General features: G+C 69.1%; 98 protein-coding genes and 2 pseudogenes (2 of these 100 cut by a window edge). 57 read left to right on the top strand and 43 right to left on the bottom strand.

Annotation, left to right across the window (positions count from 1 at the left end; translation table 11 throughout):
* Together AC3WXD_RS06605 and AC3WXD_RS06600 are read left to right on the top strand one after the other, a co-directional pair.
* Positions 1 to 51: the final stretch of an ATP-binding cassette domain-containing protein gene (locus tag AC3WXD_RS06605; protein WP_059412525.1), read on the top strand. Its footprint begins 750 nt before the window's first position; the window shows 51 of its 801 coding nt (coding positions 751–801); its start codon lies beyond the left edge, outside the window; it ends in the stop codon at positions 49 to 51.
* 1 nt (position 52) lies between these two features.
* Entirely contained in the window at positions 53 to 865 is an 813-nt protein-coding gene (locus AC3WXD_RS06600) for an ABC transporter permease (protein WP_454734041.1), read from the top strand.
* A 71-nt stretch (positions 866 to 936) separates the two neighbouring features.
* Here the strand turns inward: AC3WXD_RS06600 and AC3WXD_RS06595 are convergent, their stop codons facing one another.
* Positions 937 to 1,998 (bottom strand): NAD(P)-dependent alcohol dehydrogenase, encoded by a 1,062-nt coding sequence (locus tag AC3WXD_RS06595; protein WP_020203417.1) that lies wholly within the window; start codon positions 1,996 to 1,998, stop codon positions 937 to 939.
* Positions 1,999 to 2,170: 172 nt separating this feature from the next.
* Between AC3WXD_RS06595 and AC3WXD_RS06590 the strand changes: the two genes are divergently transcribed.
* Together AC3WXD_RS06590 and AC3WXD_RS06585 are read left to right on the top strand one after the other, a co-directional pair.
* Positions 2,171 to 2,539 (top strand): c-type cytochrome, encoded by a 369-nt coding sequence (locus AC3WXD_RS06590; protein WP_492323314.1) that lies wholly within the window; start codon positions 2,171 to 2,173, stop codon positions 2,537 to 2,539.
* A gap of 134 nt (positions 2,540 to 2,673) precedes the next feature.
* The gene (locus tag AC3WXD_RS06585; protein WP_454733604.1) at positions 2,674 to 2,991 is read left to right on the top strand and encodes a hypothetical protein; all 318 of its coding nucleotides are present in this window, start codon (positions 2,674 to 2,676) and stop codon (positions 2,989 to 2,991) included.
* Positions 2,992 to 3,121: 130 nt separating this feature from the next.
* Here AC3WXD_RS06585 and AC3WXD_RS06580 read toward each other — a convergent pair whose 3' ends face one another.
* Complete coding sequence (locus tag AC3WXD_RS06580) at positions 3,122 to 4,102, bottom strand: O-fucosyltransferase family protein (RefSeq protein WP_492323313.1); 981 nt, start codon at positions 4,100 to 4,102, stop codon at positions 3,122 to 3,124.
* Positions 4,103 to 4,352: 250 nt separating this feature from the next.
* Here AC3WXD_RS06580 and AC3WXD_RS06575 point away from each other — a divergent pair.
* A pseudogene (locus AC3WXD_RS06575) lies at positions 4,353 to 5,320 on the top strand (LysR family transcriptional regulator).
* An 11-nt stretch (positions 5,321 to 5,331) separates the two neighbouring features.
* Here the strand turns inward: AC3WXD_RS06575 and AC3WXD_RS06570 are convergent.
* Positions 5,332 to 6,201, bottom strand: a complete 870-nt coding sequence (locus tag AC3WXD_RS06570; protein WP_020203412.1) for a LysR family transcriptional regulator — start codon at positions 6,199 to 6,201, stop codon at positions 5,332 to 5,334.
* Between the two features lie 152 nt (positions 6,202 to 6,353).
* Between AC3WXD_RS06570 and AC3WXD_RS06565 the strand changes: the two genes are divergently transcribed.
* The 4 genes from AC3WXD_RS06565 (at position 6,354) to AC3WXD_RS06550 (ending at position 10,197) form a co-directional block, all read left to right on the top strand.
* Entirely contained in the window at positions 6,354 to 6,671 is a 318-nt protein-coding gene (locus AC3WXD_RS06565; RefSeq protein ID WP_020203411.1) for an EthD family reductase, read from the top strand.
* Between the two features lie 12 nt (positions 6,672 to 6,683).
* A complete protein-coding gene (locus AC3WXD_RS06560; protein WP_492323312.1) occupies positions 6,684 to 8,093 on the top strand; it encodes an MFS transporter in 1,410 nt (469 codons plus the stop codon).
* Between the two features lie 222 nt (positions 8,094 to 8,315).
* Complete coding sequence (locus AC3WXD_RS06555; protein ID WP_492323311.1) at positions 8,316 to 9,209, top strand: oxidoreductase; 894 nt, start codon at positions 8,316 to 8,318, stop codon at positions 9,207 to 9,209.
* 199 nt (positions 9,210 to 9,408) lie between these two features.
* A complete protein-coding gene (locus AC3WXD_RS06550; protein ID WP_492323310.1) occupies positions 9,409 to 10,197 on the top strand; it encodes a helix-turn-helix transcriptional regulator in 789 nt (262 codons plus the stop codon).
* Here the strand turns inward: AC3WXD_RS06550 and AC3WXD_RS06545 are convergent.
* The 3 genes from AC3WXD_RS06545 to AC3WXD_RS06535 are packed head-to-tail and all read right to left on the bottom strand — an operon-like array spanning position 10,158 to position 12,593.
* The gene (locus AC3WXD_RS06545; protein ID WP_492323309.1) at positions 10,158 to 10,664 is read right to left on the bottom strand and encodes a RidA family protein; all 507 of its coding nucleotides are present in this window, start codon (positions 10,662 to 10,664) and stop codon (positions 10,158 to 10,160) included. The two genes, AC3WXD_RS06550 and AC3WXD_RS06545, sit on opposite strands and share 40 nt — an antisense overlap.
* A 56-nt stretch (positions 10,665 to 10,720) precedes the next feature.
* Positions 10,721 to 11,620, bottom strand: coding sequence for a PhzF family phenazine biosynthesis protein (locus AC3WXD_RS06540; RefSeq protein WP_492323364.1), 900 nt, complete (start codon positions 11,618 to 11,620; stop codon positions 10,721 to 10,723).
* A 10-nt stretch (positions 11,621 to 11,630) separates the two neighbouring features.
* Entirely contained in the window at positions 11,631 to 12,593 is a 963-nt protein-coding gene (locus AC3WXD_RS06535; RefSeq protein WP_454733598.1) for a Bug family tripartite tricarboxylate transporter substrate binding protein, read from the bottom strand.
* Between the two features lie 282 nt (positions 12,594 to 12,875).
* On the opposite strand from AC3WXD_RS06535, the gene AC3WXD_RS06530 reads away from it, so the two are divergent.
* From AC3WXD_RS06530 to AC3WXD_RS06520, 3 genes are all read left to right on the top strand, one after another.
* On the top strand, positions 12,876 to 14,327 hold the full coding sequence (locus AC3WXD_RS06530; RefSeq protein WP_492323308.1) for an aldehyde dehydrogenase family protein: 1,452 nt from the start codon (positions 12,876 to 12,878) through the stop codon (positions 14,325 to 14,327).
* Entirely contained in the window at positions 14,324 to 15,235 is a 912-nt protein-coding gene (locus tag AC3WXD_RS06525) for an NAD(P)-dependent oxidoreductase (protein WP_492323307.1), read from the top strand. Before AC3WXD_RS06530 ends, AC3WXD_RS06525 begins: the two co-directional genes overlap by 4 nt.
* A 74-nt stretch (positions 15,236 to 15,309) precedes the next feature.
* Positions 15,310 to 16,281, top strand: a complete 972-nt coding sequence (locus tag AC3WXD_RS06520; RefSeq protein WP_454733595.1) for a Bug family tripartite tricarboxylate transporter substrate binding protein — start codon at positions 15,310 to 15,312, stop codon at positions 16,279 to 16,281.
* Here AC3WXD_RS06520 and gcvA read toward each other — a convergent pair.
* Both gcvA and AC3WXD_RS06510 read right to left on the bottom strand, forming a co-directional pair.
* Positions 16,214 to 17,203, bottom strand: coding sequence for a transcriptional regulator GcvA (gene gcvA, locus AC3WXD_RS06515; protein WP_020203401.1), 990 nt, complete (start codon positions 17,201 to 17,203; stop codon positions 16,214 to 16,216). The genes AC3WXD_RS06520 and gcvA overlap by 68 nt on opposite strands.
* Positions 17,204 to 17,329: 126 nt before the next feature.
* Positions 17,330 to 18,283: a LysR family transcriptional regulator gene (locus AC3WXD_RS06510; protein WP_059412541.1), complete on the bottom strand. Its 954-nt coding sequence runs from the start codon at positions 18,281 to 18,283 to the stop codon at positions 17,330 to 17,332.
* A gap of 354 nt (positions 18,284 to 18,637) precedes the next feature.
* Between AC3WXD_RS06510 and AC3WXD_RS06505 the strand changes: the two genes are divergently transcribed.
* The gene (locus tag AC3WXD_RS06505) at positions 18,638 to 20,836 is read left to right on the top strand and encodes a xanthine dehydrogenase family protein molybdopterin-binding subunit (RefSeq protein WP_454733592.1); all 2,199 of its coding nucleotides are present in this window, start codon (positions 18,638 to 18,640) and stop codon (positions 20,834 to 20,836) included.
* A 47-nt stretch (positions 20,837 to 20,883) separates the two neighbouring features.
* Here AC3WXD_RS06505 and AC3WXD_RS06500 read toward each other — a convergent pair whose 3' ends face one another.
* The 3 genes from AC3WXD_RS06500 to AC3WXD_RS06490 form a co-directional block, all read right to left on the bottom strand.
* Positions 20,884 to 21,363 carry a (2Fe-2S)-binding protein gene (locus AC3WXD_RS06500; protein ID WP_492323306.1) on the bottom strand — a complete coding sequence of 160 codons (480 nt, stop codon included), beginning with the start codon at positions 21,361 to 21,363 and terminating at the stop codon, positions 20,884 to 20,886.
* Between the two features lie 157 nt (positions 21,364 to 21,520).
* A complete protein-coding gene (locus tag AC3WXD_RS06495; protein WP_492323305.1) occupies positions 21,521 to 22,339 on the bottom strand; it encodes a hypothetical protein in 819 nt (272 codons plus the stop codon).
* A gap of 117 nt (positions 22,340 to 22,456) precedes the next feature.
* A complete protein-coding gene (locus tag AC3WXD_RS06490; RefSeq protein ID WP_020203396.1) occupies positions 22,457 to 23,875 on the bottom strand; it encodes a TAXI family TRAP transporter solute-binding subunit in 1,419 nt (472 codons plus the stop codon).
* Positions 23,876 to 24,207: 332 nt separating this feature from the next.
* On the opposite strand from AC3WXD_RS06490, the gene AC3WXD_RS06485 reads away from it, so the two are divergent.
* From AC3WXD_RS06485 to AC3WXD_RS06470, 4 genes are read left to right on the top strand one after another with little or no spacing between them, the layout of a single operon-like run.
* On the top strand, positions 24,208 to 24,687 hold the full coding sequence (locus tag AC3WXD_RS06485; RefSeq protein WP_020423803.1) for a hypothetical protein: 480 nt from the start codon (positions 24,208 to 24,210) through the stop codon (positions 24,685 to 24,687).
* 17 nt (positions 24,688 to 24,704) lie between these two features.
* Entirely contained in the window at positions 24,705 to 26,348 is a 1,644-nt protein-coding gene (locus tag AC3WXD_RS06480; protein WP_020423802.1) for a hypothetical protein, read from the top strand.
* A gap of 1 nt (position 26,349) precedes the next feature.
* On the top strand, positions 26,350 to 28,359 hold the full coding sequence (locus AC3WXD_RS06475) for a hypothetical protein (RefSeq protein WP_492323304.1): 2,010 nt from the start codon (positions 26,350 to 26,352) through the stop codon (positions 28,357 to 28,359).
* Positions 28,360 to 28,371: 12 nt separating this feature from the next.
* A complete protein-coding gene (locus AC3WXD_RS06470) occupies positions 28,372 to 29,061 on the top strand; it encodes a hypothetical protein (RefSeq protein WP_020203393.1) in 690 nt (229 codons plus the stop codon).
* Positions 29,062 to 29,126: 65 nt separating this feature from the next.
* On the opposite strand, the gene AC3WXD_RS06465 is transcribed toward AC3WXD_RS06470, so the two are convergent.
* Entirely contained in the window at positions 29,127 to 30,008 is an 882-nt protein-coding gene (locus AC3WXD_RS06465; protein WP_492323303.1) for an NAD(P)-dependent oxidoreductase, read from the bottom strand.
* A gap of 254 nt (positions 30,009 to 30,262) precedes the next feature.
* Here AC3WXD_RS06465 and AC3WXD_RS06460 point away from each other — a divergent pair, with 254 nt between their 5' ends.
* Together AC3WXD_RS06460 and AC3WXD_RS06455 are read left to right on the top strand one after the other, a co-directional pair.
* Positions 30,263 to 30,745: a hypothetical protein gene (locus AC3WXD_RS06460; protein ID WP_020203391.1), complete on the top strand. Its 483-nt coding sequence runs from the start codon at positions 30,263 to 30,265 to the stop codon at positions 30,743 to 30,745.
* 146 nt (positions 30,746 to 30,891) lie between these two features.
* Positions 30,892 to 31,161, top strand: coding sequence for a hypothetical protein (locus AC3WXD_RS06455; protein ID WP_020203390.1), 270 nt, complete (start codon positions 30,892 to 30,894; stop codon positions 31,159 to 31,161).
* Between the two features lie 19 nt (positions 31,162 to 31,180).
* Here the strand turns inward: AC3WXD_RS06455 and AC3WXD_RS06450 are convergent, their stop codons facing one another.
* Positions 31,181 to 31,381, bottom strand: coding sequence for a hypothetical protein (locus tag AC3WXD_RS06450; protein ID WP_020203389.1), 201 nt, complete (start codon positions 31,379 to 31,381; stop codon positions 31,181 to 31,183).
* An 836-nt stretch (positions 31,382 to 32,217) separates the two neighbouring features.
* Here AC3WXD_RS06450 and AC3WXD_RS06445 point away from each other — a divergent pair.
* A complete protein-coding gene (locus AC3WXD_RS06445) occupies positions 32,218 to 33,690 on the top strand; it encodes an MFS transporter (RefSeq protein ID WP_492323302.1) in 1,473 nt (490 codons plus the stop codon).
* Between the two features lie 10 nt (positions 33,691 to 33,700).
* Here the strand turns inward: AC3WXD_RS06445 and AC3WXD_RS06440 are convergent, their stop codons facing one another.
* The 4 genes from AC3WXD_RS06440 to AC3WXD_RS06425 form a co-directional block, all read right to left on the bottom strand.
* Positions 33,701 to 34,147 (bottom strand): PaaI family thioesterase, encoded by a 447-nt coding sequence (locus tag AC3WXD_RS06440; protein ID WP_020203387.1) that lies wholly within the window; start codon positions 34,145 to 34,147, stop codon positions 33,701 to 33,703.
* Positions 34,148 to 34,300: 153 nt separating this feature from the next.
* Positions 34,301 to 34,657, bottom strand: a complete 357-nt coding sequence (locus tag AC3WXD_RS06435; protein WP_020203386.1) for a DUF3325 domain-containing protein — start codon at positions 34,655 to 34,657, stop codon at positions 34,301 to 34,303.
* Complete coding sequence (locus AC3WXD_RS06430) at positions 34,654 to 36,288, bottom strand: PepSY-associated TM helix domain-containing protein (RefSeq protein ID WP_492323301.1); 1,635 nt, start codon at positions 36,286 to 36,288, stop codon at positions 34,654 to 34,656. Before AC3WXD_RS06430 ends, AC3WXD_RS06435 begins: the two co-directional genes overlap by 4 nt.
* The gene (locus tag AC3WXD_RS06425) at positions 36,285 to 36,587 is read right to left on the bottom strand and encodes a DUF3649 domain-containing protein (protein WP_492323300.1); all 303 of its coding nucleotides are present in this window, start codon (positions 36,585 to 36,587) and stop codon (positions 36,285 to 36,287) included. Before AC3WXD_RS06425 ends, AC3WXD_RS06430 begins: the two co-directional genes overlap by 4 nt.
* 841 nt (positions 36,588 to 37,428) lie before the next feature.
* On the opposite strand from AC3WXD_RS06425, the gene AC3WXD_RS06420 reads away from it, so the two are divergent.
* A complete protein-coding gene (locus AC3WXD_RS06420) occupies positions 37,429 to 37,656 on the top strand; it encodes an H-NS family nucleoid-associated regulatory protein (RefSeq protein ID WP_492323363.1) in 228 nt (75 codons plus the stop codon).
* A 49-nt stretch (positions 37,657 to 37,705) separates the two neighbouring features.
* On the opposite strand, the gene serA is transcribed toward AC3WXD_RS06420, so the two are convergent.
* The 3 genes from serA to AC3WXD_RS06405 form a co-directional block, all read right to left on the bottom strand.
* Positions 37,706 to 38,917 carry a phosphoglycerate dehydrogenase gene (serA, locus tag AC3WXD_RS06415; RefSeq protein ID WP_020203382.1) on the bottom strand — a complete coding sequence of 404 codons (1,212 nt, stop codon included), beginning with the start codon at positions 38,915 to 38,917 and terminating at the stop codon, positions 37,706 to 37,708.
* A 179-nt stretch (positions 38,918 to 39,096) separates the two neighbouring features.
* Entirely contained in the window at positions 39,097 to 39,861 is a 765-nt protein-coding gene (locus AC3WXD_RS06410) for a hypothetical protein (protein ID WP_492323299.1), read from the bottom strand.
* A 58-nt stretch (positions 39,862 to 39,919) separates the two neighbouring features.
* Positions 39,920 to 40,942 carry a S1C family serine protease gene (locus AC3WXD_RS06405; protein WP_492323298.1) on the bottom strand — a complete coding sequence of 341 codons (1,023 nt, stop codon included), beginning with the start codon at positions 40,940 to 40,942 and terminating at the stop codon, positions 39,920 to 39,922.
* A 365-nt stretch (positions 40,943 to 41,307) separates the two neighbouring features.
* Between AC3WXD_RS06405 and AC3WXD_RS06400 the strand changes: the two genes are divergently transcribed.
* The gene (locus AC3WXD_RS06400) at positions 41,308 to 41,493 is read left to right on the top strand and encodes a YjfB family protein (protein WP_020205827.1); all 186 of its coding nucleotides are present in this window, start codon (positions 41,308 to 41,310) and stop codon (positions 41,491 to 41,493) included.
* Between the two features lie 68 nt (positions 41,494 to 41,561).
* Here the strand turns inward: AC3WXD_RS06400 and AC3WXD_RS06395 are convergent, their stop codons facing one another.
* From AC3WXD_RS06395 to AC3WXD_RS06385, 3 genes are read right to left on the bottom strand one after another with little or no spacing between them, the layout of a single operon-like run.
* Entirely contained in the window at positions 41,562 to 42,884 is a 1,323-nt protein-coding gene (locus AC3WXD_RS06395) for a TolC family protein (protein ID WP_492323297.1), read from the bottom strand.
* 11 nt (positions 42,885 to 42,895) lie between these two features.
* Entirely contained in the window at positions 42,896 to 45,970 is a 3,075-nt protein-coding gene (locus AC3WXD_RS06390) for an efflux RND transporter permease subunit (protein ID WP_492323296.1), read from the bottom strand.
* Positions 45,963 to 47,108, bottom strand: a complete 1,146-nt coding sequence (locus tag AC3WXD_RS06385; protein WP_492323295.1) for an efflux RND transporter periplasmic adaptor subunit — start codon at positions 47,106 to 47,108, stop codon at positions 45,963 to 45,965. Before AC3WXD_RS06385 ends, AC3WXD_RS06390 begins: the two co-directional genes overlap by 8 nt.
* A 750-nt stretch (positions 47,109 to 47,858) precedes the next feature.
* Between AC3WXD_RS06385 and AC3WXD_RS06380 the strand changes: the two genes are divergently transcribed.
* Positions 47,859 to 48,521, top strand: coding sequence for an NAD(P)H-binding protein (locus AC3WXD_RS06380; RefSeq protein ID WP_454733578.1), 663 nt, complete (start codon positions 47,859 to 47,861; stop codon positions 48,519 to 48,521).
* 90 nt (positions 48,522 to 48,611) lie between these two features.
* Here AC3WXD_RS06380 and hisC read toward each other — a convergent pair whose 3' ends face one another.
* Complete coding sequence (hisC, locus tag AC3WXD_RS06375) at positions 48,612 to 49,727, bottom strand: histidinol-phosphate transaminase (protein ID WP_492323294.1); 1,116 nt, start codon at positions 49,725 to 49,727, stop codon at positions 48,612 to 48,614.
* 489 nt (positions 49,728 to 50,216) lie between these two features.
* On the opposite strand from hisC, the gene AC3WXD_RS06370 reads away from it, so the two are divergent.
* The 5 genes from AC3WXD_RS06370 (at position 50,217) to AC3WXD_RS06350 (ending at position 55,966) form a co-directional block, all read left to right on the top strand.
* On the top strand, positions 50,217 to 51,137 hold the full coding sequence (locus tag AC3WXD_RS06370; RefSeq protein ID WP_492323293.1) for a transporter substrate-binding domain-containing protein: 921 nt from the start codon (positions 50,217 to 50,219) through the stop codon (positions 51,135 to 51,137).
* Positions 51,138 to 51,165: 28 nt separating this feature from the next.
* On the top strand, positions 51,166 to 51,891 hold the full coding sequence (locus AC3WXD_RS06365) for an amino acid ABC transporter permease (protein ID WP_492323292.1): 726 nt from the start codon (positions 51,166 to 51,168) through the stop codon (positions 51,889 to 51,891).
* A gap of 3 nt (positions 51,892 to 51,894) precedes the next feature.
* Entirely contained in the window at positions 51,895 to 52,587 is a 693-nt protein-coding gene (locus tag AC3WXD_RS06360) for an amino acid ABC transporter permease (RefSeq protein ID WP_492323291.1), read from the top strand.
* A gap of 338 nt (positions 52,588 to 52,925) precedes the next feature.
* The gene (locus tag AC3WXD_RS06355; RefSeq protein ID WP_454740830.1) at positions 52,926 to 54,290 is read left to right on the top strand and encodes an aminotransferase-like domain-containing protein; all 1,365 of its coding nucleotides are present in this window, start codon (positions 52,926 to 52,928) and stop codon (positions 54,288 to 54,290) included.
* A 341-nt stretch (positions 54,291 to 54,631) separates the two neighbouring features.
* Positions 54,632 to 55,966 (top strand): ferredoxin reductase family protein, encoded by a 1,335-nt coding sequence (locus tag AC3WXD_RS06350; RefSeq protein ID WP_492323290.1) that lies wholly within the window; start codon positions 54,632 to 54,634, stop codon positions 55,964 to 55,966.
* A 51-nt stretch (positions 55,967 to 56,017) separates the two neighbouring features.
* Here the strand turns inward: AC3WXD_RS06350 and AC3WXD_RS06345 are convergent, their stop codons facing one another.
* A complete protein-coding gene (locus AC3WXD_RS06345; RefSeq protein WP_492323289.1) occupies positions 56,018 to 57,256 on the bottom strand; it encodes an MFS transporter in 1,239 nt (412 codons plus the stop codon).
* Between the two features lie 598 nt (positions 57,257 to 57,854).
* Here AC3WXD_RS06345 and gnd point away from each other — a divergent pair.
* The 5 genes from gnd (at position 57,855) to AC3WXD_RS06320 (ending at position 63,310) form a co-directional block, all read left to right on the top strand.
* Entirely contained in the window at positions 57,855 to 58,850 is a 996-nt protein-coding gene (gene gnd / locus AC3WXD_RS06340) for a phosphogluconate dehydrogenase (NAD(+)-dependent, decarboxylating) (RefSeq protein WP_492323288.1), read from the top strand.
* Positions 58,850 to 60,517: a glucose-6-phosphate dehydrogenase gene (gene zwf / locus AC3WXD_RS06335; RefSeq protein ID WP_492323287.1), complete on the top strand. Its 1,668-nt coding sequence runs from the start codon at positions 58,850 to 58,852 to the stop codon at positions 60,515 to 60,517. Before gnd ends, zwf begins: the two co-directional genes overlap by 1 nt.
* A gap of 17 nt (positions 60,518 to 60,534) precedes the next feature.
* A complete protein-coding gene (locus AC3WXD_RS06330) occupies positions 60,535 to 61,398 on the top strand; it encodes a Cof-type HAD-IIB family hydrolase (protein WP_492323286.1) in 864 nt (287 codons plus the stop codon).
* Positions 61,399 to 61,608: 210 nt separating this feature from the next.
* Positions 61,609 to 62,571, top strand: a complete 963-nt coding sequence (locus AC3WXD_RS06325) for a chemotaxis protein (RefSeq protein WP_020205812.1) — start codon at positions 61,609 to 61,611, stop codon at positions 62,569 to 62,571.
* Between the two features lie 439 nt (positions 62,572 to 63,010).
* Positions 63,011 to 63,310 (top strand): hypothetical protein, encoded by a 300-nt coding sequence (locus AC3WXD_RS06320; RefSeq protein ID WP_492323285.1) that lies wholly within the window; start codon positions 63,011 to 63,013, stop codon positions 63,308 to 63,310.
* A gap of 1,422 nt (positions 63,311 to 64,732) precedes the next feature.
* On the opposite strand, the gene AC3WXD_RS06315 is transcribed toward AC3WXD_RS06320, so the two are convergent.
* Positions 64,733 to 64,957 carry a hypothetical protein gene (locus AC3WXD_RS06315; protein ID WP_231401704.1) on the bottom strand — a complete coding sequence of 75 codons (225 nt, stop codon included), beginning with the start codon at positions 64,955 to 64,957 and terminating at the stop codon, positions 64,733 to 64,735.
* Positions 64,958 to 65,363: 406 nt separating this feature from the next.
* Between AC3WXD_RS06315 and AC3WXD_RS06310 the strand changes: the two genes are divergently transcribed.
* A complete protein-coding gene (locus AC3WXD_RS06310) occupies positions 65,364 to 65,675 on the top strand; it encodes a helix-turn-helix domain-containing protein (RefSeq protein WP_029044204.1) in 312 nt (103 codons plus the stop codon).
* Between the two features lie 47 nt (positions 65,676 to 65,722).
* Positions 65,723 to 66,952, top strand: a complete 1,230-nt coding sequence (locus AC3WXD_RS06305; protein WP_492323284.1) for a type II toxin-antitoxin system HipA family toxin — start codon at positions 65,723 to 65,725, stop codon at positions 66,950 to 66,952.
* Positions 66,953 to 66,979: 27 nt separating this feature from the next.
* Here AC3WXD_RS06305 and AC3WXD_RS06300 read toward each other — a convergent pair.
* The 8 genes and pseudogenes from AC3WXD_RS06300 to AC3WXD_RS06265 form a co-directional block, all read right to left on the bottom strand.
* Positions 66,980 to 67,381, bottom strand: a pseudogene (locus tag AC3WXD_RS06300) (transposase); the annotation flags it as partial.
* Between the two features lie 177 nt (positions 67,382 to 67,558).
* A complete protein-coding gene (gene gabT, locus AC3WXD_RS06295; protein WP_059412567.1) occupies positions 67,559 to 68,848 on the bottom strand; it encodes a 4-aminobutyrate--2-oxoglutarate transaminase in 1,290 nt (429 codons plus the stop codon).
* Positions 68,845 to 71,847 carry an FAD-binding and (Fe-S)-binding domain-containing protein gene (locus AC3WXD_RS06290; RefSeq protein WP_492323283.1) on the bottom strand — a complete coding sequence of 1,001 codons (3,003 nt, stop codon included), beginning with the start codon at positions 71,845 to 71,847 and terminating at the stop codon, positions 68,845 to 68,847. The genes gabT and AC3WXD_RS06290 overlap by 4 nt, the downstream gene beginning before the upstream one ends.
* Positions 71,848 to 72,192: 345 nt before the next feature.
* On the bottom strand, positions 72,193 to 73,674 hold the full coding sequence (locus AC3WXD_RS06285; protein WP_492323282.1) for an NAD-dependent succinate-semialdehyde dehydrogenase: 1,482 nt from the start codon (positions 73,672 to 73,674) through the stop codon (positions 72,193 to 72,195).
* 24 nt (positions 73,675 to 73,698) lie between these two features.
* Positions 73,699 to 75,363, bottom strand: coding sequence for an ABC transporter ATP-binding protein (locus AC3WXD_RS06280; RefSeq protein WP_492323281.1), 1,665 nt, complete (start codon positions 75,361 to 75,363; stop codon positions 73,699 to 73,701).
* Positions 75,363 to 76,238, bottom strand: coding sequence for an ABC transporter permease (locus tag AC3WXD_RS06275; RefSeq protein WP_020203717.1), 876 nt, complete (start codon positions 76,236 to 76,238; stop codon positions 75,363 to 75,365). The genes AC3WXD_RS06280 and AC3WXD_RS06275 overlap by 1 nt, the downstream gene beginning before the upstream one ends.
* A 21-nt stretch (positions 76,239 to 76,259) precedes the next feature.
* Positions 76,260 to 77,216 carry an ABC transporter permease gene (locus tag AC3WXD_RS06270; RefSeq protein WP_020203718.1) on the bottom strand — a complete coding sequence of 319 codons (957 nt, stop codon included), beginning with the start codon at positions 77,214 to 77,216 and terminating at the stop codon, positions 76,260 to 76,262.
* Positions 77,217 to 77,446: 230 nt separating this feature from the next.
* Positions 77,447 to 78,739: an NAD(P)/FAD-dependent oxidoreductase gene (locus tag AC3WXD_RS06265; protein WP_020203719.1), complete on the bottom strand. Its 1,293-nt coding sequence runs from the start codon at positions 78,737 to 78,739 to the stop codon at positions 77,447 to 77,449.
* A gap of 447 nt (positions 78,740 to 79,186) precedes the next feature.
* On the opposite strand from AC3WXD_RS06265, the gene AC3WXD_RS06260 reads away from it, so the two are divergent.
* The 3 genes from AC3WXD_RS06260 (at position 79,187) to AC3WXD_RS06250 (ending at position 81,712) form a co-directional block, all read left to right on the top strand.
* A complete protein-coding gene (locus tag AC3WXD_RS06260; protein ID WP_231586502.1) occupies positions 79,187 to 80,065 on the top strand; it encodes a GNAT family N-acetyltransferase in 879 nt (292 codons plus the stop codon).
* Between the two features lie 46 nt (positions 80,066 to 80,111).
* On the top strand, positions 80,112 to 81,050 hold the full coding sequence (locus tag AC3WXD_RS06255) for a 2-hydroxyacid dehydrogenase (protein WP_492323280.1): 939 nt from the start codon (positions 80,112 to 80,114) through the stop codon (positions 81,048 to 81,050).
* Positions 81,051 to 81,217: 167 nt separating this feature from the next.
* A complete protein-coding gene (locus tag AC3WXD_RS06250; RefSeq protein WP_020203722.1) occupies positions 81,218 to 81,712 on the top strand; it encodes an Lrp/AsnC family transcriptional regulator in 495 nt (164 codons plus the stop codon).
* Positions 81,713 to 81,829: 117 nt separating this feature from the next.
* On the opposite strand, the gene AC3WXD_RS06245 is transcribed toward AC3WXD_RS06250, so the two are convergent.
* The 4 genes from AC3WXD_RS06245 to AC3WXD_RS06230 all read right to left on the bottom strand — a co-directional run bounded on the left by AC3WXD_RS06245 (position 81,830) and on the right by AC3WXD_RS06230 (position 85,383).
* Positions 81,830 to 82,333 carry an AraC family transcriptional regulator gene (locus tag AC3WXD_RS06245; protein ID WP_492323279.1) on the bottom strand — a complete coding sequence of 168 codons (504 nt, stop codon included), beginning with the start codon at positions 82,331 to 82,333 and terminating at the stop codon, positions 81,830 to 81,832.
* Between the two features lie 81 nt (positions 82,334 to 82,414).
* Positions 82,415 to 82,765, bottom strand: a complete 351-nt coding sequence (locus tag AC3WXD_RS06240; protein WP_020203723.1) for a cupin domain-containing protein — start codon at positions 82,763 to 82,765, stop codon at positions 82,415 to 82,417.
* A 174-nt stretch (positions 82,766 to 82,939) separates the two neighbouring features.
* Entirely contained in the window at positions 82,940 to 83,641 is a 702-nt protein-coding gene (locus tag AC3WXD_RS06235) for an HAD-IA family hydrolase (RefSeq protein ID WP_020203724.1), read from the bottom strand.
* Between the two features lie 122 nt (positions 83,642 to 83,763).
* Positions 83,764 to 85,383, bottom strand: coding sequence for an ABC transporter substrate-binding protein (locus tag AC3WXD_RS06230; RefSeq protein ID WP_059412575.1), 1,620 nt, complete (start codon positions 85,381 to 85,383; stop codon positions 83,764 to 83,766).
* A 207-nt stretch (positions 85,384 to 85,590) separates the two neighbouring features.
* Here AC3WXD_RS06230 and AC3WXD_RS06225 point away from each other — a divergent pair, with 207 nt between their 5' ends.
* Complete coding sequence (locus AC3WXD_RS06225) at positions 85,591 to 86,595, top strand: LysR family transcriptional regulator (protein ID WP_492323278.1); 1,005 nt, start codon at positions 85,591 to 85,593, stop codon at positions 86,593 to 86,595.
* Positions 86,596 to 87,045: 450 nt separating this feature from the next.
* On the opposite strand, the gene AC3WXD_RS06220 is transcribed toward AC3WXD_RS06225, so the two are convergent.
* Complete coding sequence (locus tag AC3WXD_RS06220; protein ID WP_492323277.1) at positions 87,046 to 87,957, bottom strand: LysR substrate-binding domain-containing protein; 912 nt, start codon at positions 87,955 to 87,957, stop codon at positions 87,046 to 87,048.
* Between the two features lie 107 nt (positions 87,958 to 88,064).
* Between AC3WXD_RS06220 and AC3WXD_RS06215 the strand changes: the two genes are divergently transcribed.
* Positions 88,065 to 88,937 carry a pirin family protein gene (locus AC3WXD_RS06215; protein WP_020203728.1) on the top strand — a complete coding sequence of 291 codons (873 nt, stop codon included), beginning with the start codon at positions 88,065 to 88,067 and terminating at the stop codon, positions 88,935 to 88,937.
* Between the two features lie 140 nt (positions 88,938 to 89,077).
* Positions 89,078 to 89,719 (top strand): hydrolase, encoded by a 642-nt coding sequence (locus AC3WXD_RS06210; protein WP_020203729.1) that lies wholly within the window; start codon positions 89,078 to 89,080, stop codon positions 89,717 to 89,719.
* Between the two features lie 204 nt (positions 89,720 to 89,923).
* Here the strand turns inward: AC3WXD_RS06210 and AC3WXD_RS06205 are convergent, their stop codons facing one another.
* Entirely contained in the window at positions 89,924 to 91,006 is a 1,083-nt protein-coding gene (locus AC3WXD_RS06205) for an alkene reductase (RefSeq protein ID WP_492323276.1), read from the bottom strand.
* A 163-nt stretch (positions 91,007 to 91,169) separates the two neighbouring features.
* Between AC3WXD_RS06205 and AC3WXD_RS06200 the strand changes: the two genes are divergently transcribed.
* A complete protein-coding gene (locus AC3WXD_RS06200) occupies positions 91,170 to 92,087 on the top strand; it encodes a LysR family transcriptional regulator (protein WP_492323275.1) in 918 nt (305 codons plus the stop codon).
* Positions 92,088 to 92,451: 364 nt separating this feature from the next.
* On the opposite strand, the gene AC3WXD_RS06195 is transcribed toward AC3WXD_RS06200, so the two are convergent.
* Positions 92,452 to 92,964 (bottom strand): acyl-CoA thioesterase, encoded by a 513-nt coding sequence (locus tag AC3WXD_RS06195; protein WP_492323274.1) that lies wholly within the window; start codon positions 92,962 to 92,964, stop codon positions 92,452 to 92,454.
* A gap of 300 nt (positions 92,965 to 93,264) precedes the next feature.
* Between AC3WXD_RS06195 and AC3WXD_RS06190 the strand changes: the two genes are divergently transcribed.
* The 13 genes from AC3WXD_RS06190 (at position 93,265) to AC3WXD_RS06130 (ending at position 107,239) form a co-directional block, all read left to right on the top strand.
* Complete coding sequence (locus tag AC3WXD_RS06190; RefSeq protein WP_197090367.1) at positions 93,265 to 94,497, top strand: ABC transporter substrate-binding protein; 1,233 nt, start codon at positions 93,265 to 93,267, stop codon at positions 94,495 to 94,497.
* Between the two features lie 51 nt (positions 94,498 to 94,548).
* Positions 94,549 to 95,496, top strand: a complete 948-nt coding sequence (locus tag AC3WXD_RS06185) for an NAD(P)-dependent oxidoreductase (RefSeq protein WP_020203734.1) — start codon at positions 94,549 to 94,551, stop codon at positions 95,494 to 95,496.
* A complete protein-coding gene (locus AC3WXD_RS06180; RefSeq protein WP_082079592.1) occupies positions 95,493 to 96,326 on the top strand; it encodes an ABC transporter ATP-binding protein in 834 nt (277 codons plus the stop codon). The genes AC3WXD_RS06185 and AC3WXD_RS06180 overlap by 4 nt, the downstream gene beginning before the upstream one ends.
* Complete coding sequence (locus AC3WXD_RS06175) at positions 96,313 to 97,023, top strand: ABC transporter ATP-binding protein (RefSeq protein WP_020203736.1); 711 nt, start codon at positions 96,313 to 96,315, stop codon at positions 97,021 to 97,023. The genes AC3WXD_RS06180 and AC3WXD_RS06175 overlap by 14 nt, the downstream gene beginning before the upstream one ends.
* 33 nt (positions 97,024 to 97,056) lie before the next feature.
* A complete protein-coding gene (locus AC3WXD_RS06170) occupies positions 97,057 to 97,938 on the top strand; it encodes a branched-chain amino acid ABC transporter permease (protein WP_020203737.1) in 882 nt (293 codons plus the stop codon).
* Positions 97,935 to 98,984 carry a branched-chain amino acid ABC transporter permease gene (locus tag AC3WXD_RS06165; RefSeq protein ID WP_020203738.1) on the top strand — a complete coding sequence of 350 codons (1,050 nt, stop codon included), beginning with the start codon at positions 97,935 to 97,937 and terminating at the stop codon, positions 98,982 to 98,984. Before AC3WXD_RS06170 ends, AC3WXD_RS06165 begins: the two co-directional genes overlap by 4 nt.
* Before the next feature lie 2 nt (positions 98,985 to 98,986).
* On the top strand, positions 98,987 to 100,489 hold the full coding sequence (locus tag AC3WXD_RS06160) for an aldehyde dehydrogenase family protein (protein WP_231586506.1): 1,503 nt from the start codon (positions 98,987 to 98,989) through the stop codon (positions 100,487 to 100,489).
* 210 nt (positions 100,490 to 100,699) lie between these two features.
* A complete protein-coding gene (locus tag AC3WXD_RS06155; RefSeq protein ID WP_020203740.1) occupies positions 100,700 to 101,353 on the top strand; it encodes a GntR family transcriptional regulator in 654 nt (217 codons plus the stop codon).
* Between the two features lie 113 nt (positions 101,354 to 101,466).
* Positions 101,467 to 102,663: a CaiB/BaiF CoA transferase family protein gene (locus AC3WXD_RS06150; protein WP_029043762.1), complete on the top strand. Its 1,197-nt coding sequence runs from the start codon at positions 101,467 to 101,469 to the stop codon at positions 102,661 to 102,663.
* A 13-nt stretch (positions 102,664 to 102,676) separates the two neighbouring features.
* On the top strand, positions 102,677 to 103,459 hold the full coding sequence (locus AC3WXD_RS06145; protein WP_020203742.1) for an enoyl-CoA hydratase: 783 nt from the start codon (positions 102,677 to 102,679) through the stop codon (positions 103,457 to 103,459).
* A gap of 146 nt (positions 103,460 to 103,605) precedes the next feature.
* Entirely contained in the window at positions 103,606 to 104,406 is an 801-nt protein-coding gene (locus AC3WXD_RS06140; RefSeq protein ID WP_492323273.1) for a shikimate dehydrogenase family protein, read from the top strand.
* The gene (locus tag AC3WXD_RS06135) at positions 104,403 to 106,037 is read left to right on the top strand and encodes a GMC family oxidoreductase (RefSeq protein ID WP_492323272.1); all 1,635 of its coding nucleotides are present in this window, start codon (positions 104,403 to 104,405) and stop codon (positions 106,035 to 106,037) included. Before AC3WXD_RS06140 ends, AC3WXD_RS06135 begins: the two co-directional genes overlap by 4 nt.
* Positions 106,034 to 107,239 carry an iron-containing alcohol dehydrogenase gene (locus tag AC3WXD_RS06130; RefSeq protein ID WP_492323271.1) on the top strand — a complete coding sequence of 402 codons (1,206 nt, stop codon included), beginning with the start codon at positions 106,034 to 106,036 and terminating at the stop codon, positions 107,237 to 107,239. The genes AC3WXD_RS06135 and AC3WXD_RS06130 overlap by 4 nt, the downstream gene beginning before the upstream one ends.
* Positions 107,240 to 107,445: 206 nt before the next feature.
* On the opposite strand, the gene AC3WXD_RS06125 is transcribed toward AC3WXD_RS06130, so the two are convergent.
* Both AC3WXD_RS06125 and AC3WXD_RS06120 read right to left on the bottom strand, forming a co-directional pair.
* Complete coding sequence (locus tag AC3WXD_RS06125; protein ID WP_454733549.1) at positions 107,446 to 108,777, bottom strand: GGDEF domain-containing protein; 1,332 nt, start codon at positions 108,775 to 108,777, stop codon at positions 107,446 to 107,448.
* A gap of 84 nt (positions 108,778 to 108,861) precedes the next feature.
* On the bottom strand, positions 108,862 to 109,548 hold the full coding sequence (locus AC3WXD_RS06120; RefSeq protein WP_492323270.1) for a substrate-binding periplasmic protein: 687 nt from the start codon (positions 109,546 to 109,548) through the stop codon (positions 108,862 to 108,864).
* Between the two features lie 655 nt (positions 109,549 to 110,203).
* Between AC3WXD_RS06120 and AC3WXD_RS06115 the strand changes: the two genes are divergently transcribed.
* Together AC3WXD_RS06115 and AC3WXD_RS06110 are read left to right on the top strand one after the other, a co-directional pair.
* Positions 110,204 to 112,120 carry a type IV pili methyl-accepting chemotaxis transducer N-terminal domain-containing protein gene (locus AC3WXD_RS06115; protein ID WP_492323269.1) on the top strand — a complete coding sequence of 639 codons (1,917 nt, stop codon included), beginning with the start codon at positions 110,204 to 110,206 and terminating at the stop codon, positions 112,118 to 112,120.
* Between the two features lie 14 nt (positions 112,121 to 112,134).
* Positions 112,135 to 112,751, top strand: partial view of a response regulator gene (locus AC3WXD_RS06110; RefSeq protein WP_492323268.1) — the 5' portion only. 85 nt of this gene lie beyond the right edge of the window; only the first 617 of its 702 coding nucleotides appear in the window; its start codon is at positions 112,135 to 112,137; its stop codon lies off the right edge, out of view.

The following is a 112,751-nucleotide window of genomic DNA, read 5'->3' as shown; positions in this document are numbered from 1 at the left end:
GCCTACGATGAAACCTCTCAGACCCGCCGCTCCGCCAACCGCCTTGCCTGACGTGCTGCCGCAACGCGACGCGGGCAGGCCCTGGCCGGTGGTGGCCTTCGTTGCCAAGACCTTCGCCATTGCCGACATGGAGGTGCGCAAGCTCTGGCACGACCCCACGGAACTGGTGACGCGCGCGGTGCAGCCCGCGCTGTGGCTGCTGATATTCGGGCAGGTCATGAGCCACGGCCGCGTGATCGATACCGGCGGCGTGCCTTACCTGGATTTCCTGGTGCCGGGCATCCTGGCGCAGAGCGTGCTGTTCATCGCCATCTTCAACGGCATTTCCATCATCTGGGAACGCGACCTGGGCATCGTGCACAAGTTTCTCGCCAGCCCGACGCCGCGCGCCGCGCTGGTGCTGGGCAAGGCGCTGGGCGGCGGCGTGCGCGCGCTGGTGCAGGCCGTGGTGGTCATGGCGCTGGCCGCGCTGCTCGGCGTCAAGATGCAGTGGGACCCGTTGTCGCTGGCGGGGCTGGTGGTGTTCGTGCTGCTCGGCGCGGCGGTGTTTTCCACGTTCTCGCTGATCATTGCCTGCCTGGTGAAGACGCGCGAGCGTTTCATGGGCGTGGGGCAATTGCTGACCATGCCGCTGTTCTTCGCCAGCAACGCGATCTATCCCACTTCCCTGATGCCGCGCGCGCTGCAGGTCATTTCGCACCTGAATCCGCTGACCTACCAGGTGGATGCGTTGCGCACGCTGCTGCTGTCCGGGCGCGCTGCCGGCGGCGGCATCGGCCTCGCGGTGGACGGGGCCGTGCTCGGGGTCACGCTGCTGGGCATGGTGGCGGTCAGCACCCGGATCTATCCGCAGATCGTGCGCTAGGCCGCGCGGCGGGGAGGGCGGCATGCGGGGCAACGCTTGCGTTGTCCGCATGCCGCCGCCCGCGCCGCGGGTCAGGCGGCGGCTTCTTCCTTCAGCGACGCCATGTCGATCACGAAGCGGTATTTCACGTCGTTCTTTTCGAGCCGCTCGTAAGCTTCGTTGACGGCCTGGATCGGCACCATCTCGATGTCGCTGACGATGTTGTGCTCGGCGCAGAAATCCAGCATCTCCTGCGTCTCGGCCATGCCGCCGATGGCGGAGCCGGCGATGGACTTGCGCCCGCCGATCAGGCTGATGCCGGCCAGCGGCTCGATGTCGGTCAGCACGCCCACCAGCACCATCGTGCCGTCGAGCTTGAGCAGCGCGGCGTAGGGGTTGAGGTCGTGGCCGGTCGGAATGGTGTTGAGCAGGAAGTCGAAGCTGCGGGCGTGGCGGGCCATGTCGTCGGCGTCGCGCGAGAGCAGCACCGCGTCGGCGCCGAGGCGGGTGGCGTCCTTGCCTTTCCCGGGGGACGTGGTGATCATCGTCACGTGCGCGCCGAGCGCCTTGGCGAACTTGATGCCCATGTGGCCGAGGCCGCCGAGGCCGATCACGCCGACCTTCTGGCCGGGGCCGACCTTCCAGTGGCGCAGCGGGGAGTAGGTGGTGATGCCGGCGCACAGCAGCGGCGCCACGGCCTTGAGGTCGAGCTTGGGGGAGACCTTCACCACGAAGCGCTGCTCGACCACGATCTGCTCGGCGTAGCCGCCGAAGGTCAGCTGGTCGCTGCCGCGTTCCTTGTCGTTGTAGGTCAGCGTGGCGCCTTGCTCGCAGTATTGCTCGAGGTCGGCACGGCAGGCCGCGCAGGCGCGGCAGGAATCGACCATGCAGCCCACGCCGGCGTAGTCGCCGACCCGCAGGCCGGTCACGGCGCTGCCGACCTCGGCCACGCGGCCCACGATCTCGTGGCCGGGGACCATCGGGTAGAGCGAGTTGCTCCAGTGGTTGCGGGCCTGGTGCAGGTCGGAGTGGCAGATGCCGCTGTAGAGGATCTCGATCCGCACGTCGTGGCTGCCCACGTCGCGGCGATGGAAGCGGAACGGGACGAGGGGAGACTCGGCGTTATGGACGGCGTAGCCGCGGACTTCGAACATGGCGATATGGGCGGGTAGTTCAGGGAACCCACACAATAGTGCGCGGCTCGCGCGGGTTCAATCTGGAAGATTGGCATAGGCTGTCCAATAATCCTGCACAATCCGTGCTGTTCGACAATTTCTCTCCCCGCCCGGCTGCCTCCGCGCTGTCCGGCGCGGCTGCCCGGCCACAATGAAAAAATCCACAGTATTGATCCTGGCCTTCGCGTTTCACGCCGCGGCGCATGCCGCCGGGGACGCGCGGGCCGGCAGCAATGTCTTCGCCTCGAAATGCGCGTCGTGCCACAGCGTCGGGCCGTCGGCGCGCGGCGGCTTCGGGCCGCAGCTCAACGGCATCTTCGGCCGCGTTGCCGGCAGCACGAGCGATTATCAATACTCTGCCGCCATGAAGCAGTCGGGCATTGTCTGGTCCGAGAAGACATTGGCGGCGTTCGTTTCGTCGCCGGGCAAGGTCGTGCCCGGCACCAGGATGCGTTTCTGGGGGCTCGGCAGCGAGCGGCAGATCGCGGACCTGCTGGCCTACCTGCATGCCAATCCGTAGCGCGGGCGCGGCGCCCGGGCCGAAAGCAAAAACCGTACTGGAACTTTGCCGTGCCGGCAGCTACGCTGTCAGACGGAGGCCACTGCGCCGGGTTAGCGCGAGGGGCCGCGGACCTCGATTGGAAGGAGTGACCTATGAAAATCGCTATCGCGCTGGCAATTGCCGTTCTCGTTCCAGGTATCGTCCATGCCGCCGGCCCGGCGAATCCGGCCGACCGCTATGACTACAACATGCGCAGCACCAACAAGGACGGCTACGTGCCGGACCCGCAGCGTGTGACGAACAAGGATGGCTACGTGCCGGACACGGCGCGGGCCAACGACAAGTTCGACCCCTATACCCAGGGGGCCAGGCAGAGCACCGCTTCCGCGCTGACCGACTCGAAGACGACGAAAGCGCACGGGAAGACACGCAGCCACAAGAAGGCGCCGGCGGTCGGCACCGACAAGTAAGCGCGCGGCGCCTGCCCCGGCGGCGCCGGCCGGAAACGTCCCGATGGCCCCGAATGCCATTCGGGGCGTTTTGCTTTGCGCCGCGCGCGGCACGATGCCGCCATGACGAAGGCGGGCGCCGCCGCGCCGCTCACGCCGCCGGCGCCATGCCGTTCTCGGCCCACAACTGGCTGTCCGGAAACCAGAACGCATCGGGGCGCGGCGGCGATGCCAGCCTGACCGGCAGCGCCGGGTTGAATATCTTGGACCACGCCGACAGGTAGGACGGCGTCTTCACGAGAAACCCGCAGCGCGACAGCAGCAGGCTGGAGACCAGCGCCTCGCGGCCGATTTCCAGGCCGGCGTAACCCCGGAAATGGATCGGCATGCTGCCGTCGGCGAGCAGTTTCGATGGCGCCACGCGCACGGGCTTGCCGAACGGCCACGCGGCGAAGAAATCGAGAAACGCCGCCTCGTCGCTGGACACGAAAAGACTGGTCAGGCGCGGGTTCTCCGCCAGCGTCGACGCCACCACCTGGCAGAACGCCTCCCAGCTCATGGATTCCGCTTCGTGGCGCTTGTCGGTGCCGCGGAAATGCACGCCGAGCGTGGTCTCGCCGATGCCGAGCGTGGCGCACAGCGCGTCGACTTCATCGCGGATGAAGGCCGCGGGCCGGTAGTGCGCCTGGAACAGGGCGCTGGCGCTCTTGAGTTCGAGCCGGGCTTCGTAGCGCCCGCGCAGGCCCAGTTGCACGAGGTCGTGGACGCGCGACGTCCTGACCTTGCGCGCCGGCGCGGCGTCCGGCGGCGGCCGCACGGTTTCGAAGAAGGTCGAGAACCAGTTGATCCTGCCGTCCGGGTCGCCGTAGATCGGGCCGTGCGCGGAGATGCGCGGGACCAGGCCTTTTTCCTCGCAGTACATCAGGATGAACAGGACCATCTGCAGCACGGAGAAGAAACCGGAGTTCTCGTGGATGTCGATGGCGAACACGCCCGGGTTCAGGCGCTGCCGGGCGTGCAGCGCCAGCCGGCTGAAGGTGGCCAGCGCATACTTGAACCGTTCGCTGCGCCGGATCTGCCTGGCCCGCTCCATCGCTTCTCGCAACGCCTTCCGCAACGCTTCCTGCAGCATGTCCCGCTCCCGTCCGGTTTTGTGTTTTCCGGGGATTGGCCGCGCGCGCGGCCTCCCTGCCGCGCCGGCGCGCTGGCGGCGAGAAGTGAGCCTACAAGCAGGCCGGACCCGTGTTTGTGGGGTGCCGCACAAAGCGCCCGCGGCGCGCGCGCGCCGCCCGCACGCGGGCTGTGTCGGCCGCGCAACCGGCGCACCGCACGTGCGCGGGACGTACTATCCTTGCCGTTTTCCCAACCCGACGTTGCCGATCATGGACAAAGCGCGCGTACTGACCCTGTTTCTCGGCGTGGTAAGAGCCAGGAGCTTTCACCAGGCCGCCGTCGACGCGGGCGTGACGCCGCAGGCGGTGAGCAAGGCGGTGCGCACGCTCGAGCAGGAGCTGGGCGTGCGGCTCCTGCACCGCACCACGCGCAAGCTGAGCCTGACCACGGAGGGCGCGCGCCTGTTCGCGCTGGCCGACCCGGGCATGCGGCAACTGGACGAAGCGCTCGAGCAGGTGCGCGCCAGCAAGCGCGAGAGCGACGGGCTGATCCGCCTGGCCGCGCCGCCCTCGGTGGGCAGCCGCGTGCTGGTGCCGCTGGTGAAGGCCTTCCGCGAGGAATATCCCGAAGTGACCTTCGACGTGGTGCTCAGCGACCTGTTCACTGATCTGGTCGAGGCGCGCATCGACGTGGGTTTCCGCGCCGGCACCAGCCCCGGGCCCAACCTGGTGGCGCGCCGCCTGTGTGACCTGCCGCTGCTGATCTGCGCCGCGCCGGACTACCTGGCGCGGCACGGCGAGCCGAAGAGCCTGGAGGAACTGCGGCGCCACCAGTGCACCGGATTCCGCCGCCCGGTCACGGGCCGCCTGGTGCCGTGGGAGATCGCGCTCAAGGGCGACCTGGTCTACGAGGAGCTGCCGCGGTGGTGACGTTCAACGACGTGGAGGCCGAGGTCGAGGCGGTGCGCGCGGGCATCGGCATCGGCCAGCTGGCGGCCTACACGGTGCACGCCGACATCAAGTCCGGCCGCCTCGTGCCGATCCTGCCGGCGCTCACGAGCAACAGCGTGGGGCTCTACATGTACTACCCGCATCGCAGCCACATGCCGGTGCGGGTGCGGCGCTTCATCGATTTCGTGGCGGCGGCGAGCCGGGGCGCCGAGCAGGCGCTGCTGCATCTGGCGGGCGTGGCGGCGGTGGCGGAACTGTCGCGCGAGAAGGCGCGGACATCGCCTTGAAGGGATGCGACTCAGTGCGCTGCGGTCGCGGAATCCGACAGCATCCTGCCGGCGATATCCAGCATCGCCCGCAAGCGTTCCATGTGCCGCAGGTCGTGGTGATAGCCCACCCATATATCCCGCGCCGGTGGCGGCTCCGGCGTCTCGATGCGCCGCAATCCGGAGACGGCATCGCCAACCGGCCTTGGCAGCACCGCAATGCCCATGCCTCTCAGGCACATCTGTGCCTGGACCGTCCGGCTCGTGCTTGTGAAGACGCGCCGGCAAAGCGGGAACCGGTCCAGTACCCAGGCCACGTCGGGAAAGTGCGATTGTGCGGTATTCATGAGAATGACCCCGACGGATGCCGGGTCGTTCTGCAATGCCCGCGCGGTTTCGGCCGAGGCATAGAGACCGTATGACATTCGCATCAGACGGCGCTGGACAATATCCGGTTCGCTGAACGGCACGATTCGGAAGGCCACGTCGGTCTCGCGGCGTGAAAGGTCGAGCAATCGATAGCTCGCGATGACCTCCGGCACGACAGCGGGATGACGGCGCGTCAACTCGACCAGGACGGGAGCCAGGACATGGCCGGCAAACCAGTCCGCCGACGAAATCCGCAGGATGCCTTCGAGGCGCTCGTGGTTGCCGGCCAGGCGCCTTTCCATGGACAGCGCGGAATCCTCCATGGATTCCGCCAGCGCCAGCACGGTGTCACCGGCATCCGTCAGCACCAGCCCGTCCTTGGTCCGGCGAAAGAGCGGTTGCTGGGCTTCATCCTCGAGCACCTTGATGCGGCGGCCCACCGTCGGATGGCTTACGTCCAGCCTCCGGGCGGCCTCGCCAAAGGATCCCCCGCGCGCTACCGCCAGGAAGATGCGGACGTCGTTCCATTCCATGTGATGCAAACCCGTTCAGAAATGTACGTGAAATATACAGAAATGGCAGTCCACGGACAATACTGTGGGTGCCATCATGGCCCCGTCATCAATGCCCCCACGGACCGACTGCGCGCCTATTCCGGGGGCGGTCGTATCTGGAACCTCAAGCCATGAACACCGAAGCTTCCCATGTTGTTGTCTATGTGACCTATCAGGGCACACCGCAAGATCGTTTTGATCGTGACCACTACGTTGCGGTTCACCTGCCGCTGGTCATGACGGCGTGGAAACAGTACGGCTTGCTCAGCCTGAACGCATTCTTTCCCGCGGCCGCGCAGGCAGGAACGCTTGCCCTCTGTGAATGCGTTTTCCGGGATGAAGCGGCGCTTGAAGCCGCATTTGCGTCACCCGAAGTCTCCGCCGTGATGGCCGATGTGCCGCGCTTCACCGCCATCGCCCCGCTGCGTGTTCGAGCGGTTGCACTTTAAGGCGCGCACGTCATGACTACGTTGACCCGGGCCTCCGAGGCAGCGGCCCCTGACACCCGCCGCTGGCTCGCCCTGGTTGTCCTGCTGACCGGCACGCTCTTGCCGCCCCTGGACTTCTTCATCGTCAACGTGGCGCTCCCCGCCATGCGGACGGGCCTGCAAGCATCGTCGGATGTCTCGCAACTGGTGATCTCGGTGTATGCCGCGGCCTATGCCGTCACGCTGATCCTGGGCGGTCGCTTAGGTGATCTGTATGGCCGAAAGCGCGTATTCGCAGGCGGCATGGTCGGCTTTGGCATCGCTTCGGCATGGTGTGGCCTGGCGCCGTCACCGGGCATGCTCGTCGTCGGCCGGCTGCTGCAAGGAATCTCCGCGGCGATCATGGCACCACAATCGTTGGCATCAATACACGCTATCTTTCCGGCAAGCGAGAAGAATCGCGCGCTCAGCCTATATGGCGCGACATTCGGCCTGGCTTCCGTGGGCGGTCAACTGCTGGGCGGCGTGCTGGTTTCGGCCAGTCCATGGGGCCTGGGGTGGCGCAGCGTCTTTCTGATCAACCTTCCCATCATCGTGTTTGCCGTTCCGGCGGCATTGGTGCTTCTGCGTGAAAGCAGAGCCGGGCGCTCGGCCCGCCTGGACGTGCCGGGGGCATTGCTGCTGGCGGCTGGCCTGCTGGCCCTTGTGGTACCGCTCATCGAAGGGCGGGAGCACCACTGGCCGTGGTGGTGCCTGGCGCTGCTGATCCTGAGCACGCCGTTGTTGTGGGCCTTCTGGCGGTACGAAAAGGCACAGGAGCTCGCCGGCGGGACGCCTCTTGTGCTGCCCTCGCTCTTGGCCGTGAGCGGGTTGCGGCGCAGCCTGGCATCGACATTCTTCTTCTATTCGCTCGCCGCGTTCTTCCTGGTGTTCGCCGTGTACGAACAGGCCGGTCTGGGCCACGATGCACTGGCAGCCGGCCTGGCCATCCTGCCGCTCGGCATCGGCTTCTTCCTCGGGCCACTGTGCGGCCCGCGCATCGCCCGGCGGATGGGGTCCCGCACCGCCGCGGCCGGCATGATCCTGGAGGTGCTCGGTCTGGCCATGGTCGCGGCGCTGGCTTGCGCCGGCGCGCCATCCTGGCTCGCGTTGCCCTTGTTTCTGATCGGCGCCGGACAAGGCATCGCCCTGCCCGCGCTGGTGCGATTGAACGTGGACCATGTCGAAACCCGCTGGGCGGGGCTGGCTTCGGGCCTGGTGACCGCCACCTTGCAGATCAGCGCCGCGGTAAGCGTCGCCATGATCGGCGGACTATTCATCTCGATCGCGCCCGATGGGGCAAGCGCCCGGGACGTGCGGCTCGGCTTTGCCGTGGCCTCATTGGCCGTGGGCGCGGCGCTGGCACTGGCCGCCGGACTGAGCTGGAAGCGCCAGGAAACGTGAAAGATCAAGAATCCTTTGCATGAAGCGGGCCGGCTCCGCACGCCGCCTTTCCTGTTTTTCCGGCTGTCGGGCCGCGCGCGCAATTCACAACAGGAAGTTGTTAAAAAGACAAACAAGCGCTATCTAGTTTGCCAATGGACTGGCTCCTACCATGAAGACTCCAAAGCCGCGGTACGTCACGAAGACAGCCGCAACCGGAACCCAACCCGAAGGAGATCGATCATGTCGCAGTCCCGCACGCACACGCATACGCACACCCAGTCCACCCGCCAGCCCGCCAAGGTCTGGTTCATCACCGGCGCCTCGCGCGGCTTCGGCGCGCTGATCGCGCGGGACGCGCTGGACCGTGGCGACCGCGTGGTCGCCACCGCGCGCAATCCCGAAGCCGTCATCGCGGTGCTCGGCGAGCATCCCGACCTGCTGGCGGCACGGCTCGACGTCACCAGCGAGGCCGACGCGATTGCCGTCGCGCAGGAGGCCGTGGCGCGCTTCGGCCGCATCGACGTGCTGGTCAACAACGCCGGTTATGGCCTGCTCGGCGCGGTCGAGGAAGCCAGCGACGTGGAAACGCGCCGCCAGTTCGACACCAACGTGTTCGGCCTGCTGAGCGTCACGCGCGCGGTGCTGCCCGCCATGCGCGCGCAGGGCAGCGGCCACGTCATCAATATCTCGTCGATCGGCGGTTATGCCTCGTATGCCGGCTGGGGCGTGTACGGCGCCACCAAGTTCGCGCTGGAAGGCATCACCGAGGCGCTGCGCCAGGAGCTGGCCCCGCTGGGCATCCACGCGACCGTGGTCGAGCCGGGCTTCTTCCGCACCGACTTCCTGGAGTCGACCTCGATGGTGTCGACGGCGCGCCAGATCGACGCCTATGCCGACACGGTGGGCGCCATGCGCACGATGATGGCCGCCGCCAACCACAAGCAGCCGGGCGACCCGCGCAAGCTGTCGGCAGCGATCCTGCGACTGGCCGACAGCGCCGAGCCGCCGCTGCGGCTGCCGCTGGGCTCCGACACCGTGAGCAAGATCCGCGAGACCAACCGCTTCGTCGAGGACGAGCTGGCGCGCTGGGAAGACGTGGCCATGTCCACCGACCACGACGACGCGCGCGGCTGATTACCGCATGGCCGCCATGCGCCGTTGCCCGTGGGCAGCGGCGCTTTTTCTTGCTCACGCGCGTGGCCGCCGGCATCGGTGGCGGGAAGCGGATTCCCCGGCATGCCGGGTTTGCGCCGGCACCGGCGCGGCAAGTCCGCCGGGCCGGCCTCGGGGTATGATCCATCCAGGCCGTTTTCCCGTCCGAGCCCCGCACGCCATGCCCGCTCCCGCGCATCTTTCCCCCAAGCTTCACCTGACCGCCACGCACGGCTTCGCGCTGCACGACAGCCGCCAGGCGGATTTCCGGCGCGAGTGGCACACGCACGACTGCGGCATGCTGCTGTGGCCGCGCATGGGGCGCCTCAAGAGCGTGTGGGAACCGCATGCGGGCCGTACCGGCGTGCACGGCGGCGGCGACACGCTTGCCGTCACCGCCCGGCTGGTGCGCGGCGACGCGGTGCTGCTGCCCGCGCACACCACGCACCTGACGGTGGCCGAGGCCGGCCGGCAGCAGCATGGCGAGCTCTACCTCGCGCCCGAGCACCTGCGCGCGTTCAGCGTGTTCGGCGCGGTCCACCTCGATGGGGCGACCGTCGCCATGCTGGAGGCGCTGCTGTCTCCCGTGCTCGCGCCGGCCAGTTCGGCCTGGCTGGTGCGCGCCATCGTGGCGCAACTGATGTCGAGCCGGCCGCTGGCGGCGCCGGTGGCGCCGGCCTCGCTGGCGCTGCGCATGGCGAGGTGCTTCACCGCGGCGCTGGAGCGCGACGGCGCGCTGCCGTCGATCGACGCGGCCGCGGCGGCGCTGGGCGTGTCGGTGCGGCAGCTCCAGCGCGCGTGCCAGGCCGAGTTCGGCGCCAGCCCGGTCGCCATCCGGCGGCGCGTGCTGGCCGCGCATGCGCGCGCGCTGCTGGCGGAGGGCCGCCCGCTGGCGCGCGTGAGCGAGCAGCTCGGCTTTGCCAGCAGCGGTCATCTGACCCGGCTGTTGCGCGCGTCGGGCGGCGGCTGAGCGCCGGCGGGCGCGAGCCGCGCATCCAGTTCGATCTCGATCCAGGTCCGGTCGGGCAGGCTCGCCGCGCCCACGGCCGTGCGCGCGGGCAGCGCATGGCCCGGAAAGGCCAGCGCCAGCAGCTCCGATGCGGCGTCCAGCACGGCGGTGTGGCGCGTGAAGTCCGGGCCGCAGCGGATGAAGCCGCGCACGCGCGTGACCTGGGCCACGTCCCGCAACTCGCCGCCGCAGGCCGCCTTGAGCGCGGCCAGCGCGTTCAGCATGGCGACCTGCGCGGCCTGCCGGGCCGGCGCCACGTCGGCCTCCGCGCGGCAGATGCCGGCGATGGGCGCGCCGTCGCGCCGGCAGGTCTGCCCGCTGACGGCGATCCATTCATCCGCCACGCAGAACGGCGCATAGGCGCCGCGCGGCGTCGGCGCGGGCGGCAGGGCGTGGCCGGCGGCGGCCAGCCGCTGCTCGGGCGTCATTGGCGTCAATGGAGTCAATGGCGTCAACGGTGTCACTGGTGTCTCCGGCGGCGCGGTCATGCCCACGCCACCTTGCCGCTGAGCCAGCAGCCCCGCGGCGCGCCCGTTTCCGACCAGCGCGGCGCGACCAGGATTTCCGACGGCCGTCCCATGCTTTCTCCCTGGCGCACCGCGAGGGCCGAGGGCTCGCCGTGCGCGCCGGCCAGCGCGCCCGACCCGGCCAGATGCCCCCACAGCGCCGCGGCGGCGATGCCGGTCGCGGCATCCTCCGGGTAGCCGGAGGACTTCGGGAACTGGCGCGCGTGCGCCACGGCATGGCCGCCGGCGGCGCCGGGCGCGATCGCGTAGGGATAGAGCCCGGTGGAGCCGATGGCCGCGCACGCCGCCTCCATCGCCGCGAAGTCGGGGCGCAGCGCATGCAGCATGGCGGCATCCGGCAGCGCCACCAGCGTCTTGACGCGGCTGGTCGCGGCATTGGTCATGGCAAAGCCTGCGCCCTCCGGCCCGAGTCCCAGCACCTCGGCAACCCGGCGGCGCTCGGGCGCGGCGAGCGGGCGCGCCCGCACGGCCGGCTGCGAGATCCACACGCGCCGCGCGGCGGCGTCCCAGCGCGCGTCCACGATGCCGCTGAGCGTTTCCACGCGCGCCGTGTCCGTGCTCCACCGCCCCCACTGGCGCAGCGCCCACAGCGTGCCCACGGTGGCGTGGCCGCACATCTCCATCTCGTGCTGCGGCACGAAGAAGCGCAGGCGCAGGTCGCAGCCGGCGTCGCTCGCCGGCAGCACGAAGGCGGACTCGTGGCCGTGCGCGGCCGCCACCTGCTGCATGGCGGCGGCGCTCATGCCCCGCGCGTCGGCCACCAGCGGCACCGGGTTGCCGCCGCTGCTGCCATTGCCGTCATGCGTGCCGACGAACACGTCGATCACCACGACTTCGCCCGGGCCGGGCACCCGCATCGAGGCCGGCTTATTCAATCGTCGCTCCCACGGACCTGGCGATGGCGCCCCAGTACGGGATGTCGCGCGCCACGGCGGCCTGCATTTCCGCCGGCGTGCCGGGCCGGGCGGTGACGCCTTTCTCGGCCAGGTCCCGGACCACGTCCTTGTCGTTGAGCACCTTGTTGAGCGCGCCGTTCATGCGCGCGACGATCGCCGCCGGCGTGCCCTTGGGAAACGCCAGGCCGTACCACAGCTCCTGCGAGAAATCGCCGATGCCCTGGCTGGCGAAGGTGGGCACGCCGGCGAGCAGCGGCGTCGGCGCGGTGGTGGCCACCGCCGTGAGCTTGTGCGCCTTGATGTACGGCGCCAGCCCGACCGGATTGTCGAACATGATCTCGATCTGCCCGCCCATCAGGTCGGTATAGGCGGGCGCCGCGCCGCGGTAGGGCACATGCGTCATGGGCACGTTGGCGAGCTTGCGGAATTGCTCGCCGATCAGGTGCGAGACCGTGCCCACGCCGACCGAGCCGAAGCTGTGCTGGGCCTTGCCGCTGCGCAGCTTGTCGATCAGGTCGCGGGCGCTGGTGGCCTGCACCGCGCTGTTGACGGCCAGCACGTAGGGCGAGGTGCCGATGAAACCCGCATAGGCGAAATCCGTGGCGGGCCGGTATGGCAGCCTGGGATAGACGCTCACGCTCACCGCGTGCGTGCTGGTGGTGGCGACGCCGATGACGTAGCCGTCCGGCGCGGCGCGCGCGACGAAGGTGGAGCCGATGGTGCCGCCGGCCCCGCTGCGGTTGTCGATGACCACCGGCTGGCCGAGCTCGCCCTGCAGCTTCTGCTGCACGGAGCGCACCACCAGGTCGGTGCCGCCGCCGGCCGGAAACGGCACCACCAGCGTGATGGGCCGCGCCGGCCAGCTCTCGGCGAAAGCCGTCCCGCAGGCCAGGACGGCGAAGAGGCAGGCCGAAGCCCGCAAGCGTAGCTGCATGTGTGAGGCCATGACGTTCCCCGTTGAATGAATGCGTCCACTCTATGGGCCGGCGCGCGCGCGGCCAAACCAGGAAGCGACAGCGCCTGAACCGGAATGCGACATGCCGGCGGGGTGGCCCAGACATGGTCCAGATGTGGGTCGAGCGCAGGCCACGCGCGCCGTTGCCTAACCACAGGTTGGGCAACGGCGCAGTTTTTCTCATTTGTGCCGCGCCTGCCGGCATGAGAGAGTCGGCTTCACGCAAAGGTGCGGCACGCACCGCCAAATAAAGGAGACTCCATGCAAGACCAAGACGTCCAGCCGTTCCTGATCGGCGCCGAATGGACCCGCGGCGAAGGCACGCCGTTCGCATCCCGCAATCCCGCCACCGGCGCGCTCAACGGCCTGATCGGCGCGGCCAGCGCCGCCGACGTGGAGCGCGCCGTGGCCGCCGCGAAGGCCGCGCAGGCGGACCCCGCGTGGCGCGACATGCTGCCGCACAAGCGCGCGGCCATCCTGCGCCGGCTGGCCGACCTGATCGAGGCCGACGCCGAGTGGCTGGCGCAGCGCCAGATGCAGGAAAACGGCAAGCGCCTGCAGGAATGCCGCGACCAGGCCCTGGCCGGCGCCAACGCCTACCGCTACTTCGCCGGCATCTGCGAGGTGATGCCGTCCGAGGTGGCGCCCGCGCGCGGCAACCACCTGTCGCTGGTGGTGTACGAGCCGTTCGGCGTGGTGGCCGCCATCACGCCGTGGAATTCGCCGCTGACGCTGGAGTCGCAGAAGGTGGCGGCGGCGCTGGCGGCCGGCAACGCGGTGGTGCTCAAGCCGTCCGAGTTCACGCCGGGCCCGGCGCTGCGCGTGGCCGCGCTGGCGCTGCAGGCGGGCTTGCCGCCGGGCATCCTCAACGTGGTGACGGGGCTCGGCCAGGAGACCGGCGGCGCGCTGGTCGCGCATCCGGACGTGCGGCTGATCTCGTTTACCGGCGGCACCGCCACCGGCAAGGCCATCGCGCGCGCCGCCGCGCAGCGCATGGCCGCGGTGGCGCTGGAGCTGGGCGGCAAGTCGCCCCACATCGTGTTTGCCGACGCCGACCTCGACAAGGCGCTCGACGGCGTGCTGTACGGCGTGTTCTCGTCCACCGGGCAATCGTGCATCGCCGGCACGCGCCTGTTCGTGGAGCGCGGCATCCACGATGCGTTCGTGGCGCGGCTGGTGGCGCGCACGCGCGAGCTGAAGGTGGGCCTGCCCGACGACCCGGCCACGCAGGTCTCGCCGCTGTCGTCGTTCATCCATCGCGACAAGGTCGAGTCGATGGTGGCGATGGCCACGCAGGACGGCGGCCACATCCTGGCCGGCGGCACGCGGCCGGCGGACCCGGCGCTGGCCGGCGGCGCGTTCTTCCTGCCGACCATCGTCGCCGGCCTGGCCAACGACGCGCGGCTGTGCCAGCAGGAAGTGTTCGGCCCGGTGCTGTGCGTGCTGCCGTTCGACGACGAGGCCGACCTGCTGCGCCAGGCCAACGGCACCGCGTTCGGGCTGGCCGCCGGCATCTGGACCGCGAGCATGCCGCGCGCGTGGCGCGTGGCGCGCGCGCTGGAAGCGGGCACGGTGTGGATCAACACCTACAAGGAACTGTCGGTCTCGGTGCCGTTCGGCGGCTTCAAGGAAAGTGGCAGCGGGCGCGAGAAGGGCTTCTACGGCATCCGCACCTACCAGGAGCCGAAGACCGTGATGTGGGGGCTGGCATGAGCGGCGCCGCGCCGCGCCTGGGCTGCCTGGGCTTCATCGGCCTGGGCGTGATGGGCGCGCCGATGTGCGCCAACCTGGCCCGCAAGGCGGGCGCCGCGGTGACTTGCTTCGACCTCGACCCGGCCCGCGCGGCCGGCCCGCGCGAGGCCGGCGCGGCGGTGGCGCCGTCGGTGGCGGCGCTGGCGCGGGCCGCCGACATCGTGTTCCTGTGCCTGGCCGACGGCCGCGCCACCGAGTCGGTCGGCGCCGAGGTCCTGCGCACCTGGACGGCGGCGGGCCGGCGCGGCACGCTGGCCGACACCGGCACCACCTCGGTCCACGTCACGCAGTCGCTCGCCGCGCTGGCCGCCGCCGGCGGCCATGCGTTCGCCGATGCGCCGGTGGCGCGCATGCCGGAGGCGGCCATCGCCGGCACGCTCAGCATCATGGCGGGCGGCAGCGCCGGCACGCTGGACACGCTGATGCCCTACCTGCGCTGCATGGGCACGGACATCACGCACTGCGGCCCGGCGGGCGCCGGGCAGGTGGTGAAGATCCTGCACAACACCTTCCTGTTCGAGACCGTGCACGCGCTGGCGGAAGTGCTGGCGATCGCCCGGCGCCACGGCGTGGACGGCGACGTGCTGTTCCACGCCATCGAGCTCGGCTCCGCCGACTGCCGCGCGGTGCGCGTGCAGGGGCGCCAGGCGCTGCTGCCCGGCGATTTCCCGGGCGGGCGCTTCCCGGCGCGCTATGCGCTCAAGGACGTCTCGCTGGCGCTGGAGCTGGCCGAGGCGGCCGGCGTGGCGGCCACCGTGGGCCGGCATACGGCGGACGTCCTCGCGCGCAGTTGCGGCGCGGGCGACGCCGACCGCTACTACCCGGTGCTCTACAAGCAGATCGACAAGCAGATCGACACGGCAGGCTGACCTGCCGCGCGGACCCCGCCGCGGCGCCGGCGGGGCCGCAGCAAAACACACAAGCAAAAGACTGGAGACTGGCAATGCACAAGACCTTGCTGGCGAGCGCGCTCGCCCTTTGCACCACCTTTGGCGCCGCATCCGCGCACGCCGCCTACCCCGACAAGCCGCTGAGCCTGGTGGTGCCGTTCCCCGCCGGCGGCGCCACCGACGCGATGGCGCGGCTGCTGGCCGAGCGCCTGGGCCGGCAGCTCGGCCAGCCGGTGATCGTGGACAACCGCGGCGGCGCCGGCGGCTCGGTGGCGGCGGAGTATGCGCTGGCCGCGCCGCGCGACGGCTACACGCTGTTCTTCGCCACCACCGGCACGATGGCGATCAACCCGCACATCTACCGCAAGCTCAAGTACGACCCGCAGAAGGACTTCGCCCCGGTGGGCACGCTGGCGAGCGCCTCCAACGTGCTGGTGGTCAGCCCGCAGGTGAAGGCGCGCACGGTGGCCGAGCTGATCGCGCAGGCCAAGGCCAGCCCCGGCAAGCTGACCTACGGCTCGGCCGGGATCGGCAGTTCCAGCCATCTGTCGGGCGCGCTGTTCGCCTCGATGACCGGCACGCAACTGCTGCACGTGCCATACCGCGGCTCCGCGCCGGCGCTGGTGGACTTCCTGGCCGGGCGCGTGGACATGATGTTCGACACCGCTTCCACGCACGCGCCCAACGTGCAGGCCGGCAAGGTGCGGGCGCTGGCCGTGACCAGCGCGGCGGGCTCGCCGGCGTTCCCGGGCGTGCCGTCGGTCGCCGCGGCCGGCGTGCCCGGCTACGACGTCTCGATCTGGTTCGGGCTGGTGGCGCCGCAGGGCACGCCCAGGGCCAGCGTGGACAAGCTGGCCGAGGCCATGCGCGGCGTCATGCAGGGGCCGGACCTGAAGCCCGCGCTGGCCGCGCTGGGCGCCACGCCGCTGGCCAAGACGCCGGCCGAGTTCGCCGCGTTCATCCGGCAGGAGAGCGAGCGCTGGGGCCGGACGGCAAAGCTGGCCGGGGCGACCGACCTGGACTGAGCGGCGCGCATGGCGGGGCGCCGTCGGCCTGCTGCGCGGCGGCGGTCGCGCGCAGCAGCCATTCGCGGAACGCCTGGAACGCCTGCGATTGCGCCGCGCCCGCCGGGTACAGCAGGTAGTAGCCGTCCTGCAGCCGGTGGACGTGGCCGAACGGCGCCACCAGTTCCCCGGAGGCGAGATAGGATTCCACCAGCACGCGGATGCCGATGGCGATGCCCGCGCCCTGCAAGGCCGCCTCGTAGGCCATCGCGGAATTCTCGAACTTCATGCCGTTGCGGGCGCTGATGCCGGCCGCCGCCGCGCCCGCCGAGCGCAGCCACGTGCTCCAGTCGTCGGGCCGCGACAAGGAGTGCAGCAGCGTCACGCCGCGCAGCGCTTCGGCCGGCGTTGCCGCGCCGGCCAGCAGGCCCGGCCGGCACACCGGCACCAGCTCCAGCGGCGCGAGCGGGTCCGCCATCAGGCCGGGCCAGTGGCCGCTGCCCGAGCGGATGGCCGCATCCACGCCGCCCAGCTCGAAGCTCGCCGGCAGCAGCGACGCCGTGAGGCGCACCTCGATCTCCGGATGCGCGCGCGAGAACAGCGCCAGGCGCGGGATCAGCCAGCGCTGCGCGAAGGTGGTGTAGGCCTGGATCGACAGCATGTCGCGCCGGCCGCGATGCTTCAGCCCGCTGGTGGCCGCGGCGATGTCGTCCAGCGCGCGCGTGAGCGGCGGCAGCAGGCGCGCGCCGTCCTGCGTGAGCCGGATGCTGCGGTGCCCGCGCTCGAACAGCGTCATGCCGAAATATTCCTCCAGCGCGCGCACCTGCTTGCTCACCGCGACCTGGCTCACGCGCATTTCGCGCGCGGCCAGCGTGAAGCTGCGCAGGCGGGCGGCTGCCTCGAAGGCACGGAGCGGATTGAGCGGAGGCAGGCTGCTGCGCATGGTGACGGCGGTGACGGTGTTCCGTCATGGTCGGTGCCGCGCCGCGCGGCGCGCAAGCCTATTCTTTGAAGCACGCCTTCCGGCGGTTTTAAGGAAAACTGCAGGATCGCCGCCGCCTGGCTGTCGCTAGCGCTCGTGCAGCGCCAGGGTGCCGTCGATGCGCGGCGTGGGCGGCTGCTGGCCGCCGAGCTTCTGCGCGGCCAGGAAATCGATGAACGCGCGCAGCTTGTTCGGCACCCGGCGGCGGTCCGGGTAATAGAGCGTCAGTCCCGGCAGGACCGGGCTCCAGTCGGCCAGCACGCGCACCAGGCGGCCGTCCGCGAGCAGCGGATCGATGTAGCCGTTGATCATGTAGGCGATGCCGAGCCCGTCGAGCGCCGCCTGCACCAGCGCGGCCGAGTCGTTGACGACCAGCCGCCCCTTGACCACCAGCTGCACCGCGGCATCGCCCTTGCGGAAGTCCCAGCGCTCCACCTGGCCGCTGCTCACGTGGCGAAAGCCGATGCAGCAGTGCACGGTGAGGTCGTCCGGCTGCGCTGGCGTGCCGCGCCGGCGCAGGTACTCCGGCGAGGCCACCACGTGCGCGGACATCTTCGGCCCCACGGGCACCGCCACCATGTCGCGCTCCACCAGGTTGCCGAAGCGGATGCCCGCGTCGAAGCCGCGCCCCACGATGTCGACCAGGCTGTTCTCGATGCAGATCTCCATGTCGATCTGCGGATAGGCCGCCAGGAAGCGCTCGAGAATGGGCTGCAGCACGATCATGTAGGCCGAGCGCGGCACGTTCAGGCGCAGCAGCCCGCCGGGCTCGCGGCCCTGGTCGCCGAGTTCCTCGGTGGCGTCGATCAGCTCGCGCACGGCCGGGCCGATGCGCGCCAGGTACTGCGCGCCGGCCTCGGTCAGGCTCACGCTGCGCGTGGTGCGGTTGAACAGCGCGAAGCCCACGCGCTTTTCCAGCATCCGCACCGACTGGCTCACGGCGGACGGCGACACGCCGAGCCGCACCGCCGCCGCGGAGAAGCTGCTGAACTCCGCAACGCAGACGAAGGTGGCAAGGCCATCCAGTTGGTCTTGAGGCATCCGGCTCGGTTTCCTTGAAGTGGGCGGCACCTCGCGGTGCCAGGTGCCGTACTGGCCGACGACGCGATTCTAGCGCCATTGCCGGCGCGCGCCGGTATCGGGCGGCCGGCGAGGCATGGAACCGCGCCGGCCGTTGTCTCCCCGCTCCCATGCAATGGGAGCGGGGCCGGGGGAGAGGGCAAGGCGCCGGCAGGAATGAAGCCGTCCGCGCCGCGCGGACGCATGACGGCAGCGGCACGACTATGCAAATCCCCTTCAAAGGCCTTGCGGGCGCGCGCCGTTCCGCGGCGGCGGGCCGGACCGTAGACTGACCGCCAACGCGAACTGACACGATCGAAGGGGTGTGCGATGGCAATGGACAAGGAACCCGAAGTACTGGAACGAGAGCAGGCCGGCGCGGCGGCCGTGTCGCGGCGCACCTTCCTCAAGGCGGGCGTGGCGGCCGGCGGCGCCCTGGTGCTGGCCTTCAGCCTGTGGCCGCTGGCGCAGCGGGAACTGGCGGACGGCGCCGGCGCGCCCGAGGCCGGGCCGCCGTTCGAGCCCAATGCGTTCATCCGCATCGGCACTGACGGCAAGGTGACTTTCGTCGTGCCGCGCGTGGAAATGGGGCAGGGCACCTACACCGCCTTGCCGGTGCTGCTGGCCGAGGAGCTCGGCACCGCGCTGGACAGCGTGGTGCTGGAGCACGCGCCCGCCGACAAGCACTACGACAACCCGGCGCTGGGCTTCCAGGTGACGGGCGGCTCCACCTCGATCCGCAGCGCGTGGGAGCCGATGCGGCGCGCCGGCGCCGCCGCGCGCATCATGCTGGTGGCGGCCGCGGCGCGCGCCTGGCAGGTCGATCCGGCCACCTGCGAGGCCGGCGGCGGCGCGGTGACGCACGCGGCGTCCGGCCGCCGGCTCGGCTACGGCGAGCTGGCCACGCGCGCCGCGCGCGAGCCGGTGCCGCAGGAGGTGCCGCTCAAGCCGGCCGGCGCGTTCAAGCTGATCGGCACCGCGCAGCGCCGGCTGGACTCGCCGGACAAGGTGACGGGCCGCGCCGTGTACGGCATCGACACGCGGCTGCCGGGCATGAAGGTGGCGGCGATCCTGCCGTGCCCGGTGCTGGGCGGCAAGCTGTCCGCCGTGGACGACGCGCCCGCGCTGGCGGTGCCCGGCGTGCGGCAGGTAGTGCGCCTGGACGATGCCGTCGCCGTGGTGGCCGACCACACCGGCGCGGCGCGCAAGGGCCTGGCCGCGCTCGCGCCGCGCTGGGACGGCGGCGCCAATGCCGCCTATTCCACGCAGGAAATGGTGGCCGACCTGGCCCGCGCCTCCGAAAGCGAAGGCGCGGTCGCCCGCAAGGTGGGCGACGCGCCGGCGGCCCTCGCCGGTGCCGCGCGGGTGGTGCGCGCGGTCTACGAGCAGCCCTTCCTCGCCCACGCCTGCATGGAGCCGGTCAACTGCACCGTGCACGTGCGCGACGACGGCTGCGAGCTGTGGCTCGGCACGCAGGTGCCCGGCCGCGCGCAGGAAGCCGCCGCGCAGGTCACGGGCCTGCCCGCGGAGAAGGTGCTGGTGCACAACCAGTTCCTCGGCGGCGGCTTCGGGCGGCGGCTGGACGTGGACTACGTGACGCAGGCGGTGCGCGTGGCGCGGCAGGTCAAGAGCCCCGTCAAGGTGGTGTGGTCGCGCGAGGAAGACACGCGCCACAGCACCTTCCGCCCCTATCACTACAACCGCATCAGCGCCGCGCTCGACCGCGACGGGCGGCCGGTGGCGTGGCAGCACCGCGTCACCGCCTCGTCGGTGCTGGCGCGCTGGCTGCCGGCGCGCTTCACCAACAACGTCGACGGCGACGCGATCCGCGACGCGGCGGGCCCCTACGATTTCCCCAACATCCTGGTCCAGTACGTGCGGCGCGAGCCGGCCGCGGGCATCACCACCGGATTCTGGCGCGGTGTCGGCCATACGCAGAACGCCTTCGTGGTGGAGAGCTTCCTCGACGAGCTGGCGCACACGGCGGGCCAGGACCCGGTGGCCTACCGCCTCGCGCTGCTCGACAAGCATCCGCGCGCGCGCCACGTGCTGCAGATGGCGGCCGAGAAGGCGGGCTGGGGCAGGCGCATGCCGGCGCGCAGCGGGCTGGGCGTGGCGGTGACGTTCTGCTTCGGCTCCTACGCGGCCCAGGTCACGGAGGTGGCAGTGGACGCCAGCGGGCAGGTGCAGGTCAAGCGCATCGTGACCGTGATGGACTGCGGCCGCGCGATCTCGCCCGATACCGTGATCGCGCAGATGCAGGGCGGCGCGGTGTTCGGCCTGACGGCGGCGCTGTTCGGCCGGATTTCGATCAAGGACGGGCGTGTGGAGCAGGGCAACTTCGACAGCTACCGCATCCTGCGCATCAACGAGACGCCGGTGCTGGAGACGCACCTCGTGGACAGCACCGAGGAGCCCGGCGGCGTGGGCGAGGTGTCCACCGTGATGATCGCGCCGTCGCTGATGAACGCGATCTTCGCCGCGACCGGGCGGCGCCTGCGCAGCCTGCCGGTGGACCCGGCCAGGCTGGCCTAGCGCATGCGGGGGGCCGTGCCGGCCCCCCGCGGTTCAAGTCTCAGGCCTCAGGCCGCCTTCGGCGCATTGCCGCCGGCGGCGGCGGCTTCGCGGATCGCCGTGCGGATGCGCGCGTACGTGCCGCAGCGGCAGATGTTGCCGGACATCGCCGAGTCGATTTCCTCGTCGCTCGGGTTCGGGTTGCTCTGCAGCAGCGCCGTGGCGGACATGATCTGCCCCGACTGGCAATAGCCGCACTGCACCACCTGCTGCGCCAGCCACGCCGCCTGGACGCGCTTGCCGGCGTCGCTCTCGCCCACCGCCTCGATGGTGGTGATCTCGCGCGTGCCGATGCTTTCCAGCGGCGTCAGGCACGCGCGCGCCGGCGCGCCGTCGACGTGGATGGTGCAGGCCCCGCACAGGCCCATGCCGCAGCCGAACTTGGTGCCGGCCATGCCGACGAGGTCGCGCAGCACCCACAGCACCGGGGTGTCGGCTTCGGCATCGACGGTATGGGGCGACCCATTGATCTTGATGGTGTAGCTCATTCGGGAATCCTCGCGCGGCAGTGTGATGGGGAGGGCGGCGCTCCGCGGCCCGTGGCCGGTCCGCCCGTATTGCCGCCAAGGGTAGCCCGCCGCGCCGGGCGCGATAAGGGCGCTGCGGCTGGATAGGGCTTGAAGCGCTGCTTTATGGCGCGCCGGGCTATCCGCCCAGGTACATGCTCCGGTCCGCTCCCGGCGCGGGCACCGGCGCCTGCGCGGCGGCCGGCGCGGGCGGCGTCGACGGCGTGGCGGATGTGGACGGCGGCAAGTCCGGCTCCAGCGGGTCTTGCGGGCGCGGCGCGCCGGCGGCATAGCGCTGGCGGCGCGGCGCGTCGTCGGCCTGCCGTTGCTGGTAGAGGCGCAGGCTCTCTCGCGCGTTGCCGATGCCGCCGCGCTGCCGGGCCAGGTCCAGCTTTTCGCGGCGCTGCACGCGGCTGGGGTCCTGGCGGTCGAGCGCGTCGGACGCTTCGAGGAAGCGGCGGTCGGATTCGCTGAGGTACGGATACTGCATCAGCCGGTCGCGGATCGCGGCCAGGTGGCTGGCTTCTTCCTCGAATGCCTTTTGCTGCTCCCTTTGCTGCCGGCGCTCGGCCTCTTCCTGCTCTTCCTGTTTTTCGTGCGCGTAGGCGGCGCGCTCGGCCATCGGGACGTGGCCCGCGGCGCGCAGGCGCTGCAGCGCCGCGGCGGCGTCCGCGCGCTCGCGCGGCCTGGCGCGGGGATCGTTGGCGGTCCGGTAGAGGGCCTCCACGCGCTCCTTGATGGTCGCCGTGCTGGCCGCCGGGCAGGCGGCGTCGGCCGGCTCGCAGGCGGTGGCGAACCAGCCGAAGCCATAGTGCAGGACCACGAGCGCGATGCAGATCACCAGGATGCCGGTAGCCGACAGCGCCAGCAGCCCGCCGGCAGGCGCGCCGTCCCCGGCGCCCCTCGCGGCGGCGGCCCTGGCTGCCGCCCGCTTCGATACCCAGATTCTCTTGCTCATGACTCGCTTTGTCCGACCCCGCGCCCGCTCTGCGGTGGGCGTCGGCCATCATAGCATCCGGGCCGGGCAATCCATTGCGCCGGCCGGGCGGGGGTGCCCGCCGACCGGCGCGGTGGACTAGGTTCCGGTCAGGCGCCGGCGGACAAAGGCGATGTGCTCGCGCAGCACGTAGAACTGGTCGGCGTAGGCCAGCGGCATCTTGAGCCGGTTGACGGCCGCCTCGATGTGATCCAGGCGCGCGATCAGCGAGGTTTTTTCTTCCTCGGTGGGATCGACCATCGCCACGCGCTCGATCTCGATCAGGGCGCCGTACCAGCGGTAGATGCGCGACTTGACGCGCCAGGTGTAGAGCGACGGCACCACCTTGAACGCCGGGATCAGCAGCACGATGATCGGCAGCACCACCAGCAGCGCGCGGTCGGCCAGGCTGGCCAGCCAGAACGGCAGGTGGCGGTAGAGGAAGCCCTTGCCGGAGGCGTAGTAGCGCGTGGCGTCGTCGCTGAGCGGGAACTCGTGCACGGTGGCCGAGGGGAACTGCCCCGCGCCCTGCAGCAGCCCGGCCTTGCCGTGGACCTCGCGCGCGGCCTCGATCAGCAGGTCGGACAGGGCCGGGTGCAGCGTGTCGCGCGCCACCAGCTCCACCGTGGGGCTGATCAGGTGGATCGGGCGCGGCGGCAGGTTCTTGCCCAGGTCCAGCACGCCGGCGGGCAGCACCAGTTGCTGCAGGTAGAGAAAGCGCCGCGTGTAGGCGTCGGCCTGGGCGAAATCCAGCAGGCGCACGCCGGGCTCGCGGAACAGCTTGCGCATGGTCGGCCCGGTGGCGGAGTCGCCGGTGAGCATGGCCACGTCGATCCTGCCGTCGAGCAGGGCCTGCGCCGCCTCGTCGCCGTCATAGGAGATCAGCGTGGCGCTGCCGCCGGGCTCGATGCCGTTGGCCTTGAGCAGGGTCAGCGCCAGCGCGCGGGCGCCGCTGCCCTCGCGGCCGATGGCGATGCGCGCCGTGCGGAAGTCGGACAGCTTGTGCCTCTCCCGGCCGCGGTACAGCACGCTGATCGGCGCGTAGAACATGCTGCCGAGCGAGACCAGCCCGTCCTTGTCCACGTCGCCGGAGACGCCGCCCTGGACCAGCGCCACGTCGACGGACTGCCCGCGGTCGGCCAGCCGCTTCACGTTCTGCTGCGAGCCCTCGGAGGCCAGCACGTCGAGGCGGATGCCGTTGCGCGCGAGGATCGCGCGGTACTGCTCGGCCGCGTTCCAGAACGAGCTGTCCTTCGGGCCGGCGCTGATGGTCATGGTGTTCGGCGGCGCCGGCTGGATCAGCCACACCGCCAGCCACGCGGCGGCGATGCAGAACACCACGGCGGGCCCGAACGAGACCGCCAGGTCGCGCCACGAGATGGCGACGAAGCGGGCGCCCAGGCGGCGGATGTCGGGCTTGGCGAGCCTGGCGGTCCGGGACCGTGGCGTGGCACCGGGCGTGGTATCGGGCGTGGCGTCGGGTGGCGTGGGCTGGTCTTGCCCGGAGTCTGGCGTCATCGGCTCGCGTGCGGGGAAGGGAGCGCCCGATCATAGCACCGGCACCGGCGTGCCTCCCGCGCGTGGTGCCGGTCAGGATCGACCGCCCCCCGCATTGCCCGCCATACCCCTCGTCAGACGCATTGTGCAGCGGCCTGATTCGTGCCGCCTGCGGGTTTTCTTCCCGATATCGCTTCGACATTAAAGAACCGCGGCGTCAGGCCGATAACGGGGACTTGCAAGGCGCCCTGCAAGAGAAGGCGCCGGTTGAAAAACCGCCGCCGGCCCATCCGGGCAGACGGTGCTCCGCGCACCGGCGCGCAGAGCGGATCCTTGATACGAGACTGACGACCATGAACCGAATCAACAGGCTGCTGCCTCCCACCATGCTGGCGGCGGCGCTGCTCGCTGCCGCCTGCAATTTCCCGGGGATCGACGGCGGCGGCGCCGCGCCGACGGTGGCGCAGGTGCAGGCCACGCTCGCCGACAAGAACTTCGGCCAGGCCGCGGCGCTGGCGGACCAGCTGACGGCGGCGGACCCCAAGAACGCGGATGCCTGGATGGCGGCGGCCGAGGCCAAGGCGGCCGTCGGCAGCCGGCTGGGCGCGCTCGCCGCGCTGGAGACCGCGCTGGCCAACGGCATGCGCGACGGCGCGCGCATCGACGCCAGCCCCTATCTCGCGCCGCTGCGCTCGTCCAGCGAATACCAGCCGCTGCTGCAGCGCTTCAGCGTGACCAGGCAGGCGGCAGCGGCGGGCGACACCGCCATCGAGCAGACCGCGGCCGGCATCGAGGCGCGCGCCGGCGATGTGTCGGTCAAGATTTCCAACTGATTCCAGCACCCAGAAACATGAACGCTTTCAACAAGACGCTGCTGTGCGCGGCAATCGCGGCCGTGGTGGCCGCGCCGGCCGCGTACGCGATGGACATCGAGGCGCGCGGCGTCGGCACGGCGAAGATCTCCGAAGACCTGAACTCGGTGCGCACCTCGGCGCTGCGCCAGGCCAGGCGCAATGCCGTGCTGGCGGCGCTGGACAAGGTGGTGGGCGCCGGCACCAGCAAGAACCCCGAGGTACAGGCCAGGCTGGACGACCTCGTGGTGCAGGTGGGCGAGGAGTCGTTCTACGGCGCCACGCCCAGCTCGGCCGACGGCGAGTACCGCGTCAGCATCACGCTGCGCATGGACGACAAGGCCCTGCGCACGGAGATCAGCGACCTGGGCCTGGCCCTGAACACCACCACCACGCGCAGCCAGCCGATCCTGGTGATGATGGACGAATTCTTCACCACGCCGACCAACCTGCGCGCGCCGCTGGAAGAACTGACCGAGTTCCGCCACGAGGAGGGCGCCAGCTACAACGAGAAGGAAGCCGCTTCCAGCGCGAGCAAATCGGCTTATGCCGCCAGCAGCAAGGCCGCCTATGCCTCCAAGGAGCAGGCCGCCTATGCCGTGAAGGATGCCTCCGCCGGCCGCGTCAGCGCCGCGCGCGACACGCAGGTGGCGGGCGCCGCGCAGGACGGCTACGGCGGCCAGGCCGCGGTGGCGGGCCGCGACAGCGCGCGCTACGACGCCGCCAGCGCCAGCAGCCACCAGGCCGCGGGCGCGGCCTCGCGCCAGGTGGCGGCGGCCAGCAGCAGCAACGTGGCCGCGGCCTCGTCGTCGCAATCGGCATACGCGCGCAACGTCAGCGCCGAGGACCACAACAACACCTACTTCCGCAAGCTGGTCAAGTACCAGCCGCAGAACACCGGCCCGGACAAGAAGAACTACACCTACAACGAGCTCAAGGGCCAGCTGGGCGACCTCGACATCAAGGTGCTCGACAACGCCATCTTCAAGAGCAAGTACTTCGGCAACCGCGCCATCACGCTGGACCAGCTCGAGAACGGCGCCGAGCTGGCCAGGTACGTGGACTTCGCGCGCCAGGAAGCCACCGCGGACTACCTGATGATCGGCTCGTCGGTGATCTATGACCTGGGCGTGGACCGGAACTCGGGCCAGCCCGCGTGCACGGGCGTGGCCAGCACCAAGACCTTCTCCACCAAGACCGGCGAGGACATCGGCTCGGCCACGCAATCGGAAACCGCGACCGGCGTGTCGTCCGACGATTGCCGCGCCCGGCTGGCCGTCAAGCTCGCCGGCAGCCTCGGCAACCAGGTGGGCAAGCGCATCCAGGAGTTCGCCAAGAAGCGCACCATGTACGGCGCGGAGTACGTCATCCGCCTGACCGGCGGCAATCTTTCGCTGATGAGCCGCACCGCCTTCAACCAGGCGCTCAAGAACGTGCCGGGGCTGGACAAGGCCGTGCAGCGCCAGGCCGGCGCGAGCCAGCTGGAGGTGGTGGCGACCTACAAGGGCAGCGACCCGCTGGACCAGGCCGTGGCGATGGCCCTCGGCGGCAATCCGCTGTTCGCCGGGCTCGACTCGATGGTCGACGGCAACATCGTCACCCTGTGCATGAATGGCTGCGGCAAGCCCAAGGCGGGACGCTGAGATGCGCCGGCATATCGTGGCGCTCGGCGCCGCCATCGCCGCGGCCGGCGGCTGGGCCGGCCACGCCGCGGCCGCGCCGGCGGCGGGCCTGTACGTGGTCCCGGGCATCTTCTTCGACGACGGCGCCGCGGGCGCGGGCAGCAGCAAGGTCGACCCGGCCTTCCGCCCCGCGCTGGACGTGAAGCAGGCGAGCGCGCTGCTGCAGGAGCGCGCGCAAGCCCACTTCAAGGCGCTGGCGCCGGACCTGGACAGCAAGAACCGCCTGCGCACGCTGGCGCTGTCGGTGCAGGTCACGCGCGTGTCGCGCTACCGGATCGACAAGAGCGACGGCACCACCGACATCTACCTGCCGATCACGTTGAGCGTGTATTTCAGCAACCCGATGACCGGCGAGGTGCTGCAGTCGTTCAGCCAGACCCGCTACGACGTGCTGACCGTCGCGCAGGCGCAGGGCGCCGCCGGCATCGATGCCAAGGTGGCCGCCGCCTACCGCGCGGGCTTTGCCGCGCTGCTGGACAGCACGCTGGCCGCCGCGGCCGCGCAGTTCAACCCGTACGTGGTCGAGACCCGGGTGGCCGACACCTGGCGCGGCTTCGTCATCCTGGACCAGGGCTACCAGGCCGGCATCGGCAAGGGCGACGTCCTGAACGACGGCGAGTCCGAGATCCGCGTGGAGTACGCCGGCCAGCGCTATGCGGTGGCCGTGCCGGTGCTGGGCGCGCCCAGGGATGGCGCGGTGTTCAGCCGCGCCAACACGATGGCGCTGTCGGACGTGCGCAAGCCGCGCGTGCTGGCGCTGGTCAGCGACGGCAACCCGGACTTGTCGGATGCGGTCAGCACCCAGCTGTTTACCGACAAGCTCGGCAGCGGCGCGCCGTTCGCCACGCTGCCGCTCAACGCCAACTTCAGCCAGGTCCAGGCGTCCATCGACAGCCACACCAGGATCGGGCACGAGGTCAGCGGCAGGCGCGCGCTGCCCGACTATTTCATCCGCATGGTGGTGCCGCCGGCGCGCCACTACGAGCTGCCGACCAACCTCAGCTACAAGGCCCGGCAGAGCTACCAGGCCTGGGTCTTCGCGGAGCTGCTCTCGCGCGACGGGCGCGTGCTGTACGCGGCCGACGTGAGCCAGCGCATCGACGACACGGTGACGGACAAGTCGGGCTTCAACGCCGCCGACCGCCGCGAGGTGGTGCTGAAGAACGCGCTCAACGAGCTGGCCGAGCGCTTCGGCAAGGAGGTCCGCTTCAAGCCGCTGTCGCTGCAGGTGAGCGGGGCGGCCGGCGACAACTTCGAGGTCGACGATCCCGGCATGAACCTGCAGATCGGCGACACCATCCGCACCTATCGCAACGCGGGCCGGCCCGGCGGCATTGCCGAGGACGCGCTGGTGCCCACCTGGGAAGCGAGCGTGGTCGGCCGCGACGGCGCGCGCGTCACGGCCTCGCCGGTCCTGCCGGTGGCCGGCAAGCCGCCCCGGCCCGCGGCCGGCGACCTCGTGCTGTTCGACAGCGTGGCCAGTGCCGGCGCGTCCGGCCAGCGCGTGGCGTATTGCCCGGCGCAGAAGAGCCAGGTGGGCTCGGTGGCGCTGGAGCGCTTCGACTGGCTGGCCTACGCCAGCGCCGCGCAGGCGCCCGTGGTCATGATGAACCCGGGGCTGGCCGCGCTGGTGAAGGGCAAGGTCGGCGGGCAGTCCGGCTTTGCCGGCAATCTCGAATTGCGCCCGGGCGCCTACGACAAGTGCCTGGAAGCGCTGTACCGCATCGACCCGAAGGAACGGACCTGCGACGACGGCATGTGCGCGCAGGGCTATGGCATCCGCCTGGCCTACCGGCAGAAGGCGGGCGGCAGCGCCGCCGGCCAGGCCATCCTGGAGCACGCCTTTACGTCGAACGGCTACCCGGCCGCGGCGGACGCCGACAACGTCGGCGTGCTGCAACGCATCGACCTGGACAAGGACACCCGCGCCGGTCTCGATGCTGTCATGAAGCAATTGCTGAATCCCAACTAAGGAAAACACGCTGTGAAAAAAACATCCGCACTCCTGGGCGCCCTGATGGCAGGCATCCTGCTGACCTCCACCGCGCCGGTCATGGCGTTCGGCCTGGGCAACCTCGCCGCGGCCATCCCGGGCGTGGGCGGCGGCACCTCGGGCGCCGCCGTGTCCGCGGGCGACATCGATGCCTTCATCCAGACCGCGCAGGAAGCCGACCAGATGATCGGCACCTCCAGCCGCCACATTTTCAAGGCGGTGGCGAGCAAGCAGGACATCGCCGAGCAGGAAGCCCGGCTGGCCACCGCCAACGCCATCGCCGACCCCGCCGAGAAGGCCGCGGCGATCAACAAGATCCGCGACGACGAAGCCACCGCGCTGCAGAAGTCGCTGGCGAGCCAGGAAGTGCAGGACAAGCTCAAGACCATGAACCAGGCGCAACTGGCCTCGTTCGGCAATGCCGCCTTCACCTTCATGCTGGGCGTGCTCAAGGACAAGCAACTGGCCGAAGGCAGCACCGCGCTGGTGTCGGGCGTGACCTCCAACCCGACCCTGCTGCCGCGCCTCGGCGCGCTCAAGGATGTGGTCACGTCGGTCGGCGCGCAGGCGGTCAGCACGGCGAAGATCGGCGAAGGCCTGCTCAAGCTGGCCAAGTCCGGCAAGATCGCCGCGCTGCCGGCATCGGCATCGGAAAAACCGAAGAAGGTCGACGACATCTAAGCTGGATTCCCGCCTGTCGCCTGGACCGCGGCCCGGATGCCTTGCGCATGCCGGGCCGTTTTTTTTCAGCCCGCGAGCTTCCCGCCGAGGATGCCGATCAGCTCGGGCACCGTGGCCTGCGGCCGCTCGCTGCCGGCGGCCTGCTCGTAGGTGCCCAGCACGGCCTCGGCGGTGGCGCGCGCGGCGCCGAGTTCGCGCGCCATCGTGGTGTAGTAGCCCATGTCCTTGCGCGCGTTGGCCAGCGTGAAGCGGAAGCCCGAGTCGTCCCCCGATTCGATGTAGGGACGCAGGCGGTCGAGCACCACGCTGTCGCCGCCGCCCGTGGACAGCACTTCCAGCAGCACGGCCGGGTCGACCTCGGCGCGCCCGGCGCAGGCGGCGGCTTCGGCGAGCACGGCGGAGAAGCCCAGCGAGACGTAGTTGTGCAGCAGCTTGAGCCGGTGGCCGGAGCCGGCGGGGCCGGCGTAGACGATGTTCTCGGCGAAGCAGGCCAGCAGCGGGCGGCATTGCTCGAACAGCGCGCGCTCGCCGCCGACGATCAGGTTGAGGCGGCCCTCGGCGGCTTCCCTGGGCGTGCGCGTCATCGGCGTGTCGAGAAAGCGGCCGCCGGCACGCGCCACGGCCTCGGCGATGCGCACGGTGGAGGACGGAATCGCGGTGGAGCAGTCGATCACCACCGTGCCCGGGCGCAGGCCGGCCAGCACGCCGTCGGCGCGGAACAGGGCGTCCTCCACTTCCGGGGTGCCGGTCACGCACAGGATCACGGTATCGGCGGCGCGCGCCACCTCGGCCGGCGTGGCGGCGGTGACGGCGCCCGCGGCCAGCAGCCGGTCCAGCGGCTGGTTGCCGGGGTGGTCCAGCAGCACCAGCGGGTGGCCGTGCCTGGCGAGGTTGGTGGCGATGCCGTGGCCCATCATGCCGATGCCGATCATGCCGATTGTCTTCATCTTGTCTCCGTGTCGTGCGGGCTGGTCTTGTATTCGACGCATCCGCTACTGTACCCGGAGCCTGGAGCGGCGGGGCCGCGCCAGGCCTTGGTCGCGACCATCATCGCCGCCTGCGGGCAGGGATCGTTGAAGACGTCGCCCGGGCAGAAGCGCCGGCGGCTGCCGGGCGCGGCGCGAAATTTCCCCCAGGAAGTGCTATTGCCGCCGCCGGCGGCGGCATGGAGACTGTCGGCACTTCACGGCCGGGGACGGGAATGATGGCAATCAGGGGACAGGGCAATGCAGCCGCGAACGGAGCAAGGCGCGTCGCGCGCCTGCGCGGCCACGCGGCGCGCTTCCGGAAATTCGTCAGCGCGTGCCTCGCGCATGACGGTTTCCTGCCCGACGTGATCGTGGCCTGCGCGGGACTGCCCGGCGACGAGGAAGAAAGCTTCACGCTGCATACCGCCGTCGGCCGCCTCTACGCGCAGTTCGGATTCGCGCAGTGGGACGGCCATCTGGTGGGCAGGTACCGGTTCTCCCGCTTCCTGCTCGGCGACGACCTGAAGGAGCGGCTGGTGCCGTTTCACGCGATCCTGATCGAGCAGGAAGGGCGCGCCACCTTTGCCGAGGACGGTTTCTTCGAGTGGGAGATTCCCGATGCCTTCCGCGCCGACAGCCATCACGGCCAGGCGCTGACGCGGACCTTGCTGGAGGCCTACCAGGCGTCGCTGCCGGCGTTCGAACGGCCGCGGTAGCTGCCTGCCGCCGCCTGTCCCCAAGGCGCTCCAAGGCGCTCCGGGGCAAGGCGCCGCCGCGCCATGTTGCCCGCCCAATCCCCTTGCTGCGATACTGCCTGTCTCATGACCCGCCGGCCTGCGCGGCGGTTTTCCGGGAGACGGCGATGGCGCAATTGCGGTTCCACGAACTGCCGGCGCAGGAGCGCGACGCGTTCGCGTCGGCCTGCGCGCTGCACGGATTTGCCCAGGAAGATTTCGAGGTCAGCGCGGCGGCGGCGGGGGACGGCGATGCCGGCCGGCCGCCGCGCCGGATCGCGGTGGTCCGCGTGACGGGCGGCGAGGCGCGCGAGTACCGGGATGGCCCGGTCAGGTGGACGGAGGCTTTCGAGCGCGACCTCGCGCGGGACGTGTTCGGTTTTCCGCTGGCCGATTAGCGGGCCGGATATCCGGCCTTCAGGACGACTGGCCTGCCGCGCGGCGCCGCGCGCTTGCCGTGCCGGCGGCCGGCGCCGGGCGGCGGATGGCTTCTTCGAGCGCATCGGCCAGCGCGCGCGTGCGGCGCTCGGCGAGCTGCTGCCGCGTGGGTTCGCCGCCGGGCTGCGGGCGGTTGCCCGCTGGCGCCGCGTCGGTCAGGGATTTCGGTTTCCGGATCATAGGGGCTCGGTCCAGGATCTGCCGTTACCGGCAAGGTTGCATGCCGACAGGTACGGCCACGGGCGCATTGTGCGCCCGGGCGGCATGGCGCGGCTCCCTCTCGTGGGAGTAAGCGCGAAGGACTATTGACGCGGCCGGGCCATTCCGGGTACGCCGCGCCGGCCGGGAAAAACGGGGCCGCGCGCGTCGCCCGCGGCCCGCGAAGCCCCAGCCATGAGGCTACCTCCCTGTTGCGCGATGCCCGCCGCCCGGCCGGGCCGCGGGCGATGTCGTGATGCCGGTGGCGCGCAGGAATCGTGCCACGCGCCGCGCGGGGCACAGCCCGCTTGCGGCCGGTCTGCACGCCCGCGGCCCGGCGGGATTTCCGGCCGCGGAGGCAAGCCTGCGGCGCGCGTTCGCCCGCGTGGCGGTGCCGGCACCGGGCATCCCTGATTTTCCGATCGATGTAAAAAAGCGCTTCGCGCCACGAGCGGCCGGCGGGGCGCGGGCAAAAAAAATGCCCGCAGGGAAATGACTCCGGGGGCATTGAAGAAGTGACATGGGCGAGAGGCTTTCCCGCCCGAACGCAGTGTCTCATTCCCGGCCCCGCTTGACGCCCCCAACACCGTAGGGTTTGTGCTCTGCCATTTGCTTGACTTGGATCAAAAAGTGAAGCAGGCGCCAGTGGCGTCGAGGCGGCCACGCCGGGTCCGTCGCCGGCCACGAGGACGATGGGACGCGGACGCCGCCCGAATTCTGCCTATGATGAAGGCTTGCCGCCGATGGCCGCGCCGCACGCAAAGGCCGGGTCGCCGCGCCGACGCGCGCGGCGCCGTGGCGTCCACCGGAGCCTGTCCATGCCGCTTGTGCAGACCATGCCGGACGTACCGGCCGCGCGCGCGGTGCGCAGCGACATCCCCGCGCGGCTGGACCGGCTGCCGTGGTCGCGCTGGCACTGGCGCGTGGTGGCCGCGCTGGGCGTGGCGTGGGTGCTGGACGGGCTGGAGGTCACGCTGGTGGGCTCGCTCGGCGGCGTGCTCGAGCAGCCCGAGGGGCTCGGGCTGGATGCCGCGCAGGTAGGCTGGCTCGGCTCGCTGTACGTGGCCGGCGCGGTGGCCGGCGCGCTGGTGTTCGGCCGCCTGGCCGACCGTTTCGGCCGCAAGACGCTGTTCCTGGTGACGCTGGCGGTGTACGCGGCGGCCACCTTCGCCACGGCGTTTGCGCCGGGCTTCGGGTTCTTCGCGGTGTGCCGCTTCCTGACCGGGCTGGGCATCGGCGGGGAGTACGCGGCCATCAACTCGGCCATCGACGAACTGATCCCGGCGCGCGTGCGCGGGCGCGTCAACCTCGCCATCAACGGCAGCTTCTGGCTGGGCGCGGCGCTCGGCGCGGGCCTGAGCCTGCTGCTGCTGGACCCGCGCGTGCTGGGCCCGGCGCTGGGCTGGCGCGCCGCCTTCGCGCTGGGCGCGCTGCTCGCGGTGGCGATCCTGCTGGTGCGGCGCGACGTGCCCGAGAGCCCGCGCTGGCTGCTCCTGCACGGGCGCGCGGACGAAGCCGAGCGCATCGTCGCCGCCATCGAGGCGCAGGTGCGGGCCCAGTGCGGCGCGCTGCCGGCGGCGGCCGGCAGCATCGCCCTCGCGCGGCGCGGCGCGGCCACGCTGCGCGAAGTGGCCGGCGTGCTGCTGCGCCGCTACCGGCTGCGCAGCGCCGTGGCGCTGGCGCTGATGGTCTCGCAGGCGTTCTTCTACAACGCCATCTTCTTCACCTACGCGCTGGTGCTCACGCGCTTCTACGCCGTGCCGGACAACCGCGTGGGGCTGTACATGTTCCCGTTCGCGCTCGGCAACGTGCTGGGGCCGCTGCTGCTCGGGCCGCTGTTCGACCGCGTGGGGCGCCGCCGCATGATCGCGCTGACCTACGTGCTCTCGGGCGTGGGGCTGGCGCTGACGGGCTGGGCTTTCATGCAGGGCTGGCTCGATGCGCGCAGCCAGGCGCTGTGCTGGTCCGCCGTGTTCTTCCTGGCGTCGGCCGCGGCCAGCTCGGCCTATCTCACGGTCAGCGAAGTCTTTCCGCTGGAGACGCGCGCGCTGGCGATCTCGGTGTTCTACGCCGTGGGCACGGGCAGCGGCGGCTTCGTCGGACCGCTGCTGTTCGGCACGCTGATCGCCAGCGGCAGCCGCGCCGCCGTGGCCGCCGGCTACGGCATCGGCGCGGCGCTGGTGATCGTCGCGGGCCTGTTCGCGCTGCGCTATGCGGTCAACGCCGAGCGGCGGGCGCTGGAGGACATCGCGCCGCCGCTGTCCGCGCATGGCGGGCACGAACGGGAATAGCGCCGCCGCCTCAGGCCGGCGCCGCCGGGTCCTTGCGGCGGAACGCCGCCTGCGCGGTGGCGATCACGCGGCCCTGGCTGTCGGTGACTTCGGCGTGGGAGAAGAACACACGGCGCCCGCCGCCCACGCGGCGGCCCACTACGGTAAGCAGCTCCAGCTTCCCGGAGGCGACGTAGTTGACGTTGAGCGAGATGGTGGTGGCCGCGCGCCGCACGCCGCCTTCGGGGAACAGGCCGGCATAACCGCCCGCGGCATCGAGCAGCGTGGCCAGGATGCCGCCCTGGACCACGCCGGTATTGTTGAGGTGCGCCGGCTGCGGCGTCAGCGACATGCGCACGAGGTCGGGCTCCCATGCCACGATGGTCACGTCGAGCGATTCGAGGAAGGGATTCTCCAGTGCCCAGGCCGGGCTCGCGGGCGTGTCTTGGGTAGGCTGGGCGGGGGTCTGGTCGGACATGGCTTGAAGCGGGGGGCGTTCGGTTGGCATGGCCGTCATGATAGCCGGCGGCGGCGGGCGGGCCTTCATATCCTCGAGAGGCAGGCTTCGCCGCCGGAGAGCGTGGCGCGTTTGTCCGCGCCGCCGCCCGGCAATGTTCGGCGCCGCGCGCGCTCAGGGCAGCGCGCGCAGCGCCAGCAGCCCGCAGCCGCCGAGCGCGCCGCTCCAGCCCGCCGCGCGCAGCGCCAGGGCGGGCGCGCAGGACAGCAGCAGCACCACCGGCAGCGCGCCCAGCGTCAGCATGCCGACCCAGGCCACGGTGCCCATCGGCCAGCCCTGTTCCAGCACGCATGCCGCCAGCGCCAGGGCCAGCGCGGCCCAGCCCAGGCCGTGCAGGCGCACGCGCTCGGCGGTGCCGGGCACGCTGCCGCGGCCGTTGCGGTCGGCATAGTGCCGGTCGAGCGTCTGGCTCAGCGTGCTGAAGCCGCTGAACACCAGCGCCAGCGCGGCCAGGAAGGCGAGGCCGTTCATGTCGCCCCCTTGGCGTCGCGCGCGCCGTGCGGCTGGTGCGCTGCGGGCACCGCCTTGCGCGCCGCCGTACGGCGGCCGAGCACCCACGCCGCCGCGCCCAGCGCGATGCCCAGCGCCAGCACCGTGAGGTCGAAGCCGGCCACCGCGGCCGGCCCCTGTCCCCGCAGCAGCGTCGCGCCGAGGTGCGTGTCCGTGGTGAGCGCGTTGAGCACGGGAATGCCGGCGAGCATCAGCGCGCCGGTCCACAGCTGCGCGCGCCACATGGCGCGCGCGGGGTGCAGCTGCGCCAGCACCGCGGCCACCGCCCAGGCGGCGAAGAACGCGCGGATCTCGGCGTCGGGGCGGTGGGCCATCGCCACCGGCAGCAGCCGGTTGGCCCAGAAGTAGGCCGCGAACGCGATCGGCAGGCCGGCGACGGCGCCGATGTTGAGCGCGTCCACCAGCCGCAGTCCGAACGAGGGGCGGGCGCCGGCGGCCAGCGCCTTGGTCTGCCGCTGGCGCGTCTTCACGCCCCACAGCAGCGCGCCGGTGGCGACCATCACGCAGCCCGACAGCCCGCTGACGAAGAACAGCGCGCGCAGCAGCGGCCCGGCGAAATGCGCCTCGTGCAGACCGACTATCACGCCGCGCGTCTGGCTGGCGGGTGCCGGCGCGTCGCCGTTGGTGGCGACCAGCCTGCCGGTGGCGCCGTCGAAGCGCATCGACGGCTCGTCGACGGACAGCGCGCCGGTGCTGCCGCGCGAGATGGTGACGGTGGCGTTGGCGTCGCCGGCCAGCGTGATCGCCACGCGGCTCGGCCCGGCGCCGTTCCAGTGCCGCATGGCCTGCGCGACCAGCGGCGCCACCGGCACCAGCGGCGCGGCCTGGCCGCTGGGCAAGCCCAGCGGCGCGCGGCCGAAGGCTTCGTTGTTGAAGGCCTGCAGGTCGCCGCGGTAGGCCGTCTGCACGCCCCACGGCATGTACATGAACATCAGCGTCACCAGCCCGGTGTACGTGATCATCAGGTGGAACGGCAGCGCCAGCACGGCGGTGGCGTTGTGCGCGTCGAGCCACGAGCGCTGGCCCTTGCGCGGGCGGAACGTGAAGATGTCCTGGAAGATGCGCCGGTGCGTGATGACGCCGCTGAGGATGGCCACCAGCATGCACATCGCGCACGCGCCGATGATCCAGCGCGCCCACAGCGGCTGCATGTAGTACAGGTCGAAGTGCAGCCGGTAGAGGAACTCGCCGCCGCGCGTGTCGCGCACGGTGCCGAGGAAGGCGCCGGTGGCGGGGTCCAGCGTGCGGCTTTCGAAGCGGCCGCGGCTGCCGCCGATGCCGGAGCCGGGCTCGCCGGGCGCGCGGATCCACAGCACCTGCGTCACCGGGCTGCGCTCGTCGGGCAGGCTGATGAACCAGCGCGGCGAGCGCGGCGCGTTGCGCTGCAGGAACGCCACCGCGAGGGTGGCGGCCTCGGCGGGCGGCACCGGCGCGGCCGCCGCGCGGTGCAGCTCCGGTTTCATCCACAGCGTGATCTCGTCCTTGAAGTAGCTGGCCGTGCCGCCGCAGAACACCAGCAGCAGCACCCAGCACACCAGCAGGCCGGACCAGCCATGCAGCCACGCCATCGACTGGCGCAGGCCGGCCCTCATGCGCCGCTCCGCACGGCGGCCAGCGTGGCCGCGAGGATGGTGCCGAGGACGGCGGCGGCCACCGCCAGCCCGGTCCACGCGCGCCATGCGCTGCCCACGGCGAACACCCACAGCACGGCGCATGCGTACAGCGAGAACGACAGCAGCGTGGCGGTCATCACCGCCTCGGCCGGCGGCATCGGCAGCACCACCGCCAGCAGGCCGGTGGCCAGCGCCGCCAGCACGTAGCCGCCGCCGATGGCGGCCACCACGCGCGAGGCCACGCCGAGGCGATAGCGGCCGTTGCGGCTCAGGCGCATGCGCGCGCCTCCGGGGCGGCCGTGCCGGGCACGACAGTTGTTCGCGAGGCGGTGGAAATGAGGCGAGGCATTGGCTATATGTCCTATGGAGGCGGCAGCGTTGCGCGGTGGCCGGCCGCCGCGCGCAAGCCGCATATGATAATCGTTCTCATTTGAATTGTGTGATTTCCAGCAGCTTCGCGGTGGCTTTCGCGCAGGGGGAGAGGCCGCTCGCGGCCGCCGCCCGGCGGGCATTCGTGCCGTCCGGGGAGGCGGCTTCCGCGCTCGGCTATCATGTGCGAGCTTCAGGGTCAGGGGTGTGCGCAGAGCGCCGCATGATGAACCGTCTACCCGCATCTTCTATTGGTTTTTAATCGTGTCTACCGCTATCGCCCCCGCCGCCTCACCGGACCCTTCATCGGACCTTCCTTCGGACCTTCCTCCGGCCGTTCCCGCTGATGCCTCGGCCGACGTTTCTCCCGACGTGAAGAGAGTCGCCGCCATTGTCTGGATCCGGGTCCAGATGGAGCGGCTGGGCATCACCGCCGAGGACATCGAGGCCGCGCTCGCGGCAGCGGCGCCGGCGGCGGGTGTGGAGAGTGTGGAGGATGAGGCGGTGGATGCGCCGGCAGCGGAGCAGGCGCCTGCGGCGGCCAGGCCGGCCGCAACGCTGGTCGTGGAGCCGCTCGGCCCGACCGCCGGCCTGCTGCCGGCGGCGCCCGTCACCGCGCCGCCGGCGACGCCGCGGCAGCAGCGCAAGAAACGGCTGGGCCAGCAGAACGCGGCCAACGCCCAGGCGGCGCTGGCCATGCCGGTTGCGGCGCCGGCCGAGGTTTCAGTGCAGCCGGAGGCCGGAGGGAAGATCGGGCGAGTGGAGGAGCGGAAGGATGAGCGGGCAGACGCGCCAGCCAGCCGGCCGCCGCGCGAGGCGCAGGCCGAACCGGCGCCGGCCGCCGCGCCTTCCGCCACGCCCGCGCGCCGCTACCGCAACGCCGAAGGCCAGGTGTGGGACGGCGAGGGCGCGATGCCCTCGTGGCTGGTGCGCGCGGTCAATGCCGGCCAGTCGGTCGAGCATTTCCGCGTGAGCTGATCCGCGTGCGTCGGCGGCGGGCCGCCGGCCTGCCGCCGCGGCGTTCGCGTCAGCCCTGCTCGTTGCGCAGCACGCGGCAGCGGATGAACGCGCTTTCCTGGTCCAGCGCGGCCACCAGTTCGGCCGACGGCGCCTTGTCGAGATCGGTCACCACATAGCCCATTTCCCCGCGCGTCTGCAGGTGCTGCGCCACGATGTTGACGCCGTCGCGCGCGAGCAGCGTGTTGAGCGCGGCCAGCGCGCCCGGCGCGTTGCCGTGCACGTTGAGCAGCCGCGCCGGCGAGGTCAGCGGGCCCGGGCTCACCTCGGGGAAGTTGACCGCGCCGACGGTGTCGCCGGTGCGCAGGAACGCGATCAGCTTGGTGGCGACCTCGGTGCCGATGTTTTCCTGCGCCTCTTCCGTGCTGCCGCCGATGTGCGGCGTCAGGATGGCGTTGGGCACGCCCTGCAGCGGGCTGGTGAAGCGGTCCGCGTTGGTCTTCGGCTCCTCGGGGAACACGTCGATGGCCAGGCCGGCGATGTGGTTGTCGTCGCAGGCCGCGCGCAGCGCCTCGATGTCCACCACGGTGCCGCGCGAGGCATTGATGAGGATCGCGCCGCGCTTGAACTGGCGCAGCACGGCGGCGTCGATCATCTTCTTCGTCTGCGCGGTGGCCGGCACGTGCAGCGTCACGATGTCCGCGTGCGACACCGCGTCGGCCAGCGAGCGCGCCGCGCGCGCCGAGCCCAGCGACAGCTTGGCCTGCACGTCGTAGTACACCACCCGCATGCCCATCGCCTCGGCCAGCACGCCCACCTGCGAGCCGATGTTGCCGTAGCCGACGATGGCGATGGTCTTGCCGCGCGCCTCGAACGAGCCGCTGGCGCCCTTGGCCCACTTGCCCGCGTGCGCGAGCGTGTTCTTCTCCGGCACGCGGCGCAGCAGCAGGATGGCCTCGGCGATCACCAGCTCGGCCACCGAGCGCGTGTTCGAGAACGGCGCGTTGAACACCGGCATGCCCGCGCGCGCGGCCGCGTCGAGGTCGACCTGCGAGGTGCCGATGCAGAAGCAGCCGATGGCCAGCAGGTGGCGGGCGGCCTCGATCTCCGGCGCGCCCAGGTGCGTGGCGGAGCGGATGCCGAGGATCTGGTGCGCCTGCGGCGCGCGGTGCAGTTCTTCGCCGGCGAGCGCGCCGCTGCGGCGCTCCACGGTGACGAGCGCTTCCTTGAAGCGTTCTACGGCGGTGTCGTGGATGTTTTCGAGCAGGAGAGCAGAAGTCATGGCAATGGCGGGAGTGGCGGCAATGGCGGAAGCGGAGGCGGGCGGCGCGCGCGGTGCCGGGCGCGGGCACGGGGAGAAACCGGGACCGTCATGGTAACGCAGGCGGCTGCCGCGCACAGAACACCCACATTGCTGCCAATGGCAAAGGCGGTGTGCCTCAGGAGGCGCGCGGCGCCCGCTTACTTCGGCAGCAGGTCCTGCAGGTCGCGCAGCGTCGCGCCGCCGGGCACGCCCGGCGTGGCGGCCGGGTTGGCTGCCTGATTGGCTGACTGATTGGCGGCCTGGCCCGCGGCCGGGCCATGCGCCACCACCGCGGCGCCCGCGCCGTCCGCCGCCACGGGCGGCCGGATGGGCGCGCCATGCACGATCACCGGCACCGCCGCCGGGTCCAGCCGGCCGTTCTGGCCCAGCGCGATCGGCGCGCAGCCGTTCAGGAAACCGTCTTTCTTCAGGTTGTTGGTGAGGTCGATGGCGAACACCGCGGCGCGTTCCTCGATCGGGATCGCCGTGGAGCCGCGGCTGAAGGTGTACTGGCCCTTCCAGACCGGGCGCCGCAGCCGGACGTCGGTCAGCGTGCTGGCGTAGCGGATCGACAGGCGCTGGCCGTAGGCGCTGAGCACGCCGCCGCCGCTGGAGATGGTGAGCAGCGCGTCGGCGTGGAACGCGCGCATGCGGCCGTTGATGGCGTTCGGGTCCAGCTCCAGGCCGGACAGCTCGTCATAGGCCGCCGCCACGCCGCACTGCCCGGCCACCTCGCGGAACTTGGCGGCGAAGGCCTGCGAGAAATCGCTGTCCCAGCCCATGCCGGTCATGCCCACCACGTACAGGCGCGTGGGTTTGCCGCTGTAGTCGGTGGCGCGCGTGGAGACGCCGACGGTCGCCGGCGCGCAGCCGCCGAGCAGCAGGGCGGCGGCCACGGCGGCGGCCGTGGCGGCGCGACGCATGGAATGCATGCCCGTGGACGGAGGGCAGGACAGGGAGGGCGTGCCGTGCTGTTTCACGTTATTTCACGTAGGAAAAGTAATAGGGACTGGAGACCGAGCGCATCACGTAGCGCCCGCCGGCCTCGGTCAGCCGGTAGCACGTCTGCATGGTCCTGAACTTGGGGTTGTCCATGTCGATGCAGACCTGGCCGCTGTCCGGCTCGATACGGTAGCGGCCCGGCGAGTAGCCGCGGCTGACGGCATTGGTCACGTCCAGCTCGCCGCTCTCGCGGACGTTGAGCCACAGCGTGATGCCGGACGGCGCGGTGGCGTCCACGCGCCCGAGATGCGTGAAATGCGCGGCCAGCTCGGCGCCGGTCAGTTGCCGGTCCTGCGTGCCGGCCGGCAGCGGTTGCGGCGCCGGCGGAGGCAGCGCCCGCGCGGGCGCTGCAGGCGCCGCGGCCGCCGGCACGGCCGCGGCCTCGCTGCGAAAGCGCTGCAGCGCCAGCGCCGAGCGCGCCGGCACCTCGTCGATCCACTGCGCGGGCACGGCGAAATTGAGGTTCTGCGCGTCGGCGCGCATCAGGTAGGTGATGCCGATCAGCTGGCCGTCGGTATTGAACAGGCCGCCGCCGCTGGAGCCCGGCGAGATCGGCGCGGTGGTCTGCAGGCGCACCACGCGGTCGGCGGCGTCGCGGTTCAGGGAGGACAGCAGGCCGTCGCTCAGGGTCAGCTCATAGCCGCGCGGCGCGCCGATGGCATAGACCTTCTGGCCGACCTTGAGCGAGGCGAGCGGGGCGATCTTCACGGCCGGCGCGGCCAGCCCCCTGGCGTGGAGGATGCACAGGTCGCGCTCCACGTCGGCATGCACCAGGCGCGCGCTGTGCGCGGTGTTCTCGCGCCGGATGCCGATGGACTTGCCGTTCCTGAGCACGTGGCAGTTGGTGACCAGCTCCTCCGGTCCGATCACCACCGAGCTGCCCAGGCCGATGCGCCCGCCCTGGGCGTCGAACACGGTGACGACCCAGATGCTGGGCGACTCGCGCTCGTACAACTGCGCCGAATCCAGCGCCAGGCCGGGCAGGGAGATGCCGGCAGTCAAACACGAAATCGCGATGCGGCCCGCTATTTTTTTCGCCCGACCCATGATGTTCTTTTTGGTGACTGGTCCTGCCGGAATCCTTGCCGGAATTCTTGCGGCAATCTTCGCCGGCGCGCCGCCCGGTGCGGCCACCGCCCCGGCGATCCGGTCTTTTCCCCGCCCGCTGTTCCGGACCCGGCGGACGAGCGCGCGGGGTTGCCTATCATAAACGTTCCGCCCGCCGCGCTAAAGCTTTGTCGCGGCGGGCCGACAACAAACTGGCAGGAATCCCTCCCGCGCGTGGCGCCGCGGCTTTTTCCGGCCGGCCTGCCGGCATCCCGGCCACCCGCACCACCAACCGCAACCCGAAACAGGACGATTCACTCATGGATACTGCCATCGTCAGCGCGGCAAGCAACGCCGGTTCCGACCCGGTGCCCTTGCTGATGCTGCGCAAATCGCTGGACCTGCAGGCCGAGGGCGTGGCCGCGCTGCTGGCGTCGGTGGCGCCGGCCAGCGTGGCCGCCAGCAACCCGCCGCACCTGGGCCAGAACGTCGACATCAAGGTGTAACAAAGGCAAGCCCGGCGCCCGGGGTCGCACCCGGGCGCCGGCCCCCATTTCATGCTCCGCCGCCGCGCTCAGAGCGACGGCCGCTGGCCGGTGGCGAGCTGCAGCGCCACCGTGGCTTCGGCCAGGTCCGCGCGCGACTGGAGATAGTCCAGGTAGGTCTCGTCGGCGGTGCGCTGCGCGTCGAGCAGCGCCAGCAGCGGCGCCGCGCCCTGGCGGTACGACTGGCGCATGCCGTCGAGCACGCGGTCGGCGTCGGCGCTGACCGCGTCGCGGTAGCGCCGGAAGTTCTCGCGCGCGGCCGCGAAGGCGAGCAGGGCGCGGCGGACTTCGGCCGCCGTCTTCAGTTCCGCCTCGCGCAGCGCCAGCATGGCCTGCGTGACGTCCGCCCCGGCCTGCACCAGCTCGCCGCGCTGCAGGCGCGACAGCGGCAGCGGGACCGACACCGACACGCCCAGCATGCGCGAGCGCGCCGTGCCGCCGCCGCCGCCATCGCCGGGCGTGCCCGGCGCGAGCGTCAGGCCGAGACTTACGCTCGGGTCCACCCAGCGGTTGGCGCGCGCCAGCGCCGCGTTGTCGCGCATGTGGTCCAGCGCGGCGCGCGCGATGCGCACCTCGTCGCGCGCTTCCAGCGCCTGCGCGACCAGCGCGCCGGCATCGGCGCCGGGCTCGTACGCGGGGAAATCGCAGGCCAGCGGCGCACCGCCGAAGGCGTCCTCCACGGGCATGCCGAGCCGCACCGAGAGCGCCTGCATGGCCGCTCCCGCCGCCGCCCGCGCGGCGGTGACGCCGGCGGCGAAGCGGTCGCGCTCCACGCGCGACTGCGCCAGCTCCAGCCCGCCGATGTCGCCCGCCGCGCGGCGCGTCTCGTTGGCGCGCACCACCCGGCCCAGCGCCGCCAGCGCGGACTCCTGGCGCGCCAGCGCGTCGCGGCTGCGGCAGGCTTCGGCGAAGGCCGCCGCGGATTCCGCGTACAGCGCGTTGCGGAACCCCCGCTCGCCGGCCTGCGCCAGGCGCAGGCCGCTGCCGGCGGCGCGCACGCGCGCGGCGCGCTTGCCGCCCAGCTCCAGCGCAATCTCCAGGCCCAGCTCATGCGTGCGCGGCGGCCGCGGCGTCACCGCGCGGCTAAGCTCGATGTTGCCCCGGCCATAGGTCAGCACCGGGTCCGGCCGCACCCCGGCGATGTCGATGCCGGCCCGCGCGCTGCGCACGGTTTCCTGCTGCGCGGCCAGGCCGGGATTCTGGCGCTCGACCACCTCGAGGAAATCGGCGAAGCGCACCGGCCCGGCCGCCGCCGCGCCGTGGGCCGGCATCAGCAGCGCGCACGCCAGCAGGCCCGGCAGGGCGAAGGGTTTGTGCTTGTTCTTGTGCTCGTACGTGTTCTTGTCGTTCATCCGGATTCTCCTCAGGCCGCGCGCCGCGCGGCGCGGGCTTCCACGAGGTAATAGAGCGCGGGCAGCAGCCACAGCGTCAGCAGCGTGGCGCTGGCCAGCCCGCCCACCACCACGGTGGCCAGCGGGCGTTGCACGTCGCTGCCGAGACCCGTCGCCAGCATCGCGGGCGTGAGGCCGATGGCGGCCACGGTGGCGGTCATCAGCACCGGCCGCATGCGGCTGGCGGCGCCTTCGATCACCGCCGCGCGCAGGTCCATGCCGTCCTGCGCGCGCAGCCGGTTGATCTGCGCGATCATCAGCACGCCGTTGAGCACCGCCACGCCGGACAGCGCGATGAAGCCCACCGCGCTGGACACGTTGAGCGTCATGCCGCGCAGGTGCAGCGCGGCCAGCCCGCCGATGGCGGCCAGCGGCACCGCCAGCAGCACCAGCGCGGGCTGGCGCAGGTTGCGGAACGCGGCGAACAGCAGCACGAACATCAGCGCCAGCGTCATCGGCAGGATCAGCGCCAGGCGCGCCTGCGCGCGCTCGAGGTTCTCGAACTGGCCGCCCCATTCGACCTGGATGCGCCGCGGGTCGTAGCGCAGCGCGGCGTCCAGCGCCGGGCGCGCCTGCGCCAGGAAGCCGGACAGGTCGCGCCCGCGCACGTTGAGCCGCACGATCAGGTGGCGGCGCGCCATCTCGCGCACGATCACGCTTTCGCCCGAGGTGGCGCGGATGTCCGCCACCTGCGCCAGCGGCACCCTGGCGCCGTTGGCCGCGTTCAGCATCAGGCCGCCGATGCCGTCGGCGCCGGCGCGCGCCTCGGGCGCGAAGCGCACGGTCATGTCGTAGCGCCGCTCGCCCACGTAGACCTGGCCGACCGGCGCGCCGCCGATGCCGGTGGCGACCAGCTCGGCCACGTCGGCCGCGCTGATGCCGTGGCGCGCGGCGGCGGCGCGGTCCAGGTCGATGCGCAGGTTGGGCAGCGGCGGCTCCACGTCCACCGCCACGTCGGCCGCGCCGGGCACGCCGCGCAGGGTGTCCGCCACCTGGGCGGCGAGGCCGCGCAGCTCGGCGAGGTCGTCGCCGAAGAGCTTGACCACGAGGTCGCTGTGCGCGCCCGAGAGCTTGTCCTGCACGCCGTCGATCATCGGCTGCATGAAGGCCACCGTGAAGCCGGGCATCTGCGCGTAGCGCGCCGCCAGCTTGTCGATCAGTTGCTGCTTGCTCATGCCGGAGGCCCAGGTCCGGTACGGGTGCAGGCCCACGCTGGCCTCGATGTGCGAAGGCGTCCAGTAGTCGGTGCCGTCGTCGTTGCGGCCGGTCTGCGTGACCACGTAGGAGACTTCGGGAAACGCGCGCGTGGCGCGGCGCAGCTCGCTGGCCATGTCGGCGGCGCGCTCGAGCGTGATGCCGGGCGGCATCTGCACCTGCAGCCACAGCGAGCCCTCGTCGAGGTAGGGCAGGAAATCGCGCCCGATGGTGGCGCCCAGCGCCAGCATGCCGGCCAGCGCCAGCGCGCAGGTTGCGGCCACCCGGCGCGTCTTGCCGATGCTGCGCTCCAGCGCGGCGCGGTAGCGCGCGCCGAGCCACGCCAGCGCCGGGTTGTGGAACACGCGGCGCGGCTTTCGCATGGCGAGCCACGCCAGCCCCGGCACCAGCGCCAGCGCCACGATCAGCGCGCCGGCCAGCGCCGCGCCCACGGCGAAGGCCATCGGCGAGAACAGCTTGTACTCGATGCGCTCGAACGAGAACAGCGGCAGGTAGGCGGCCACGATCACCAGCATGCCGAAGCCCATCGGCCGCGCCACCTGCAAGGCCGCGGCGAGCGCGTCGCGCGGCGCCAGCGGGCGCTGCGCCTGCTGCTCGCGCCGGCGCAGGACGTTTTCCACCAGCACCACCGCGCCGTCCACCAGGATGCCGAAGTCGATCGCGCCCAGGCTCAGCAGGTTGGCCGGGATGCGCAGGTGGTGCATGAAGATGAACGCGATCAGCAGCGACAGCGGAATCGTCAGCGCCACGATCAGCGCCGCGCGCGGGCTGCCCAGGAACAGCAGCAGCACCACCGCTACCAGCACCATGCCCTCGGCCAGCGTCATGCCCACGGTGCGCATGGTGGCGTCGATCAGCGTGGCGCGGTCCAGGTAGGACACCACCTTCACGTCCGCCGGCAGCAGGTTGTCGTTGAGGTCGCGCACGGCCGCGTGCACGCCGTCGAGCGCCTGTGCCGCGTTGAAGTCCTTGAGCAGCAGCGCGATGCCGGAGACCGCGTCCGGGTCGTCGTCCTTGCCGAGGATGCCGCGCCGCTCCACGCTGCCGTAGCGCAGCGTGCCGAGATCCCTGACCAGCACCGGCGTGCCGTCCTTCACCGTCACCACCACGTTGCCCATGTCGCCGAGCGAGCGCAGCAGCCCGGTGCCGCGCACCACGTAGGACTGCTCGCCGCGGTCGATCACGCCGCCGCCCGCGCTGGCGTTGTTGGCGTTGAGCGCCGCGCTCACCTGCGCCAGCGTGAGCTTGTACGCCGCCAGGCGCGCGGGGTCCACCTCCAGCATGAACTGCGTGGTCAGGCCGCCGAAGGTGGTCACGTCCACCACGCCGCGCACCTTCTTCAGGCGCGGCACCACGGTCCACGCCTGCAGCTCCGACAACTCGCGCAGGCTGCGCGTGGGCGAGGCCAGCGTGTAGCGGTAGAACTCGCCGGTGGGCGAGGTGTAGGGATCGAGCCCGGGCCTGGCGCCATACGGCAGCTCGACTTCGTTGAGGCGCTCCTGCAGCCGCTGGCGCGCCCAATAGCCATCGGTGCCGTCCTCGAACACCACCGTGACCAGCGACAGCGCGAACAGGCTGCGCGTGCGCAGCACGTGCATGCCGGGCGTGGCCAGCAGCGCGCGTTCCAGCGGGATGGTGATCTGCTGCTCGATCTCCTCGGCGCCCAGGCCGGGCACCTGGGTGACGATCTGCGAGGTGACGTCGGCAATGTCGGGATAGGCCTCGATCGGCAGCTGCTTCCAGCTATGGGCGCCGTACAGCGCCACCAGCGCGAACACCAGCCACACCACGGCGCGCCGCTCGAAGCACAGGGTGACGAAACGGTCAATCATGGAGCAGCACCCCGTTCTTCACCACGATGCGCTCGCCGGCCTCGAGGCCGGAGAGGATTTCCACCATGCCGCCCGCCTGCGCGCCGGTGGCGACCACGCGCGGCGCGAAGCGGAACGGCGCGGTCTCCACCAGCACGCGCGTCTCCAGCCCGCCCTGCAGCAGCGCCGCGGGCGGCACCAGCAGGGCCGGGTGCGCCGCGCCGGCCAGCACGACCGTGGCGTACATGCCCGGGCGGTAGCGCCCCTCGCGGTTGTCGATGGCCACGCGCACCTTCACCGTGCGGGTGTCGGCGTCGAGGATCTCGCCCACGTAGCGCACCTGCCCGGTGACGGTTGCGCCGGGGTAGGCGTTGAACGCGATCTGCGCCGGCTGCCCGGCGAAGACCGCGCCGATGTCCTTCTCCGGCACGTTGGCCGCGAGGTACACGGTGGACAGGTCCGCCACCGTCATCAGCGGCGCGGCGGTGTCGTTCCAGTAGCCGCCCGGCGCGGCGTCCAGCGCGATCACGCGCCCGGCCAGCGGCGCGCGCATGGTGTATTGCCGCTGCGACGGCGCGCCGCCGCCGGCGCCAAGCTGCGCCAGCCGCGCGGCGGCGGTGTCGGCGTCGCTGCTGGCCTGCGCGTAGGCCAGCCGGGCCTGCTCGAAGTCCTTGCGCGCGGCGATCTCCGCGTCGAGCAAGGCGCGCTGGCGCTCCAGTTCCAGCCGCGCCTGCTCGCGCGCGGCGCGCGCCTTGCCGGCCTCGCCGCGCGCGGCGCTCAGTTCGGCCGAGTCCAGCGTCAGCAGCGCGTCGCCCGCGCGCACGGCATCGCCGAGCGCCACGTGCAGGCGCGCGATGCGCCCGGGCAGCGGCGGCACGATGCGCACCAGCCGGGCCGGATCGGCCTCGATCTCGCCGGGGACCGGGATGGGCCGCCGCAATGGCGTCTCGGCGACGGCGCGGACCTCGAGGCGCGCGCGCAGCGGCGAGGCCGCGGGCACGAAGATGGCGCCGCCATCGCGCACGAGTCCGGCGGACGATGGGGGTGAAGAAGAGGACGCGGGCGGGCCGGCATGCGCGCCGCCATCGCAGCCGCCCAGGGCAAGGCAGGCGGCCAGCGCGCAGGCGCCGGCGGGCAGGAAAGGGGTGTTCGGGAACATGGTTGTCTGGCTCTCGGAGCGGAGTCGAACGGCATCGACAGGCGTGACGCATCCCCGGCGCCGCGCGGCGCGAACGCGCGCGGGTGGCCGGTGACGGGCGCATGCCCGGCGGACTACGGGATGAGGGACGGCGCGGAGAGCGGGGCGGGGAAAGCCAGGCGGATGCGCGCGGCGCGCCCGGTGGCGGCGCGCGCGATGCAGGTCAGGCGGTCAGCCGCCGCGCTCCCGGCGCGTCGGACTGCAGGAAGGGTCGGGGTCCATGTCTGGCCTCTGGTCGGTTCCGGGCGGACCGGCGTGGACAAGCCGCGTGCCGGCCGCGGGCACGCTGGCGGTGGACGAACGCAGCCACCGGCGGGCTGCGATGCGCAGCGCGCCCGGTGGAAGGAGACCGTGTTCAGGAAAGCAGGCGGGGCAGGACGCCCGGCCTCGAAGCACCGTGCCGCGGAGCGGGCACGGATTAGGGATACCGTGGCCCGATCAGGCGGTGATGCCGATCCTGGATCGGCTACTGTCGTCGGAACAATTGCCCACTGGGTATGCCCTGTTGTTGAGAATGCGCGTACTCTAGCGGCGGGCATGGCATGGGTCAAGCAAAAATGCCGCGCCCGCGCGCGATCGGCGCCGGTGCCGCCGCGCCGCGGAAAACGGGCCGCATGGCGGCGCCGCGATCAAGCGGATTTTTCCGCAGTGGCATGCCGGCAATTCGGAAACCACGACGCGCGGCCGCTCTCATCGAACAGGAAGTCACGAATGAACGTACTGATATTCGGCGCGACCGGCATGGTCGGCCTCGGCGTGCTGCGCGAATGCCTGCTGGCCGACGACGTGCAGCGCGTGCAGACCGTGGGCCGCACGCCTACCGGCCAGCGGCACCCCAAGCTGACCGAGGTGGCGCACGCCGACCTGCTGCACTACGAAGGCATCGAGGCGGCGCTGACCGGTTTCGACGCCTGCTTCTTCTGCCTCGGCGTGTCGTCGGCCGGCATGTCGGAAGCCGAGTACACCCGCGTCACCTACGACATCACGCTGGCCGCCGCGCAGGTGCTGGCCCGGCTCAACCCGCGCATGACCTTCGTCTACGTGAGCGGCGCCGGCACCGACAGCACCGCGCGCGGGCGCTCGATGTGGGCGCGCGTGAAAGGCCGCACCGAGAACGCGCTGCTCGAACTGCCGTTCAAGGCGGCCTACATGTTCCGTCCCGGCGCCATCCAGCCGCTGCACGGCATCCGCTCCAAGACCGCGGCCTACCGGATTCCCTACCTGCTGCTCGGGCCGCTGCTGCCGCTGCTGCGGCGGCTGTTCCCGGCCTACGTCACCACCACCGAGCAGGTCGGGCGCGCGATGCTAATCGTGGCGCGGCGGGGATTTCCGCGTGCGCTCGTCGAGGCGCGCGACATTGCCGACATGCGCTAGCGGCGCGGGCGGGGCCCCGCGTCCCGCTCTGCGCGGCAGTGCCCAGGCAAGAGGACGCGGCGCCGGGGCGGCCGGCAGTCAGGCCGCGATTCAGGCGCGAATATCGCCAAGCGCCCAAAGGAAGCGGTCCATATGCTTCTTCAGGTTCACGTCCACGCGCAGGTAGCGCGAGCCCAGTCCCTCGATGTCCGACCCGTCCTTGACGATCACGCCCCGCTGCAGCAGCGCGTTGAAGACGCGCGTGGCATCGAGTTCCGGATTCAGGATCTCCGTCAGGAAGAAGTTGGCGCGGGAGTTCGGCACGGCGCGGAAGCCCGGGATATTGTTCACGCCGGCGGTGACGTATTCGCGCATCTCCACCACCGTGCGCACGGCGCGCTGCACGTGCTCGTCGTCGTCGATGCCCGCCACGCCGCCGGCGATCTGCATCTGGCCCATGTTCCAGGTCGGCTTGATGAGGCGAAGCGGACGGATCAGGTCGACGTTGGCCGAGATGCCGAAGCCCACGCGCAGACCCGCCAGTCCAAAGGCCTTGGACATCGTGCGCAGCACGATCAGGTTCTTGTACTCGCGGAGCAGGTCCAGGCCGAACGTTTCTTCGCTGTAGTGGACGTAGGCCTCGTCGAGCACGATCAAGGTATCTTCGCTAGCAGCTTCGCAGACGCGCCGCACGTCCGCCTCCGGCAGCATCTGGCCGCTCGGGTTGTGCGGGTTGGTGATGAACGCGATCTTGGGATTGACCTTCTTCAGGGTCTCCAGGTACAGCTCGATCTGCGGGTCGAAGTCCTTGCCCATCGGTACATACACGGGGCAACGGCCTTCCGCGTTCGCATAGATGCGGTAGAGCGGAAAGCAGGGCGCATGCATGAGGACGGGGTCGTCCGGCGCCGCGAAGGCACGGATCACCATCGAAATCACCTCGGTCTCGCCGGAGCCGCAAACGACGCCTTCCGGGTCGAAGCCGTACTTCGCGCCGATGGCTTCACGTAGCTGGCGCGCGGTCCAGTCCGGGTAGATATCGAGTCTCTGGCGCGCTTCCTCGACGGCGGCCACCGCCTTCGGCGAGGCGCCGTGCGGGTTCTCGGCGGAAGCCAGCTTGGCGATGTCGTTCGCGGGGACACCGTACTTGGCGGTGACATATTCCTTGGGCAAACCGGGCACATACACCTCGCCGGACACAAGTGCTTCAGAACTGGGACGTACCATCGTCGAAACTCCACTGAGAGATAAGGGGACAGGGAACAGCGCTGCGAATGCACTAGACATGCTTGTATGGCAAACAAATAGAACTAGTTCTATTTGTGTTGAATACTAGTTCATTTCTGTGGTGGCAAACAACTGTTCCTCGCGATTCCCGTTTGGAGGGCGAATTTTGGTGACTTAAGAGCCATAAATTTATGCTGTTTCTCGTCTTGTCCATGCTATCTTGCGCCGCGCACTAAAACGGTTCCCAAGTGCACTGGTTCCGCACATCCCGCACCAAATCTACGTTTTGGACCTTCAAACCAGGTTCTTCTTGCAAACCTGTACGGGTTTCACCGAATATCACTACATCACTGGTGCTAATAGTCTTGCATTGAACTAGTTTTGATTGGTGGGCGTACCGGTGTCACTGCTGGACCACGGATCCGGCGATTCACATTCAAGGGTCATGAACACTGGGTGGCCCGAGCCGCCCGCAGCAAGGAGCACGTCATGAAGTTGCAGCACTGGAGCATTCTGTCGGCCGCGGTGGTGGCCGCCTTCACCCTGATGGCCCCTGTCCGCGCCGAACAACTCACGGGCACGCTCAAGAAGATCAAGGACACCGGCAGCATTACGCTCGGCGTGCGGGAGTCCTCGGTTCCTTTCTCATACCTCGACGACAAGCAGGCGTTTCGCGGCTACTCGCTCGACATCTGCAGCAGGGTCACGGAGGCCATCAAGAAGAAGCTGGGCATGGCGAAGCTCGACGTGAAGCTGCAGCCGATCACGTCGGCGACGCGGATTCCGCTGATGGTCAATGAGACGATCGATCTCACCTGCGGCTCGGACGCGAACACGCTCGAGCGCCAGCGCCAGGTCGCGTTCTCCTACGCCATCTACGTCGGCAACGAAGCCTACGTGGCGAAGAAGGCGGCCAACATCCGGGCCGTTGCCGACCTGAAGGGCAAGACCGTGGTGTCCACGTCGGGATCCACCGACGTCAAACTGGTCAACGACATGAACCGCGAGCGCAATCTCGGCATGAAGGTGCTTGTCGCCCCCGACCACGGGGCCTCGTTCATGATGATGGACACCGGACGCGCCAATGCATTCATCGTCACCGACATCCTGATCGCCTCCCAGATCGCCAGCGCGAAGAATCCCGACGAGTACTACATGGGGATCGTCGACGAGATGCCGGTGGAGCCGTGGGCGCTCATGATGCGCCGCGACGACCCGGCCTTCCGCGAGCTGGTCAACGGCGTGCTGGCCGGCATGTTCTCGTCGGGCGAGATCAAGACGCTCTACACGAAGTGGTTCGAATCGCCGCTGCCTTCGATCAATGTGAATCTGCGCATTCCGATGAGCCAGAAGCTGCAGCATGCCATTGCCAGGCCCAACGACTCCGGCGACCCGAAGGACTATCAGTAAGCGAACGGGCTCGTGACCGGACGAAGACATGAACTATCAATGGAATTGGGGCATCTTCGGGGAGCCGTCTCCTGACGGCAGCGGTACGTACCTGCAGGCGGTCATCGACGGACTGGGCTGGACGCTGGCTACCGCGCTCACGGCGTGGGTGGTGGCCCTGGTGTTCGGCTTTGCCATCGGCACGCTGAGCACCGTGGCAGACCGCCGATGGTCGAAGGTGGCCAACGCCTACATCGAGCTGTTTCGCAACATACCTCTGCTGGTGCAGATGTTCCTGTTCTACTTCGTCTTTCCCGAGATGCTGCCGGCAGCCGTGGGAGCCTGGCTGAAGAGCTACGAATACTCGTCGTTTCTGACGGCGGTGGTCTCTCTCGGCTGCTATACCTCCGCGCGCGTCGCGGTGCAGGTGGGCGCCGGCATACGCAGCCTCCCGCGCGGCCAGTTCATGGCGGGGCTGGCAAGCGGCATGAAGCCGTGGCAGGTCTATCGCTTCATCTTGCTGCCCCAGGCATTGCGGATCGTGATCCTCCCGCTTACCGGGGAATTCGTCGGCGTGATGAAGAACAGCGCGGTCGCGCTGACGATCGGGCTGATGGAGCTGACGGCGCGAACGCGGGCCATGACCGAACTGTCGTTCCAGACGTTCGAAGCGTTCACCGTCGCGACGGCGCTCTACGTCGCCATGAACCTGACCGTGATCTTCGTCATGCGTCATGTGAACGAGCGCCTCACCGCGCAAGCGGGACGGAGGTAGAGCATGCTCGAGACATTCGACACGGGCGTCATCGCGCGCTCGCTGCGCTACCTGTTCCTCGACGGCATGGCCTTCACCATCCAGCTCACGGTGATGGCGATGATCGGCGGGCTGATTCTCGGCACGATCCTGGCCCTGATGCGGCTGTCATCCAATGCGTTCGTCGCCGCGATAGCCACCTGCTACGTGAACGTCGTCAGGGCCGTCCCGCTGGTTCTGGTCATCTTCTGGTTCTATTTCCTGGTCCCGTACATCGGCGCCTGGCTTACCGGTTCCGGCAAGCCGGTCCAGGTCGGTGCCTTCAGCTCGTCGCTCACGACCTTCGTGATGTTCGAGGCGGCGTACTACTGCGAGATCATGCGGGCGGGCATCCTGTCGGTGTCGCCCGGACAGACGTCCGCGGGCCGGGCGCTGGGCATGCGCGACGGCCAGGTCATGGCGTCGATCGTTCTGCCGCAAGCCGTGCGCAACATGCTGCCCGTGCTGCTGACACAGACCATCGTGCTGTTCCAGGACGTGTCGCTGGTGTACGTGCTGTCCATCACGGATTTCGTCGGGGCCGCGGCCAAGGTGGCGCAGCGCGACAACAGGCCCGTGGAGATGTATGTTTTCGTGGCCGCGACGTATTTCCTGCTGAGCTTTGGCATATCGCGGATCGTCGGCAGGTTGCAACGCCGCATGCAGGTGGTGCGCTAGGACACGCGCGGGTCGCGAAGGATTTTCCGCCGATCGGACCGAAGCACGTCAACAAGCACTGTGGCGCCTTCCAGGTGCCGCATGGCTGCCCGCCCACGATTGCCCGTGGTGACGCCGTGGTCTGCGGTTCGTCGGGCCCGGACCAGGAGCCTGTCGTCGTGGCGACGCCGGGGCCGGTCTGCCGTTTGCCGGAAACCGGCAGCCTCCACGGGGCACTTCCACGAGGCAGGTCCCACTGGTTGTCTTCGGCTTTTCGCCGGCCGGCGGCCGTGCGCCGAGTGTATACTAGTTCGCTGCCGGTGAAGGGGTAGAACACTGCCCGCTGGATTGCGACGACTATGAAAAAAACGTGGATTCCCTCAAGCCTCGACCCGAGTCTCTCCAAGTACATGGCGCTGCTCGCCTCGATCGAGCAGGGCGTGGCGGAAGGCACGCTCCGGCCTGGAGACAAACTCCCTTCGAACCGGGAAATCAGTGAGTTTTTCGGCGTCACGGTAGCGACCGTGAGCCGTGCCATGGGCGAAGCCGCGCGGCGGGGCCTGGTGGAAGGGCGCGTCGGCAGCGGCACGTTCATACGCGAGACGCGCACCGCGGCGAATGCGACCGATACCATCGACTTGTCCCTCAACACGCTGCCCGCGGCAGTGGTCGCGGATGTCCTGCAAGGCGCGATGGGCAAGCTCGCGCCCGATGCCTTGCACGACAGCCTGTTTTCCTACCACTCGTACCTGCCGTCGGCGGCGCACCGGCAAGTCGCGGCCGGGTGGATCGGCGCGGCCGGGCAATGGCCGGATCCCGACAGCCTCCTGTGCACCACGGGCGTTCATCAGGGACTGCTGGCTTCTTTCCGGGCCCTGCTGAAACCCGGCGATCGCGCCGTTTGCGAGGCGCTCACATATACCGGCATCAAGCGCATAGCCGAGTATTCCAACGTGCAGCTGATCGGCGCGCGGTGCGATGAGGATGGCGTGGTGCCGGAGGCGGTGGAGGAAGCGCTGGAGCGCTCCGGTGCGCGCGTGGTCATCCTGACGCCCACCATGCACAATCCCACTACGGCAACGCTCTCGCTGGAGCGCCGGCTGGCGCTTGCGGCAATACTGCGCAAGCACGACGCCATGCTGATCGAAGACGGGGTCAACGTGCCGCTGGCCAATGACGGATTGCCGCTGCTGGCGACGCTCGTGCCGGAAAGGACCTTCTATCTGACCGGATTTTCCAAGTGCGTGGCGTCGGGCTTCAGGTTGGGCTATGCCGTCGTGCCGCCGGCTTATGTCGGTCCGTTTCATGAGGCCCTGGTGAGCACGCAATGGATCGGGCCGGGCTTTTACCTGGCCCTGGCCGAGTCCATGCTGACGGATGGTTCCGCGCAACGCTGCATCGAGCGGCATCGCAATGAAGCACGCGAGCGCCTTGCGCGGATTCGGCCAGCACTGCCTGGCATGCGTGAGCCGAACACGGCGGGCTATCACGTCTGGGTTCCCGCGGCCAGCGGCATGCTGGTCGACGATTTCTGCACGCAGGCGCTGCAGGCCGGCGTGCGCCTGTCGCCCGGATCCCACTTCGCCATTGCCGGCGGCAGCGCTCCCGCGGGCTATCGCGTCAGCATCGGCACGGTGGCGTCGGGCGCGGAACTGGGCGCGGCCGCGGCGCGGCTGGCGAGCGTGACGGGCGAACTGCCGCGGGCGATCGGCACGCTGATCTAGCCGGCTTTCCCCTGGCGCGGCATTTCCCGCCCGAACTGCGCGGGCAGCTCCGGTGTGTCCGTTCTGCCGGGCGGCAAAGCCGGGATCGTCGGGTGCGATGGCCACGCCTGGGACGCTGCCTGGTTCCCCGTGGGAAATTTCCTGGGATGCGTCAGACGGATACGGGGAAATACGGTGCATGCAGCGCGCGCTCGCGGCCCGCTTCAAAACAGCCGGCCGACATCGCCCGCAGACTTGTCCCAGCGCAATGCCGCCAGCGCGAGTGAATTGCATACTTTCGAAAGAAGGCGGCTTGCCGCACGGTGCCGCGATGCCGCGCTTCGCTTTCGGAGGCATGCCCGATGGCGCCAATCAAGATCGCTTTCTGTGCGTTGCTGGCAGGGCTGACCGTGCTCTGGCTGCTCGCCGATACCTTTGTCCCGCAGCCGTTCGGCTACTTCCCGCTGCGCCACGTGCTGGTCCAGTACACCGGGGTGATCGCGATGGGCGCGATGAGCGTGGCCGTGGTGCTGGCCGCGCGGCCGAAGGCGATCGAGCCCGCGCTCGGCGGGCTGGACAAGATGTACCGGCTGCACAAATGGCTGGGCATCACCGCGCTGGCGTTCGGTGTCGTCCACTGGCTGTGGGCCAAGGGCACCAAGTGGGCGGTCGGCTGGGGCTGGCTGACCAGGCCGGCGCGGCGTGGCGGCGGGCAATCGCTGGGCGCCGTCGAGCAACTGTTCCGCGGCCAGCGCGACCTGGCCGAGTTCCTTGGCGAGTGGACCTTCTATGCCGCCGCCGTGCTGATCGTCCTGGCCCTGGTCAGGCGCTTTCCTTACCGCCTGTTCGCCAAGACCCACACCATTCTCGCCGCGCTCTATCTGGTGCTGGTGTTCCACACCGTCATCCTGCTGGAATTCCGGTACTGGCTCCAGCCGGTCGGCATCGTCATGGCGCTCATGGCGGCGGCGGGCACCGTCGCCGCCGTGCGCGTGCTGTCGAGGCAGGTCGGCGCGCACCGCAAGGTGACGGGCCATATCGAATCGCTGACCTATTACCCAGAGTTGCGCGTGCTGGAAACCACCCTCGTCATGGAGCCCGGCTGGCCCGGGCAGCAGCCCGGCCAGTTCGCGTTTCTCACCTCGGACCGCAATGAGGGCGCGCACCCCTACACCATCGCGTCGGCGTGGGATCCGCGGGAGCGCCGCATCACGGTATTCACCAAGGCGCTGGGCGACCACACCAGCCGGCTGTCGGAACGCCTGAAGGCCGGCGACGCGGTGACGGTGGAAGGTCCCTACGGCTGCTTCACCTTCACCGACCGGTGCAAGCGGCAGATATGGGTCGGCGGCGGCATCGGCATCACCCCGTTCATCGCGCGCATGAAGCATCTGGCCCGCGCGCGGGACCAGCAGCACGCCATCGACCTGTTCCATCCGACCGCGGACTTCTCGCCATCGGCCATCGACAACCTGCAGGCCGACGCGCAAGCCGCGCATGTCCGGCTGCATCTGCTGGTGGACGCCAGGGACGGCCGGCTGAACGGCGAACGCCTGCGCAACACCGTGCCGGACTGGCGGGAAGCCAGCATCTGGTTCTGCGGCCCCGCGGCCCTCGGCAAGGCACTGCGCCGCGACCTAGCGGCCCACGGCATGGATCCCGGCAACTTTCACCAGGAGTTGTTCCAGATGCGTTGATCGGGGTGGGGCGGCGTGGACAACCGCAGCCGTATGCCGGCGCGGGCGCTGTCAGGCTGAAGTCAGGGCATTGTCCCCTGGCTTGCCACGCCGCGCCCGCGCTGCCAGCACTTGGCTCAACCCCAGCCCCGCCACGGCCGACAAGGCCGAGAACAGAAACACCGAGCTATAACCCGCATGGTTGGCGATGACGCCCGCCACCGGCCCGGTCACGCCCAGCGACAGATCCAGGAACAGCGCGTAGGCGCCGAGCGCCGAGCCGCGGTTGCTGGCCGGCACCAGCTTGACCGCCTCCATGCCCAGCGACGGAAACACCAGCGCGAAGCCGAAGCCGGTGACGGCCGCGCCGGCCAGGGCCGTGGCCGGGGAGTCCGCCATCCAGATCAGCGCCAGCCCGAGCGCTTCCACCGCGAACGAGCACAGCGCCACGCGGTAGCCGCCGAAGCGGCTGATGCTGTCGGCCAGCAGCAGCCGCGCCACGATGAAGCTCACGCCCAGGCTGGTCAGCGCCAGCGCAGCGTGGTCCCAGCCGCGGCTGCCGTAGTACAGCGTGACGAAGGCCGTGATGGTGCCGAAGCCGACCGAGCCCAGCGCCAGGCACAGGCCGAACGGCGTCATGTGGCGGAACACCGTGCGGAACGGCATGCGCGCGCCCTTGACGGTGGGCACCGCCGACTTGCGCCGCGCCAGCAGGAACGCGGCGGCGGCCAGCGCGGTGGTGGCCAGCCCGAGCGAGGCAAAACCCAGGTGCTTGTCGAGCAGCACGCCCAGCGGCGCGCCCAGCCCCAGCGCGCCGTAGGTGGTCATGCCGTTCCACGAGATCACCTTGCCGGTGAAGCGCGGGCCCACGTCGCCGATGCCCCAGGCGATGGTGCCGGTGGTGACGAGGCTCTCGCCCGCGCCCAGCACCAGCCGCCCGGCGAACAGCCACGCCAGACTCAGCCACGCGGTGCCGGCGCAGGCGCTGGACAGCACCACCAGCAGGCCGCTGCCGGCGCACAGCGCCAGCCCGAGCGTGACGGACTTCTTGGGACCTTGCAGGTCGCACAGGTTGCCGGCCCACGCGCGGCTGAGCAGCGTGGCCAGGTACTGGATGCTGACCGCCAGCCCCGCGATGACCGTGCCGTAGCCCAGGTCGCCGTGCACGAAGCCCGGCACCACGGCCAGCGGCAGGCCCACGGTCAGGTAGGCGATGAAGTTGAAGAAGACGATGGCGGCGATGCGCCGGCCGATGCTGCCTTGCTGGTCCCCGGAATCGGGGGCGGCGAGGGTGGAACTGTTTGCGGACATGCTGGGGCGAGGGCGGTGAATCGGTGCGGTTTGTGTGCGGATGAATGCGGACAGGGATGCGGACGAGGACGCGGGCAGGCACGCAGGCAAGGCACGGCCGGCTGGCGTTGGCCGGGTGGCTGGCTGTGACGGACAAGGCGGGCAGGCTGGCATGGCCCGCGCGCGCGGCTACTCGCGCCGTGGCACGGACGAAGGCACGGAACAGGTCAGGGCAATACGGGGGTGGCGGGACGGCAAGGCAGGCAAGGACATGACAGGGCGCGCGGTTGGCCGGTGCGTGTCCCCAGATGCAGTCCGGTAAAAAAGAATCCGCCCGGTCGTGTGCGATCCCGCCGGGCTGGTCGCGCTATTTTAAGCGTGCGTTTAGTAACGTGCAAATGCCCTGCGGGCCGAGGTGGAATTTACTGTTGTTGCCGCGCTCGAAGCAGAGCCGGTGGCCGCATCGATGTGATTCATCAATATCTTTCGGTTGGGTGCCAGGGCTTTTCCCGGCGGCCCGTGCAGGCGCGCGCCGGGAAGCGGACAATGGCCGCTGGTTTCAGACGTGTGCTGGTTTTTGAGATGTCGTCATCCCCCTGACTCAATGAAAGGACCGATCATGCAACTCGGAATCGTAGGGCTTGGGCGCATGGGCGCGAACATCGCCAGGCGGCTGCTGCGCGGGCAGCACGAAGTCGTGGTGTACAACCGCAGCCCGGACAAGGTGCGGGAACTGGCCGGCGAAGGCGCGCAGGGCGTGGCCAGCGTCGAGGAACTGGTCGGCAGGCTCCAGGCGCCGCGCGCGGTCTGGATCATGCTGCCGGCCGGGGAGGCCACCGAGCAGATGATCGCCACGCTGGCCGGCCTGCTGTCGCCGGGCGACGTCATCATCGACGGCGGCAACACCTTCTACAAGGACGACATCCGCCGCGCCGGCGAGCTGGCGGCCCGCCAGCTTCACTATGTGGATGTGGGCACCTCCGGCGGCGTATGGGGGCTGGAGCGCGGCTACTGCCTGATGATCGGCGGCCCGGCCGCGGTGGTGGACCGGCTCGACCCGCTGTTCGACACGCTGGCCCCCGGCTACGGCGCCATCCCGCGCACGCCCGGGCGCGATCCGGCCAGGAGCCGCGCCGAGCGCGGCTACATCCATGCCGGCCCGGCCGGCGCCGGGCACTTCGTCAAGATGGTCCACAACGGCATCGAATACGGCCTGATGCAGGCCTACGCCGAAGGCTTCGACATCCTCAAGACCAAGTCGTCCGACAGCCTGCCCGCGGCCGAGCGTTTCGACATCGACCTCGCCGACGTGGCCGAGGTCTGGCGGCGCGGCAGCGTGGTGTCCTCGTGGCTGCTGGATCTCACCGCCCAGGCGCTCGCCGGCGACGTGGCGCTGTCGCGCTTTCCCGGCGAGGTGGCCGACAGCGGCGAAGGCCGCTGGACCATCGATGCCGCGGTCGAGCAGGCCGTGCCGGTGCCGGTGCTGTCCAGCGCGCTGTTCGCGCGCTTCCGCTCGCGGCAGGACCATACCTATGGCGAGAAACTGCTGTCGGCCATGCGCTTCGGCTTTGGCGGGCACGTGGAATACGTGACCGGCGGCGGGGAGAAGCCGTAATGGCCGCCGCCGCGAAGGAGGGCGGGAAGGGGGCCACCGTGGAGGCCAAGAAGGATACCGCCAAGGCATCCGCCAAAGCGCCCGCGAAAGCCGCCGCAGGCAAGGCCGCCACCAAAGCCACCGGCAACCACCGCCCCATGATGGCCAAGGCCCCCAAGCCGCCGCCGGCCACGGTGTTCCTGTTCGGCGCGCATGGCGACCTGGTCTCGCGCCTGCTGGTGCCCGCGCTCTACAACCTGCGCCGCGACGGCCTGCTGTGCGAGGGCCTGCACCTCGTCGGCGTGGACCACAACGCCATGACCGACGCCGCCTTCCGCGAGCGGCTGGCCGAAGGCATCCGCGCCCGCGCGCGCCCCGGCGCCGAGGGCGGCGTGGAAGGCAAGGGCCGCGCCAAGGTCTTCGACGCCAAGATGTGGAACCCGCAGGCGCGCCGCATCAGCTACCTGCAAGGCGACTTCCTCGACGACCGCACCTACGCCGACATCGCCGCGCGCATCAAGGCCGCGCCCACCGGCAACGCCGTGTTCTACCTCGCCACCTCGCCGCGCTTCTTCGGCGAAGTGGTGGACCGGCTCGCCGCCGCCGGCCTGCTCGCCGAGTCGCCCGGCGTGTTCCGCCGCGTGGTGATCGAGAAGCCGTTCGGCTCCGACCTCAAGTCCGCCCAGGCGCTCAACGCCCGCGTGCTGCGCGCCATGTGCGAGGAGCAGGTCTACCGCATCGACCACTACCTCGGCAAGGAGACCGTGCAGAACATCCTGGTCAGCCGCTTCGCCAACGGCCTGTTCGAGGCGTTCTGGAACAACCATTACGTCGACCACGTGCAGATCACCGCCGCCGAGACCGTGGGCGTGGAGCAGCGCGGCGACTTCTACGAGCACACCGGCGCGCTGCGCGACATGGTGCCCAACCACCTGTTCCAGCTCATGGGCCTGGTCGCGATGGAGCCGCCCGCCGCCTTCGGCGCCGACGCCGTGCGCGCCGAGAAAGCCAAGCTGATCGGCGCCATCCGCCCGCAGACGCGCGAGGTAGCGCTGGCCAATTCCGTGCGCGGCCAGTACCGCGCCGGCACGATGGCCGGGCAGAAGGTGCCCGGCTACCGCGGCGAACCCAAGGTCGCGCGCGACAGCCGCACCGAGACCTACGTCGCGCTCAAGCTCATGGTGGACAATTGGCGCTGGGACGGCGTGCCGTTCTACCTGCGCACCGGCAAGCGCATGGCCGTGCGCGACACCGAGATCGCCATCTGCTTCAAGCAGGCGCCGTCCTCGCTGTTCCGCGACACCCGCGTGGACCGCCTCAAGCCCAACTACCTCACCATCCAGATCCAGCCGGACGAAGGCATGTGGTTCGACTTCCAGGCCAAGCGCCCCGGCCCCGCCGTGGAGATCGACAACGTGCAGATGGGCTTTGCCTACTCCACCTTCTTCCACATGCGGCCCTCCACCGGCTACGAGACCCTGATCTACGACTGCCTGATGGGCGACCAGACCCTGTTCCAGCGCGCCGACAACATCGAGAACGGCTGGCGCGCCGTGCAGCCCTTCCTCGACGCCTGGCGCGACGACGACAGCGCCGACGTGCAAGGCTACAAGGCCGGCAGCGATGGCCCGCGCTGCGCCGACGAACTGCTCGCGCGCGACGGCCGCCGCTGGCACAAGCGCGACTGACGCCCCCGGCGCCACTGATGCCCCCCCACGCCATGACCATGCCGACGCCCCCGATGTCCCGGATTGCCCAGCTTCCCCCGATCGACCTGCTGGTCTCCGACGTGGACGGCACCCTGCTGCGCCCGGACAAGACCCTCGCCCCCGCAACAGAGGCCGCCATCGCCCGCCTGCGCGCCGCCGGCATCCGCTTCACGCTGGTCAGCAGCCGCCCGCCGCGCGGCATGCGCTGGCTGGTGGAGCAGCTCGGCATCGACCTGCCCACCGCCGCCTTCAACGGCGCCGCCATCGTCGCGCCCGACGGCAGCATCGCCCAGTCCCGGCACCTGTCCCGCCAGGCCGCCGCCCACACGCTGGCCCTGTTCGCCGGCACCGGCGTGGACACCTGGGTCTTCGCCGACGGCCAATGGCTGCTGCGCCGCACCGACGGCCCCTACGTGCCGCACGAACTCCACACCCTCGGCTACGGCCCGCTGGTGGTGGACAGCTTCGACGGCTACCTCGGCCGCGTCGACAAGATCGTCGCCGCCGACGCCGATCCCGGCCTGCTGGCGCGCCTGGAAGCCCAGCTCCAGGCCCAGCTCGGCGCCGACGTAGGCGCGCTGCGCTCCCAGACCTACTACCTCGACGTCACCCATCCCGACGCCAACAAAGGCAACGCCGTGGCCGCGCTCGCCGCCGGCATCGGCGTGCCGCTCGCGCGCACCGCCGTGATCGGCGACGGCGCCAACGACGTGCCCATGTTCGGCCGCGCCGGCCTGTCCATCGTCATGGGCCAGGCCGAGCCCGAGGTGCGCCGCCACGCCGCCCACGTCACCGCCAGCAACGCCGACGACGGCGTGGCCCAGGCCATCGACCGCCTGCTGCGGCCCGCCTGCGGCTAGCCGCCGCACCGCCAGGGAAGGCCGCGCGCTGCCATCGCCCTTAATTTTTCCGCCATTCGGCCGTTAGCCAGGACAGTGGCCCGTCATTGCAGCACCGGACCTCCGCGCCAGCGCAAAAAAGCGCTGCCGGAGCCACGTGGCGGCGCGGGCCCAGGGACACGATCAACTCCGCGCGGCACAATCCGCGCCCCGGCTGGACAAAGGAAGCGTATGAGCGGCAGCAGCGCGATGAGAGACATCGACGAACGGACCAACCTCACCAACAACAACCAGTTCGAATTGCTGTTGTTCCGCCTCGGCGAGTCCGACCAGTCCACGCACAGCGAACTGTTCGGCATTAACGTCTTCAAGGTCCGCGAAATCCTGGTCATGCCCAAGGTCACGACCGTGGTCGGCGGCGGCACCGCCATGCTCGGCATGGCCGACATCCGCGGCCAGGTCATCCCCGTCATCGACCTGCCCAAGCTGGTCGGCTGCACGCCCAAGAGCGGCCTCAACATTCTGCTGGTCACCGAATACGCCCGCTCCACCCAAGGCTTCGCCGTCGAAGCCGTGGAAGAAATCGTGCGCCTCGAATGGAACCAGGTCGTCTCCGCCGAGACCAGCGTCAAGGGCGACCTCGTCACCAGCATCGCCAAGCTCGATACCGACACCGACAACCCCCGCCTGGTCCAGGTGCTCGACGTCGAACAGATCCTGCGCGACGTGCTGCCCACCCGCCAGCCCGAAGTCGACCCCAAGACCGTCGGCCCCCAGCTCAACCTGCGCCCCGGCGCCAAGATCCTCGCCGCCGACGACTCCGCCTTCGCCCGCAGCCTGATCGAGCAAGGCCTCAAGGCCATGGGCGTGCCCGTGCTCATGACCAAGACCGGCGAAGAAGCCTGGCAGCAGCTCGGCGAAATCGCCGAACATGCCGCCGCCGCCGGCCGCACCGTGCAGGACGAAATCGCCCTGGTGCTGACCGACCTCGAAATGCCCGAGATGGACGGCTTCACGCTCACCCGCAAGATCAAGGGCGACGCGCGCTTCAAGTCGATCCCGGTGGTGATCCATTCCTCGCTGTCCGGGACGGCGAGCGAGGATCATGTGCGCAAGGTTGGGGCGGATGCTTATGTGTCCAAGTTTTTGGCCAAGGATCTGGCCGAGACGATTCGGGGGGTTTTGGCGAAGTGAGGGGGTGGGGGTTTGGCCGGCGCCGGGTTGCGGGCTGGCTAACCCTATGTCCTGAATTCTCAAAAGCTAGTAGAGTCGTGTCGGCGTGACTCCGCCGAAGGTATACTTCCTCTCGTCGCCGCGCTCGCGGTGACCGGGTTTAGCAGCCTGTTTATGAGGGACGGACAGCCGCCTTCGGGCGGTTTTGTTCGTCATGCCTTCGCACGCCCATACGGGCGGGCCTGGGTGGGGGAGCCTTCGGGCTCGCCGGTCCTCTACCGGTCTGCTAACCCTGCCTTGCGCCCGCCCACCCCGAATAGCAGCGGGAAGCGGGATCGAAATCGCTTTAGAGGAGGCAAGCCAATGCTTCAGTCTTCGTTCGCCCATCCCGGGCAATCGGCGTTTCTCGGCACTTCCATCGTCAATACGCACAGGCGCGCTCACCAGCGGAGGGCGTCCCATGCGTAAACACACTGCCTACGGCATTACTGCCGAACATACCGGCGCGGACATGTTTGTCACCGCGCATGCGCCTTCCGAAAATCCCTTGAGTCTGGCCGCGGAGAAAGCGGCGCAGTTGAATGCGTTGCTGGTGGCGGCCAGCGAGCAGGTTGACGGCTCAATTTGCGCCAGCCATATCGCGAGGGAAGGGCAGAGCCGTCTCCTGGCGCTGGCCGCAGGGCTTGCGCATGAGACGGCGGTGTTGAGTGAGCTTGCTGCGCTGGGCGGTGAAGGGCGCCGCGTCGAGGGCGATAGTTGACGCGCCAGCGTTGATTTTTGGGAAGGGGACTGCAAGGCCGGTTAGGGCCTTGCAGCCCCGGCATGAATTCGCACCCAATTGGTACAGTCAAGAAGGAATTTCGTCCAGATTCGGACTTCACCGATTTATTTCCGTAGTCACTCGCGTGTTAATTCAAAAATCATGCGCCAAGTCGGAGGACGGAAAGATGGAGAACGGAAACGAGCCGCTTCCTTACTACATGCAAGGTTTGATATTGCCGTGGTCGTGGAAGAAGATGGCAGGTTGCAAGGCGGAGGCAATGGCCTGGGCCGCTAGTTGTGGGGCTTGATCTGTGAGCAGCACAAGGCAGCGGCGGAAGCACCTGTTCATACTTGGCACTCTGTTGGTCGCAATGCTGGCGAGCCTGCCATATTGCTATGACGCACTAAACAGATCGGGCGCGCGAGAATGCCGGCGCGAGACGGTCGGGAGTTACACCGGCGAGACATGCTACCTGCCGCGTGAATGGGGCGTGGTATTTCGGCTCTACGATGCCCGCAGCGGCGAAATGCTTGCGGAGCGCACTTATCTTGATCCCGACGTTCCTCGCCTGCTTTGGATCGATGACCGTGTCCGCTATGACTTCAATGCGAAGGATGGGGAGGGGTTTGTCAAGCTGCCTCCCACGTGGTGGGACGGGCAGCGGGCCAGGCTTCCGTGAGGGCGCTTTATGTGGGGAAGGAAAGGGTAGCGGATGTCGTATTTCGGCCAGGAGCAGCCAGTCGGATCATCGGCCAAGAGCCGTCATCCAACGTCGAAGTGAGCGGCCTGCGCGGCATTTCGCGCAGGTCCGATCGACTGCCGGGTTAGAAGGGCAAATTAACGAGAGCCCCCTGTCATTTATTTTTTGGCGGATTGCTAGATTTGCTAGGTTTGAGGGACGGTGTATTCCCTGGTGTGGTTTTGTTATCACGGCGGCGCTGATCCGGTTTCCCTGTTGATTCTGCTATCGGCTTTGGCCCTGGTTTAAGTGCCATGAATGCTCTCCTTTGTGGTTTAAAAATTACAGTGTGCGCATACGTTCTAACTTGGTTTTAGGAAAACAGCGTTGCTGTGTAACACCGCCACCTGTCTCCCTAACATCGGCGCATGGATCGCGGCCTGCATCCCGCACGAGTGCTGTTAAGGCGAAATGGATATTCATACAGTACCAACACTCCACGAACAGCGGCACGCTGGGCCGGAGTCACTTTACCTCACTTTGACCATGAACGGCGGTGCGGGCGAGCGGGTTTTCTCGTCTGGACAAAGATTCTGAGCGCCTGCTGTCGGCCGCATTGGCGTCAGCTTCGGGTCGGTTAGAGCCGGCGGGCCATGGCAACCGTCATCCGGCAGGCAGAGACCGGCCACTAGCAGCCGCTGGAGGCTTAGGCACACGCCTTCTTCGCCGCAATGGCGAAATCACATTGGATGGTATTTACCCCAACCAAAATGATCGTTGTACTTTTGGCAGGCCTCTTCATAGCTATCGGCTTCAAAGGTGACCAACAGAACGGGCGTGCCCTCCCACAAACCGCGGCTGACTTCGTCCTCAATGCTGGGCTGCCCCTCCCAAAGAAGGCCTGTCTGCGAAGACCCATCTCCAGCAATGGCTTGCCAAATCTCATATTTTTTAGGCAATTTCACCCTCGCTATCTAGCTACTACGAGCCTGTTAATTTAGCGCTTGAACGACCGCTGTTGGCAATACTGAAGGTCGCCTTCGGGTCGTCAGCCGCCCTCCATGGCCAACGCTCGTCTCCGTTTCGAGGTCGCTGCAGACCTAGCGTGTGGCAGCCTGCCAGGTGCGTGCAGGCAATCCGCGGCGTCGAAGATCCCAGCCAGCCTGGCCGACCCCGCCGGCGCCAGCGCGCTCCTTGCATTGAGGTCGGCTCGGCAGCATGCTGCGGTCAGCTGGCCGGTGCCGCGGGGCAGTGCGGGGGTAGTCCCTCCCGCAGCCAAGAAGTGATGTGTTTAAATCGCATCCGCATAATGACAATAATTCTCTAGAGTTTTTTGTTGATATTATGGCGAATAACCCTTATTTTTGAACCATGCCATCGATTCCACCGCGTCGCTCGCCGAAGCACACCCCTGTCTTGGTCAAGAGCTCCCTGGAGCGCTTGGGGAAGCGCCTGATCCTCGCGCGGAGACTGCGGGAAATGACGCAAGAGCAACTCGCCAGCCTGTCGGATGTGTCGCCCTCGACGCTGCGATCGCTGGAGGAGGGCGCCGACGGCGTGTCAATTGGCAACCTGCTCAAGGTCCTGCAAGGCCTGCACTTGTTGGGCCAGGTGGACGAGGTGCTCGATCCACACCGCGACCCTGAGGCCATTCCGTTTGCCGAACGGCGGGTTGGCCGCTGATGCCGACGGTGCCTGTCTGGACTTGGCTGCCAGGGAGCGACACGCCATTGCATGCAGCCGATCTCACGGTCGAGCGCACCGCCCGGTTCAACTATCGGCCCGACTATCTTGCGCGCGGCGACGCGCTCCCCCTGGATCCGGTGGCGCTTCGCCTCGTGCGCAGTGCCCGCGGTATCGCCATTTCTGCCGCCGACGGTCTCCCTGGCGTGATCCGCGATGCTAAGCCGGCGGGCTACGGTGCGGACCGCCTGCATGCGCATGCGGGGACCGAACTGAGCCCCCTCGAGCTGCTCGAGCGCGGGGTCCCGGATGGCGTCGGGGCCATTGAGGTCTGCGTCGACATGGACCGCAAGCTGGCCTGGCGGCCCAAGGGCCTGGAGGAACTGAAGTCCATCGCCGAAGAGCTGGACGCGGCCGCGCCAGCCAACCGAGCGCTGCGCCGGCTCAACGAGGACTTGGACACCAGCGCGGGCGGGGAGCGCCCGAAGGCGACCCTGGTGCATGAAGGCCGCCTCTGGCTGGCGAAGATGCAGGACCGCGGCGACCGGCCGGCTATGCCGGCCCGTGAGTTCGTGACGATGCGCCTGGCGAACATGGCGGGGCTGGACGTGGCACCAGTGGTGCTGCACACCTTCGGCTCGCACCAGGTCTTGCTGGTCGAACGGTTTGACCGCGCGGGGGATCCGTATCGCCCGCAGCGCCGCCTGTTCGCCAGTGCCCACACGGTGCTGCGACTCCCCTTGGACGCGGTCAGGGGCGATCCGCAGCGCTCCTACCTGAACCTTGGCGATGCCGTGCGCGTGTGGGCGAGGGGGCGCGACGACTTGGGCGCGCTGCTGCGCGAGCTGTGGCAGCGCATGGCTTTCAACGCCCTGGTCGGCAACGTCGACGATCACCCGCTAAACCACGGCCTGCTGCATGACGGCCATGCCAAACGCGGTTGGCGGCTGGCGCCGGCGTTCGACATCACGCCCGCCATGACTGGAATGCCGCAGCCGCTCGCCGACGGCCCCGGATTGTCCATGGCCACCAACGCCGACGGCACGGCCCGCACCGGGGTGCCGCGGCTGACCGCCGCGGCGGGCCATTTCGGGGTGGACGCCGACGCGGCGGGCGCCTGGTTGCAGGCGACGGCCGCGCTCGTGGCCACGAACTGGGAGCCGATGCTGCGTGCGGCGGCGGGGCCGATCATGGAGGACGCCGCCAGGCTGGACGGGCTGATTGCCGAGGCCCGGGCCGCCTTCGCCTACAGCGAGTGGCTGGTCGGAAACCCCTGACCCGGCTCTCAGAGCCTGTTTGAAAATTCAAGGATGGGCGACTCTGCGTAGTAGAAGTCCGCCCATTGCGATATAGACCATTGCCTCGGACATGTCGGGACGTCGCTCGTAGTCCCTGACCAGGCGGCACCAGCGAATCATCCCGCCGAAGGTCCGTTCCACTACCCAACGCCGGGGCAGAACCGCGAAGCCAACCTGATCCTCGTGGCGACGCACCACCTCGACGACAAAGTCGAGCGTCGCGGCTTTGTCCATCAGCGCGCGACGATCGTACGCGCCATCAGCAAACAGATGTTTCAGGCCCGGCCAACGCCTCTTCAAGGCCTCCAGTACCGTCACTGCCCCTGTACTGTCGGCAATGTCTGCAGGCGTCAGGTTCACCATCAGCAGCCACCCATTTGTATCCACGGCAATATTGGCCGTTGTACCTCATGAAGCTGCCTTCGAAGTCAGGCCGGATCGAAGGATCGTTCCGGCTCGACAAGCACCCTCGGTTCTCCGGCAATCCGTCCCGCCATCGAAACCCACTCCCACGCATAATCCCCCACGCAATGTCATTCGCGCAAAGCAGGCGGAAACCGGCACACGGCGCCCGCCTGCCGCGGGTTAGCGCTTCGCGCTGGTCTTCTCGATTGCCGCGCGCAGAATCGCCAGCGCTTCCTCGGCCGTCTCCGCCGGGGTATTCAGCGGCGCAAGCAGCCGCAGGTTGTTCCGATACACGCCGCACTTGATCACCAGCAGGCCGCCTTCCCGGCAACGGTCGATCACTGCCTGGGCGAACTCCGCATCCGGCTGCAGCGGATCGCCATTTCGCACGAACTCCAGCGCCAGCATCGCGCCCACGCCGCGCACCGTGCCGACCGCCGGGAATTCGGCTGCCAGGCGCTCCAGCCCGGCCCGCAGCGTTTCGCCCAGCGCGCGCGCTCCGGACAGGATCTGCTCTTCCTCGAATACGTCGAGCACGGCAAGCGCTGCCGCGCAGGCGAGCGGGTTGCCCGCATAGGTGCCGCCAAGCCCGCCCGGCGCCGGCGCGTCCATGATCTCGGCGCGCCCGACCACGCCGGACAGCGGCATGCCGCCGGCCAGGCTCTTCGCCACCGTGACCAGATCGGGCTGGATGCCCGCATGCTGGAAGCCGAACATCTTTCCGGTGCGGCCAAAGCCGGCCTGGATCTCGTCGAGGATCAGCACGATGCCATGCCTGGTGGTCAGCGCGCGCAGTGCCTGGAGGAATTCGTTGCCGGCCGGCAGGAAGCCGCCGTCGCCCTGCACGGGTTCGAGGATGATGGCCGCCACGCGCTCCGGTGCGATCTGCGTCGCAAACAGTTCTTCGAGCGCGCGGATCGCGTCGGCGCCCGTGAAGCCGCGGTATTCGTCCGGGTACGGCGTGTGATAGACCTCGCCGGCCAGCGGGCCGAAGTTCTGCTTGTACGGGGTGCTCATGCCGGTCAGTGTCGAACCCAGCAGCGTGCGGCCGTGGAAGCCGCCGCGGAACGCGATCACGCCGGGCACATTGCGGTAGGCGCGCGCGATCTTGATGGCATTCTCGACCGCCTCCGCACCTGTCGTCACGAGCAGCGACTTGTAAGGTTCGCCGCCGCCGACCAGCTTGTTCAGCCGGGCCGCCAGTTCGACATAGACGTCATAGCCCACCACCTGGAACGCCGCATGCGTGACGCGATCGAGCTGACGGCGTACCGCCTCGACGATCTTCGGGTGATTGTGGCCGATATTCTGCACGCCGATGCCGCCGACGAAATCGATATACCGCCGCCCCTCCACGTCCCAGAGATAGGCACCTTCGGCTTTCTCCGCGAACAGGGGATGGGCGGTGACGACACCATGCGGCACATGTTCGGTGCGCGCCGCGATATGGGCTTGGTTGGATTGACTCATTGGATGACACCTCTTTCATGGTCCGCGAGATCGACGTCGCGGGTTGGTTTCGACTGGGGTTGCGGTTGCGGTTCTGGATGAAACGCGGGCGCCGCGCTGGCGCCGGCGGGCGCTGACGCGGCAAGAATCTCGGCGAGATGGCGCGGCTCGCGCCCCGTCAGCTTGCGGATCTGGGTGCGGCAACTGAAGCCGTCGGCGGCGACCAGCGCCTGCGCGGGCAGGCCGGCGAGCTTGGGCACCAGCGTGCTTTCGCCGATCGCGCGGGCGATCTCGGCCGTCTTGCGGTGATAGCCGAACGCGCCCGCCATGCCGCAGCAGCCGGTATCGAGCACGTTCGCGCCCAACCCGCTTTCGGCCGAGGTGCCGCCGCACGCGCGCTGATGGCAGTGCGCGTGCAGGTGGACGGCAGTGTCCGCGCCGAGCGCGATGTCCGCCCGCGTGGCGAACTCGGCCATCGTGACAACGAGCCTGGACAGTGCCCCGGCGCGCGGGTCGTCGGGGAGCAGGGCGGGCATTTCGTCGCGGAACACCGACAGGCAGCTTGGCTCCAGCACCAGCACGGGCACCCCGGCCGCGACCGGACCGGCCAGCACGTCGAGAATCTCGAGCAGGTTGCGGCGCGCCGCGTCGAGCATGCCGACGTCGTAGAGCGGCCGCCCGCAGCAGACGTGCCGCGTGGCAAGGCGCGCATGCCAGCCATGCCGCTCGATGACGGTCACGGCGGCTTCGAGCACGCCGGGCGTAAACCCGTTGTTGAAGGTGTCGGTCCACACCAGGACATCGCGCGGGCCGTAGCCATGCACGGGCTGCTCGCGCAGCCGCTTCGCCGTCGCGCCGCGAAGGAAGGCGCGGCGGGCGATGTCGGGAAAATTCGCCGTGCGCGCCAGGCCGAACAGCTGGCCGATGCGGCGCGCGACCGGATTGCGCAGCGCGGCATTGAGCGCGCCGCCAACGTATGTCGCGGCGGGCAGCCACTGCCCGATGCGGCCGATCGCCGCATCCATCGGCGAACGCAGGCGCCGCTGGTAGTAGCGGTGCAGGAATTCGCTGCGGTACTTGGGAATGTCGACGTGGGTCGGGCAGTCGTTCTTGCAGCCCTTGCACGACAGGCACAGGTCCATCGAATCCTTGACGGCCTCGGCGTCGCGGGTCTCGCTGATGACCTCGCCGTTGAGCATCTCGAAGAACAGCCGCGCGCGTCCGCGCGTGGCATAGCGTTCTTCCCGCGTGGCCTTGAAGCTCGGGCACATGGTGCCGCCTTCGAGCGAGCGGCACTTGCCCATGCCGATGCAGCGCTCGGTCTCGCGGCCGTAGCCCGAGCCCTGGCCATCGCCCATCGGGTAGGAGAACACGCTCGCGCGCGTATCGCGCTTGTAGCCGGGCCCCAGACGCAGGTTCTCGTCGACCGGCATGGCGTCGATCAGCTTGCCCGGGTTCATCAGGCCGCGCGGATCCCACAGGGCCTTGAACTCGCGGAATGCCTGCATCAGGCGCGGGGAGAACATCAGGTGGAGGAAGTCGCCCTTGGCCTGTCCGTCGCCATGTTCCCCCGACAACGATCCTTTGTACTTGACGACCAGCGCCGCCGCTTCCGCGAGGAAGCGCTTCCAGTCATCGACGCCGGCTTCCGAGCGCAGATCGAACGTGATCCGCGAATGAATGCAGCCATCGCCGAAATGCCCGTACATATTGGTCTTGTAGCCGTAGCGCGCCACCAGCGCCGAGAACTCGCGCAGATAGGGGCCAAGCAGTGCCGGCTCGACGGCGGCGTCTTCCCAGCCGACCGTCGGATCGGGCTGGCCCGGCACGGTGGACAGCGAGGTGGCCGACGCCCCGGTTTCGCGGATCGACCACAGGCGGCCCATCAGGGCGGCATCGGCGACCACGCGCCGGCTGGGGCGGCTCGGGAAACTCGCCGCGGCGGCGGCGGCGCGCTCGGCCAGCGCCGTTGCGTCCGCCCGCTGCACGGCGCCGAACTCGATCATCAGCCAGGCGTTGCCGGCCGGCAGCTCGGCAATGTCGTCGAGCTTGAGTCCGAGTTCTTTCAGGCCGCCGATGATGCCGGTGTCGAGACCTTCCATGGCGATCGGCCCGAGCGCCAGCAGCGCCGGCACGCAGTCGGCCGCGTCGAAGATGCTGTCGAAGCCCAGCACCAGCAGCACGCGCTGCGGCAAGCCTTCGACCAGCCGGGTCTCGGCGCGCAGCACCGTCGCGCAAGTGCCTTCGGAGCCGACCAGGGCACGGGCGATATGAAAGCCGTTCTCGGGCAGCAACTGGTCGAGGTTGTAGCCCGACACGCGGCGCTTCAGGCGTGGAAACCCCGCGCGGATGTCGTCCGCGTAGCGTTCGGCGAGCTCGCGCAGGCCCCGCACGATGCGCGCGCGCTCGCCACCGGCGGCCATGTGCTCGGCATAGGCGGCGTCGTCGGTGGCGCCGACCCAGAAGCGCGCGCCGGTCGCCGTCACGATCTCCAGCCGTTCTATGTTCTCCACGGTCTTGCCGGCCATGACCGAGTGGGCGCCGCAGGAGTTGTTGCCGATCATGCCGCCCAGCGTGCAGCGGCTGTGGGTCGCGGGATCCGGGCCGAAAGTCAGGTCGTGCGCGGCCGCGGCCAGCTTCAGGTGGTCGCAGATGACACCTGGCTGCACCCTGCCGATGCGCTGCGTCGGATCGACAGCCTCGACGGCATGCAGGTACTTCGAGTGATCGATGCAGACCGCCAGGTTGACCGACTGCCCGCTCATCGATGTGCCCGCGCCGCGCGGCACCATGGCGACACCCAGCTCGCCGCAGACGCGCACGGTGGTCTCGAGGTCCTCCAGCGTCCTGGGAATCACCACGCCCAGCGGCACCTGCCGGTAGTTCGATGCTTCGGATGCATACACCGCGCGAGTGACCGCATCGAAGCGCACCTCCGCGGTGGTGGCGGACTCCAGGCGCTTGCGCAGCCGCAGCAGCACGTTGATGTCGGTGGGCTCGTGGGCCTGTGGAGATGGCATTGGCGTTCGTCGCTTGGTGGTCTATGCGTGGTCGCATGCGACCGGAGGGTCAGGGAGAAGGGCACCGGCGCCGCCCGATGGCGGCGAGATGGCGAACCCGATCGCTCATTGCTCCGGCCACGGGCGCCATCCGGCAGTTCCTGGCAGCGCTTCCCCGTCCGGTTCGGAACGAGTATAGGGATCAAGGTCTTGCAGCTTCTCCCGAATTCACGGGGCCGCGCAGCAGCGAATACCGTTATCGCCGCGCCAACGGCAGTTCCTTCGCTGGCGCGCGAGTCCGCGCTGGCGGCAAGGCAAGGCGGCCGGCATCTGTCGGCCGCCTTGCGTGGCGGTGCCTGTCGGCGGTCAGTCCAGCAGCCCCTGGCACACGTACTTGATGTGCATGTACTCTTCCAGGCCGTGGCGGGAGCCCTCGCGCCCGTAGCCGGAATCCTTGATGCCGCCGAACGGCGCGGCCTCCGCCGCGACGGCGCCTTCATTGACGCCGACGATGCCGGATTCCAGCGCGTCGGCCAGGCGCCAGATGCGGCGCACGTCATTGGAGTAGAAGTACGCCGCGAGGCCGAACGGCGTCGCGTTGGCCGCGGCGATCACGTCCGCCTCGGTATGGAAGCGCGTCACCGGCGCGACCGGGCCGAAGGTTTCCTCGCACGAGCATGCCATCGTGTCGTCGACATCGACCAGCACCGTCGGCGCGTAGTAGTTCGGACCCGCGCAGCGCTCTGAGCGCACACGTTCGCCGCCCACGACCACGCGCGCGCCGCGGCTGACCGCGTCCTTGACATGCCGTTCGATCTTGTCCACCGCGCGCGCATTGATCATCGGGCCGATCTGCGAAGCGGGATCGCTTGCCGGGCCCACCACGAGGGCGCCCACGCGCGACGCCAGCTTGTCGACGAACGCGTCGTGCACCTTGTCCTGCACGTAGATGCGGTTGGGGCACACGCAGGTCTGGCCGCCATTGCGGAACTTGGCCGCCATCAGGCCGTCGACGGCGGCGTCGATATCCGCATCGTCGAAGACGATGAACGGCGCGTTGCCACCGAGCTCGAGCGACAGCTTCTTCAGCGTATCCGCGGAGCGCCGCGCCAGGTGCTTGCCAACCGGCGTCGAGCCGGTAAAGGTAATCTTGCGCACGCGCGGGTCGTCGAGCCAGACGTCGACCACCGCCGGCGCGCGCTCGCGCGAGGTGGTGACGATGTTCAGCACGCCCGGCGGCACCCCGGCGATCTCGGCCAGCTTGACCAGCGCCAGCGAGGTCAGCGGCGTGTCCTCGGCGGGCTTGCAGACCACCGTGCAGCCGGCGGCCAGCGCCGGCGCTATCTTGCGCGCGATCATCGCGGCGGGGAAGTTCCACGGCGTCACCGCCGCGATGACGCCGACCGGCTCGCGCAGCGCAAACATGCGGCGGCCCGCCACCGGGGCGGCGATCACGTCGCCGTCGGCCCGCGTCGCTTCCTCGGCGAACCACTCCACATAGCTGGCGGCATACAGCACCTCGCCCTTGCCCTCGGCCAGCGGCTTGCCCTGTTCCCGCGAGATCAGGCGCCCCAGGTCCTCGACGTGGCTGACGATCAGGTCGTTCCAGCGCTTGATGATCTGCGCGCGCTGCTTGGCCGGGACCTTGCGCCAGGTAGAGAACGCCCGATGCGCGACGTCGACGGCGCGGCGCGCATCGGCCGCGCCGCTGTCCGGCACCTGGGCAAACACTTCATCGGTCGCCGGATCGGTCACGGCCAGGGTAAGGCCGTCGGCCGCACTGCTCCATTCGGCGCCGATCAGGTTGCGCCCGGGCAGCAGGGTTGTGTTCTGGAGAGACAACGACATCGGAATGGCTCCTTTCATGCGAATTCAGAGGGATGGGTGCGGTGCATGCGGTTGCGCGGCAGGCACCGCGCCGGGAATGTTCAGGTCGACCTCGTCGATCCATCCGCGGCGCAGCTCCGGCACCGAGCGCGCGAGCAGCGTGTAGTAGGGGTGGTTGCCGCTGCTGTCATAGTCGGCATGGGGTACCTGCGCCAGCTTGCGGCCGTGCTGCATGACGACGATCTCGTCGCAGATCGCGCGCACGGTGTGCAGGTCATGGCTGATGAAGAGGCAGGAGACGCCCAGCTCGCGGCGCAACTCCGCCATCAGGTCGAGGATGGCGGCGCCCACCACCGTATCCAGCGCGGAAGTGATTTCGTCGCAGAGGATCAGCTCCGGTTCGGCCGCCAGCGCGCGCGCCAGGTTGACGCGCTGCTTCTGGCCGCCCGACAGCCCCGCCGGGGTACGCTGCGCGACGCCGGCGGGCAGCCGCACAAGGTCGAGCAGCCGGCGGATGCGGGCGCGCAACGCCTCGCCGCGCAGGCCGTGAAAGAACTGCAGCGGCCTGGCCAGGATGTCCTCGATGGTTCGCACCGGATTGAGCGCGGTGTCGGCCATCTGGAACACGATCTGGATGCGCCGCAGTTCCTCTCGGCTGCGCCCCGCCAGCGTCGGCTTCAACGCCGCGCCGTCGAACACGATGCTGCCCCCGCACAGCGGCACCAGGCCCGCGATGGCGCGCGCGAGCGTGGTCTTGCCGGAACCGGACTCGCCGATCACGCCGATCGCCTGGCCCCGGTACAGCGTCAGGTCAACCCCTTCCAGGATCCGCACAGCAGGCTGTCCGGCCGAATCGACGGGGCCGTAGCCGGCCGACAGATTGCGCACTTCGAGCAGCGGCGGCTGCGCCTGCGCCGCGGCCGCCGTTCCCTGGCGCCGCGCCGGGCGCGCCGCGGCAAGCAGGCTGCGCGTGTATTCGTCGGCCGGCCGGAACAGGATCTGGTCGGTCTCGCCCGCCTCGCGCATCTTGCCGTCGCGCAGCACCACGATCTGGTCGGCCACCTGCGCCACCACCGCAAGGTCGTGGCTGACATACACCGCGGTTGTCTTGCGATCGCGCACCGCGCGCCGGAAGGCGCGCAGCACCTCGACCTGCGTCGTCACGTCAAGCGCCGTGGTCGGCTCGTCGAGGATGACCAGGTCGGGATCGGTGATCAGCGCCATCGCCGCCATCAGCCGCTGCAACTGGCCGCCGGATACCTGGTGCGGATAGCGCTCGCCGATCGAATCCGGATTCGGCAGCGCCAGCTCGCGGAACAGTGCCACCGCTTTCTGCTCGGCCGCGCGCCGGTCCAGCAAACCGTGAATCAGCGCGGGCTCCACCACCTGGTCCATGATGGTGCGCGACGGATTGAACGACGCCGCCGCGCTCTGCGCGATATAGGTGATGGAGCGGCCGCGCAGGCGTCGCCGCTCGTTGGGCGAAAGCCCCAGCACGTCGTGCTGGCCTACCTGGATGCTGCCCGCGGAAATCTCGCAGCCATGCCGCGCGTAGCCCATCAGCGCGAGCGCCGTGGTGGTCTTGCCCGAGCCGGATTCGCCGATCAGCGCCAGCACCTTGCCCGCCTCGATCTCGAAGCTGACGCCGTCGACCAGCGTGGCCTGGCCCGCGGTGATGCGCAGGTCGGTAACCTTGACGGAAGTCCCCATTATTTCGCTCCGTTGCGTGCCGAGCGGCCCGGCAGGTTGTCGATGACGAGGTTGACGGCAAGCGTCAGGCTGGCGATCGCCAGCGCGGGCGCGACCACGGCCATGCTGCCGTCGGACAGCGCGCCGATGTTTTCGCGCACGAGCGAGCCCCAGTCGGCATCGGGGGGCTGGATGCCGAGCCCGAGAAAGCTCAGGCTGGCCAGCAGCAGCACGACGTAGACAAAGCGCAGCCCCAGGTCGGCCAGCATCGGGCCGGCGATATTGGGCAGGATCTCCTGGCGCATGATGTAGCCGATGCCTTCCCCGCGCGTGCGGGCGACCGTCACGTAGTCCATCGCATTGATGTTGACCGCGAGCGAACGCGCGATGCGGAAGGCCCCGGGGACATAGATGACCGCGGCGGTGATGGCCAGCATCCAGACCGTGGAGCCGAACGCCGCGACCATGATCAGCGCGAACATCTTGCTTGGTATCGCGGTCAGCGTGTCCAGGCCCCGGCTCAGGCAGGCGTCGACCCAGTGTCCGCTGACCGAGGCCAGGAGCGCGAGCGTGATGCCGATGCCGCTGGCGAACAGTGTCGACACCAGTGCCACCAGCACGGTGTAGCGCGCGCCGAGAATGACACGGGCCAGCATGTCGCGGCCAAGGTAGTCGGTGCCGAGCCAGTGGGCGGCGCTGACCCGGCCGAAGATCTGGACCTCGCCCACGGGGGTGCCGTCCTGCGGGATCACGATCGGCCCGACGATGGCGGCAATCAGCCACGCGGCAAGAATCAGCAGGCCGATCCATCCGGCCGGGCCGAGGGCAGGCAGGCCCGGGCGGCGGCGCGCCCCGGGCGGCGTGACTGCCGCATGCGTGTTGGAAGTAGTAGACATGACAACGGCTCCGGCAGGGTGTCAGCGGTGACGCAGACGCGGGTTGGCGACGATGCCGCAGACATCGGCCAGCGTGACGAGGACCAGGTAGGCCGCGCAGAAGATCATGGCGCAGACCTGCACGACGGGCATGTCGCGTTGCGCGACGCTGTCGACCATCAGCTTGGCGATGCCCGGATAGTTGAAGATCGTCTCGACGATGATCACGCCGCCAAGCAGGTATGACAGGCTGAGCGCCACGGCGTTGGCAATCGGGCCGACCGCATTGGGCAAGGCGTGGAACAGCACCATCCTCGTGGCGGAGGCGCCCTTGAGCTGGACCATCTCGACGTACGGGGCCTTGAGCTGGTCAATGACCGCCGCGCGCGTCATGCGCAGCATCTGGGCAACGATCACGCAGCACAGGCTCAGCACCGGCATCGCCAGCGAGCGCAGCACCTTTTCCCAGGAATCGTCGCTGCCGATATAGGCAAGCGCGGGCAGCCAGCGCAACTGCACCGCGAACAGCAGCACGGCCAGGGTGGCCACCAGGAACTCGGGAATCGAGACCACCGCGACCGAACCCAGGCTCACGGCGCGATCGAACCAGGTGCCGCGATAGACGGCGGCGAGAATGCCGAGGGTCAGCGCGACCGGCACCGAGATCAGCGCGGTCAGGCCGGCAAGCAGCAGCGAAAGCGGCAGGCGGCTGCCGATCGTCTCGCTGACCGGCATGTGCGTGACCAGCGATTCGCCGGCGTCGCCCTTGACGAGATTGCCGAGCCAGTGCGCGTAGCGCTGCGGTGCCGGCACGTCGAGTCCCATCTGGGCGCGCAGGGCAGCCAGGGCTTCCGGTGTGGCGTCCTGTCCGAGTTGTTCCTGCGCGGCGTCGCCGGGCAGCACGGCGGTGATCGCGAAGACGATCGCCGAAACCGCCAGCAGGGAGACCAGGGCGAGCCCGATCCGGCGCGCCAGCAGGCGCAAGATGAAGAGGTTCACGATATTTCCTCCTTCGATGGCTCAGGCTGCGCGCCAGGCGTGCCCGGCGCGCGAATGACCCATCGGGCCGCCCAGCGGAACCGGCGCAAGGCCCATGAGACGCTTGTTGTGGCCGGCTGGGCCGATCAGGGCATCCGGCGGTTTCGGGGCTGGCATGGCAAAGGGCTCCTGAATGACGAAGAAAGTGGGACTGGCAAAGCTGTCATGCGGCGCGCGGCAGCGGCGTGCGTTCAGGACACCTTGTCTTTCAGCCTGAAATAGAGACCGACGGCGGGCAGGAACCAGGGCGGCCCCACGTGCCCCGGAATGGCCGGCCACTGCCGCGCGCGCCACGGGTTGGCGGTGGTCTCGCCCGCCATCACGCGCGCCATGCATTGCCCCATGTGCACGGACATCTGCGTGCCGTGCCCGCTGAAACCCATCGCGTAGTACAGCCCGTCGCGTTCCCCCGCATGCGGCAGGCGATCTTGCGTCATGTCGACCAGACCGCCCCAGCAGTAATCGATGCCGACGTCGGCGAGTTGCGGAAACGCTTCCAGCATCGACGCGCGCAGAAGCCGCCCGCTCTTGGCGTCGGACTGCGGGTTCGAGCCGGCAAAGCGCGCGCGCCCGCCGAAAATCAGACGGTCGTCCGTCGACAGGCGGAAATAGTGATGGACATTGGCGGTCGTCACGTAGGTGCGGCGCCCCGCGAGCAAGGCCTGTGCGCGTTCGCGCCCGAGCGGCTCGGTGGCCAGGATGAAGCTGCCGACCGGCACGATGCGGCGGCGGATCCAGCCGAACGTGCCATAGCCGCCATGACGCGTCGCGCCGGTGGCCAGCAGCACCTGGTCCGCTTCGAATACGCCGTGCGGCGTGTGCAGGCGATGCCGGTGGCCGGACCCGACGCGCTGCAGGCGCTGGACGGGGGTGTCGAGATAGATGCGCGCGCCATGCCGCGCCGCGGCCTGCGCCAGGCCCAGCGCGAAGCGGCCCATGTGCATCTGGCCGCTTTTCTTGTACAGCAGCGCGCCGTGATAGCGCTCGCTGGCGACTTCCGCACGCGTCTGCGCCGCGTCGAGCAGTTCCACATCGAGGTCGACACCGTCGCGGCGCAACAGATCGCAGCTGCGCGCGAGCGCGTCCAGGTGGCCAGGACGGGAAGCCAGCTTGAGTTTGCCATGACGCAGGAAGTCGCAGTCGATCTGCTCGGCGTCGATCACGTGCTTGACGGTATCGACCGCGGCGTCATAGGCGTGATACCAGTCGCGCGCCTGCTGCGCGCCCACGCGCGCCGCCAGCGTGGCGTAGTCGACCGCAAGCCCGTTGTTGACATGTCCGCCATTGCGGCCGGAAGCCTCTCCGGCCGGACGGCTGCCCGCTTCCAGCAGCACCACGCTCGCGCCGCGCCGCGCCAGCGCCAGCGCGGCGGACAGGCCGCAGAAGCCGCCGCCGACAATCGCGACGTCCACGTTCGACGTCAATGGTTCGGTGGCGCCGGCGAAGCGGGCAACGCCGTCATTCCAGTAGCTTTCGAGTTTCATATCGATTGTGAGAACAGGGGGTGCAATACGGCAATACGGCAATGCGGCAGTACGGCAATACGGGTTCGCTGTCCCGCCACCGCCCGCGCAGTCCTGCGCGATGCCGGCCCGGCTTGCGTCGGCGGCGACGCGGCACTGTTGCCGCTCGCTTGTCTGGCGGCGACATGGCGAAGCGCGTCAACACGGTGTCATTGAAGCATGGGCCAACGAGGACTTTGTAGGATATTGGCCTTCGCGACAGTGGATGCTGTGGTTTCGCGGGGTCTGTTTGGCATGGTGTGCCAGGTGCCCGGCGCAAGTGCATCTGCACCAAAAAAATCGAGGGATTACCCTAGGCCGTGGCACCGGTTCAGTGCGCTCGGGAAACAGCAAGTTTTTCCTATCCCGGGTCCCGCCGTTCATCGCATCATTGGCGCTCATTCATCTTTCGGCGAGGCCGGCGCACTCATGGATCCCGCACCGCTCACACTCATGTCGGACGACAAGCCCGTGCATCTGCGCAACATGGTCGCGGCTGACCTGGCCGCTGCCCTGTCGCTGTCGGAACACTTGCGCTGGCCTTACCGCGCGAGCGACTGGGAAACGCTGTTCGCCCTTGGCGAAGGCCGTATCGCGCAGCTTGGCGACACCATCGCCGGCATTGGCCTGCGCTGGCTGTGGGAGCCGCGCGGCGCGTCGGTCGGGCTGGTCAGCGTGGCGCCCGCATCGCGGGGCCGGGGCATCGGGCGGCGGCTGATGGAGACGCTGACCGCGGGAGCCGGCAATGGCCCCATGCTGCTGCACGCGCCCACGGACAGCGAAGCGTTCTGCCGGCGGCTCGGCTTCACGCTGGGCGGCTACGTGCACCCTTACGAAGGCAAGGCCATCCAGGCGCCGCTGATGGCGCTGCCGCGGGGCTGCCGGCTCCGCCCGGCCGGACACAAGGATCTTCCACGCATTGCCGCCATGGACCACGCGGCCAGCGGCGCCGGGCGCCGTCGCCTGATCGAGGCGTGGCTGGCCCACGCCGTGGGCGCGGTGGTGCTGGATCATGCCGACGGCCCGCTCGGCTTCGCCATACTGCGGCGCTTCGGCAGGGGCGCGATGATCGGCCCGGTGGTCGCGCCCGGCGCCGGTCCGGCCAAGGCGATGATCGCGCATCTGGCCGGCCTGGCCGGCGGGCGCTTCCTGCGCATCGACGCCGTGGCGGACCCGGAGATCGAAGCATGGCTGCGCGACCTCGGGCTGGTGCATGCGGGCGGCATGCGCGCGATGAAGAAAGGCGCGTTCGCGCCGGCTTCGCCGGATTTCACCACCTTTGCCCTGGCCGACCTGGCCACCGGTTGAGCAGGGCATCGGATCAGACACACAAACACACGACCCGGACCGACAGATGGATCAGAAGGCAACGTTTCTCTACAAGGCCGACCCCGAGCGCGGCAGGATCTGGGCGCAAGTGTTCGCGCAGGCAGCACCCGGGATCGACTTTCGCCTGTGGCCCGACATCGGCGATCCCGCGCAGGTGGCCTATCTGGCGGCCTGGGAGCCGCCGGACGGCATCGCGCAGCGCTTCCCCAACCTGCGCGTGCTGTTCTCCACCGGCGCAGGCATCGATCAGTTCGACCTGGACGCCTTGCCTGCCGAGGTGCCGCTGGTACGCATGGTCGAACCCGGCATCATCGACGGCATGATCGAATATGTCGTGTTCTCGGTGCTCGCGCTGCACCGCGACATGCCCGCCTATCGCCGCCAGCAGGTGTGCGAGCAATGGCGGCCGATCCAGGTACGCACTGCCGCCTCCCGGCGCGTGGGCGTGCTCGGGCTGGGATCGCTGGGGCAAGCGGCGCTGGCGCGCCTGAAACTGTTCGGCTTCGACTGCGCGGGCTGGGCCCGGTCGCCGCGCGCCGTCGACGGCGCGCGCACGTTCAGCGGCGCGGATGGCCTGGCTGCCTTTCTTGGCCGCACCGACATCCTGGTCTGCCTGCTGCCGCTGACCGACGAAACACGCGGCATGCTGTGCGCGCGCCTGTTCGATGCGCTGCCGCGCGGCGCCAGCCTCGTGCATGTCGGCCGCGGCCAGCACCTGCGCGACGCCGACCTGCTGGCCGCACTGGATGCGGGGCAGATCGGCGAGGCCATTCTCGACGTCACCGACCCAGAGCCGCTGGCGGCCGGCCATGCGCTGTGGCGTCATCCGCGGGTATGGCTGACGCCCCACATTGCCAGCATGACCCAGCCCGAGACCGCGGCGCGGGTCGTGCTGGACAATCTGCGCCGCCACCGGGACGGCGAAGCGCTGGTCGGGCTGGTGGACCGCGGCAAGGGATACTGAGCCGCGCCAGATCAGCGCCAAATCAGCGCCAAGTCAGCGCCAAGTCAGCGCCAAGTCAGCGCCAAATGCCAGACTGCCGCGCGGGTTGCCGGAGGCGGGTCCGCACCAATTGCACAGGTGCCCGGCAGCGTGGAAAATACCGCGTGACTCACAAGCGACAAAGGACCATGTCCGTGGCCGTCAAACTCGACCGATTGGATCTTCGCATCCTGGCGCACCTGCAGAAGAACGGGCGCATGACCAACGTGGACCTTGCCGACGCCGTCGGGCTGTCGGCCAGCCCTTGCCTGCTGCGCGTCAAGCGGCTCGAGCAGGCGGGCTACATCACCGGATACGGCGCGCGGATCTGCATGGACAAGCTCGGCGACGTCCTGACGGTGTTCACCGAGATTACGCTGGAAGACCATCACCGCGAAGACTTCGTGCGCTTCGAGAAGGCCGTGGCGGACGTGGACGAGATCGTCGAATGCCATCTGGTCAGCGGTGGCTACGACTACCTGCTCAAGTTCATCACGCGTGGCGTCAACCACTACCAGGAACTGATGGAGAGCCTGCTCGACCGCAAGATCGGCATCGAGAAGTACTTCAGCTTCATCGTCATCAAGTCGCCGTTCATCAAGACGCACTATCCGATCGAGCGGCTGTTTACATCGGAGGGCTAGCGTCGGCCGACGACGCCAGACATGCGCCCGGGCCCGCGGACGGCTGCGCGCCCCGGGGGCCGGAGGCACCGTTCGGCAATCAGGACGTTGAAGTCTTTCAGACGCATCGCCCGGCTCTCACGGGACGCTGGGGAAGGCTTCGGCACCGAGGGACGACGGCTTGCGCCGGTCGGTGTCCTGGCCGGTGAGCTGGAATTCGCTGGGCGTCATGCCACACGCGCTTTTCATGCAGCGGCAGAGATGGCTTTGGTCATAGAACCCGCACTCGTGCGCGGCCAACGACGGGGAGAGCCCCTGCCGGAGCAGGGCCTGCGCATGGCGGATCCGCTTCAGGCTGATATACCGGTGCGGCGTCATGCCGACCGTCTGCCTGAAGACCGTCACGAAGCGGCCCACGCTCAGCCCCACGACCGCGGCCAGCTTGCGCAACGGCAGCGGCTCGCCCAGATGCTGGTGGATATAGGCCAGCACCATGCCCAGGCGCGGATGCTGCGTGCTGGCCGCAACGGCGCTTGCCGGCCGGGCTCGCGAAGAGTGGGTGGATGCGGCGATCGGGCTCATGCTGGCTAGCATAGTGGCGATGCCGACGCGCATGCCGCTGTTTTGACCGAGCTGCGCCATAGCGAATTGCAAACTGGCGGGGCTGGAACGCAGATTCTGCGGGACCGGGCCTGGCCGCGGTCCGCATCCTTGGCTGGCGCCTTACTTCAGGATCACAAACACCTTGCGCAGCGGCTCATGGATTTCCCACTTGCCGGTCGTGTTGGCGGGAAAGAACAGCGTGTCGCCCGCCTTGATGCGCAACGGCTCGCCGCCGCTTGGCGTGAACACGCAGGAGCCGGCCAGGATATGCATGACCTCGGCCTCCGGCACCTGCCGTTCATAGGAGCCGGGCGTGCATTCCCACAGGCCGGTCCGGTTGTCGCCCGCGCCTTCCAGGGCGACCCGCAGGCTGCTGGTGCGGCACGGAGGCTGGCTCAGCGGTCGTCCGACCGGGCCGTCGTCGACCAGGTCGTTGCAGTGCACGGAGTTCGGGATGATGGTGATGGGCATGATGAGGCAAGCGCTGAGGCCGCCCGTCTTGACGGCGCGGCCGGGGAGTTGAGAGGACCAGGAAGCTGTTTCGACATGAAGCGAAGCGGTCCTGGCCAGCCGCGCGGCCGCGGACAGCGCAAGGGGTACTTGCCGTGCCGCGCCACGGCGCCAGGATCTTCCTGAAGCGATTTCCTAGGCGTTGGCCTCGACGGCATCGGCCAGTTGCGACAGCGAATGGAAGTGGTAGTCGGGCGTGGTGATCTGCGGCACTTCCATGGTGCCGCCGAATCCCGGCTGCGCATGGCGCCGTTCGATCCAGCAGGTCTTCAGGCCGAGTTGCCGCGCCACGCCGATGTCGTGGTACTGGCTCTGCGCGACATGCAGATTGTCGGCTTGCTTGAGGCCCCAGATCGCGTCATAGCGGCCGCGTGCATAGGCGAAGTACTGAGGGTCGGGCTTCTCGGACAGGGCGTCATCGCAGGTGTTGCTGTCGTCGAACGGGAAGTCGAGCGCCTTCTCGAAGTGCGTCAGCGCCCAGCGCTGCGCATTGGTCATGGCCACCAGCTTGAAATGCTTGCGCAGCCGCTTCAGGGCCTGCACCGAGTCGGGGAACGGCTTCCAGTTCACGACCGAGTCGCGCAGCCCGCGCGCCAGCTCGTCGGAGTCGGGAAAGCCGAGGTCGGCCGCCATCAGGTGCCAGCAGCGCTCCAGGTCGTCCGGATACCACATCGTCTTGTCGCCGGCGCGCGCGCGCCGGTAAGCCGCGAGGAATGCTTCGTCGGTGATCGGGCTGCCGGGCACGGCGCTATGGAAATAGTCGAGCATGCCGCCTTCGAAATCGATCAGCGTGCCAACCACGTCGAACGTCAGTACCTTGAAATCACGTAGTGCCATGAGGTGCCTCTCTATGGAAAAAGGAGCTTAAAAAGAAAAAGCGGATACAGGGGGTCCCTGGCCGCACTTGCATGCGGCCGCGGTATGGAAAAACAGGGGGCAGGCGGGCTGCGGGCGCTAGCTCACCCTTCGAGCCAGACGTTCTCGGCGAAGGCGTAGCCCATCATGCCGCCCAGCGGGATCGGCGACAGGCCGTTGAGCTTCTTGCTGTGGCCATCGATCGTGGCAAGGAACAGCGGAATGCCGATGCCCGAATCCTTGTGGATCATCGTCTGCATGTCGGCGTACATCTGCTTGCGCCTGGCGAGGTCCGTCTCGGCGCGCGCGGCGGTCAGCAGCGAGTCGAACTTCGGGTCCTTCCAGCGCGACTCGTTCCAGGTCGCGTCCGACTTGAAGAACTGCGTGAGGAGAGTGTCGGCGTTCGGGCGCGGCACGATGGAGCCGAAGCCCACCGGGCTGCTGAGCCAGTGATTGGACCAGTAGCCGTCCGCCGGCATGCGCTTGACGTCGAGATTGACCCCCGCCTGGCGCGCGGACTGCTGCAGCACCTGCGCGATATCGACGGAGTACATGGCCGCCGGCGATGCCACTACCGGAATGCTCGCACTGCCAAGGTTCGCCTTCTTCAGGTAGAACTTCGCCTTTTCGGGATCGAACTGCCGTTGCGGCAGGCCGTCGAAATAGAAGCGGTTGGTCGGGTCGATCGGCTGGTCATTGCCGGTCAGCGCATAACCGAGCGCGATCGACTTCTTCATCAGCTCGCGGTCTTGCAGCAGCTTCATGCCCATCACGAAGTCCGGGTTGGTGCCCGGACCGACGTCGCGGCGCACGATCAGGTCGGTGTACTGGCCCGACTGCGTGACGAACACGGTATGTGCCGGCGACCCCTTGACGCGCGCGACCGAGCGCGGGTTGATCGTCGTGACCAGGTCCAGGTCGCCCGACAGCAGCGCGTTGACGCGCGCGCCCTCGTCGCCGATGCCGACGAACTCGATCTCGTCCAGGTACGGTTTGCCGGACTTCCAGTAGCTTTCGTTGCGCACCACCACCGAGCGGATGCCGGGCCTGAACTCCTTGAGCTTGAACGGGCCCGTGCCGATCCCGGTATTGAAGTCGGTGGTGCCGCTCTTCACGATATGGAAATGGAACGTGCCGAGGATCACCGGCAGGTCGGCGTTCGGGGCGGACAATACCACCGTCACCTCGCTCGGGCCGGTGGCGGTCACGGTCTCGATCTGGTCGGCCAGCGCCTTGGCCTTGGACGCCGTGGCGGGGTCCTTGTGGCGCATCAGCGAGAACACCACGTCGGCGGGCGCGAGCGGCTTGCCGTCATGGAAGGTGACGCCCTTGCGCAAGGCAAACACCCAGGTCTTCGCATCCTTCGTCGAGAACGACTCCGCCAGCGCCGGCTGCGGCGTCAGCGTCGCATCCAGCCAGGTCAGGCCGTTGTAGAGCATATTGCAGCGGCAATAGTCGACCTTGTTCGACTGGCGCGCGGGATCGAGCGTATCGGAGGCGCCGGCATTGTCCCCGGCCACGCGAATCCGCCCGCCGCGGCGCGGCGTCTGCGCATGCGCCGAAACCGCCGCACCCGCCAGGCTGCCAGCCAGTGCCGCCTGCATGCCGCCGGCCGCGAACATGGCGAGGACGTCGCGGCGCGTGAAACCCCGGCGCATCGCATCCATGATGCGCGTGCTTTCCGCGGGTCCGATCAGGTCTTCAAGCGTTTTTCGGTCATTCATGGCAGGTGGGCTCCTGGGGGGTCGAAGGGCGAGTCGCGTTATGACAAGACGGTGTCAATGTAATAGGATCCGTGGCAGGGCAGATTCTGTCATGTCGTGTGCAGGGAGTCCGCTTGCTGCATAATTCCTTGTTCGATGGGAGAGTTTAGGGACAGCCGCTGGCTCCGGGCAACTTCCCAATTGTTGGGTCAAATATAATCTGAAGTTATGGCAAATTTCCGCCGCAAACTGCCGAGCGCCAATGCGCTGTTCGTTTTCGAGGCGGCTGGCCGCTGCGGCAGCCTGACCAAGGCGGCGGCCGAGCTTTACGTCAGCCAGCCCGCGGTCAGCCGCATGATGGCGCGCATGGAAGAGCGCATGGGCGTGCCCTTGTACAAGCGGGTCCGGGGCGGCATCGAACTGACCGACGATGGCCGCCTGCTGCACAGAGCCATTACCGAGGGCTTCAATGGCATCGAAGCCTCGATCAGCGAAATCGAGGCGCGGGCCACGGGCATGGAGACCATCACGCTGTCGGTGTCGACCGCCTTCACGACGCACTGGATGATGCCGCGCATGGAAAAGCTGCGGCGGGACTTTCCCGGCGTCGACCTGCGCTTTCAGCTGATTTCAGGCAAGGTGGGAGGGCCGATGCATGACGTGGATCTGGGCGTGCGCTTCTTTACCGCTGGCGAGACCCCGCAGAACGGCGCGTTGCTGATGCCGGAAATCATTCTTCCGATCAGCACCCCGGCCTACCGCGACGATTCCACGCACGGCAGCGACATCATCATCAACCTGACCGACAGCTTTCGCGACTGGCCGAACCTGTTCCCCGGCCTGCGGAAACGCGATCTCGACCTGTACAGCCTGAACTTCTCCGACTATTCGATCGTGATCCAGACCGCAATGCTGGGCCAGGGCATCGCGCCAGGATGGCTCAACGTGGTCTCGCACTGGATGCGGCTGGGAACCCTGGTACCGGCCATCCGCCAGGCCCATGTCACGGAGCGGCACTGCTACCTGGTGCAGCAGGCCACGGCCACGCCGCGTCCGACCGTAGCCAGGCTGCGGGACTGGATCGTCGAGGAGACCTTTCAGGACATCGCGGAGATCGATCGGATGTATCCGGAGATGGAATTGCTGACGTTGGCCAGGGGAGGGCACAGACGCGGCCGCGGCGTGGCGAGCGAATTGCCAGTGGATCAGGGGAAATCGGCGGGGGGCGTCTGAAAGGGTCATGTTCCCCTTCACAACTCGCCCGGCTGATCCGGTTGCCGAACCAACATTGTCGCCATTGCGAGGGCCATTGCGTCGACTCGCGTGTACGCGGCATTCCAGGATCCCCGCAATCCTCGCCGGGTAAGGCTTTGGGCAACGCGGAATGAAAGTGTCACCGGAGAGAGCCGGTTCGAGCGGCCTTCAATACCTTTCCGCTGGCACGCCCGATCGGGCGGCCGCCTGTGTCCTGTCACTGCTGCGCGCCGCGCAGTGGCAACGTCTCCGTGCGGCCAGTTGCAGCCGTTGCTCACGATGGCTCGGAGGGATGAATTCGCCCCAATAACTGGCGCTTGCGAAGTGTTCGATAAATGCCGTTTGCAGGGACCCAATACTTGTTGCTACCGTCAAGCCTGCTTTCGTCGCAAGCAAGACAGGCTCGCTCCTTGCGCTGCATCACGCACCTTACACAACGGCCCGGCGGCGCGCTTCGTCGCATTCGGCCGCCACGAATTCGAGCAGCGTCCGGATGGAGGGCAGCAGCCCTCGCCGGGAAGGAAACACGGCATGAACGATGCCGGCCGGCGGCCGCCAGTCGGGCAGAATGTGGACGAGCTGTCCCGCTTCGACCTGTCGCCACACCATCATCGTCGGCAGCGCAACAACCCCTACGCCGGCGATGGCCGCATCGCGCAGGGCCGCCATGTCATCGCTGACCAGACGTGGCACATGAGTGACGTTTGCCGTCTGACCGTCGGCGTGTTCGAGTTGCCATTGATAGTCCCGCCGCGGCGGCCCGAGGGTCATGCTGGGCGAATGGTGCAAGTCGGCGGGCGAGGTGATGGCGCGTACCGCCTGCAGCGCGGGACTGGCTACCAGACATTGCGTACTGGTGTCGAGCCTGCGCATGACCAGCTCGGACGGCTCGAGCGGCGGGAAGCGCACGCGGATGGCGATGTCGAACCCTTCGGCGATCACATCGACGCGCCGGTTCGTGCTTTCAAGATAGATTTGCACGGCCGGGTAAGCGGTAAGGAAGCGCGCGAATAACTCGCCGAACTGGAAGTTGATCAGCGCCACAGGACAACTTACGCGGATGATGCCGCGCGGGTCGGCCTTTACCTGCGCGATTACCTGATCGGCCGCTTCGGCCTCCACCAGCATGGCGACACAACGATCGTAGTATTCGCGGCCAATCTCCGTCACCGAAAACCGGCGCGAGGAGCGGTTGAGCAGGCGCACGCCCAGCCTTTCTTCCAACTGCAGAATGCGCCGACTAAGCTTGGATTTCTGCATGCCCGTGGCGCGAGCCGCAGCGGCAAAGCCGCCGTGGTCGACCACCTGCACGAAGTGATAGAGGTCGTTGAGGTCTTGCATCGTCCCATTATTAGGACGGAGCGTAGGAAATTGCAATCTTCCTGATCGATCGTTGCGCTGCTATTTTCAATGGCAGGAAGCGGTAATTACTACTGCTGTCACGGGAAATGATCATGAGCAAGGCAATTCTTGGCCGTTACGGCAACAATCGCGGCCACTGGGTGGGCGACGGTTTTCCGGTCCGCTCAGTGTTTTCGTACAACGATCTCGGCCAGCACATCAGCCCGTTCCTGCTCCTGGACTACGCGGGGCCGCACTACTTCGAGCCGACGACGAAGCGTCGTGGTGTGGGTCAGCATCCGCATCGCGGGTTCGAGACGGTAACCATCGTCTATGACGGGCAGGTAGAACACAAGGATTCCGCCGGCAATGGCGGGGTCATCGGCCCCGGCGACGTTCAGTGGATGACTGCCGGCGCCGGCATCTTGCATGAAGAGTATCACTCACCGGCGTTCGCCAAGACTGGCGGCCCGTTCCGCATGATCCAGCTCTGGGTGAACCTGCCGGCCAAGGACAAGACGACGCCTGGCGGCTATCAGGGCATCGTCTCGGCCGACATTCCCGTCGTCGATCTGCCCAACGGTAGCGGCAAGGGGCGAGTGATCGCCGGCGAACTGCTCGGCGCGAAGGGACCAGCCAAGACGTTTACGCCCATCAACATGTGGGATCTGCGCCTGTCCGGCAATAACGATCTGACGATCGCACTGCCCGAGCGCCACACGGCCATGCTGGTGGTGCTGGCCGGACACGTCACCCTCAACGGCAGTCAGGAGGCTCGTGAGGCGGAAATGGTGTTGCTGAGCCGCGAGGGTAGCAACGTGGCCATTCATGCCGATGGCGACGCGATGGTGCTGGTACTGACTGGCGAGCCGATCGACGAGCCGATAGCAGGTCATGGGCCGTTCGTGATGAACACCAGCGCGGAACTCATCCAGGCGTTCGACGACTTCAAAAGCGGCCGCTTCGTTCAGGCCACTTGACGTTCATCCCGGTCTTGCAGGGCAAGACCGGCTTTTTTCCAGAATGGGGACGGCCATCCTGCCCGCACCGCCCCTGCCTGCTCGGAGTTGCCTCCCGCGCCGGAACAATGGCGGGCACCTGTCAAAGAAAGGATGTAATCATGGCCAGCGAATCTATTCGTGACCCGAAGGCGGATCAACTGCTGACACCGCAAAACTCGACCTTCATCATCATCGACTATCAACCGGTGCAGGTGAACTCGATTGCCTCGATGGATCGGCAACTGATGCTGAACAATATCGTTGGCTGCGCTAAGGCAGCCATCGCTTACGGCCTGCCGATCGTGCATTCCACGGTCAACGTGCAAACCGGTCTCAACAAGCCGCCGGTATCCCATATCCGCAAGGTGTTGGGCGACTATCCGACCTACGATCGCACCAGCATCAACAGCTGGGAGGACGTGGAATTCCGGAAAGCGGTTCAGGAAACCGGCCGCAAGAAGCTCATCATGACTGCGCTCTGGACCGAGGCATGCCTGACGTTCCCGGCGCTGGACGCGCTGGCCGAGGGCTACGAGGTCTATGTGCCGGTGGATGCCGTGGGTGGCACATCCGTGGCCGCGCATGAAGCCGCACTGCGACGCATCGAGCAGGCCGGCGGCAAGCTTATTTCTACCGTGCAGCTGTTCTGCGAGCTGCAACGGGACTGGAAGCGCAGCGAGACCGTCCCCGCGTTCATGAACCTGTTCATCGAAACGGGCGGCACGCCGGGCATCCAGTTCTCGTACGACCGTAGCGAGTAAGTCGACGAAACAGGCGGCAACCGGCGGTCAGCGGCTTGCCGCCTTGAGCAACCATTTTCAGGAACGGGTAGTCATGCGCGAAATTCGTGGCGTGGCGATTCTCCATGCTAAGGAAGGACGGCAGGATGCATTGCGCGCCGATCTTGTGACTTTTCCACTGGCCGGCCGAGGCATCGACCCCCACCGGCCAGTCTCGTGCCAGCCCTAGGCTCGGACCAGTTCGGTATACCCCTCGGCGCCGCCGCCAAAGAAGGTAGCCGCCGGTGCCTCATGCAGCGGCACGTCCGATCGCAGCCGCTCAACGAGGTCGGGATTTCCGATGAAGGGCTTGCCGAAGGCGATCATGTCCGCGTGACCGGAAGCGGTGGCGTTCAGGGCGCGGTGCCGGTCGTATCCATTGTTGGCAATGTAGGCGCCGCCGAAGGCTGCGCGCAGGGCTTGCACGTCGAACGTTGCGGCGCCGTTGCCGCCGTGCAACTGCCCCTCGACGGCATGGAGGTATGCCAGTCCCATCTCGCCGAGCCGGCGAGCCAGGTAGCCGTGCGTTTCCATCGGCGTGCTGTCCAGCGGCGTGTCCCCTACCGCGGTCGAGAAGGGTGAGAGGCGAAGCCCGACGCGATCGGCGCCCCAGACCCCGGCGACAGCTTCCACCACTTCCAGCGACAGGCGTGCGCGGTTTTCAATGGAGCCGCCGTAGCGGTCTTCGCGGTGGTTTGTGCTGTCGCGCAGGAATTGCTCCAGCAGGTAGCCGTTGGCTGCGTGTACTTCCACGCCATCGAACCCGGCGGCCTTCGCGCGGCGCGCGGCGCTTCGGTAGTCTTCCACGATGCCGGCGATCTCCTCGGTGGCAAGTGCCCGCGGCATCGACGGCGGCAGGTGTCCGGTTTCGGTAAAGACGTTGCCGCCAGCCTGGATGGCGGACGGCGCTACCGGCGCGGCGCCGTCTTCCTGCAGGCTGACATGCGACATGCGGCCCACATGCCACAACTGCATCACGATGCGGCCGCCCGCCGCATGGACCGCGTCGGTCACGGGTGCCCAGGCATCCACATGCGCATCGGTGTAGATGCCGGGCGTGTAAGCGTAGCCACGACCCTGGCGCGAGATGTTGGTTGCCTCGGTGATGATCAGGCCCGCCGACGCTCGCTGTCCGTAGTAGTCGACGGCCAGCGGCGTCTGGACACCGTCCATGCCTGCGCGCGACCGGGTCAGCGGCGCCATGGCGATGCGGTTGCGGACGTCGATGGCGCCCAGGCGGAAGGGGGTAAAAAGCGATTCGGAAGACATGGCGACTCCAGTGGCTGTGTGCGGATGCAGTGTGGAAAGAGTGCTGCCGCCTGTCCGTCAGGCAGGGGAGGCAACCTCTCTGTGCAATGGAGTATGTGCACTGCCTTTTCATTCATCCAATTTATTTATTGGATTCCAGATATTTTCCTGACAATATATCTGGATGCGCTACGACCTGAATCTCCTACCCGTATTCCTGACGCTCATGGAGGAGCGAAGCGTCACGCGTGCGGCCGAGCGGCTGGGGATGACGCAACCGGCGCTGTCCAATGCCCTGGCGAGACTGCGGGATTTGTTGCAGGACCCCCTGTTCATTCGCGAACGGTACGGCATGCAGCCAACGGAGAAAGCCGAAGCGCTGGCGCCCGGCATCGCCGCCGCGATCGGCCAGCTCGACGAGCTGGTACTGGGCCAGCAGGGCTTCGACCCGAAGCAGGCGGAGCGTCTGTTCATACTGGCGCCGAGCAGCTACGTCGAGTTCGTGCTGCTGCCTGGAATCGTCACGCGGTTGAGCGAGCGGGCACCGGGAATTCGGCTGCGGCTGGTGCCGTTTGGCACGGACCTGGCCGAGACCGGCGTGGGTTCCGGCGCTACCGCGATGGTGCTGGGCCGCATTGTCGACCCGCCTGACAACCTCGTGGTGCAGCCCCTGATGGAAGACGGCATTGCCTGCGTGGTGCGCGCCGACCATCCGCATGTACACAAGCGAATGTCCAGGCAACAGTACGAGCAGCTCAAGCACGTCAATGTGCTGCCACCCGGCCGCCTGCGCGCGGGTCTGTTCCAGACGCTTCAGCGCCAGGGCCTTCGCCGTGAGGTAGCGATATCCGTCACGCACTTCATGGCGGTTCCGGAACTTGTTGCCGCGACAGACTATTGCGCGACGCTACCTGCGCTGATCTGTCGCCATCTCGCAAGCGATGCCCGGCTGAAGATACTGGCCGCGCCAGTGGACCTGGGGGCATTCCCGGTGGATATGGCGTGGCATGTCCGCTACCGCCATGATGCTGCGCACCAGTGGTTGCGTGAACTGGTCACCGAAGTCGCTCGTGAAATCATGCTTCGCAAAGCGGCAAAGTGAGGCGCGAGGTCATCGCCGGTTGTCCGTAGCTTTCCGCGAAGCGGCGGGTGACGTGAAGCTTCTCGAGCAGCCGGGCAATCTTGGTCATGATGGTCTCCAGAGCGTATCGGGAAGGCGGCGGACCGGCGACCGGGCTTTGATCGCATCGGCGCGCGCTGCCTCCACAACGGCAGTGTGGTTCATGACAATGAGCGGAAAATGAGCGGGATGCCCTGCGGCCGGCGGGTTGCTTGCGGCCCCGGGGATCTTGCCGGCGTGGCGCGACGCGGCTCCCGATGTGCTTTTTTCCACATCGGCGCGTCAAGCCGCATCCTGCCGGGAATGCGCGGACGCGCTCTCGCCCGGCGGATGCGCATACGCGGCCTCAGCGCCGCGTCGTGCCGTCGAGTTTTTCCATGTAGGCAATCAGTGCCGGCGGCACCGGCAGACGTTCCCGGGTGGTGTTGCGATACCAGACCACGATGGTATGCGCGGTCGCGGCCAGGCCATCGTGCCACACCGCGTAGTCCATCCGCAGGCTCGTTCGGCCGACCCACGGGGTGCGGCAGGTCACGAGCACTTCGTCGCCAAGCGAGATGGGCTGCTCGTAGGTGCAGGTCGTCTCGCGGATGACCGGCCCGGGCGTGTCCGGCCCGGTCAGGGGATAGCCGGCGGCTTCCAGGTAGCGGTTGCGGGTTTCCTCGAACCAGACGAAGTGCGTGCGGTTGCTGACGTGCTGGTAGGCATCGGTTTCGCTCCATCGCGCGCGGAAGGTGATCCCGAACGACCATTCGCCCTCGACGCCGAAGCGCGCGCGCAGCGCTTCGCTCACGGCGTTGGACGCCAGCGCGGGCGCCTGCGTTGCCGGTGCCGCGTCGGCCCCGTTTTCATTTGCCATCGATCCTGCCTCCTGGTTGTGCTGCCGATGTCGGTTCCAGCGCCCCGGCCGTCCGCCGGCGCCGGAATTTTGCGGCGGTGCAGCTACGGGAATATCCCTAAGGCGCTTTTCTGAATTCAGATAGATTCTATAAATATACGGAGGTGACGTGTAAAAAGACTTGGCGATGACCAACCACACACGTCGCAGCGCCGGCCGATTGAGGGCGGAACTCTCAACACAACAACTAGGAGACAGCGAATGATCTATGGTCGGAGCCCTTGTCGAAGCCCTTCGGGCCGTCGCCTCATGTTCTGCGCGGTGGCGTCCGCGCTCATTGCCTGGTCGGCCGCGGCGCGCGCGGCCGACGCGGGCATCTCCGACTCCGAGATCGTGTTCGGGGTCTCCGTGGCGCAGTCCGGCCCCAATGCCGCCTACGGCGCCATCGGCGTGGGGGTCAAGGGCTGCTTCGATTACCTCAACGCCGAGCAGGGCGGCGTCAAGGTCGGCGACGGCAAGACGCGCAAGATCAAGATCGAGACGCTCGACGACGCCATGGAGCCGGCCCGCGCGCTGCAGAACGCGCGCCGCTTCGTGGAGCAGTCGAAGGTCTTCGCCGTGATCGGCAACAACGGCACCGGCGCCAACCTCGGAACGCGCTCGTACTACAACGCCGAGAAGATACCGCAGGCCTTCATCGGCTCGGGCGGCCCGATGTTCGGCGCGAGGGCGGAGGTCGAGAAGTTCCCCTGGACCATGCTCGGCTATCTCTCGTACAACACCGAGGCGGCCATGTACGCGGAGTTCATCAAGCAGAAGTGGCCGAACGCCAAGATCGCGCTGATCAACGACGACAGCGGCGGCCCCTTCTTCGCCGACACCTTCGTCAAGACCGCCAAGGCGCTCGGCCTGAACATCGTGGCCCACGAGGAGCACAGCTACAGCGAGCCGACGATCAATGCGAAGATCAGCCGCCTGAAGGAGTCGGGGGCCGACGTCTTCGTCGAGGCGACTACGCCGAAGTTCGTCGTGCAGGCCATCAAGCAGACCGCCGCCATCAACTGGAAGCCGGTGCACATCGTCTGGAACGTGGGCGCCAGCATCGGCGGCACGCTGGTGCCCGCCGGCGCCGACATCTCCAAGGGCATCTACAGCGGCCTCTACATCAAGGACGCGACCAACCCGGCGTTCGCGAACGACGAGGACATGAAGACCTACCTCACCAAGCTCAAGCAGTACGCGCCGGGCGCGAACGTGGCGGACCAGAACGCGACGATGGGCTGGTACGACTGCATGGCCACGAAGGCCGTGCTGGAGCGGATGAAGACGCCGACGCGCGACGCCTTCATGGCGTCCATCCGCAGCCTGGACAACGTCAAGGTGCCGATCCTGCTCGAAGGCATCAGGCTGAACACCAAGGGGACGGCCGACGGCTACCCGATCGAGTCCGTGCAGATCGCCCAGTTCGACGGCGTGAAGTTCGTGCCGGTCGGCGGCGTTCTCAACTACGAGGGCCGCACGCCCGCGTGGGAACCGCGCGCCAAGTCGAACTGATCCCAACCCCAAGACAGCACAGCACAGCGCAGCACAGAGGAGCGATTTGAAATGACACAAGTGAAAGAACACGCGTTCGCCACGGTCGGCTTCATCGGTCTCGGCACGATGGGCCACCGCATGGTCCGGCATCTCAAGGGCTCGGCCACGCTGCTGGTCAGCGACGCCAACGCGGCCGCGGCCGCGGCGGCGGCCGAAGCGGTCGGCGGCAGGGTGGCGACGGTGGCCGACATGGCCGCGGCGGATGCGGTGATCCTGATGCTGCCCACCAGCCAGGTGGTCGACGCCGTCCTGCGCGGCGAGGGCGGCAAGGGCCTGTTCGACGCGCTCAAGCCGGGCGCCCTGATCATCGACATGAGCTCGTCGGCGCCGACCAACTCGGTCGCGAACGCCGAAGAGGCGAAGCGCCGCGGCCTGCGCTTCATCGACGCGCCGGTCTCGGGCGGCGCCATCGGCGCGGAGAAGGGCACGCTCGCGATCATGGTGGGTGGCGACGCCGCCGACTACGAAGCGGCCCGCCCGCTGCTGCTGAAGATGGGGCCGAACGTGTTCCACGTCGGCAGGGTCGGCGCCGGCCACGCGGTCAAGGCGCTGAACAACCTGATGTCGGCCACCGCGCTCGCGGTCAACAGCGAGGCCTTCGCGGTCGGCGAGAAGTTCGGGCTGGACCCGGCGACCATGCTCAAGGTCGTCAACGCCTCGAGCGGCCAGAACTGGGTGTCCATGACGCACTGGCAGCCCCAGATCGTCGACCGCAAGTTCGCCTGCGGCTTCACCATGCAGCTGCTCGAGAAGGACGTGCGCGTGGCGATGTCGCTCTACGACGCGATGGGCGCGAAGGGCACGGTCTCGCGCAGCGTGGCGGCCTCGTGCGCGCAGTCGCTGCGCGCGGCCGCGCCGGGTGCCGACATGTCGGTCATGGCGCAGCAGGCGCAGCAGGAGCTCGGGCTGGGCAGCGCGCCCCGGCAGCCGAAGCCGGGCGAGGCCGTCCGGGCATGAGCGCCGTGTTGATGGCGCTGCCGCCGGAGACCGTCGAGGCGTTGCCGGCGACGGCTTCGCCGAAGCTCGCGATCGACAAGCTGTCGCTGCGGTTCGGCGGCATCGTCGCGATCAACGAGCTGACGTTCGAGGTTCGCCGGAACGTGATCTGCGGCCTGATCGGTCCGAACGGCGCGGGCAAGACCAGCCTGTTCAACTGCGTCAGCCGCCTCTACAACCCGTCGTCGGGGCGCATCCTGTTCGACGGCGAGGACATCACGGGGCTGAAGTCCAAGGACATGGCCAGGCGGGGCATCGCCCGCACGTTCCAGAACCTCGCGCTGATCAACAGCCTGACGGTGCTTGAAAACGTCATGCTGGGCGGCTACCACCACGGCCGCACCCGCCTGTTCATGGCGCCGTGCGTGCCGGTGTCGCGGCGCGCCGAGGAGATCGCCTTGCGGCGCGACGCCATGCTGCTGCTGGAACGGCTGGGGCTGGACCATCTTCACGACGAGCGCGTCGACAGCCTGCCTTATCCGACGCTCAAGCGCATCGAGCTGGCGCGCGCGCTGGCCGCCAACCCGTCGTTCCTGATGCTCGACGAGCCCGCGGGCGGGCTCTCGCATTCCGAGGTGGACGAGCTCGCGCAGACCCTGCTGCGCGTGCGGCAGGACTTCGACGTGACCATCCTGCTGGTCGAGCACCACATGGGCATGGTGATGAACATCTCCGACGACATCGTGGTGCTCGATTTCGGCAACAAGATCGCCGAGGGCAAGCCGCAGGCCGTGAAGTCCGACCCTCGCGTGATCGAGGCCTACCTGGGGAAGAAGCGTGGACGTTCTTGAGATCAAGGGCCTGGCCGCGGGCTACGGCAGGACGGCGGTGCTGCACGGGGTCGACCTGGCGGTGCCCGAGGGCAGCATCGTGGTGCTGCTCGGCGCCAACGGCGCCGGCAAGACCACCACGCTCAAGTCGATCAGCGGCATGATCAAGCGCGAAGGCCAGGTGCTGCTCGACGGCAAGCCGCTCAAGGGCATGGGGCCGGACCGCATCGCGCGCATGGGCGTCGCGCACGCGATGGAGGGGCGCGGGACGTTCGCCGACCTGACCGTGGAGGACAACCTGCAGGTCGGCGCCTACCGCCGCAAGGACAAGGGCGGCATCGACGCCGACATCGAGCAGATGTATACGCTCTTCCCGCGCCTGCGCGAGCGCCACAAGCAGAAGGCGGGCAGCCTGTCCGGCGGCGAGCAGCAGATGCTGGCGGTGAGCCGGGCGCTGATGCTCAAGCCGCGCGTGATGCTGCTCGACGAGCCGTCGCTGGGCCTCGCGCCGGTCATCATCGACCACCTGTTCGCCGCGCTGCAGACGGTCAACCGGACGCTCGGCACCTCGATGCTGATCGTCGAGCAGAATGCCAATCTCGCGCTCGAGATCGCGCATCGCGCCTACGTCCTCGAGATCGGCCGGGTGGTGCTGTCGGGCAGCGCGGCGGAGGTCGCCGCCAACGACAGCATCCGTGCCGCCTACCTGGGTCACTGAGACACTAACGAGACGCCAACGAGAGGGACACACATGCAGTATTTCCTCCAGCAGATCATCAACGGCATCGGCGACGGGGCGATCTACGCGTCGCTGGGCCTCGCGCTGGTGCTGATCTATCGCACCACCAACATCGCCAATTTCGCGCAGGGCGAGATGGCCACGGTATCGGCCTACGTCGCCTGGCAGTGCGTGGCCTGGGGCCTGCCCCTGGGCTGGGCGATCGTGGTGGCGATCGTCGTCTCGCTGTTCGTGGGCATGGCTACCTACCTGATCTTCGTGCGGCCGGTGCAGAACAAGGACGAGCTCACCATCATCATCGTCACGCTGGGCCTCTTCCTCGCGTTCAACAGCCTCAGCGGCGCGACCTGGGGCTTCATGCAGATGCCGCTCGACTCGCCTTTCCCCGAGAAGTATTTCTCGATCGGCTCGTTCCGCGTCAGTGTCGAGCTGCTCGGCACGGTCGCCGTGCTGGTGGCGATCTCCGTGGGCATGTTCCTGCTGTTCCAGAAGACGCGGCTGGGCATGGCGCTGCGCGCCGCCGCCTCCAACGGCTCCTCGGCCAAGCTCGTCGGGATTCCCTTCACCGCGATGATGGCCATCGGCTGGGGCCTCGCGGCCGTGCTGGGCGCGGTCTCGGGATTGCTGGTCGCGCCGCGCGTCACGATCGACCCGAACATGATGGGCTCGATCATCATCTATGCGTTCGCGGCGGCCGTGGTCGGCGGCCTCACGAGCTATCGCGGCGCCGTGGTCGGCGGCGCCGTGGTCGGCATCTCCCAGTCGCTGTCCATGGCCTACCTGCCGTGGCTGGGCGCCGACCTGCAGATCCTCCTGCCGCTGCTGCTGATCGTGGCGGTTCTGATCGTCAAGCCCGAAGGTCTCTTCGGCAGTACCGTGATGGTGCGCGTATGAACAAGGTGAGCATTCTCCCCGCGCCGGCCGTGGCCGGCCCCCGGCCCGTGCGCAGGACGTCGACCCTCGGCTGGCTCGCGTTCGCGGCGCTGCTGTTCCTGGTGCCGCTGGTCTTCCCCGGCTACCGCACGTTCCAGTTCACCGGCGTGCTCACCTATGCGATCGCGGCGCTGGGCCTGAACCTGATCACCGGCTACGTGGGCCAGGTCTCGCTGGGCCACAACATGTTTTTCGCGCTGGGCGCGTACACGGCCATCCTCACGCATACGCTGCTGGGCGTGAACCCGCCGCTTTCCGTGTGCATCGCCGCGCTCGTCTGCTTCGGCGCCGGCTATCTCGCGGGATTCCCGGCCAAGCGCCTGCGCGGCCTGTACCTGGCGCTCATCACGCTGATCCTCGCGGTGTCGGTCGTGCCGCTGGTCAAGCATTTCAAGTCGTACACCGGCGGGGCCGCCGGCCTGACCTTCGACAAGCCGGACCCGCCCGCATGGTTCACGCTGGGCCAGGACGCGTGGCTCTACTACTTCGTGCTGCTGTTCGCCATCGTGGTCTTCTGGGCGGTGCGCAACTTCGTCGCCGGCAGCACCGGGCGGGCGCTCGCCGGCATCCGCGGGGGCGAGCTGGCGGCCTCGTCGATGGGCGTGGACGTGAACCACCTCAAGGTCGTCGTGTTCGGCACGGGATCGATGCTCGGCGGCGTCGGCGGCGCGCTCGCGGCCTACACGATCGGCTTCATCGGCCCCGATTCGTTCACCCTCATGCTGTCGATCGGCTTCCTGGCGTCGATCGTCGTGGGCGGCCTGGGCACCATCAGCGGCGCGGTGGTGGCGGGCCTGTTCCTGCAGTTCGTGCCGTCCTATGCGTCGGACATCAGCCAGGCGCTCGCCGGCGCGGTGTACGGCGGCATCCTGATCGTCTGCATGTTCCTGATGCCGCGCGGCATCACCGGCTCGCTGATCAAGCTGCTCGATGCGCGGCGCGAGGCCAGCAAGCATCCATCAACCCAGGGCGTCCCGTCCTCCAGCCGCCCCAATCCACAGGAGTGATCGTGTCCAACGAATTTCATGGTCTGCAAAGCCAGGCCGAACCCTCGGTCCGGCTTGGCCCCGTCATGCAACTGCTCAACGGCGAGTGGGTGGGCAGCGCCGACGGCCGCGCGCTGCCGGTCGAGTGTCCCGCCAACAAGCGCGTCATCGCCGAGATCCCGCGCGCCGGGGCGGAAGACGTCGAGCGCGCGGTGCAGGCCGCCGAGCGCGCGTTCACCGCATGGAAGAAGGTGACGCCGTCGCAGCGCGGCCGCGCGATGCAGAAGATCGCCGACGCGCTCGAAGCGCAGCTGGAGGACTTCGCGCGGATCATCGCGCACGAGACCGGCAACGCGCTGCGCACGCAGGCACGGCCCGAGGCGCAGCTGTGCGTCGACGCCTTCCGCTATTTCGGCGGCCTGGCCAGCGAGCTCAAGGGCGAGATGCTGCCGCTCGGCGACGACATCCTCAGCTACACGCGCCGCGAGCCGCTCGGGATCGTCGGCGCGATCGTGCCGTGGAACGCGCCCGCGGTGCTGTGCTCGATCAAGATCGCGCCGGCGCTGGTGGCCGGCAACACGATGGTGCTCAAGCTCGCGGAGGATGCGCCCTTCGCGGGCCTGTTCCTCGCGGAGATCTGCCAGCGCTTCCTCCCGCCGGGCGTGCTCAACGTCGTCACCGGGCTCGGCGCGGAGTGCGGCGCGGCGCTGGCGTCGCATCCGCGCATCCACAAGATGTCCTTCACCGGCTCCACCGGGGTCGGCAAGAGCATCATGGCCGCGGCGGCGGAGCGCATCGGCCCGGTCTCGCTGGAGCTGGGCGGCAAGAGCCCGACCATCGTGTGCGACGACGCGGACGAAGAGTGGGTCGTGCAGAACGTGGGCACGGCCATGCGCTTCACGCGCCAGAGCCAGTCGTGCACCGCCGGTTCGCGCCTGTTCCTCCACGAGTCCATCTACGATTCGTTCCTGGAGAAGCTGGTCAAGCTCATGAACAGCTACAAGATCGGCAACCCGCTGGACGAGGCGACCGACATGGGCAGCCTCATCAGCAGCAAGCAGTACGGGCGCGTGTGCAGCTACATCGAGGAAGGGCTGAAGAACCCGGACGTCAAGCTGCTGACCGGCGGCCTGCCGCCGACCTCCGGCCCGCTGGCCGAAGGGTACTTCACCGTGCCGACGCTGTTCGGCGGCAGCTCGAATGCGTGGCGCCTGGCCAAGGAGGAGATCTTCGGGCCGGTGCTCGTCGTGATTCCCTGGAAGGACGACGCGCAGGTGCTGAAGATGGCCAACGACAGCCATTACGGGCTGGCCGGCTACGTGTTCTCGAACAACACGGCGCGCGCGATCCGCATGGCCCATGAGATAGACTCGGGCTGGGTGCAGGTCAACCAGGGCAAGGGCCAGCTGTTCGGCCAGCCCTACGGCGGCTTCAAGCAGAGCGGCCAGGGCAAGGAGCAGTCGCTGTCTTCCCTGACCGAAGGCTTCTCGCGGCTCAAGACCGTGACGGTCAACCTGACGATCTGACCCGGCTGCTTCCCGACGACTTCGAGCGATTTTTTCCGACCCATCCACAGTGAGAGACACTCCAGAGCTTTTCCACCCCGCGCACCCATGCCCCGCGTTCCGAGCGCACGCGAGGGCCTGGCGTGCCGGCGACCGGCAGGCATGCCGCTTCGGTTCCCGCGCCCTTGAGCGCCTGCGCTTCGCGGGAACCCTCCGATACAGGCAAGTGCCATGACGACGAGCGACCAGATCTACAGAGCGGTCGAGTCGCAGATCAGCCAGCGCATGCTGTTGCCCGGCGATTCGATCGACGAGGAGAGCCTGATGACGCAGTTCGGCGTCTCCCGCACCCCCGTGCGCGAGGCGCTGGTGCGGCTCAAGTCCGAAGGTCTCGTCAGCAGCATTTCCCGCGGCGGCTCGATCGTCTCGAAGATGGACGTGCAGCAACTGGTCTCCGTCTGGGAGCTGCTGTCCGACCTGGAAGGGCTCTGCGCGGGTTATGCGTGCGAGCGCATGACGCGGCCGGAGCGGCAAGCCCTGATGGACGCCCATCTCGCCGGCGAAGCCGCCGCCGAGGCCGACGACCAGGTCGGATGGCAGCAGGCCAACATGGCGTTCCACGAGGTGCTCTATGCCGGCTCGCGCAATACGTTCCTGCGCCAGGAGATCCTGCGCATGCGCACCCGCACGGTCGCCTACCGCTCCCATTCGTTCGGCGCGGTGGGGGACGCCATGCACGCGCACCTCGAGCATGGCCAGATCGCGAAAGCGATCCAGGAGCGCGATGGCGAGACGGCGGTGCGCCTCATGAGGGCGCATCTGCGTCCCGAGGGCGCGACGTTGATCAACCTGCTGCAATCGCTACCGAAGGACATGCTGCGCTGAGATCCTTCTTCACCACCTCTTGAGTTTCGCGAGCCTTGAACGGCCTGCCAGGCTCGCTTGTGCCCATTTGCATGAATGGGCTTTGCGCGAACATAAATACATCTGGAGTACGAATGTCCCGCATCTGCGCATCCTCGGCCCTTCAGGGCATCAAGGTACTTGACCTCTCCCGGGTTCGCGCCGGTCCCACGTGCGTGCGGATGCTGGCCGATTTCGGTGCCGACGTGGTTCGCATCGAGCCGCCGGCCGGCGTCGATCCGAACGAAGACATATTCGCTGTCAACCGCCTCGGCGGGGACTTCCAGAACCTCAACCGCAACAAGCGGTCGATGACGCTGAACCTCAAGAAGCCCGAGGGCCTCGCCATCCTCAAGCGCATGGTCAGGACCGCCGACGTCGTCGTGGAGAACTGGCGGCCGGACGTGAAGACGCGCCTCGGCGTCGACTACGCATCCCTGCGCGCCATCAACCCGCGCATCATCCTGGCGAGCATCTCGGGATTCGGGCAGGACGGGCCGTACGCGGCGCGGCCGGGCTTCGACCAGATCGTGCAGGGCATGGGCGGGCTCATGTCGGTGACGGGCTATCCCGAGACCGGGCCGCTGCGCGCCGGCATCGCCGTCGCCGATTCGAGCACGGGTCTCTACACCGCCATCGGCATCCTCATCGCGCTGCGCGAGCGCGACCAGTCCGGCGAGGGGCAATGGGTGCAGGCGTCGCTGCTGCACTCGCAGATCGCGATGATGGACTTCCAGGTCGCGCGCTTCCTGAACGAGGGCGACATCCCGCGGCCCGCGGGCAACGACCATCCGACGAGCGCGCCGATGGGCGTGTTCAACGCGGCCGACGGGCTGCTCAACCTGGGCGCCGCCGGGCAGGGGACGTGGATGCGGCTGTGCAAGGTCATCGGGCACCCCGAATGGATCGCCGACGCCGAATTCGCCACCGAGCCCCTGCGCGTGAAGCACCGCGCGCGCCTGAACAGCCGGCTCAACGAAGTCTTCGGCGCGCATGGCGTGCAGCACTGGGTCGCGCTGCTGAACGACGCGGGCGTGCCGGCCGGCCCGGTCTACGACGTGCCGGAGATGCTCGAGGACGAGCAGGTGCAGCATCTCGCCGTGGTGGTCGATACGCGCACCGGCAAGGGCGAGCCGATCAAGGTGATCAGCCAGCCGGTGACGCTGTCGCGCACGCCGGCTACCATCGTGGCCGCGGCACCCGCCTGGGGCGAGCATACCGCCGAGATTCTCGCGGAATGCGATTTCGACGCTGCGGAGATCGCCGGTCTCCGCGAACAACTGGTTATCTGAGGAAGAACGAGCCATGCCTGAACTGATCGTGAAGCGCGAGGCGGCCATCGGCCGCATCGTGTTCTCCAATCCGAGCAAGTACAACGCGATGTCGCGGGACATGTGGCTTGCCCTGCCGGAAGCGCTAGACGCGCTCGACGCCGACCCCGAGATCCGGCTGATCGTGCTGGAGGGCGACGGCGACAGCGCGTTCGTCTCCGGCGCCGACATCTCGCAGTTCGGCGCGTCGCAGGCGGACCCCGCGGTGCAGGCGGCCTACAACGCGGCCGTGGAGCAGGCCTACCTCGCGCCGGTGAAATGCAGCAAGCCGGTCGTCGCCAGGATCCGCGGCATCTGCATGGGCGGCGGCCTCGGCCTTGCCGCCGCGTGCGACCTGCGCTTCTGCCGCGACGACGCGCGCTTTCGCATGCCGGCCGGACGCATGGGCCTGGGCTACAGCGTGGTGGGCGTGCGCCGGTTCATGACCGTGGTCGGCGTGGCCAATACCTTCGACATGTTCTTCTCCGCGCGCGTCTTCGGCGCGCAGGAGGCGCTGCGCATGGGCTTCGTGAGCCAGGTGGCGCCGCGCGAGACGTTCGATGCGATGTTCGACGAATGGTGCGCCGCCGTGGTCGAGAACGCGCCGCTTACGCTGCGGGCGCTCAAGCGGACGGTCAACGAGCTCATCCACGATCCCGGCGATCGCGACGTCGCCGCGGCCGAGGCCGCCATCGCGGCCTGCTTCGCGAGCGCCGACTACCGGGAGGGCGCGGCCGCCTTCATGGAGAAGCGCAAGCCGCGGTTCCAGGGCGCCTGAGGGCGCTGGCCGCGCGGGCGCGCTCCGACATGCCGGGCGCGTGAGACGGGACCTGTCTTGCGCGAGGCGCGGCGGACGGCCGATGCTCCCGGGCGTCGCCGTGCGCATTCCCAATCTCCCAATCTGCCATTCCACCCCGAGACAAGATGAACGAGATCACCGGCACCACGCGTCTGATGGCCACCATCGGCGATCCCATCCAGCAGGTCCTCGCGCCGCAGGAGATCAACCGCCTGATGGCCGCGCGCGGCATCGACGCGGCCCTGGTGCCCATGCAGGTGCCCGTCGCGGGCCTGGCAAAGGTGGCCGACGGCCTGCGGCAGATGTCGAACCTCGAAGGGTTCATCGTCACGGTGCCGCACAAGAACGCGTTCGTCGCCTTGTGCGACGAACTCACGCCGGAGGCCGCCCGCGTGGGCGCGGTCAACATCGTCAGGCGCCTGCCCGACGGGCGGCTGCGGGGCGGGATCCTGGACGGCCTGGGCTTCGTCGGCGGACTGCGCGGCAACGACCTCGATCCCGCCGGGATGCGCGTCTACGTGGCGGGCGCCGGCGGCGCGTCGACGGCCATCACGTACGCGCTCGGCGACGCCGGCGCCGCCGCGATCACGATCGCCAACCGCGACGCGGCCAAGGCGCAGGCGCTGGCCGCGCGCCTGCGCGTGGCGTTTCCGGCCATCGCCATCGCGGTCGGCACGCGCGACCCGTCGGGACATGACCTGGTGATCAACTGCACGTCGCTCGGCATGCGGCCCGATGACGCGCTGCCGCTCGACGCCGAACGGCTGACCGCGGACCAGGTGGTGGCCGAAGTCATCATGAAGCCGGCCGAGACGGCGCTGCTCGCGGCCGCCCGCAAGCGGGGCTGCCGCATCCACCATGGCAAGCCCATGCTCGTGAGCCAGATCGAGATGATGGCGGACTTCATGCTGCAGGCGGCCCCATGAGCGAAGGCGCGCTTGCCCGCGAGGAGGGCTGGGACTACGTCATCGTCGGCGGCGGCACGGCAGGCTGCATCCTGGCAAACCGCCTGAGCGCCTCCGGCCGCCATCGCGTGCTCATGCTCGAGGCCGGCGGCGAGCCCGCGAGCCGCTGGATCGGCATTCCGGCGGGCTTCAGCAAGCTCCTCGTCGACCAGCAGTACAACTGGCGCTTCCAGACCGAGGCGGAGCCGGGCACCCGCAACCGGGTGATCTCGGTGCCGCGCGGCAAGGGCCTGGGCGGTTCCTCGCTGATCAACGGCATGATCTACGTGCGCGGCCAGAGCGCCGACTACGATGCGTGGGCGGCCGGCGGCGCGCACGGCTGGGGCTGGCGCGACGTGGAGCCCTATTTCCGCAAGATCGAGAACTATCCGCGGGGCGGCCCGGCGCGCGGGCACGACGGTCCGATGAAGCTCGCGCAGGTGCGCGAGCGCTACCCGATCGCGCAGGCGTTCATCGATGCCGCCCGCGAGGACGGCTGGGCCTACAACGAAGACTACAACGGCGAGACCCAGGAAGGCGTCGGCTACTACCAAGTCGTGCAATCGGCGGGCCGGCGCTGGAGCGCCTACGAAGGGTATCTGCGGCCGGCGCTCGACCGGCCCAACCTGCGGGTGGTGACGGACGCCCTCGTCACCAGGATCGAAATCGAGGGCGCGCGCTGCACCGGCGTGACGTGGCGGCGCGGCGGCGTGGAGACCACCACGCGCGCCGCGCGCGAGGTCATCCTCTGCGCCGGCGCGATCCAGTCGCCGCAGCTCCTGGAGCTGTCCGGCGTCGGCCAGCCCGCGCTGCTGCAACGGATGGGAATTCCGGTCAGGCACGCGTTGCCGGGCGTCGGCGAGAACTACGTCGATCACTTCGCCACGCGCATGAACTGGCGCGTGCGCAACACGGTCACGCTGAACGAGATGTCGCGCGGATGGCGCCTCGGGCTGGCCGTGGCGGAATACTTCACGCGCAGGACCGGCATCCTGACGCTCGGAACGGGCCTGGTGAACGGCTTCGTGAAATCGCGTCCGGACGTGGCCACGCCCGACGCCCAGTATTTCTTCGTGCACGCGAGCTACGCCGATGCGTCCAAGCGCATCCTCGACCGCGCGCCCGGCATGACCATCGGCGTGACGCAGCTTCGGCCCGAATCGGTCGGCAGCATTCACGTGAAGTCGCTCGATCCGCTCGCGTCGCCGTCGATCCGCCCCAACTTCCTCGACGCGCAGGTCGACCGCGACTGCATGGTCGGCGCCATGAAGGTCGCGCGCCGGATCGTGTCGCGAAGCGCCATGCGGCCGTATGTCGTGCAGGAACTCAGCCCGGGAGACGCGTGCGCCAGCGACGAGGCCTGGCTCGACTTCGCGCGCGACAACGGCCAGACCATCTACCACCCGCTCGGCACTTGCCGCATGGGGAACGACGCCGCCGCCGTGGTCGATTTGCGCCTGTCGGTGCGAGGGCTGGCGGGCCTGCGCGTCGTCGATGCGTCCGTCATGCCGAAGATGGTCTCCGGGAATATCCAGGGCGCCGTGATGATGGTCGCGGAGAAGGGCGCGGATCTCATCCTGGCCGACGCCGGCCAGCGGCGGGAAACTATATGACCCCGCAACCGCCGCCGGTGACGGCGCAAGAGCAGGACGACGATCTCGGGCGTGTCCCCTTCGTCTATCAGAATGCCCTGCCCGGGCGCGTGGTCTTCGCGATGCCGGCGGGGCGCGCGGTGCTGGCCGAGGCGGAGCGCTGCGGCGCCGGGCGGGTCCTGGTCGCATCGGGCCGGTCCCTCGCGCGCATGGCCGGCGGGCCGCTGCAGCAGGTCGAGCGCGAGCTCGGGAAACGGCACGTCGGCACCATCGCGACCATGCGCGGGCACACCCCGCGCGAGGATGTGCTGGAGATCGCGGAAGCGATGCGGCGCGCACGCGCCGACCTGCTCGTCGCGGTGGGCGGCGGCTCCGTCATCGACGGCTGCAAGGCCGCCCTGATGTGCCAATGGATGGACGTGCGCGATGTCGCCGCCGTGGATGCCCTGCTCGATGCAACCGCCATCTCGCCGCCAGCCAGTCCCGTGCGCATGGTCTCGGTGTCGACCACGCTGTCGGGCGCCGAATTCACCGCCGTGGCCGGCGTGACCGAACTGGCCACCAAGGCCAAGCAGATCTTCAGGCATGAACTCCTGGTGGCGCGAACGGCGATCCTGGACCCCGCCGCCACGCGCATGACGCCCATCGATCTCCTCCTGTCGACAGGTATGCGCTCGGTCGATCACGCCGTGGAGGCATTCTGTTCCCCGAGCGCGAATCCCGTGACGGACCTCCATGCCTTGCAGGGATGGCGCCTGCTCCACGACGGGCTGCGCGCGATCAGGAGCCATCCCGACCGCGGCGGCCCGCGGGCGCGGTCGCAGCTCGGCATGTGGCAGGCGATCTCGGCCTTGTCCACCGGCGCCGGATCGGGCGCCAGCCACGGCATCGGCTACGCGATCGGCGCCACGTTCGACGTGGCGCATGGCCACACCTCATGCGCGATGCTGCCCGCGGTGCTGCGCTGGAACGCCAGCGTCAACGCGGCACGCCAGCAGCAACTGTCCGCCGCCGTGGGACGCCCGGACGTCCCGGCGGCCGTGCTGATCGCGGAGCTGGTCGCATCCCTCGGATTGCCCGGCAGGCTGCGGGACCTGGGCATCGGCCGCGGCGACTTGCGGGAGATCGCGCGCCGGTCGCTCGGTTACGCGCCGGTGCTGGCCAATCCGCGTCCGATCGCGCGGGAGGCGGACGTGCTGGAGATTCTTGAGCTGGCGCTGTAGCCGGGCGCGGAGAAGACGACAAAAAACGACGTCTTTTCCCGGTTTGATATTCCGATGCGCTTGATACCCAGCGAGGGAGAAGTCCGGCGCATATTGTGACGACGGGAAGCACATGTCCGCCGACGGGCAGAAGGCGGTGGAGGCGAAGCTCCGCCAACTGATGGAGGTCAGGATGGCCCTCCAGCGGGAGAAGGAGGGCCATCCGGCTAGTGCCCGCGCGGCGCTTCGCCGGGCGTCGCCGGCGGGTCGTCGCCCGCGTACTCCACCCGGTTCCGCCCGCGCCGCTTGCTGCGGTACAGCGCTTCGTCGGCGCGCGAGATCAGGCCGTGGATGGTGTCCCCGTCCTGCACGCAGGCCACGCCCAGGCTGGCGGTCATGCGCCCCGTCACGGAGAAGTCGCGCTCCGACAGCGCGTGGCGCAGCGCCTGGGCGAACAGCACGGCGTCGCGCAGGCCGGTGCCGGCGCAGATCAGCAGGAATTCCTCGCCGCCCCAGCGGCCGAGGGTATCGGTGGCCCGCTTGGTTTCGAGGATGCGGCCGGCCATCTCGACCAGCACCTGGTCGCCGGCCTGGTGGCCGTGGGTGTCGTTGACGGACTTGAAACGGTCCACGTCGATCAGGATGATCGAAAACGGGCTGCCGTCGCCGCGCGCGCATGCCAGCGCGCTGCCGAGCGTTTCGTTGAGGTGGCGGCGGTTGAACACGCCGGTCAGCTGGTCGGTCTTGGAGAGCACTTCGAGCTGGCGGTTTTTCTCGACCAGCTCGGCCTGGGTGGCCTGGATCTGCGCGAAGGCGTGGTGGCTGGACTGGATGGCGGCGCGCGCGCGCCGCTCGGCTTCCGTGCGCTGGGCGATGATGAGCTTGAGCCGGCGCAGCACGAGGTTGAAGCCGTCGATGACGCTGTCGAACTCGGTGCGGCCGAGCTGGTCGAGTTCGTCGAGATGGTCGCCGTGGCTGGAGGCGAGCTCGAACAGGGCGCCGCGCAGGTGTTCGAGCGGGCCGAAGACCATCCGCAGGCCGAAGGTCAGCAGCAGCACCAGCGCCACGTCGATGGCGGCGACCTCGGTCACGCCCTGGGCCATCGCCGCGTGCAGGGTCTGGTGCATGTTGTCGCGGGTGAAGCGGATCACGGCGTGGCCGATGGCCTGCTTGCGGCGTTCCGGATCGATGTCGTCGGGCGGGTAGATCGTGACGTTGGCGAGCACGTCGTGCCCGTTGTCCGTGGCGCAGGGTAGCGTGCCTGATGCTGCGGCGCGGCCGGGGACGGCGGCGCGGTGGACTTCCGCGTAGACCTCCTGGCGGTCGGGCGAGAACACGCAGGCTTCGGTGACTTCGGGGTGTATCAGCGTGGATTCGAGGCCGGTGCGCAGGATGCCCACGTTGAGCGCCCAGGTCGGCGCCGCCAGGCTTTGCCGGAGCCCTTCCAGCACTTCCGCGCGCGTGCGCTCGAAACGCTGCTCGAGGTCCTGCCGCAGCAGCCACTGGCGGTGCACGGCGAACGCGCCCAGCGTTGTCGTGGTGGCAACGATGAACAGCACGATCATCCTGTTCCGGATCGACCGAACCGGTGGCAGCAGTGGCATGTAACGCGCGATCTCGGGTAAATCGGGGAGCCGGCTATTCTATTCGTCCGCGGCCTTGTCGAACAACTGGCGGAACCTGGCCAGCTCCGGGTGCGACTCTTCGTATTTCTTGCTGAAGCCGATATGGACGGTCTCGCCCTTGATGGTCATGACACGCCGGGACTTGTAGCGCATGCGCTCCGGAATGCCCTGGGCCTCGAGCGTGACCAGCGCCTCGTTGATGACGACGCTGGGGTTGACCACGCAGTCTATCTCCTGCACCAGCATCTTCTTGACGAGATCGTGGAATTCATGCCCCTCGACGAGCTCGATCCTGCCCTCGCCGACGAACTGGAAAAAGCGCTTGCCGGGCGCGAGATAACCGCGCTGGTTGCCGAATTTCAGGCCGGCGAAGTCGTCGGGATAGGTGTTGAACGTGCGGCCCTCGACCGAATCGCGGTTGCAGTGCACCGCGACGTCTTCGGTGTAGAACGGCCTGGAGTGGTTCAGGAACGGCCGCTCCCTGGGGCGATAGTACACGCCGATCACGCCGGCGCTGTTGCCGTTCCTGGCTTCTTCGACGCAGCGCGCCCACGACGCGAACCGGATCTGCACCTTGTATTCGGGAAGCCGCCTGAGCACGCGGTTCAGGTTCTCGATATAGGCCCCCTTGGGCATGCCGTTTTCTTCGTAGGACTGGGGCCGCTGGCCGGCCTCGGAGTACAGCACGATGGCGGTCTGCGCCACGGCGGAAGTGGCTCCCCACAACGCGCAGGCGGCGAGGATGAGCCGGCAAGGGCGGAAGACATGCATGGCGGCGGGTGCAGGTGAGGAGACAAAGGCCCGGTTCCCGCGCGGCCCGCGCGGTGACCCGCGAGCCGTGGCAGTGTGAGCCCCTGCGACCATAACGGCAATCCGGCGCAATAATTTAGAAGTCGTTTCAAAAAGATCCTGGCGTCGTTGCGCGGCACGGCAAGTACTGGTTGTACTGTCTGCGGCCGCGCGCCTAGCCAGGACCGCTTCGCTTCATTTTGAAACAACTTCTAGGGCCATTGGAGGGAACCGTCAGGCGCGTGGCTGGCCGGCGTCGGGCGGCGCCCCGGCCGGGGCGCCTGATGCGCCGCTTGCCGCGCGCGGGCGGCACGGCCGGCGCCGCCCGCGCCTCCCGCGAGATAAGTCGGGTCCCGGCACGTGGCCTTGCATATACTCTTTTCGATCAGGAAACATGCCTGCCGCCCCGGGCGGCGCCTCGCGCAAGCTGTGACGATGCGCGCGCGCCCGGGTGCCGCTTCGTTGGCATGGCCGCCGCGCTCCCCCACGGCCGCGGCGGGAGATCCTGCCATGCAGCGTGCCGCCTGCCCGTCCCCCGGCAGCAGAGCCACGCGCAACCTGGAGTCTCGCGATGGACCGGCCGAGATGGAGTCTGCTGACCAAACTGCTGGCGATCGGCGCCGTGGCGCTGGTGCTTGCGCTGACGTCGATCGGCCTGACGCTCTGGGTCACGTGGCAGATCGAGGGCGGCGCGGCGGCGGTCAACGAAGCGGGGCGCATGCGCATGCAGGGCTACCGGATCGCGCTGGCGGTGGAGCGCGGCATGCCGGCCGCCGCCCTGGCCTCCCAGCTGCGCCAGCCCGAGCAGAGCCTGGAGCTGCTGGCCAGCGGCGATCCGTCGCGCCCGCTGGTGGTGCCGTGGAATGCCCAGACGCGCGCGCAGTTCGCCAGCGTGCGCAAGATCTGGGCGCCGCTGCGCGCGCGCTGGCTCGGCGGCGCGCCGGTCCCGATGGCGGACATCGACCGCTTCGCGGATGCCGTCGATGCGCTGGTGTCCGACATCGAGTCGCAGTTGTCGCGCTGGACGGCGCGGCTGCACATGTTCCAGCTGGCGATGGTGGCCTTGTCCATCGCCAGCGCGGTGATGCTGTTCTATGCCAGCTACCTGATCGTGGTCGAGCCGCTGATGCGGCTGCGGCGTGGCCTGCAGCGCGTCGAGGCGGCCGATCTCGGCGTGCGCGTGGCGGTGACGTCCCGGGACGAGTTCGGCGAGCTGGCGGAGGGCTTCAACCACATGGCGGCCAACCTGGAGGCGCTGTACGGCGACCTGGAGCGGCGCGTCGGCGAGAAGACCGCGCGGCTCGAGCGCGAGCGCATGCGGCTGGCGGCCATGTACGAGATGAGCCGGCAGATGGCGCAGGCGGCGACGCTCGACGAGCTCGGCCAGGGGTTCGCGCGCCGCCTGCGCACCATCGCCCATGCCGACGCGGTGGCGATCCGCTGGTCCGACGCGGCCAATCAGCGCTACCTGCTGCTGGCCGGCGACTGCCTGCCGCGCGACCTGCTCGAGCAGGAGCGCTGCCTGCACGCGGGCGCCTGCCATTGCGGGCAGGACGGCGCCACCGCGCAACTGCGGGTCATCGCCGTGGGGGCGCGGCCTGACGATGCGTCGATCCGCTGCGCGCGCGCCGGCTACCGGACCCTGGTGTCGCTGCCGGTGAAGCTGCAGCAGCGGGTGCTGGGCGAGATCGACCTGTTCTTCATCGAGGAGACCGTGCTGACGGCGGAGGACCATTCCCTGCTCGAAGCGCTCGCCGCCCATCTCGCCAGCGCGATGGAGGGGCTGCGCGCGGGCGCGCTCGAGAAGGAGGCCGCGGTGGCCGAGGAGCGGGGGCTGCTGGCGCAGGAGCTGCACGATTCGATCGCCCAGTCGCTGGTCTTCCTGCGCATCCAGGTGGAGCTGATGCGCGGCGCGCTGGGCCGCGGCGACGCGGCGGCGTCCGACCGGGTGCTCGGCGAGATCGAGACCGGCGTGCGCGAGACCTACGGCGACGTGCGCGAGCTGCTGGTGCATTTCCGCACGCGCACCAACCACGAGGACATCGAGCCCGCGCTGCGCACCACGCTGCAGAAGTTCGAGCACCAGACCGGCCTGCGCACGCACCTGCGCGTCGAGGGGCGCGACGTGGCCCTGATGCCGGACGTGCAGGTCCAGGTGCTGCACGTGATCCAGGAGGCGTTGTCCAACATCCGCAAGCACGCGCGCGCCACCCAGGTCTGGGTGGCGGTGCGGCAGGCCGAGGCGTGGCGCTTCGAGGTGCGCGACGACGGCTGCGGCTTCGACGCCGCGCGCCCGCCGGATGCCTCGCGGCTGCACGTGGGCCTGCGCATCATGCACGAGCGCGCGCAGCGCATCGGCGCCACCGTGACGCTGGACTCCGACAGCGGCCGGGGCACGCGCGTGATGCTGACGCTGCCGCGCCGGCTGGCGCCGCGCGAGGCGCCGTCCCGGCCCGCGCGCGTGGCCGAGGCCGCGCCGGGCCACTGAGAGAGGAGACACCGATGCCCGCCACCGGTCCGGTCCGCCTGCTGGTCGTCGACGACCATACCCTGTTCCGCCGCGGGCTGATCGCGCTGCTGGCGCAGGAGCCGGCGCTGCGCGTGGTCGGCGAGGCCGGCGACGCCGGCGAGGCCCAGCACCGCGCCCAGGCGCTGCAGCCGGACGTGATCCTGCTCGACAACCACCTGCCCGGCGTGACGGGGATCGACGCGCTGCCCGGGCTGCGCGAGGCCGCGCCGCGGGCGCGCGTGCTGATGCTGACGGTCAGCGAGGACGAGCGCGACCTCGGCGCGGCGCTCAAGGCGGGCGCCGACGGCTACGTGCTCAAGAACATCGAGGGCGCCGCGCTGGTGGCGGCCATCCACCAGACCTGGCGGGGTCAGTCGGCCATCAGCCCGGAGATGACGGTCAAGCTGGCCGCCGCGTTCCAGGCCGTGCACGCCGGCCCGGCCGGCGCCGCGCCCGCGGGCCGGCCCGAGGATCCCGCCGGCGATCCGCGCGCCGGCCTGCTGGCCGCGCTGTCGCCGCGCGAGCTGGACATCCTGCGCCGCATCGCCTGCGGCGCCAGCAACAAGGCCATCGCGCGCCAGCTGGACATCGCCGAGACGACGGTGAAGAT

This window comes from Cupriavidus sp. FW216-B1 (assembly GCF_058789195.1).
Note: the sequence above shows the minus strand (reverse complement) of the source record. Positions and strands in the feature narration are given on the sequence as shown.

Excerpts from the sequence above, each read along its gene's own strand:
- AC3WXD_RS06525 (WP_492323307.1), top strand. The coding sequence starts at position 14,324 with ATGAGCGGCGCCGCGCCGCGCCTGGGCTGCCTGGGCTTCATCGGCCTG.
- AC3WXD_RS06565 (WP_020203411.1), top strand. The coding sequence starts at position 6,354 with ATGAACACCGAAGCTTCCCATGTTGTTGTCTATGTGACCTATCAGGGC.
- AC3WXD_RS06400 (WP_020205827.1), top strand. The coding sequence starts at position 41,308 with ATGGATACTGCCATCGTCAGCGCGGCAAGCAACGCCGGTTCCGACCCG.
- AC3WXD_RS06505 (WP_454733592.1), top strand. The coding sequence starts at position 18,638 with ATGGACAAGGAACCCGAAGTACTGGAACGAGAGCAGGCCGGCGCGGCG.
- AC3WXD_RS06485 (WP_020423803.1), top strand. The coding sequence starts at position 24,208 with ATGAACCGAATCAACAGGCTGCTGCCTCCCACCATGCTGGCGGCGGCG.
- AC3WXD_RS06385 (WP_492323295.1), bottom strand. The coding sequence starts at position 47,108 with ATGTTCCCGAACACCCCTTTCCTGCCCGCCGGCGCCTGCGCGCTGGCC.
- AC3WXD_RS06165 (WP_020203738.1), top strand. The coding sequence starts at position 97,935 with ATGAACAAGGTGAGCATTCTCCCCGCGCCGGCCGTGGCCGGCCCCCGG.
- AC3WXD_RS06380 (WP_454733578.1), top strand. The coding sequence starts at position 47,859 with ATGAACGTACTGATATTCGGCGCGACCGGCATGGTCGGCCTCGGCGTG.
- AC3WXD_RS06465 (WP_492323303.1), bottom strand. The coding sequence starts at position 30,008 with ATGAAGACAATCGGCATGATCGGCATCGGCATGATGGGCCACGGCATC.
- AC3WXD_RS06255 (WP_492323280.1), top strand. The coding sequence starts at position 80,112 with ATGGATCAGAAGGCAACGTTTCTCTACAAGGCCGACCCCGAGCGCGGC.
- AC3WXD_RS06275 (WP_020203717.1), bottom strand. The coding sequence starts at position 76,238 with ATGTCTACTACTTCCAACACGCATGCGGCAGTCACGCCGCCCGGGGCG.
- AC3WXD_RS06560 (WP_492323312.1), top strand. The coding sequence starts at position 6,684 with ATGACTACGTTGACCCGGGCCTCCGAGGCAGCGGCCCCTGACACCCGC.
- AC3WXD_RS06205 (WP_492323276.1), bottom strand. The coding sequence starts at position 91,006 with ATGTCTTCCGAATCGCTTTTTACCCCCTTCCGCCTGGGCGCCATCGAC.
- AC3WXD_RS06510 (WP_059412541.1), bottom strand. The coding sequence starts at position 18,283 with ATGCCTCAAGACCAACTGGATGGCCTTGCCACCTTCGTCTGCGTTGCG.
- AC3WXD_RS06155 (WP_020203740.1), top strand. The coding sequence starts at position 100,700 with ATGACGACGAGCGACCAGATCTACAGAGCGGTCGAGTCGCAGATCAGC.
- AC3WXD_RS06320 (WP_492323285.1), top strand. The coding sequence starts at position 63,011 with ATGCGTAAACACACTGCCTACGGCATTACTGCCGAACATACCGGCGCG.
- AC3WXD_RS06200 (WP_492323275.1), top strand. The coding sequence starts at position 91,170 with ATGCGCTACGACCTGAATCTCCTACCCGTATTCCTGACGCTCATGGAG.
- AC3WXD_RS06130 (WP_492323271.1), top strand. The coding sequence starts at position 106,034 with ATGACCCCGCAACCGCCGCCGGTGACGGCGCAAGAGCAGGACGACGAT.
- AC3WXD_RS06430 (WP_492323301.1), bottom strand. The coding sequence starts at position 36,288 with ATGAGGGCCGGCCTGCGCCAGTCGATGGCGTGGCTGCATGGCTGGTCC.
- AC3WXD_RS06115 (WP_492323269.1), top strand. The coding sequence starts at position 110,204 with ATGGACCGGCCGAGATGGAGTCTGCTGACCAAACTGCTGGCGATCGGC.
- AC3WXD_RS06425 (WP_492323300.1), bottom strand. The coding sequence starts at position 36,587 with ATGCGCCTGAGCCGCAACGGCCGCTATCGCCTCGGCGTGGCCTCGCGC.
- AC3WXD_RS06395 (WP_492323297.1), bottom strand. The coding sequence starts at position 42,884 with ATGAACGACAAGAACACGTACGAGCACAAGAACAAGCACAAACCCTTC.
- AC3WXD_RS06590 (WP_492323314.1), top strand. The coding sequence starts at position 2,171 with ATGAAAAAATCCACAGTATTGATCCTGGCCTTCGCGTTTCACGCCGCG.
- AC3WXD_RS06345 (WP_492323289.1), bottom strand. The coding sequence starts at position 57,256 with ATGTCCGCAAACAGTTCCACCCTCGCCGCCCCCGATTCCGGGGACCAG.
- AC3WXD_RS06480 (WP_020423802.1), top strand. The coding sequence starts at position 24,705 with ATGAACGCTTTCAACAAGACGCTGCTGTGCGCGGCAATCGCGGCCGTG.
- AC3WXD_RS06450 (WP_020203389.1), bottom strand. The coding sequence starts at position 31,381 with ATGATCCGGAAACCGAAATCCCTGACCGACGCGGCGCCAGCGGGCAAC.
- AC3WXD_RS06350 (WP_492323290.1), top strand. The coding sequence starts at position 54,632 with ATGGCGCCAATCAAGATCGCTTTCTGTGCGTTGCTGGCAGGGCTGACC.
- AC3WXD_RS06195 (WP_492323274.1), bottom strand. The coding sequence starts at position 92,964 with ATGGCAAATGAAAACGGGGCCGACGCGGCACCGGCAACGCAGGCGCCC.
- gcvA (WP_020203401.1), bottom strand. The coding sequence starts at position 17,203 with ATGCGCAGCAGCCTGCCTCCGCTCAATCCGCTCCGTGCCTTCGAGGCA.
- AC3WXD_RS06210 (WP_020203729.1), top strand. The coding sequence starts at position 89,078 with ATGGCCAGCGAATCTATTCGTGACCCGAAGGCGGATCAACTGCTGACA.
- AC3WXD_RS06170 (WP_020203737.1), top strand. The coding sequence starts at position 97,057 with ATGCAGTATTTCCTCCAGCAGATCATCAACGGCATCGGCGACGGGGCG.
- AC3WXD_RS06285 (WP_492323282.1), bottom strand. The coding sequence starts at position 73,674 with ATGTCGTTGTCTCTCCAGAACACAACCCTGCTGCCCGGGCGCAACCTG.
- AC3WXD_RS06310 (WP_029044204.1), top strand. The coding sequence starts at position 65,364 with ATGCCATCGATTCCACCGCGTCGCTCGCCGAAGCACACCCCTGTCTTG.
- AC3WXD_RS06325 (WP_020205812.1), top strand. The coding sequence starts at position 61,609 with ATGAGCGGCAGCAGCGCGATGAGAGACATCGACGAACGGACCAACCTC.
- AC3WXD_RS06520 (WP_454733595.1), top strand. The coding sequence starts at position 15,310 with ATGCACAAGACCTTGCTGGCGAGCGCGCTCGCCCTTTGCACCACCTTT.
- AC3WXD_RS06360 (WP_492323291.1), top strand. The coding sequence starts at position 51,895 with ATGCTCGAGACATTCGACACGGGCGTCATCGCGCGCTCGCTGCGCTAC.
- AC3WXD_RS06490 (WP_020203396.1), bottom strand. The coding sequence starts at position 23,875 with ATGACGCCAGACTCCGGGCAAGACCAGCCCACGCCACCCGACGCCACG.
- serA (WP_020203382.1), bottom strand. The coding sequence starts at position 38,917 with ATGACTTCTGCTCTCCTGCTCGAAAACATCCACGACACCGCCGTAGAA.
- AC3WXD_RS06595 (WP_020203417.1), bottom strand. The coding sequence starts at position 1,998 with ATGTTCGAAGTCCGCGGCTACGCCGTCCATAACGCCGAGTCTCCCCTC.
- gabT (WP_059412567.1), bottom strand. The coding sequence starts at position 68,848 with ATGAGTCAATCCAACCAAGCCCATATCGCGGCGCGCACCGAACATGTG.
- AC3WXD_RS06260 (WP_231586502.1), top strand. The coding sequence starts at position 79,187 with ATGGATCCCGCACCGCTCACACTCATGTCGGACGACAAGCCCGTGCAT.
- AC3WXD_RS06535 (WP_454733598.1), bottom strand. The coding sequence starts at position 12,593 with ATGCAGCTACGCTTGCGGGCTTCGGCCTGCCTCTTCGCCGTCCTGGCC.
- AC3WXD_RS06150 (WP_029043762.1), top strand. The coding sequence starts at position 101,467 with ATGTCCCGCATCTGCGCATCCTCGGCCCTTCAGGGCATCAAGGTACTT.
- AC3WXD_RS06215 (WP_020203728.1), top strand. The coding sequence starts at position 88,065 with ATGATCATGAGCAAGGCAATTCTTGGCCGTTACGGCAACAATCGCGGC.
- AC3WXD_RS06390 (WP_492323296.1), bottom strand. The coding sequence starts at position 45,970 with ATGATTGACCGTTTCGTCACCCTGTGCTTCGAGCGGCGCGCCGTGGTG.
- AC3WXD_RS06330 (WP_492323286.1), top strand. The coding sequence starts at position 60,535 with ATGCCCCCCCACGCCATGACCATGCCGACGCCCCCGATGTCCCGGATT.
- AC3WXD_RS06530 (WP_492323308.1), top strand. The coding sequence starts at position 12,876 with ATGCAAGACCAAGACGTCCAGCCGTTCCTGATCGGCGCCGAATGGACC.
- AC3WXD_RS06230 (WP_059412575.1), bottom strand. The coding sequence starts at position 85,383 with ATGAATGACCGAAAAACGCTTGAAGACCTGATCGGACCCGCGGAAAGC.
- AC3WXD_RS06570 (WP_020203412.1), bottom strand. The coding sequence starts at position 6,201 with ATGGAATGGAACGACGTCCGCATCTTCCTGGCGGTAGCGCGCGGGGGA.
- AC3WXD_RS06240 (WP_020203723.1), bottom strand. The coding sequence starts at position 82,765 with ATGCCCATCACCATCATCCCGAACTCCGTGCACTGCAACGACCTGGTC.
- zwf (WP_492323287.1), top strand. The coding sequence starts at position 58,850 with ATGGCCGCCGCCGCGAAGGAGGGCGGGAAGGGGGCCACCGTGGAGGCC.
- AC3WXD_RS06145 (WP_020203742.1), top strand. The coding sequence starts at position 102,677 with ATGCCTGAACTGATCGTGAAGCGCGAGGCGGCCATCGGCCGCATCGTG.
- AC3WXD_RS06365 (WP_492323292.1), top strand. The coding sequence starts at position 51,166 with ATGAACTATCAATGGAATTGGGGCATCTTCGGGGAGCCGTCTCCTGAC.
- AC3WXD_RS06545 (WP_492323309.1), bottom strand. The coding sequence starts at position 10,664 with ATGACGCCCGAGCAGCGGCTGGCCGCCGCCGGCCACGCCCTGCCGCCC.
- AC3WXD_RS06280 (WP_492323281.1), bottom strand. The coding sequence starts at position 75,363 with ATGGGGACTTCCGTCAAGGTTACCGACCTGCGCATCACCGCGGGCCAG.
- AC3WXD_RS06250 (WP_020203722.1), top strand. The coding sequence starts at position 81,218 with ATGTCCGTGGCCGTCAAACTCGACCGATTGGATCTTCGCATCCTGGCG.
- AC3WXD_RS06235 (WP_020203724.1), bottom strand. The coding sequence starts at position 83,641 with ATGGCACTACGTGATTTCAAGGTACTGACGTTCGACGTGGTTGGCACG.
- AC3WXD_RS06290 (WP_492323283.1), bottom strand. The coding sequence starts at position 71,847 with ATGCCATCTCCACAGGCCCACGAGCCCACCGACATCAACGTGCTGCTG.
- AC3WXD_RS06220 (WP_492323277.1), bottom strand. The coding sequence starts at position 87,957 with ATGCAAGACCTCAACGACCTCTATCACTTCGTGCAGGTGGTCGACCAC.
- AC3WXD_RS06185 (WP_020203734.1), top strand. The coding sequence starts at position 94,549 with ATGACACAAGTGAAAGAACACGCGTTCGCCACGGTCGGCTTCATCGGT.
- AC3WXD_RS06410 (WP_492323299.1), bottom strand. The coding sequence starts at position 39,861 with ATGCGTCGCGCCGCCACGGCCGCCGCCGTGGCCGCCGCCCTGCTGCTC.
- AC3WXD_RS06180 (WP_082079592.1), top strand. The coding sequence starts at position 95,493 with ATGAGCGCCGTGTTGATGGCGCTGCCGCCGGAGACCGTCGAGGCGTTG.
- AC3WXD_RS06500 (WP_492323306.1), bottom strand. The coding sequence starts at position 21,363 with ATGAGCTACACCATCAAGATCAATGGGTCGCCCCATACCGTCGATGCC.
- hisC (WP_492323294.1), bottom strand. The coding sequence starts at position 49,727 with ATGGTACGTCCCAGTTCTGAAGCACTTGTGTCCGGCGAGGTGTATGTG.
- AC3WXD_RS06440 (WP_020203387.1), bottom strand. The coding sequence starts at position 34,147 with ATGTCCGACCAGACCCCCGCCCAGCCTACCCAAGACACGCCCGCGAGC.
- AC3WXD_RS06475 (WP_492323304.1), top strand. The coding sequence starts at position 26,350 with ATGCGCCGGCATATCGTGGCGCTCGGCGCCGCCATCGCCGCGGCCGGC.
- AC3WXD_RS06550 (WP_492323310.1), top strand. The coding sequence starts at position 9,409 with ATGCCCGCTCCCGCGCATCTTTCCCCCAAGCTTCACCTGACCGCCACG.
- AC3WXD_RS06495 (WP_492323305.1), bottom strand. The coding sequence starts at position 22,339 with ATGAGCAAGAGAATCTGGGTATCGAAGCGGGCGGCAGCCAGGGCCGCC.
- AC3WXD_RS06580 (WP_492323313.1), bottom strand. The coding sequence starts at position 4,102 with ATGCTGCAGGAAGCGTTGCGGAAGGCGTTGCGAGAAGCGATGGAGCGG.
- AC3WXD_RS06370 (WP_492323293.1), top strand. The coding sequence starts at position 50,217 with ATGAAGTTGCAGCACTGGAGCATTCTGTCGGCCGCGGTGGTGGCCGCC.
- AC3WXD_RS06355 (WP_454740830.1), top strand. The coding sequence starts at position 52,926 with ATGAAAAAAACGTGGATTCCCTCAAGCCTCGACCCGAGTCTCTCCAAG.
- AC3WXD_RS06265 (WP_020203719.1), bottom strand. The coding sequence starts at position 78,739 with ATGAAACTCGAAAGCTACTGGAATGACGGCGTTGCCCGCTTCGCCGGC.
- AC3WXD_RS06455 (WP_020203390.1), top strand. The coding sequence starts at position 30,892 with ATGGCGCAATTGCGGTTCCACGAACTGCCGGCGCAGGAGCGCGACGCG.
- gnd (WP_492323288.1), top strand. The coding sequence starts at position 57,855 with ATGCAACTCGGAATCGTAGGGCTTGGGCGCATGGGCGCGAACATCGCC.
- AC3WXD_RS06245 (WP_492323279.1), bottom strand. The coding sequence starts at position 82,333 with ATGGCGCAGCTCGGTCAAAACAGCGGCATGCGCGTCGGCATCGCCACT.
- AC3WXD_RS06585 (WP_454733604.1), top strand. The coding sequence starts at position 2,674 with ATGAAAATCGCTATCGCGCTGGCAATTGCCGTTCTCGTTCCAGGTATC.
- AC3WXD_RS06540 (WP_492323364.1), bottom strand. The coding sequence starts at position 11,620 with ATGCGGGTGCCCGGCCCGGGCGAAGTCGTGGTGATCGACGTGTTCGTC.
- AC3WXD_RS06445 (WP_492323302.1), top strand. The coding sequence starts at position 32,218 with ATGCCGCTTGTGCAGACCATGCCGGACGTACCGGCCGCGCGCGCGGTG.
- AC3WXD_RS06555 (WP_492323311.1), top strand. The coding sequence starts at position 8,316 with ATGTCGCAGTCCCGCACGCACACGCATACGCACACCCAGTCCACCCGC.
- AC3WXD_RS06140 (WP_492323273.1), top strand. The coding sequence starts at position 103,606 with ATGAACGAGATCACCGGCACCACGCGTCTGATGGCCACCATCGGCGAT.
- AC3WXD_RS06225 (WP_492323278.1), top strand. The coding sequence starts at position 85,591 with ATGGCAAATTTCCGCCGCAAACTGCCGAGCGCCAATGCGCTGTTCGTT.
- AC3WXD_RS06435 (WP_020203386.1), bottom strand. The coding sequence starts at position 34,657 with ATGAACGGCCTCGCCTTCCTGGCCGCGCTGGCGCTGGTGTTCAGCGGC.
- AC3WXD_RS06135 (WP_492323272.1), top strand. The coding sequence starts at position 104,403 with ATGAGCGAAGGCGCGCTTGCCCGCGAGGAGGGCTGGGACTACGTCATC.
- AC3WXD_RS06460 (WP_020203391.1), top strand. The coding sequence starts at position 30,263 with ATGATGGCAATCAGGGGACAGGGCAATGCAGCCGCGAACGGAGCAAGG.